At 67.2% G+C, this 113,392-nt stretch carries 112 protein-coding genes and 2 tRNA genes (2 of these 114 running past the window's edge); 32 read left to right on the top strand and 82 right to left on the bottom strand.

Annotated elements, in window-relative coordinates; all coding sequences use genetic code 11:
* The 4 genes from ABDC78_RS10945 to ABDC78_RS10930 form a co-directional block, all read left to right on the top strand.
* Positions 1-14, top strand: partial view of a phosphotransferase gene (locus ABDC78_RS10945; RefSeq protein WP_178362390.1) — the 3' portion only. Its footprint begins 1,072 nt before the window's first position; 14 of the gene's 1,086 nt are visible here — the last part of the coding sequence; its start codon lies off the left edge, out of view; it ends in the stop codon at positions 12-14.
* 91 nt (positions 15-105) lie between these two features.
* Positions 106-651: a TetR/AcrR family transcriptional regulator gene (locus ABDC78_RS10940; RefSeq protein WP_178362240.1), complete on the top strand. Its 546-nt coding sequence runs from the start codon at positions 106-108 to the stop codon at positions 649-651.
* Between the two features lie 66 nt (positions 652-717).
* Entirely contained in the window at positions 718-2,202 is a 1,485-nt protein-coding gene (locus ABDC78_RS10935) for an aldehyde dehydrogenase family protein (RefSeq protein ID WP_178362239.1), read from the top strand.
* 26 nt (positions 2,203-2,228) lie between these two features.
* Complete coding sequence (locus ABDC78_RS10930) at positions 2,229-2,642, top strand: nuclear transport factor 2 family protein (protein ID WP_178362238.1); 414 nt, start codon at positions 2,229-2,231, stop codon at positions 2,640-2,642.
* A gap of 12 nt (positions 2,643-2,654) precedes the next feature.
* On the opposite strand, the gene rlmN is transcribed toward ABDC78_RS10930, so the two are convergent.
* The 5 genes from rlmN to ABDC78_RS10905 form a co-directional block, all read right to left on the bottom strand.
* Positions 2,655-3,749 carry a 23S rRNA (adenine(2503)-C(2))-methyltransferase RlmN gene (rlmN, locus tag ABDC78_RS10925; RefSeq protein ID WP_178362389.1) on the bottom strand — a complete coding sequence of 365 codons (1,095 nt, stop codon included), beginning with the start codon at positions 3,747-3,749 and terminating at the stop codon, positions 2,655-2,657.
* Positions 3,750-3,813: 64 nt separating this feature from the next.
* Entirely contained in the window at positions 3,814-4,695 is an 882-nt protein-coding gene (locus ABDC78_RS10920) for a phosphatidate cytidylyltransferase (protein WP_178362237.1), read from the bottom strand.
* Between the two features lies 1 nt (position 4,696).
* The gene (gene frr / locus ABDC78_RS10915) at positions 4,697-5,254 is read right to left on the bottom strand and encodes a ribosome recycling factor (RefSeq protein WP_178362236.1); all 558 of its coding nucleotides are present in this window, start codon (positions 5,252-5,254) and stop codon (positions 4,697-4,699) included.
* Positions 5,255-5,297: 43 nt separating this feature from the next.
* The gene (gene pyrH / locus ABDC78_RS10910; RefSeq protein WP_178362235.1) at positions 5,298-6,053 is read right to left on the bottom strand and encodes a UMP kinase; all 756 of its coding nucleotides are present in this window, start codon (positions 6,051-6,053) and stop codon (positions 5,298-5,300) included.
* A 135-nt stretch (positions 6,054-6,188) separates the two neighbouring features.
* Positions 6,189-6,872 carry a class I SAM-dependent methyltransferase gene (locus ABDC78_RS10905; protein ID WP_178362234.1) on the bottom strand — a complete coding sequence of 228 codons (684 nt, stop codon included), beginning with the start codon at positions 6,870-6,872 and terminating at the stop codon, positions 6,189-6,191.
* Positions 6,873-6,917: 45 nt separating this feature from the next.
* Here ABDC78_RS10905 and ABDC78_RS10900 point away from each other — a divergent pair, with 45 nt between their 5' ends.
* On the top strand, positions 6,918-7,334 hold the full coding sequence (locus ABDC78_RS10900; protein WP_218621501.1) for a MarR family transcriptional regulator: 417 nt from the start codon (positions 6,918-6,920) through the stop codon (positions 7,332-7,334).
* Positions 7,335-7,368: 34 nt separating this feature from the next.
* On the opposite strand, the gene ABDC78_RS10895 is transcribed toward ABDC78_RS10900, so the two are convergent.
* The 4 genes from ABDC78_RS10895 to ABDC78_RS10880 all read right to left on the bottom strand — a co-directional run bounded on the left by ABDC78_RS10895 (position 7,369) and on the right by ABDC78_RS10880 (position 11,167).
* Positions 7,369-8,187: a DUF2306 domain-containing protein gene (locus tag ABDC78_RS10895; protein WP_178362232.1), complete on the bottom strand. Its 819-nt coding sequence runs from the start codon at positions 8,185-8,187 to the stop codon at positions 7,369-7,371.
* A gap of 21 nt (positions 8,188-8,208) precedes the next feature.
* Positions 8,209-9,150 carry an SDR family oxidoreductase gene (locus ABDC78_RS10890; protein WP_178362231.1) on the bottom strand — a complete coding sequence of 314 codons (942 nt, stop codon included), beginning with the start codon at positions 9,148-9,150 and terminating at the stop codon, positions 8,209-8,211.
* 137 nt (positions 9,151-9,287) lie between these two features.
* Positions 9,288-10,193, bottom strand: a complete 906-nt coding sequence (locus ABDC78_RS10885) for a helix-turn-helix transcriptional regulator (RefSeq protein WP_178362230.1) — start codon at positions 10,191-10,193, stop codon at positions 9,288-9,290.
* 53 nt (positions 10,194-10,246) lie between these two features.
* A complete protein-coding gene (locus ABDC78_RS10880; protein ID WP_218621500.1) occupies positions 10,247-11,167 on the bottom strand; it encodes an alpha/beta hydrolase in 921 nt (306 codons plus the stop codon).
* Positions 11,168-11,385: 218 nt separating this feature from the next.
* Here ABDC78_RS10880 and ABDC78_RS10875 point away from each other — a divergent pair, with 218 nt between their 5' ends.
* Together ABDC78_RS10875 and ABDC78_RS10870 are read left to right on the top strand one after the other, a co-directional pair.
* Positions 11,386-11,910 (top strand): nuclear transport factor 2 family protein, encoded by a 525-nt coding sequence (locus tag ABDC78_RS10875; protein WP_256736486.1) that lies wholly within the window; start codon positions 11,386-11,388, stop codon positions 11,908-11,910.
* A 70-nt stretch (positions 11,911-11,980) separates the two neighbouring features.
* The gene (locus ABDC78_RS10870; RefSeq protein WP_218621499.1) at positions 11,981-12,853 is read left to right on the top strand and encodes a helix-turn-helix transcriptional regulator; all 873 of its coding nucleotides are present in this window, start codon (positions 11,981-11,983) and stop codon (positions 12,851-12,853) included.
* Positions 12,854-12,868: 15 nt separating this feature from the next.
* Here ABDC78_RS10870 and ABDC78_RS10865 read toward each other — a convergent pair whose 3' ends face one another.
* The 10 genes from ABDC78_RS10865 to rpsB all read right to left on the bottom strand — a co-directional run bounded on the left by ABDC78_RS10865 (position 12,869) and on the right by rpsB (position 24,741).
* Complete coding sequence (locus tag ABDC78_RS10865; RefSeq protein WP_178362228.1) at positions 12,869-13,555, bottom strand: hypothetical protein; 687 nt, start codon at positions 13,553-13,555, stop codon at positions 12,869-12,871.
* 29 nt (positions 13,556-13,584) lie between these two features.
* Positions 13,585-15,561 (bottom strand): primary-amine oxidase, encoded by a 1,977-nt coding sequence (locus ABDC78_RS10860; protein WP_178362227.1) that lies wholly within the window; start codon positions 15,559-15,561, stop codon positions 13,585-13,587.
* Positions 15,558-17,072 (bottom strand): APC family permease, encoded by a 1,515-nt coding sequence (locus ABDC78_RS10855; protein WP_178362226.1) that lies wholly within the window; start codon positions 17,070-17,072, stop codon positions 15,558-15,560. Before ABDC78_RS10855 ends, ABDC78_RS10860 begins: the two co-directional genes overlap by 4 nt.
* A 37-nt stretch (positions 17,073-17,109) precedes the next feature.
* Positions 17,110-17,850, bottom strand: coding sequence for an ABC transporter ATP-binding protein (locus tag ABDC78_RS10850; RefSeq protein WP_178362225.1), 741 nt, complete (start codon positions 17,848-17,850; stop codon positions 17,110-17,112).
* A gap of 7 nt (positions 17,851-17,857) precedes the next feature.
* Positions 17,858-18,424: an FtsX-like permease family protein gene (locus ABDC78_RS10845; protein WP_178362224.1), complete on the bottom strand. Its 567-nt coding sequence runs from the start codon at positions 18,422-18,424 to the stop codon at positions 17,858-17,860.
* A gap of 28 nt (positions 18,425-18,452) precedes the next feature.
* A complete protein-coding gene (locus ABDC78_RS10840) occupies positions 18,453-19,628 on the bottom strand; it encodes an ABC transporter permease (RefSeq protein ID WP_178362223.1) in 1,176 nt (391 codons plus the stop codon).
* Positions 19,629-19,764: 136 nt separating this feature from the next.
* Positions 19,765-21,183: an amidase gene (locus ABDC78_RS10835; RefSeq protein WP_178362222.1), complete on the bottom strand. Its 1,419-nt coding sequence runs from the start codon at positions 21,181-21,183 to the stop codon at positions 19,765-19,767.
* Between the two features lie 39 nt (positions 21,184-21,222).
* Positions 21,223-22,581: a sugar transferase gene (locus ABDC78_RS10830; protein ID WP_256736485.1), complete on the bottom strand. Its 1,359-nt coding sequence runs from the start codon at positions 22,579-22,581 to the stop codon at positions 21,223-21,225.
* 477 nt (positions 22,582-23,058) lie between these two features.
* Positions 23,059-23,886: a translation elongation factor Ts gene (gene tsf / locus ABDC78_RS10825; protein WP_178362221.1), complete on the bottom strand. Its 828-nt coding sequence runs from the start codon at positions 23,884-23,886 to the stop codon at positions 23,059-23,061.
* A 21-nt stretch (positions 23,887-23,907) separates the two neighbouring features.
* A complete protein-coding gene (rpsB, locus tag ABDC78_RS10820) occupies positions 23,908-24,741 on the bottom strand; it encodes a 30S ribosomal protein S2 (RefSeq protein WP_178362220.1) in 834 nt (277 codons plus the stop codon).
* Positions 24,742-25,035: 294 nt separating this feature from the next.
* Here rpsB and ABDC78_RS10815 point away from each other — a divergent pair, with 294 nt between their 5' ends.
* Complete coding sequence (locus tag ABDC78_RS10815; protein WP_178362219.1) at positions 25,036-25,524, top strand: M23 family metallopeptidase; 489 nt, start codon at positions 25,036-25,038, stop codon at positions 25,522-25,524.
* A 105-nt stretch (positions 25,525-25,629) separates the two neighbouring features.
* Here ABDC78_RS10815 and ABDC78_RS10810 read toward each other — a convergent pair whose 3' ends face one another.
* From ABDC78_RS10810 to ABDC78_RS10775, 8 genes are all read right to left on the bottom strand, one after another.
* Positions 25,630-26,508, bottom strand: coding sequence for an alpha/beta hydrolase (locus tag ABDC78_RS10810; protein WP_178362218.1), 879 nt, complete (start codon positions 26,506-26,508; stop codon positions 25,630-25,632).
* 136 nt (positions 26,509-26,644) lie between these two features.
* Positions 26,645-27,547 (bottom strand): tyrosine recombinase XerC, encoded by a 903-nt coding sequence (locus ABDC78_RS10805; RefSeq protein WP_178362217.1) that lies wholly within the window; start codon positions 27,545-27,547, stop codon positions 26,645-26,647.
* A gap of 32 nt (positions 27,548-27,579) precedes the next feature.
* A complete protein-coding gene (locus ABDC78_RS10800) occupies positions 27,580-28,740 on the bottom strand; it encodes a lactate 2-monooxygenase (protein WP_178362216.1) in 1,161 nt (386 codons plus the stop codon).
* Positions 28,741-28,776: 36 nt separating this feature from the next.
* On the bottom strand, positions 28,777-29,610 hold the full coding sequence (locus ABDC78_RS10795; RefSeq protein WP_178362215.1) for a siderophore-interacting protein: 834 nt from the start codon (positions 29,608-29,610) through the stop codon (positions 28,777-28,779).
* 240 nt (positions 29,611-29,850) lie between these two features.
* Positions 29,851-30,207: a hypothetical protein gene (locus tag ABDC78_RS10790; RefSeq protein ID WP_178362214.1), complete on the bottom strand. Its 357-nt coding sequence runs from the start codon at positions 30,205-30,207 to the stop codon at positions 29,851-29,853.
* Positions 30,208-30,277: 70 nt separating this feature from the next.
* Positions 30,278-31,402 carry a DNA-processing protein DprA gene (gene dprA / locus ABDC78_RS10785; protein ID WP_178362213.1) on the bottom strand — a complete coding sequence of 375 codons (1,125 nt, stop codon included), beginning with the start codon at positions 31,400-31,402 and terminating at the stop codon, positions 30,278-30,280.
* Positions 31,402-32,910, bottom strand: coding sequence for a YifB family Mg chelatase-like AAA ATPase (locus ABDC78_RS10780; protein WP_178362212.1), 1,509 nt, complete (start codon positions 32,908-32,910; stop codon positions 31,402-31,404). The genes dprA and ABDC78_RS10780 overlap by 1 nt, the downstream gene beginning before the upstream one ends.
* Positions 32,910-33,281 (bottom strand): YraN family protein, encoded by a 372-nt coding sequence (locus tag ABDC78_RS10775; protein WP_178362211.1) that lies wholly within the window; start codon positions 33,279-33,281, stop codon positions 32,910-32,912. Before ABDC78_RS10775 ends, ABDC78_RS10780 begins: the two co-directional genes overlap by 1 nt.
* A gap of 151 nt (positions 33,282-33,432) precedes the next feature.
* On the opposite strand from ABDC78_RS10775, the gene ABDC78_RS10770 reads away from it, so the two are divergent.
* The 4 genes from ABDC78_RS10770 (at position 33,433) to ABDC78_RS10755 (ending at position 38,028) form a co-directional block, all read left to right on the top strand.
* Entirely contained in the window at positions 33,433-33,810 is a 378-nt protein-coding gene (locus tag ABDC78_RS10770) for a DUF202 domain-containing protein (RefSeq protein WP_178362210.1), read from the top strand.
* A 36-nt stretch (positions 33,811-33,846) separates the two neighbouring features.
* On the top strand, positions 33,847-34,500 hold the full coding sequence (locus ABDC78_RS10765; RefSeq protein ID WP_178362209.1) for a hypothetical protein: 654 nt from the start codon (positions 33,847-33,849) through the stop codon (positions 34,498-34,500).
* Between the two features lie 74 nt (positions 34,501-34,574).
* Positions 34,575-35,399, top strand: coding sequence for a DUF1206 domain-containing protein (locus ABDC78_RS10760; RefSeq protein WP_178362208.1), 825 nt, complete (start codon positions 34,575-34,577; stop codon positions 35,397-35,399).
* A gap of 130 nt (positions 35,400-35,529) precedes the next feature.
* The gene (locus ABDC78_RS10755) at positions 35,530-38,028 is read left to right on the top strand and encodes an AMP-binding protein (RefSeq protein ID WP_178362207.1); all 2,499 of its coding nucleotides are present in this window, start codon (positions 35,530-35,532) and stop codon (positions 38,026-38,028) included.
* On the opposite strand, the gene ABDC78_RS10750 is transcribed toward ABDC78_RS10755, so the two are convergent.
* The 8 genes from ABDC78_RS10750 to rplS all read right to left on the bottom strand — a co-directional run bounded on the left by ABDC78_RS10750 (position 37,988) and on the right by rplS (position 44,559).
* Positions 37,988-38,806, bottom strand: coding sequence for an acyl-CoA thioesterase domain-containing protein (locus ABDC78_RS10750; RefSeq protein ID WP_178362206.1), 819 nt, complete (start codon positions 38,804-38,806; stop codon positions 37,988-37,990). The two genes, ABDC78_RS10755 and ABDC78_RS10750, sit on opposite strands and share 41 nt — an antisense overlap.
* Entirely contained in the window at positions 38,803-40,017 is a 1,215-nt protein-coding gene (locus tag ABDC78_RS10745) for a CoA transferase (protein ID WP_178362205.1), read from the bottom strand. The genes ABDC78_RS10750 and ABDC78_RS10745 overlap by 4 nt, the downstream gene beginning before the upstream one ends.
* Before the next feature lie 22 nt (positions 40,018-40,039).
* On the bottom strand, positions 40,040-40,780 hold the full coding sequence (locus ABDC78_RS10740; protein WP_178362385.1) for an HAD-IIA family hydrolase: 741 nt from the start codon (positions 40,778-40,780) through the stop codon (positions 40,040-40,042).
* Positions 40,781-40,852: 72 nt separating this feature from the next.
* Complete coding sequence (locus ABDC78_RS10735; RefSeq protein ID WP_178362204.1) at positions 40,853-42,136, bottom strand: EAL domain-containing protein; 1,284 nt, start codon at positions 42,134-42,136, stop codon at positions 40,853-40,855.
* 131 nt (positions 42,137-42,267) lie between these two features.
* Positions 42,268-42,573 carry a DUF2469 domain-containing protein gene (locus ABDC78_RS10730; protein ID WP_178362203.1) on the bottom strand — a complete coding sequence of 102 codons (306 nt, stop codon included), beginning with the start codon at positions 42,571-42,573 and terminating at the stop codon, positions 42,268-42,270.
* Positions 42,570-43,325, bottom strand: coding sequence for a ribonuclease HII (locus ABDC78_RS10725; RefSeq protein WP_178362202.1), 756 nt, complete (start codon positions 43,323-43,325; stop codon positions 42,570-42,572). Before ABDC78_RS10725 ends, ABDC78_RS10730 begins: the two co-directional genes overlap by 4 nt.
* A gap of 16 nt (positions 43,326-43,341) precedes the next feature.
* A complete protein-coding gene (gene lepB, locus ABDC78_RS10720) occupies positions 43,342-44,169 on the bottom strand; it encodes a signal peptidase I (RefSeq protein ID WP_178362201.1) in 828 nt (275 codons plus the stop codon).
* A 48-nt stretch (positions 44,170-44,217) separates the two neighbouring features.
* Positions 44,218-44,559, bottom strand: coding sequence for a 50S ribosomal protein L19 (rplS, locus tag ABDC78_RS10715; protein ID WP_178362200.1), 342 nt, complete (start codon positions 44,557-44,559; stop codon positions 44,218-44,220).
* Between the two features lie 309 nt (positions 44,560-44,868).
* On the opposite strand from rplS, the gene ABDC78_RS10710 reads away from it, so the two are divergent.
* Entirely contained in the window at positions 44,869-45,810 is a 942-nt protein-coding gene (locus tag ABDC78_RS10710) for a hypothetical protein (RefSeq protein ID WP_178362199.1), read from the top strand.
* On the opposite strand, the gene ABDC78_RS10705 is transcribed toward ABDC78_RS10710, so the two are convergent.
* The 5 genes from ABDC78_RS10705 to rpsP all read right to left on the bottom strand — a co-directional run bounded on the left by ABDC78_RS10705 (position 45,779) and on the right by rpsP (position 49,665).
* A complete protein-coding gene (locus ABDC78_RS10705; protein ID WP_347133432.1) occupies positions 45,779-47,497 on the bottom strand; it encodes an alpha/beta hydrolase in 1,719 nt (572 codons plus the stop codon). The two genes, ABDC78_RS10710 and ABDC78_RS10705, sit on opposite strands and share 32 nt — an antisense overlap.
* Before the next feature lie 171 nt (positions 47,498-47,668).
* The gene (gene trmD / locus ABDC78_RS10700; RefSeq protein WP_178362198.1) at positions 47,669-48,355 is read right to left on the bottom strand and encodes a tRNA (guanosine(37)-N1)-methyltransferase TrmD; all 687 of its coding nucleotides are present in this window, start codon (positions 48,353-48,355) and stop codon (positions 47,669-47,671) included.
* 8 nt (positions 48,356-48,363) lie between these two features.
* Positions 48,364-48,894 carry a ribosome maturation factor RimM gene (gene rimM, locus ABDC78_RS10695; protein WP_178362197.1) on the bottom strand — a complete coding sequence of 177 codons (531 nt, stop codon included), beginning with the start codon at positions 48,892-48,894 and terminating at the stop codon, positions 48,364-48,366.
* Between the two features lie 10 nt (positions 48,895-48,904).
* The gene (locus tag ABDC78_RS10690; protein ID WP_005148848.1) at positions 48,905-49,147 is read right to left on the bottom strand and encodes an RNA-binding protein; all 243 of its coding nucleotides are present in this window, start codon (positions 49,145-49,147) and stop codon (positions 48,905-48,907) included.
* A gap of 8 nt (positions 49,148-49,155) precedes the next feature.
* Positions 49,156-49,665: a 30S ribosomal protein S16 gene (gene rpsP / locus ABDC78_RS10685; protein ID WP_178362196.1), complete on the bottom strand. Its 510-nt coding sequence runs from the start codon at positions 49,663-49,665 to the stop codon at positions 49,156-49,158.
* A 219-nt stretch (positions 49,666-49,884) separates the two neighbouring features.
* On the opposite strand from rpsP, the gene ABDC78_RS10680 reads away from it, so the two are divergent.
* Positions 49,885-50,376, top strand: a complete 492-nt coding sequence (locus tag ABDC78_RS10680; protein ID WP_178362195.1) for a nuclear transport factor 2 family protein — start codon at positions 49,885-49,887, stop codon at positions 50,374-50,376.
* Between the two features lies 1 nt (position 50,377).
* On the opposite strand, the gene ABDC78_RS10675 is transcribed toward ABDC78_RS10680, so the two are convergent.
* The gene (locus tag ABDC78_RS10675; protein ID WP_178362194.1) at positions 50,378-50,797 is read right to left on the bottom strand and encodes a nuclear transport factor 2 family protein; all 420 of its coding nucleotides are present in this window, start codon (positions 50,795-50,797) and stop codon (positions 50,378-50,380) included.
* Positions 50,798-50,853: 56 nt separating this feature from the next.
* Between ABDC78_RS10675 and ABDC78_RS10670 the strand changes: the two genes are divergently transcribed.
* Together ABDC78_RS10670 and ABDC78_RS10665 are read left to right on the top strand one after the other, a co-directional pair.
* Positions 50,854-51,738, top strand: coding sequence for a serine hydrolase (locus ABDC78_RS10670; RefSeq protein WP_178362193.1), 885 nt, complete (start codon positions 50,854-50,856; stop codon positions 51,736-51,738).
* Between the two features lie 79 nt (positions 51,739-51,817).
* The gene (locus ABDC78_RS10665) at positions 51,818-52,657 is read left to right on the top strand and encodes a serine hydrolase (RefSeq protein ID WP_178362192.1); all 840 of its coding nucleotides are present in this window, start codon (positions 51,818-51,820) and stop codon (positions 52,655-52,657) included.
* Between the two features lie 100 nt (positions 52,658-52,757).
* On the opposite strand, the gene ABDC78_RS10660 is transcribed toward ABDC78_RS10665, so the two are convergent.
* The 6 genes from ABDC78_RS10660 to ABDC78_RS10635 are packed head-to-tail and all read right to left on the bottom strand — an operon-like array spanning position 52,758 to position 59,290.
* A complete protein-coding gene (locus ABDC78_RS10660) occupies positions 52,758-53,837 on the bottom strand; it encodes an amidohydrolase family protein (protein WP_178362191.1) in 1,080 nt (359 codons plus the stop codon).
* A 1-nt stretch (position 53,838) separates the two neighbouring features.
* Positions 53,839-55,404, bottom strand: coding sequence for a signal recognition particle protein (gene ffh / locus ABDC78_RS10655; protein ID WP_178362190.1), 1,566 nt, complete (start codon positions 55,402-55,404; stop codon positions 53,839-53,841).
* Between the two features lie 56 nt (positions 55,405-55,460).
* On the bottom strand, positions 55,461-56,411 hold the full coding sequence (locus ABDC78_RS10650; RefSeq protein WP_178362189.1) for a trypsin-like peptidase domain-containing protein: 951 nt from the start codon (positions 56,409-56,411) through the stop codon (positions 55,461-55,463).
* Positions 56,412-56,424: 13 nt separating this feature from the next.
* Positions 56,425-57,372 (bottom strand): VWA domain-containing protein, encoded by a 948-nt coding sequence (locus ABDC78_RS10645; RefSeq protein ID WP_178362188.1) that lies wholly within the window; start codon positions 57,370-57,372, stop codon positions 56,425-56,427.
* Positions 57,369-58,313, bottom strand: coding sequence for a DUF58 domain-containing protein (locus ABDC78_RS10640; protein WP_218621498.1), 945 nt, complete (start codon positions 58,311-58,313; stop codon positions 57,369-57,371). The genes ABDC78_RS10645 and ABDC78_RS10640 overlap by 4 nt, the downstream gene beginning before the upstream one ends.
* Positions 58,310-59,290, bottom strand: coding sequence for an AAA family ATPase (locus tag ABDC78_RS10635; protein ID WP_256736500.1), 981 nt, complete (start codon positions 59,288-59,290; stop codon positions 58,310-58,312). Before ABDC78_RS10635 ends, ABDC78_RS10640 begins: the two co-directional genes overlap by 4 nt.
* Positions 59,291-59,452: 162 nt before the next feature.
* Here ABDC78_RS10635 and ABDC78_RS10630 point away from each other — a divergent pair, with 162 nt between their 5' ends.
* Positions 59,453-60,169 carry a response regulator transcription factor gene (locus ABDC78_RS10630; RefSeq protein WP_178362186.1) on the top strand — a complete coding sequence of 239 codons (717 nt, stop codon included), beginning with the start codon at positions 59,453-59,455 and terminating at the stop codon, positions 60,167-60,169.
* On the top strand, positions 60,169-61,365 hold the full coding sequence (locus ABDC78_RS10625; RefSeq protein ID WP_178362185.1) for a HAMP domain-containing sensor histidine kinase: 1,197 nt from the start codon (positions 60,169-60,171) through the stop codon (positions 61,363-61,365). Before ABDC78_RS10630 ends, ABDC78_RS10625 begins: the two co-directional genes overlap by 1 nt.
* Here the strand turns inward: ABDC78_RS10625 and ABDC78_RS10620 are convergent.
* The 17 genes from ABDC78_RS10620 to ABDC78_RS10540 all read right to left on the bottom strand — a co-directional run bounded on the left by ABDC78_RS10620 (position 61,362) and on the right by ABDC78_RS10540 (position 81,935).
* Positions 61,362-63,836, bottom strand: a complete 2,475-nt coding sequence (locus ABDC78_RS10620) for a [protein-PII] uridylyltransferase (RefSeq protein WP_178362184.1) — start codon at positions 63,834-63,836, stop codon at positions 61,362-61,364. The genes ABDC78_RS10625 and ABDC78_RS10620 overlap by 4 nt on opposite strands.
* 82 nt (positions 63,837-63,918) lie before the next feature.
* On the bottom strand, positions 63,919-64,257 hold the full coding sequence (locus ABDC78_RS10615; RefSeq protein ID WP_159228836.1) for a P-II family nitrogen regulator: 339 nt from the start codon (positions 64,255-64,257) through the stop codon (positions 63,919-63,921).
* 51 nt (positions 64,258-64,308) lie between these two features.
* Positions 64,309-65,634, bottom strand: a complete 1,326-nt coding sequence (locus ABDC78_RS10610) for an ammonium transporter (RefSeq protein ID WP_178362183.1) — start codon at positions 65,632-65,634, stop codon at positions 64,309-64,311.
* A gap of 249 nt (positions 65,635-65,883) precedes the next feature.
* Positions 65,884-67,359 (bottom strand): signal recognition particle-docking protein FtsY, encoded by a 1,476-nt coding sequence (gene ftsY, locus ABDC78_RS10605; RefSeq protein ID WP_178362182.1) that lies wholly within the window; start codon positions 67,357-67,359, stop codon positions 65,884-65,886.
* 47 nt (positions 67,360-67,406) lie between these two features.
* Complete coding sequence (gene smc / locus ABDC78_RS10600) at positions 67,407-70,994, bottom strand: chromosome segregation protein SMC (protein ID WP_178362181.1); 3,588 nt, start codon at positions 70,992-70,994, stop codon at positions 67,407-67,409.
* A gap of 26 nt (positions 70,995-71,020) precedes the next feature.
* Positions 71,021-71,305 carry an acylphosphatase gene (locus ABDC78_RS10595; protein ID WP_178362180.1) on the bottom strand — a complete coding sequence of 95 codons (285 nt, stop codon included), beginning with the start codon at positions 71,303-71,305 and terminating at the stop codon, positions 71,021-71,023.
* The gene (locus ABDC78_RS10590; protein ID WP_178362179.1) at positions 71,289-71,705 is read right to left on the bottom strand and encodes an OsmC family protein; all 417 of its coding nucleotides are present in this window, start codon (positions 71,703-71,705) and stop codon (positions 71,289-71,291) included. The genes ABDC78_RS10595 and ABDC78_RS10590 overlap by 17 nt, the downstream gene beginning before the upstream one ends.
* A gap of 94 nt (positions 71,706-71,799) precedes the next feature.
* Entirely contained in the window at positions 71,800-72,648 is an 849-nt protein-coding gene (gene mutM, locus ABDC78_RS10585; RefSeq protein ID WP_178362178.1) for a bifunctional DNA-formamidopyrimidine glycosylase/DNA-(apurinic or apyrimidinic site) lyase, read from the bottom strand.
* Positions 72,649-72,653: 5 nt separating this feature from the next.
* Positions 72,654-73,346 carry a ribonuclease III gene (gene rnc / locus ABDC78_RS10580; protein WP_347133431.1) on the bottom strand — a complete coding sequence of 231 codons (693 nt, stop codon included), beginning with the start codon at positions 73,344-73,346 and terminating at the stop codon, positions 72,654-72,656.
* On the bottom strand, positions 73,343-73,933 hold the full coding sequence (locus tag ABDC78_RS10575; RefSeq protein ID WP_178362176.1) for a DUF177 domain-containing protein: 591 nt from the start codon (positions 73,931-73,933) through the stop codon (positions 73,343-73,345). Before ABDC78_RS10575 ends, rnc begins: the two co-directional genes overlap by 4 nt.
* A 29-nt stretch (positions 73,934-73,962) precedes the next feature.
* A complete protein-coding gene (sepIVA, locus tag ABDC78_RS10570; RefSeq protein WP_178362175.1) occupies positions 73,963-74,700 on the bottom strand; it encodes a cell division protein SepIVA in 738 nt (245 codons plus the stop codon).
* Positions 74,701-74,842: 142 nt separating this feature from the next.
* Positions 74,843-75,325 carry a pantetheine-phosphate adenylyltransferase gene (coaD, locus tag ABDC78_RS10565; RefSeq protein WP_178362174.1) on the bottom strand — a complete coding sequence of 161 codons (483 nt, stop codon included), beginning with the start codon at positions 75,323-75,325 and terminating at the stop codon, positions 74,843-74,845.
* Between the two features lie 27 nt (positions 75,326-75,352).
* Positions 75,353-75,919, bottom strand: coding sequence for a 16S rRNA (guanine(966)-N(2))-methyltransferase RsmD (gene rsmD, locus ABDC78_RS10560; protein ID WP_178362382.1), 567 nt, complete (start codon positions 75,917-75,919; stop codon positions 75,353-75,355).
* Positions 75,916-79,296: a pyruvate carboxylase gene (locus ABDC78_RS10555; protein WP_347133494.1), complete on the bottom strand. Its 3,381-nt coding sequence runs from the start codon at positions 79,294-79,296 to the stop codon at positions 75,916-75,918. Before ABDC78_RS10555 ends, rsmD begins: the two co-directional genes overlap by 4 nt.
* A gap of 61 nt (positions 79,297-79,357) precedes the next feature.
* Positions 79,358-79,993 (bottom strand): vitamin K epoxide reductase family protein, encoded by a 636-nt coding sequence (locus tag ABDC78_RS10550; protein WP_178362172.1) that lies wholly within the window; start codon positions 79,991-79,993, stop codon positions 79,358-79,360.
* Positions 79,990-80,757: a thioredoxin domain-containing protein gene (locus ABDC78_RS10545; protein WP_178362171.1), complete on the bottom strand. Its 768-nt coding sequence runs from the start codon at positions 80,755-80,757 to the stop codon at positions 79,990-79,992. Before ABDC78_RS10545 ends, ABDC78_RS10550 begins: the two co-directional genes overlap by 4 nt.
* Positions 80,758-80,789: 32 nt before the next feature.
* Positions 80,790-81,935, bottom strand: a complete 1,146-nt coding sequence (locus ABDC78_RS10540) for an alpha/beta hydrolase (RefSeq protein ID WP_178362170.1) — start codon at positions 81,933-81,935, stop codon at positions 80,790-80,792.
* A gap of 233 nt (positions 81,936-82,168) precedes the next feature.
* Between ABDC78_RS10540 and ABDC78_RS10535 the strand changes: the two genes are divergently transcribed.
* The 5 genes from ABDC78_RS10535 (at position 82,169) to ABDC78_RS10515 (ending at position 86,937) form a co-directional block, all read left to right on the top strand.
* Positions 82,169-83,008: an aldo/keto reductase gene (locus ABDC78_RS10535; protein WP_178362169.1), complete on the top strand. Its 840-nt coding sequence runs from the start codon at positions 82,169-82,171 to the stop codon at positions 83,006-83,008.
* Positions 83,009-83,050: 42 nt separating this feature from the next.
* Positions 83,051-83,590 carry a hypothetical protein gene (locus ABDC78_RS10530; RefSeq protein WP_178362168.1) on the top strand — a complete coding sequence of 180 codons (540 nt, stop codon included), beginning with the start codon at positions 83,051-83,053 and terminating at the stop codon, positions 83,588-83,590.
* Between the two features lie 176 nt (positions 83,591-83,766).
* Entirely contained in the window at positions 83,767-85,224 is a 1,458-nt protein-coding gene (locus tag ABDC78_RS10525; RefSeq protein WP_178362167.1) for a PepSY domain-containing protein, read from the top strand.
* Positions 85,224-85,736, top strand: coding sequence for a copper chaperone PCu(A)C (locus tag ABDC78_RS10520; protein WP_178362166.1), 513 nt, complete (start codon positions 85,224-85,226; stop codon positions 85,734-85,736). Before ABDC78_RS10525 ends, ABDC78_RS10520 begins: the two co-directional genes overlap by 1 nt.
* On the top strand, positions 85,729-86,937 hold the full coding sequence (locus tag ABDC78_RS10515; protein ID WP_178362165.1) for a Dyp-type peroxidase: 1,209 nt from the start codon (positions 85,729-85,731) through the stop codon (positions 86,935-86,937). The genes ABDC78_RS10520 and ABDC78_RS10515 overlap by 8 nt, the downstream gene beginning before the upstream one ends.
* Before the next feature lie 5 nt (positions 86,938-86,942).
* Here ABDC78_RS10515 and ABDC78_RS10510 read toward each other — a convergent pair whose 3' ends face one another.
* A complete protein-coding gene (locus tag ABDC78_RS10510; RefSeq protein ID WP_178362164.1) occupies positions 86,943-89,318 on the bottom strand; it encodes an arylsulfatase in 2,376 nt (791 codons plus the stop codon).
* A gap of 168 nt (positions 89,319-89,486) precedes the next feature.
* On the bottom strand, positions 89,487-90,107 hold the full coding sequence (locus ABDC78_RS10505; protein ID WP_178362163.1) for a superoxide dismutase: 621 nt from the start codon (positions 90,105-90,107) through the stop codon (positions 89,487-89,489).
* A gap of 317 nt (positions 90,108-90,424) precedes the next feature.
* On the opposite strand from ABDC78_RS10505, the gene ABDC78_RS10500 reads away from it, so the two are divergent.
* A complete protein-coding gene (locus tag ABDC78_RS10500) occupies positions 90,425-90,712 on the top strand; it encodes a hypothetical protein (RefSeq protein WP_178362162.1) in 288 nt (95 codons plus the stop codon).
* Between the two features lie 9 nt (positions 90,713-90,721).
* On the opposite strand, the gene ABDC78_RS10495 is transcribed toward ABDC78_RS10500, so the two are convergent.
* Genes ABDC78_RS10495 through ABDC78_RS10485 form a run of 3 tightly spaced genes read right to left on the bottom strand, consistent with a single transcriptional unit; the run spans position 90,722 to position 95,297 of the window.
* The gene (locus tag ABDC78_RS10495; protein ID WP_178362161.1) at positions 90,722-91,429 is read right to left on the bottom strand and encodes an HNH endonuclease family protein; all 708 of its coding nucleotides are present in this window, start codon (positions 91,427-91,429) and stop codon (positions 90,722-90,724) included.
* A complete protein-coding gene (gene recG / locus ABDC78_RS10490; protein WP_178362160.1) occupies positions 91,426-93,654 on the bottom strand; it encodes an ATP-dependent DNA helicase RecG in 2,229 nt (742 codons plus the stop codon). The genes ABDC78_RS10495 and recG overlap by 4 nt, the downstream gene beginning before the upstream one ends.
* A 2-nt stretch (positions 93,655-93,656) precedes the next feature.
* Positions 93,657-95,297 (bottom strand): DAK2 domain-containing protein, encoded by a 1,641-nt coding sequence (locus tag ABDC78_RS10485; protein ID WP_178362159.1) that lies wholly within the window; start codon positions 95,295-95,297, stop codon positions 93,657-93,659.
* Between the two features lie 212 nt (positions 95,298-95,509).
* On the opposite strand from ABDC78_RS10485, the gene rpmB reads away from it, so the two are divergent.
* The gene (gene rpmB / locus ABDC78_RS10480) at positions 95,510-95,704 is read left to right on the top strand and encodes a 50S ribosomal protein L28 (protein ID WP_178362158.1); all 195 of its coding nucleotides are present in this window, start codon (positions 95,510-95,512) and stop codon (positions 95,702-95,704) included.
* 17 nt (positions 95,705-95,721) lie between these two features.
* Here the strand turns inward: rpmB and ABDC78_RS10475 are convergent, their stop codons facing one another.
* Positions 95,722-96,399, bottom strand: coding sequence for a uracil-DNA glycosylase (locus ABDC78_RS10475; protein WP_178362157.1), 678 nt, complete (start codon positions 96,397-96,399; stop codon positions 95,722-95,724).
* Positions 96,400-96,426: 27 nt separating this feature from the next.
* Positions 96,427-97,392 carry a thiamine-phosphate kinase gene (locus ABDC78_RS10470; RefSeq protein ID WP_178362156.1) on the bottom strand — a complete coding sequence of 322 codons (966 nt, stop codon included), beginning with the start codon at positions 97,390-97,392 and terminating at the stop codon, positions 96,427-96,429.
* A 116-nt stretch (positions 97,393-97,508) separates the two neighbouring features.
* Between ABDC78_RS10470 and ABDC78_RS10465 the strand changes: the two genes are divergently transcribed.
* Both ABDC78_RS10465 and ABDC78_RS10460 read left to right on the top strand, forming a co-directional pair.
* Entirely contained in the window at positions 97,509-97,751 is a 243-nt protein-coding gene (locus ABDC78_RS10465) for an Lrp/AsnC ligand binding domain-containing protein (RefSeq protein WP_178362155.1), read from the top strand.
* Positions 97,752-97,762: 11 nt separating this feature from the next.
* Positions 97,763-98,311, top strand: coding sequence for a DUF3515 domain-containing protein (locus ABDC78_RS10460; protein WP_178362154.1), 549 nt, complete (start codon positions 97,763-97,765; stop codon positions 98,309-98,311).
* Positions 98,312-98,320: 9 nt separating this feature from the next.
* Here ABDC78_RS10460 and ABDC78_RS10455 read toward each other — a convergent pair whose 3' ends face one another.
* Genes ABDC78_RS10455 through ABDC78_RS10445 form a run of 3 tightly spaced genes read right to left on the bottom strand, consistent with a single transcriptional unit; the run spans position 98,321 to position 101,534 of the window.
* On the bottom strand, positions 98,321-99,424 hold the full coding sequence (locus ABDC78_RS10455; protein WP_178362153.1) for a D-alanine--D-alanine ligase family protein: 1,104 nt from the start codon (positions 99,422-99,424) through the stop codon (positions 98,321-98,323).
* A 12-nt stretch (positions 99,425-99,436) separates the two neighbouring features.
* Positions 99,437-100,552: a cystathionine gamma-lyase gene (locus ABDC78_RS10450; RefSeq protein ID WP_178362152.1), complete on the bottom strand. Its 1,116-nt coding sequence runs from the start codon at positions 100,550-100,552 to the stop codon at positions 99,437-99,439.
* 4 nt (positions 100,553-100,556) lie between these two features.
* Complete coding sequence (locus ABDC78_RS10445) at positions 100,557-101,534, bottom strand: NAD(P)H-dependent glycerol-3-phosphate dehydrogenase (RefSeq protein WP_178362381.1); 978 nt, start codon at positions 101,532-101,534, stop codon at positions 100,557-100,559.
* Between the two features lie 107 nt (positions 101,535-101,641).
* On the opposite strand from ABDC78_RS10445, the gene cofC reads away from it, so the two are divergent.
* The 3 genes from cofC (at position 101,642) to ABDC78_RS10430 (ending at position 105,519) form a co-directional block, all read left to right on the top strand.
* Positions 101,642-102,283, top strand: a complete 642-nt coding sequence (gene cofC, locus ABDC78_RS10440) for a 2-phospho-L-lactate guanylyltransferase (protein ID WP_178362380.1) — start codon at positions 101,642-101,644, stop codon at positions 102,281-102,283.
* A gap of 64 nt (positions 102,284-102,347) precedes the next feature.
* Complete coding sequence (locus tag ABDC78_RS10435; RefSeq protein ID WP_178362151.1) at positions 102,348-104,531, top strand: RNA degradosome polyphosphate kinase; 2,184 nt, start codon at positions 102,348-102,350, stop codon at positions 104,529-104,531.
* A 58-nt stretch (positions 104,532-104,589) separates the two neighbouring features.
* Complete coding sequence (locus ABDC78_RS10430; RefSeq protein ID WP_178362150.1) at positions 104,590-105,519, top strand: bifunctional NUDIX hydrolase/histidine phosphatase family protein; 930 nt, start codon at positions 104,590-104,592, stop codon at positions 105,517-105,519.
* A 110-nt stretch (positions 105,520-105,629) separates the two neighbouring features.
* Here ABDC78_RS10430 and ABDC78_RS10425 read toward each other — a convergent pair whose 3' ends face one another.
* The 3 genes from ABDC78_RS10425 to leuC all read right to left on the bottom strand — a co-directional run bounded on the left by ABDC78_RS10425 (position 105,630) and on the right by leuC (position 108,552).
* Positions 105,630-106,292 (bottom strand): HU family DNA-binding protein, encoded by a 663-nt coding sequence (locus ABDC78_RS10425; RefSeq protein WP_178362149.1) that lies wholly within the window; start codon positions 106,290-106,292, stop codon positions 105,630-105,632.
* A 201-nt stretch (positions 106,293-106,493) separates the two neighbouring features.
* Positions 106,494-107,087 carry a 3-isopropylmalate dehydratase small subunit gene (gene leuD, locus ABDC78_RS10420; protein ID WP_178362148.1) on the bottom strand — a complete coding sequence of 198 codons (594 nt, stop codon included), beginning with the start codon at positions 107,085-107,087 and terminating at the stop codon, positions 106,494-106,496.
* Positions 107,088-107,106: 19 nt separating this feature from the next.
* Positions 107,107-108,552, bottom strand: coding sequence for a 3-isopropylmalate dehydratase large subunit (gene leuC, locus ABDC78_RS10415; RefSeq protein WP_178362147.1), 1,446 nt, complete (start codon positions 108,550-108,552; stop codon positions 107,107-107,109).
* Between the two features lie 38 nt (positions 108,553-108,590).
* On the opposite strand from leuC, the gene ABDC78_RS10410 reads away from it, so the two are divergent.
* Positions 108,591-109,292, top strand: a complete 702-nt coding sequence (locus ABDC78_RS10410) for an IclR family transcriptional regulator (RefSeq protein ID WP_178362146.1) — start codon at positions 108,591-108,593, stop codon at positions 109,290-109,292.
* Between the two features lie 18 nt (positions 109,293-109,310).
* Here ABDC78_RS10410 and ABDC78_RS10405 read toward each other — a convergent pair.
* The 4 genes from ABDC78_RS10405 to ABDC78_RS10390 all read right to left on the bottom strand — a co-directional run bounded on the left by ABDC78_RS10405 (position 109,311) and on the right by ABDC78_RS10390 (position 111,897).
* Positions 109,311-109,383 (bottom strand) — tRNA-Glu (locus tag ABDC78_RS10405).
* A gap of 61 nt (positions 109,384-109,444) precedes the next feature.
* Positions 109,445-109,519: transfer RNA gene (locus ABDC78_RS10400), tRNA-Gln, on the bottom strand.
* Between the two features lie 120 nt (positions 109,520-109,639).
* Positions 109,640-111,121 (bottom strand): glutamate--tRNA ligase, encoded by a 1,482-nt coding sequence (gene gltX / locus ABDC78_RS10395; RefSeq protein ID WP_178362145.1) that lies wholly within the window; start codon positions 111,119-111,121, stop codon positions 109,640-109,642.
* The gene (locus ABDC78_RS10390) at positions 111,118-111,897 is read right to left on the bottom strand and encodes a fumarylacetoacetate hydrolase family protein (protein WP_178362144.1); all 780 of its coding nucleotides are present in this window, start codon (positions 111,895-111,897) and stop codon (positions 111,118-111,120) included. The genes gltX and ABDC78_RS10390 overlap by 4 nt, the downstream gene beginning before the upstream one ends.
* Positions 111,898-112,015: 118 nt before the next feature.
* Between ABDC78_RS10390 and ABDC78_RS10385 the strand changes: the two genes are divergently transcribed.
* The gene (locus tag ABDC78_RS10385; RefSeq protein ID WP_347133493.1) at positions 112,016-113,239 is read left to right on the top strand and encodes an MFS transporter; all 1,224 of its coding nucleotides are present in this window, start codon (positions 112,016-112,018) and stop codon (positions 113,237-113,239) included.
* Here ABDC78_RS10385 and ABDC78_RS10380 read toward each other — a convergent pair.
* A protein-coding gene (locus tag ABDC78_RS10380) for a hypothetical protein (RefSeq protein ID WP_178362379.1) crosses the window boundary here: on the bottom strand, positions 113,220-113,392 show its 3' portion. The gene runs 397 nt beyond the window's last position; the window shows 173 of its 570 coding nt (coding positions 398-570); its start codon lies beyond the right edge, outside the window; it ends in the stop codon at positions 113,220-113,222. The two genes, ABDC78_RS10385 and ABDC78_RS10380, sit on opposite strands and share 20 nt — an antisense overlap.

The raw sequence follows: 113,392 nt of genomic DNA, 5'->3' as shown, positions 1-113,392 counted from the left end.
AGAAATCTCTGTGACCGACATCGGTGCCACGCGGGCGGCCACGGCGACAGCCACCCCCTACGATCAACACCGACACCCGCCGGAACCTGTAGCCGAGGCCAGGACGTGAACGAACCAGTACACGCAGCATCCGACCCCGCCGAGGACACCTCGACGCGGCATCGGATCCTGGTCGCCACCGCCGAAGTGCTCGGCCGCAGCGGGCAGACGAAGCTGAGCCTGTCCGAGGTTGCCCTGCAGGCCGGGGTGTCCCGCCCGACGCTGTACCGCTGGTTCGCCTCCAAGCAGGAACTGCTCGACGCGTTCGGAATCTACGAGCGCGAGATGTTCGAGACCGGCATCGCCCGGGCCACGGCGGGCCTGCGCGGAACCGACAGGGTCGACGCTGCAATGCGATTCATCGTCGAGTACCAGCAGTCCTACTCCGGGGTGCGACTGGTCGACATCGAACCGGAGGTCGTCATCGGACGACTGGCCCACATCATCCCCGCCATGCGGACCCAATTGGAGAAGCTGCTGCCCGGGCCCAACGGCGCCGTCAAGGCTGCGACGGCGATCCGCGTCGCGGTGTCGCACTACATCGTGCGCAGTGACGACGACGACCAGTTCCTGGCACAACTCCGACATGCGGTGGGAATCAAGACCGGCTGAGTCCGCGGCGAGGCAAGTCGGCAGGAATGCGTGACACTTGGCCAAAAACTTGTAAAGCTAGCTGTCATGACGGCTACAGAGACAGAAACAGGCGTGCTGGCCGGTGACGAGCGGATGCTCATCGACGGCGAGCTGCAATCGACCGCCAGCGGAGCGACTTTCGATGTGATCCACCCGGCCAGTGAGCAGGTCGCCGGGCAGGCCACCGACGGCACGGTCGACGACATGGCCCGCGCTGTCGGAGCGGCGCGGCGGGCGTTCGACGACACCGACTGGTCGCGCGATCTCGAGTTCCGGTATCACTGTCTGACGCAGCTGCACGACGCGCTGGAACGCAACAAGGAGCGGCTGCGCCGGGTCCTGATCACCGAGGTCGGCTGCCCGGTGACGGTATCGGGATCACAGATCGAGAGCCCCATCGAGGAGGTCAAGCACTGGGCCGATCACGGGAAGGCCTTCGACTATCTCGTCGACACCGGGGTGCATCCCACCCAACTGGGCCCGGCACGACGCAAGATCCACTACGAGGCGGTCGGCGTCGTCGGGGCGATCACCCCGTGGAACGTGCCGTTCTATCTCAACATCGCCGAGACCGTGCCCGCTCTGATGGCCGGCAACACCGTCGTGCTCAAACCCGCGCAACTGACCCCGTGGTCGGGCAGTGAGTACGGCCGCATCGTCGCCGAGGAGACCGACATCCCCGCCGGGGTGTTCAACGTGGTGGTGTCCAACGCCAACGAGGTGGGCGCGGCGCTGGCGTCGGACCCGCGGGTGGACATGATCACCTTCACCGGGTCGACCGCGACCGGCCGGGCGATCCTGGCCGCGGGCGCCCCGACGGTGAAGAAGACGCTGCTGGAGCTCGGCGGCAAGTCCGCTCATATCGTCCTCGACGACGCGGACTTCTCGTCGGCGCTGCCGATGGCGGCGATGATGGCGTGCGTGATGAGTGGCCAGTCGTGCATTCTTCCGAGCCGGATCCTGTTGCCCCGCAGTCGTTATGACGAGGGCCTGGAGGTCCTCAAGTCGATGATGGAGGGTTTTCCCGTCGGGGATCCGTGGACGCCGGGCAACATGCAGGGCCCCCAGATCAGCGAGACGCAGCGCCAGAAGGTGCTCGGGCTGATCCGTTCCGGCATCGACTCGGGAGCGCGCCTGGTCACCGGCGGCGGCATCCCCGAGAACCTGCCGGTGGGCTACTACACCCAGCCCACACTGCTGGCCGACGTCGACCCGGCCTCGCAGGTGGCCCAGGAGGAGATCTTCGGCCCCGTCCTCACCGTCACCCCGTACGACACCGACGACGAGGCGATCGCCATCGCCAACAACTCCATCTACGGCCTGTCCGGCGAGGTCAGTGGCGGCGACGTCGACCGGGCGTTCGCCATCGCGTGCCGGATGCGCACCGGCAACGTGACGATCAACGGCAAGAGCCACTTCGGAATCGGCAGCCCGTTCGGCGGCACCAAACAGAGCGGGCTGGGCTACCGCAACGGCGAAGAGGGCTACAAGGAGTACCTCGAGGCCAAGACCATCGGGATGCCCGAGTGAGCGAGGCTTGCGCGCGAACCACGGATATGACCGATGAGGCCGACATCGCCGCGCTGCTTTACCGCTACGCTCGCGCTGTCGACACCAAGGACTGGGCGCTCTACCGCACGGTCTTCACCGACGACGCCCACATCGACTACTCGTCGGCCGGTGCCGCGGTGGGAAGTAGAGACGAGGTCGCCGACTGGCTCGCCGCCGGGTTCGGCGCGATCCCCTGGACCATGCACTACATCACCAACATCGAGGCCGACATCACCGGCGACACCGCGACCGTGCGGGCGATGTTCTACAACCCGATGCTGTTGCCTGGGATGTCAGAGCAGAGTTCCTGCGGTGGCTACTACCACCACGAACTGGTACGCACACCCGACGGATGGCGCAGCAGGCACCTCCGCGAAGACAACGTCTGGTTCGTGAACGCGCCAGGCGGGCAGCGCTGAAGGCCGGGAAACTCAGCCCTCGGCGGCCAATTGCCCACAGGCAGCGGCGATCTCGCGGCCGCGAGTGTCGCGTACCGTGCAGGACACCCCGTGTTCGCGCACCCGACGGACGAACTCCCGCTCGACCGGCTTGGGGCTGGCGTCCCACTTGCTGCCCGGTGTCGGGTTGAGCGGGATGAGGTTGACGTGCACGAGCGGACCGAGCGCGCTGTGCAGTTTCCTGCCGAGCAGGTCGGCCCGCCAGGGCTGGTCGTTGACGTCGCGGATCAGGGCGTACTCGATCGACACCCTGCGGCCGGTGACGTCGGCGTAGTAGCGGGCGGCATCGAGCACTTCGGAGACGTTCCACCTGTTGTTGACCGGCACCAGGGTGTCGCGCAGTTCGTCGTCCGGGGTGTGCAGTGACACCGCGAGCGTGACGTTGAGTCGCTCGTCGGCGAGCCTGCGGATCGCAGGCGCCAGGCCCACGGTCGACACCGTGACCGACCGCGCGGAGATGCCGAACCCGTTGGGAGACGCTGCTGTGATTCTTCGGACCGCTGCCAGCACGCGGTTGTAGTTGGCCAGCGGCTCCCCCATGCCCATGAACACGATGTTGGACAGCCGGCCGCCATCGCGAGAACGCAACTCCGCACTGGCGGCGCGCACCTGCTCGAGGATTTCGGCGGTCGACAGGTTGCGGGTCAGCCCGCCCTGGCCGGTGGCGCAGAACGGGCAGGCCATGCCGCAGCCGGCCTGCGACGAGATGCACACGGTGTTTCGGTCGGGGTAGCGCATCACCACCGACTCGAACGTGGTCCCGTCGACCGCGCGCCACAACACTTTCCGGGTCTCGCCTGCATCGCACTCGATCTCGCGGTGCACGTCCAACAGCGGCGGGAAGAGAGCATCGGCAACCCGCTCGCGCACTGCGGCCGGCAGGTCGGTCATCTGCCTGGGGTCGGCGATCAACCGGCCGTAGTACTGGTTGGCCAGCTGCTTGGCACGAAACGCCGGCAGCCCGAGCTCGCCGACCGCGCTCGACCGGTCGGCTTCGTCGAGATCGGCGAAGTGCCGCGGCGGCTTGGCGCGGCGCGGCGGGTCGAACACGAGCGGCAGGGCCGGCAGGGATCCAGACATGAGTCCTACCAGTATCTCATCCCGAGGCGGCCGGACCCGATTCCAAGCCTCGTCAGGCCAGCAGGGACAGCACGATCCAGGTCGCCACCGCCGACGGCAGCACCGAATCGAGGCGGTCCATCAAACCGCCGTGGCCGGGCAGCAGCGTGCCCATGTCCTTGATGCCGAGATCCCGCTTGACCTGCGATTCGACCAGGTCACCCAGCGTTCCGGTGAGGACCAGCATCAGGCCCAGCGGCACACCGACCCAGGCGGGCATGTCGGTGAGGAACCCCACCGCGAGCACCGAGGTCGCGATGCCCAGGACCAGCGACCCCGCCAGACCCTCCCAGGACTTCTTGGGGCTGATGGCCGGGGCCATCGGGTGCTTGCCGAACAACACCCCGGCGGCGTAACCGCCCACATCGGAGCCGACGACCACAAGCATCAGGCAGAAGACCCGCCCCGCACCGTCGTCGGGATAGATCAGCAGCACGCCGAAACTGGCGAACAGCGGCACCCACGCGGCCACGAACACCGTGGTGGACATGTCCCGCAGGTAGTTCTGCGGCGCGTCAGCAAGGCCGCCCGACACCAATCGCCAGATCATGCAGACCACGACGGTGCCACCGAAGGCCCCCAACGCACCGGCGGGGCCGAACGGCCAGGTCAGCCACACCATCGCCTGGCCGCCGACCAGCAGCGGTACCAAGGGGATCGAGAAGCCGCCCTCGCGCAACCGGCGGACCACCTCGAGGGTGGCCACCACGACGGCCGCGGCCACCACCGGGACCCACACCAAGGGAACGAACAGCAGAATCGCGATCAGCGAGAAGCCGAGCGCCATGCCCACGCCGATCGCCGCGGGCAGGTTGCGCCCCGCTCGGGACGCCTTCTTCTGCGGCGGTTCGTTGACCGGCTGCTCTACCACGGGAATCGATTGCTGATCGGCCACCTCAGACCTCCAGCAGCTCGCCTTCTTTGTGCTTGACCAACTCGTCGATCTGGTTCGTGTACTGGTGGGTGCTCTTGTCGAGGTCCTTCTCGGCGCGGGTCACCTCGTCCTCGCCGGCGTCGCCGTCCTTCTTGATGCGGGACAGCTCCTCCATCGCCTTACGACGGATGTTGCGGACCGACACCTTGGCGTCCTCACCCTTCGATTTGGCCTGCTTGACCAGATCACGGCGGCGCTCTTCGGTCAGCTGAGGGATGGAGACGCGGATGATGTTGCCGTCGTTGGTCGGATTCACTCCGAGGTCTGAGTTGCGGATCGCGTCCTCGATGTTGCGGAGCTGGTTGGCCTCGTAGGGCTTGATGACGATCATCCGCGCTTCGGGGACGTTGATCGACGACAGCTGGGTGATGGGCGTCATCGACCCGTAGTACTCGATGTTGATGCGGTTGAACATGCCTGGATTCGCGCGGCCGGTGCGGATCGACGCCAAGTCGTCCCGTGCCACCGACACGGCCTTCTCCATCTTCTCCTCGGCATCGAAGAGAGTTTCGTCGATCACTGTGCTCCTACTTCCCTTGCTCCTTGCCGATGGTCGGCCACGGTCAGGTGGTGACCAGGGTTCCGATCCTCTCACCTGCAACCGCACGCGCGATATTGCCATCGGTGAGCAGGTTGAACACCAGGATCGGCATTCCGTTGTCCATGCACAGGCTGAACGCCGTCGCGTCGGCCACGGCGAGGCCGCGATCGATGACCTCGCGGTGGGTGATCGCCGTGAGCATCTGGGCGTCCGGATGCACCCGCGGGTCCGCGGTGAACACGCCGTCGACCGCCTTGGCCATCAGCACCACCTCGGCGCCGATCTCCAGCGCCCGTTGCGCAGCTGTGGTGTCGGTGGAGAAGTAGGGCAGCCCCATGCCGGCACCGAAGATGACCACGCGGCCCTTCTCGAGGTGCCGACGAGCCCGCAGCGGAAGGTAGGGTTCGGCGACCTGACCCATGGTGATCGCGGTCTGCACCCGCGTCTGAATGCCTTCCTTCTCCAAGAAGTCTTGCAGCGCAAGGCTGTTCATGACGGTGCCGAGCATGCCCATGTAATCGGAGCGGGTGCGTTCCATCCCCCGCTGCTGCAGTTGTGCGCCTCGGAAGAAGTTGCCCCCGCCGATGACCACGGCCACTTGCGCGCCGCTGCGCACCACCTCGGCGATCTGTCGCGCGACGAGCGCCACCACGTCGGGGTCGAGGCCGACCTGCCCGCCGCCGAACATCTCGCCGCCCAGCTTGAGCAGCACTCGCGAGTAGGCGGGCCTGATCGGAGATGACGACCCCGCGCCGATGGGACTGGTGGATTCCGCCATCCGACTCCTTTGCGGTCCTCGCATGCGATCGCGCCCCCGGGATGCCGCGGACGGCTCCCCTAATCCTGCCTCATCGCGACCAGCGGACCGCGGTCGGGTCTGCCCGGCACGCCGCGGTCGGGCGCGGCAGTCGGCTCAATCGCGGTGCGCCGACAACAACCAGGCAGGCATCGACTTGAGACCGTCGGCCTCCTCGCGGATCCCGGAACCCGCGAAGACCTCGGCGTCCATCGCCGCGGGGATGTTGGCGTGGATGCGGGCAGGACGGATTTCGTCGATCTCCCAGTACGGCGACACCGCGGCGCGAAGTTCAGTGTCGGTGACGGCGTTCACGGGTCCGCCCGCGGGCATACCGGTCGCGTCGAACACGAGCACGAAATAGACCGCGCCCGGCGCCGCGGCGCGCACGATCGACTTCTGATAGCCCTCGCGGAGCTCCACCGGCATGGAATGGAACAGCGTGCTGTCGACGACGGTGCCGAAGCGGCCGTCGTATCCGGTGAACGAGCTGATGTCGGCGACCTCGAAGCTGGCGTTGTCCAGGCCCCGCCGCGCGGCCTCTTCACGCGCGAGCGCGATCCCGGTCGGCGACTGATCCAACCCGACCGTGGTGAAGCCGCGGGCGGCCAGATCGAGCGAGACAGCGGCTTCACCGCAGCCGGCGTCCAGCACGTCACCGTGAAAACGGCCCGCTTCGATGAGCGCGGCGATCTCCGGCTGGGTCCTGCCGATACTCCAGGGCGGCCGGTTGCCGGCGCCCAGCTCCTCGACCTCACCGCGGTAGGCGGCTTCGAACATCTCGTCACTCTCATTCGTCATCACACCGGTTTATCAACGTAGTTGATATATGTCAATATGATTGACATGCCGGAGCACGCCGACGAGCCTCTGGGCTACCTGCTGTACCGAGTGGCATCCGCGCTGCGCGCCGAAGTCTGCGAATCGGCTCTGGAACCGCTGAATCTGTCCTTCCCGCAGTACCTCTGCATCCGCATCCTGTCGCGATACCCGGGCCGTTCGAACGCCGAACTCGCCCGCGACCTCAATGTGTCGCCACAGGCGATGAACGTGGTGCTGCGGTCCCTGGAAGCCCGCGGCGTGGTGGGCCGACCGTCATCGGCAGCGTCCGGGCGCTCACTTCCCGCGCAGCTGACGCGAGACGGGACCACACTGCTGGCAACCCTGGAAACCGCCGTCCATACGGCCGAGGATCGCGTGCTGTCGGCGCTGACCGGCACGCAGCGCCGGGAGTTCCGCAACCTGCTCGCCATCCTCGGATAGGCGCCACTTCGTGACGACGCCCGGTCGGCGGCCTTCAGGACAACTGTGCGTAGACCCCGGCCGTGACGACGAGGACCGACACCGCAAGTGCCACACATGCGCTGAGACGCAGAGTGATTGAGCTGTCGGACCGCTGGGCGCGCACGTACAGTTCTGCGACCGCGAGGTTGGGAAGGTAGAAGAAGAAAGTCATCACGACGTCGAACCACCCGCGAAAATCCGGTGTGCGACCGCCCCATTCCAGCAGTCCTGAAAGTCCGTACTCCAACCGATAGAGCCAGGATGCGATCACGAGTGCGAACAACCGGATCGCCCAGGTGCGATGCGCGCGAAAGTCACCCGCGCGTGCGTGGCGGAACGTCTGGATGGCCGCCACCACCATCAGAATTCCGTACAACCCGAACCCGACATTCATCGCGCCGGCACCGACCGTGCCCTGCAGCACGATGAAGCCGAGCCCACCGAGTGCAGTCAGCAAGGCCAGCACCACATACGACCGCCCGATCCACCGATGGATCCCCGGCCACCGTGCGCGCACGACGCCCAACAGCTGAACGCAGCCGAGCACCATCACCACCGCACCGGTCACAAAGTGCAGGCCGATCGAACCCGTCGCGCCTGGGTTGTCCGCATTGAACAAGCCCGGCAGGAAGTTGCCGTTCCACCGTTCGAGGTCTCCACCGACGAGAGGCGCTATGTAGGCGAGGGCGATGTACAGACAGAAGTGCAATCCGCTCACGCACAGGATCGCGACGAGGGAGACGCCGAGCCAACTGATGGCCGACGTGAGAAGCCCGGCCGCCTGCGACCGGGGGCTGTCGGTCCCGGCGGGTGAGCGGGGTCTCTGACTCACCGAACTCGGCATCCCCACCACCTACCGCATCGCGAAGCGCAGCCCGACGAGCCCCTCGGACAGCTCCCAGAGCCGGGCGGCATCGGACATATCCCTCGCCGGCTCGTAGACCTCCTGCTCGGCCGGCGCACCCGCCGTATGCTGGAATCCTTTGGGCCCGTAGAACTTTCCGCCCTCGGCGTCTGGATTGGTCGCCGCATACAGGGCAGGCAGAAGTCCTTGGTCGACGGTTTGGGTGAAGAATCCCATGCGCGCGAACGATCGGATCAGACGAACCGACATCGTGTCGCGGGAGCGGCCCATGTGCGGTTGGGCTGCCAGCAGATTGGTGGCGGTGACGCCCGGGTGGGAGACGTTGCTGGTGATGCCCCAGCCGGCCTGCGCACTGCGGCGGTTCAGCTCCAGGCCGAACATCAGGTTGGCGATCTTGGACTGGCTGTATGCCTTGCCCACCGAGTAGGACTTCTCGAAGTTGGGATCGTCCCAGTTGATGGCGTTCGACCGTGCCGCGATACTCGACTGCGTCGTGACCCGGGCCCCGCCTGCGGTCAACAACGGCATCAGCCGGGCGGTGAGCGCGAAGTGACCGAGATGATTCGTGCCCCACTGCAATTCGAATCCGTCGACAGTGGTCCGTCGCTCCGGTGGGTTCATCACCCCGGCGTTGTTGATCAACACGTGAATGGGCCGGCCCTCGGTGACCAACTCACCGGCGAGGTCGGCCACCGACTGCAGCGACGACAGGTCCAGTCGCCTGATGCTGACGCGGGACCCGGGTACGGCGGCGGTGATGCGGTCGACGGCGCTTCGGCCCTTCTCCGGGTTACGCACCGGAAGGACGACTTCGGCGCCGGCGGCGGCCAGCCGGCCCGCCAACCCGAAACCGACACCGTCGCTGCCCCCGGTCAACACCACCAACCTGCCTGTCAGGTCGGGTATGACCACGTCCGCTCTGCGCGCCATCAAATTCTCCTCAGTGTGTTGTCGGCTCGAATGTCCTCCACGGTGTCAGCTCCCACGAATCACATTCAGGGCGTGGTTATCCGCTGACTGCCGATCCCTCCCCCGACCCGGGGATCACTGAAGGGATGCGGGCCTCGCTACAACCGGCCCTCGGCCGTGATCAGGTCGGCAGTCGTGGATCGGGCGTCCTGCGACGGCTCGTGACGGTCACGCAGAAAGGAGTCCGGGTCCGCACCGAGTGCGGCCAGCTTGGTGTGACTGGGTGATCCCGGCTCCGCGGTGAACACCAGCAGCGAGTGCAGCTGAACCGGGTCCAGGAGTGCCTGACACTGCAGTTCGAGAAGACCCAACTTCGGATGAATGATGCGTTTGGTGAGCTCATGGTGGTGCGCGACGTCATGCTGCTTCCACAGCTCGGCGAACTCGGTGCTGCAGCTCAACAGCGCATCGACATACTGGGCCGCCCGTGAACCGGCACCGTCACGCACGTAGGCCACCCGGGTGCCGGCGACGAAGGACCGCGCGATCCCGAGGTGATCGTCCTCCGGGTACATTGCGCGAGCATTGTCATCGGTGAACCACCGGTACACCACGCTGCGCGCAAAACCCCGATAGGACGTCTGATCACCGAGCAGGGCGCGTGCCGCGGGCGTCTGAACCAACGCCTCACCGAGTGCCGACACCACCTGCGCCGGGGTGTCCTGCAGCCGATCCAGGATCCGCATGGTGGCCGGACTGACCTGCTCGCCGATCACGGTGCGCGCCGGGGCGTTGTGCCCCGCCAACCGGAACAGGTGATCGCGTTCGTCCACAGACAGTCGCAGGGCGCGCGCGAGGGACGTCACCACCTCTTTCGACGGTTGTGGTGCCCGCCGTTGCTCCATTCGGCAGTAGTAGTCGGTCGAGATCATGGCCAGTGCCGCGACCTCCTCGCGGCGCAACCCGGCGGTTCGCCGACGAGGCCCCTGAGGCAGCCCCACGTCTTGTGGGGTCAGCGCTTCGCGTCGACTGCGCAGGAAATCGGCCAACTGCCCCTGGTCCATGCGTCCATTGTGACCAAGGACGGGGGCGCCAGCCAGGGATCGCCAGACCCCCGCTACCTCATCCCGAGGTGCTCGGTGAAGAACGTACCCAGTTGCCGAACCGCCTGGTCGACGTACGTCGGGTCGTCATACAGGTCATAGTGGCCGGCGCCGTCGATGACGAGGACATCCTGCGCATTCGGCGCTGCCTCCCCCAGCGCCATGCCGTCGTCGTACGAGCCGGTCGTACCGATGCGACCACCAACGATGACCTGCAGTGGTTGGGTGAGTAGCGTGTCGGCGAGGTGGAACGCGTCGAAACCGAGAAGCAACGCGTCGCTGCGAGACAGACGGCGATTGGTGCTGTGCTTGTTGAATCCTCGTGAGGTCCGATAGAACCGGATCGCATCCAAGACGTCAGGGTCCGAAATGCCCTGCGCAACAGCTTGTTCGGGAGATTCGGGAAGCCAGTGAGCGCGGACCTCCTCGCCGCCCCGGGCCGCGGCGGTACGTTGCTGCGCGACCGAGTCCAGCGCCGAAGCCACACCATCCGGCGTAGCCGTCGCCGCATCGCGGAATGCTCGACCGATGTTCACGGGAACCACCGTGGCCACAGCCCGCAGTCGATGATCGGTCATGGCCGTGTGCACCGCGTATCCGCCTCCCGCACAGATGCCCAGGATTCCGATCCGGCCCTCGTCGACGTGGTGTTGCCCGATCAGGTGATCGACCGCATACCGGATATCGTCGGCCCGTGCGTAGGGATCCTCGAGGTCCCGTGGCTCTCCGCCACTCTGACCTTGAAAAGCCGGGTCGAACGCCACAGCGACGAAACCGAGGTCCGCCAGCCGTGATCCGTATACCGCGCCGATCTGCTCCTTGACGCTGCTACCCGGTGTGGAGATGACGATGGCGGCGTGCCTGCCATCGTCGGCGAAGTTCTCCGGCAGATGCTCCTGGCCCGCGAGATATGTTGTCCCGCGCGGTATCGTCACGTCCCGCACTGTGCTCGCCATGGCTAGACCGACTCCTCGATTCGGGATTGAACGGGCTGAGGTTGTCAGCCACACTGCACCGATAGTGCCGTTATTGATCAACCACATTCAGCGCTCAACATTCCCCCGATCGGCAGTCCGCCGTGCCTGGGCATACCGCCGTACCTGGGTGTACTACGGCCTCCCACAATCGCGTCTGCGTCTCTACGTTCGGGGCCATGACATTTTCTTTGCTTCGAACAAGACCACGCGTCGTCACGATGGTGATCGCCGCTGTCCTGGTGGCACTGGTGACGGTCGGTACCAGCGCGACGAGCAGTGCCCAAGACCTCACCCGCACCGACCAGGAGCAACGCAACGCCCAAGTCGTGCGCGAGGCCTTCGCACGGGGCGTCAGCGATGAGAACAGCTTCTTCTCGATCCTGTCCGAGGACGTGCAGTGGACGGTTGCGCGAGCGGTGGACCCGACGACCTACACGAGCCGATCAGAGTTCCTTCGCGACGGCGCAGGTCCCGTCCAGACCCGCCTCACCGGCCCTATCCAGGCCGACATACGGGAATTGATCACCACAGACGATGTGGTCGTGGCGCTCTGGCAGGGCACCGCGACCGCACGTGATGGCCTTCCGTACGTCAACAGCTACGCCTGGGTGATGACGATGCGTGACGAACGGGTGGTGCGCGTGACGGCGTATCTGGACCTCGTGGTGCTCGACGAACTACTGCAACGGGTCCCGGCATGACCCACGGACGGTTGATCCGCGGATCGTTGGACCCTTTGTGCTGTCTCTGATCCGGCACGATCATCAACACGTGGTGTCCGACGGGATCGATCTCGCCGATGTGGCCAGACTGCTCCGCGCCCGGCGACGGGCGCTACAGCCCGAAGACGTCGGGATGCCGCGGGGACGGCGCCGACGCACCCCGGGTTTACGGCGTGAGGAAGTAGCGGCGCTGTGTTCGATGTCGACTGCCTATTACAGTCGGCTGGAACGCCGTCGCGTGGACCGGCACTGTGGGCCGCGACCATCGCCGACGATGATCGCCTCGATAGCGCGCGGCCTGCGGTTCAGTAGCGCCGACCGCGACCGACTCTTTTCTGCGGCGGGATACCGTGAAGCCGACCGCATCGACGTCATCGCACACATCGAGCCCGGTCTCATGCATGTACTCGACAGGCTCGCCGACACACCCGCCCTGGCCGTCGACCCGATCGGGCGGGTCCTGCACCAAACACCGACGGCAGCATATCTTTTCGGGGAGCAGATGTATCACACCGGTTGGGCACGCAGCAGCTACTACCGGTGGTTCACCGACCCGGCCGAACGGCAACACTTCGCCGCCGGTGAACAGTCGACGATCGGCGCCGAAATCACCGCCGACCTTCGTCGCAGTGTGGGCCTCAACCCCTCCCGCCGCGCAGCAGGCGATCTGGTGAGCGCGCTGCTCGATCGCAGTGGAGAGTTCGCAGAGCTCTGGCGCACGAGACCGGCTACCAACGCTGTGGCCGCCAGGCAGTGCGGCATCGTCCACCCCGAACTCGGGCTCCTCGAACTACAGCGGGAAGTGCTGTGTGACAACACCTCCGGCCAGCGGCTGGTGCTGTACCTGGCGACCCCGGGTTCAGAAGGCCACGTCGGGCTCACACTGGCATCGGTGATCGGCTACCAACGATTTGACCGATGACACCGAGCTGGCGGTTCACGGAGCAGGTCGGCCGAAGGTGAGTGCCAGATCCCAGGGCGCCAACCCCCACGTCTCGATCGCTGCCATCATGATCGAGGGCGCCGCGTCGATCGAGGTCGCCGACGCCGGGGCGCCGATGCTCGTCCTGTCTTGGCCCGCAACGATGTGTGGCTGCCAGGTCTCCGAGGAGTCAGGCGGCGGCGCGGTCTCGATCACGCTGATCGACCCGTCGTCGTCGGGGAGCAGAATGAAAAGACAGAACGGTTCGGCCGGGGCGTTCCAGCCGCCCCGTTCGACGGCGAAGAACTCCCCACTGCTCAGACAGTGCTTGATGCTCTGGACCAGAAGCGCTCGGACGTCGTCCTGCGTTGACGTGGGTAGCTCCGTGGCCGGGGCGACGCGTAACGCCTTGGCCTCGAATCGCAGGTCACCGTCCTCGGTGCGTGTCGGGAAACGAGGTTGGAGCAGCAATGTCCCGGTGCTCTCGGAGAGCAAAGCAGTCTCACGAAATCGCCTGGGCGCCCGAAGCGATCGACCGATGACACCCGTGCCCTGAATGGACTGCAACCCCTGCGCTTCCGGCACCGACCACAGCCGTGGACCACCGGGCTCGGTCCACGTCTGCAGCAGCCCACCGACACACAGGCTCAGAGACGCGGTTGTGAGCGTGTCTCCGGGATGAAGTGCGCCACCTTCATTCATAGCCTCCAACTGTAGAGACGCGCCGACGGTCAGTGCTGGTGGCAGGCCTTCGGCGGCGACGGCGGGATGTCGAGGGCCGGGTTTCCGTCGAAGAAGCCCACCGGCTTGAGGTGGAATCCGGTGTAGGCGCACGGCATCACCGGCCAGTCCTCGGGGCGCACCACGTGGTGGGCGCCCACGGTGTACCAGAGCACCACATCGGTGTCCTCCAGCGGTGCGTCATCGGCGATGAACTCCGGAAGACCCTGGACATCGGCTGACTGGTACATGTAGTCGCCCGCCGCGAACCTCTCCGCCGGGTCGTACTTCGTGACCCACAGGTTGTGCTGGACGAATCGTGCCCGGTCGTAGATGTGGGATCCCTCCTGCACCATCACCGGCACCACATCCTTGGGGGTGAGCTTGTAGGCCACCGGCTGCCCCAACTCGTTGATCTTCGACGGGTTCGCGACCTTCCAGTACCTGCCGGTCGACCAGTTCCAGTCCCGCGCCCCATCGGACTCCGAAGCGACCACGGTGTCCTGGGTGATCCAGGCGTTGTGGTGCGGATTGCGCGCCGGGTCCGGCTCCGGAATCGAGTCCACCTCGTAGACAGTGTTACCCGGACCGTCGATGCTCATGTCCAGCCGGAAGTTGAAGAAGTGCTGATGGTTGGGTCCGTAGATTCCAGGGGCCACCATCTTGCCCCATCGCGGCTGCTCGCCGTCTTCGATCGCTCCCGTGGTCAGCACTCCCGAGAGCTTGACCTCGACCTCGATCGACGCATCGTTGTAGAAGTACCAGAAGAAGCCGTACTCGTAGTTGCCGACGGTGCAGATCATCGAGATCACCAGGCGGCGGGACCGCCGCACCTCGACCTCCTCGGTCCGGAAATCGGTGTGCTTCCACGAGATTCCGTAGTCCTCCTCGTGCATGCAGATGGCGTTGGGGATGACCACAGCGTTGCCGTCGGAGTCGTTGACAGTGCCGTCGAAGTAGTGGATCTCGCCGAGACAGTCACAGCCCAGACGTAGTGGGTTGGCCGAGAACCCCATGCCCACCTCACCCATGTCGAAGACGTTCTTGTTCCAGTGGGTCGGCGAGCTGTCGCCGTAGGGCACCACCATCTCCGAGAGTGACGCCCGGTACATGATGGGCCGGGTCTCACCGCGGTCGGTGTAGGAGACCTCGTGCAGCGTGATGCCCTCGCGCGGGTTGAACCCGATCCGCATGGCCCACTTCTGCCATCGCACCTGCCACCCGTCGACGGTGAAGCTCGGCCCGTCGGGCTGGGTGATCTCGATCGGCTTGACGTCGGAACGGAATTCGGTGAACGCCGGCCGATTGTTCGGGTCGAACATGAACTCCTCGGCGTAATTTCCTGCCGTCGGCGGCAACGGCACCACCCCGTGATCCTCGATGTCGATGACCTCCATCGCATCGAGGTCGAAGGTGACGATCAGGCCCTCGACCGGCCGCGCGTACCCGTGCTCCGACGGTGCCGCCCGCATGAACGTCAACGGCCGGCAGACCAGAGCGGAATTGTCGTAATGGTCCTGTGCGCCGTAGTAGCCGGCCGGCCACGGGTCGATCATTGCGAGGCTGAAGTCGGTGACGCCTCGCTTGCGCATCGCCTCCTGCCAGCGCGGATCCTCCCGCACCTTCTCCTCCACCCCGATCATGTGCTCGACGAGGTAGGACGGGAACCGTCCCGGGATGGCCGTCCAGGCGTCGACGGTGCCCGCAAGGACGTCCACCACGGCCTCGTAGATCATCTTCGCCGCGGCGTCGTACATGGTGACGAACGCCCGCCGGGGCACCGGGATCGCCGGATCGAACGTCAACTCGGCGTTCTTGTCCGGTTCCGCGAGCTGGATCATCACGAACTTCAATGTGGGGGTGCCGTATTCGGATCCGGAAATGATCCGTGCGGCGGACTCGATCTCAGAGCCCGAGAGCGGGTCCAGAGGATAGCGGACTGAATCACCGGTGCCCGGCTCGCTCAGTACCGTGCTGTCCATGGTCATTTCGTGGGTTCCTCCGTATCGGTTTTGGTGAGGTCGAACACGGCCAGGTGTGCCAGCGAATCTTCCTGACTGGTCTTGTGTGCCGACCGGCGTCCGAAGATGTACACGACCAGGCCGAGGGCGAACATGCCCAGGCTGATGCCGCCGACCCACGTCATCCAGGTGGCCTGCGGCACGTCGATCCACGGGGTGACGAACGAGTAGTAGATGCCACCGACGGTTCCCACCGAGCCGACGATCACCACGAGCCACACACCGACCATGCCGCCCGGGATGCGCCAGAACTTCTCGTTGACATACCGATCCGCGTACTTCTTGCGTGCGACGATCAACGGGATCAGGAAGAAGAAGCCGGAGAGCAGCCAGACGGTGCTCAACCCACCCTGTAGGTAGATCGTCACGTTGGCCATGCTGCTCTGGGAGTACAGCCCGACCAGGATCAGCGACGAGATGACACCTTGGATCAAGATGGCGGACACGGGGTTACGGGTGCGCGGGTTGAGGTGGGTGAAGATCCGCGGCAGGTGACGCTCCAGACCGGAGACGAAGATCAGCCGTGAATACGCCACCTGATAGGTCATCAACGCCACGATGATGATCCCGGCCAGCACCACCGCACAGATCTCCATCAACCCTGGGAAACCTGCCACGTCGAGCATGCCGATCACACCGGTCACCGGGTCGATCTCGTCACCCGGTAGGGCCATCATCGTGCCGAGTGTGGTCAGCAGGTAGATGGCCACCAGCGCTGTGGAACCCCACAGGATCATCCGCGGTCCGCTCCTGCGCACCGACAGGAACTCCGCGCCCATGTTGTAGGGCGTCTCCACGCCGAGCAGGTACAGCAACACGGTCCCGTACAGGAATCCCGCGACCGCGAAGTTGGGGATCGTGGCCTCCGCCCAGCTGAACGGGGTGGCAGAGCCGTTCTCGACGGCGAAGAGCAGACCGCAGATGAAGATCGTCAACGTCAGAACGCCGTACACGACGAAGACGACGTTCATGATCTTCTGGTTGGCGGCCAGCTTGGCCAGCGCCAGCCCGATCACCGTCCACAAGATCACCAGCTGCAGGACGATGCTGGTCGTCAGCCCCAGCTCGGTGTGGAACGCCAACAGCAGGAACTGCAACACCACCGCCGGTGATGACGCCGCATTGAGGATCACCGGTACCCACGACAGATAGCCGCCGATGAAGCCCCATTTCTCGCCCATGGTGCGGTAGGCCCAGATGTACACACCGCCTTGGCCGGGCCAGAGGTTGCCGAGTTCCACCACCGCCATTCCGGCCGGGACCAGGAAGGTCAGGATGCCCAGCACCCACATCGGGATGGCAGTCCAACCGCCCGCGGCCATGATCGACGAGCCGGTGACCCAGCAGATGATGAAGACATAGGCAGCCGTCAGCCCGAAGGTGCTCATCACCTTGGGCAGAATCTGCTCGGGGACGAGCTCGGTGGTCATAAGCTTGTCGCGGTCCGACGTCCGCACGGCGTCGAGTTCTTGGGTCATCAATTCTCCGGTGGCTAGGGAACCCAGAATGATTGGGTCAGTTGATGATTTGTCCGTCTTTCATCCGGACGACACGGCTCGCTTCATCGGCCACCGTGGGATCGTGGGTGCTTGCGACCACGGTGACACCCATGGTCGAGCACAGGTCGCGCAGCATCCGCACCACCGTCTCACCGGTGCGGTGGTCGAGGTTGGCGGTGGGTTCGTCGGCCAGCACGAGGGTCGGGTTGCTGATCAGCGACCGTGCGATCGCAGTCCGCTGCTGCTCTCCGCCCGACATCTTGGTCGGTTGATGATGCACCCGGTGGCTCAGGCCCACCAGGTCGAGGAGGTCGGTCGCGCGTCGGCGCAGCGCCTTGCGGTCGTAGGGCTCGAACATCAGCGGTAGTTCGACATTCTCGACGGCCGACAGGAACGGGATCAGGTTGTAGCTCTGGAAGATGAAGCCGATGGTGTCGTGCCGAAGGGCGGCGAACTGACTCTCCGAGAGCTGCGCGGTGTCCCTGCCGGCGAGCCTGACGGTGCCCTTGGTCGGCCTGTCCAGCCCACCGATGATATTGAGCAGCGTGGACTTTCCGCTGCCGCTGGGGCCCATCAGACACACGAATTCGCCCGGCATCACCGTCAGTTCGGCCGCAACGAGTGCCTTGACCACCTCGTCGCCGAGCTTGTGCAACTTCCAGACATCGCTGATCTCGATCACCGGTCTGGGTGACAGCTCGGTGTCGGTCGCAGGTGCGGCGTCGGTTGATTCGGCGGTTTCGTGCAATGCGGTCATGTGCGGTCTAGCCTCCCGCTGTCAGGGATCGGATGGGTGGACGCGACACCGCGTTCCATGTGGGCAGAATGCTGGTGGCGAGCGCTGCGGCGATGCTGACGGCGACGGCGATCACCACTCCGACGGCCATGCCGCTGTAGGAGATCCCGGTGGCAACGAAACCCATTGCTGCCAGCAGCATTCCGGACCCGATGGCCAGTGCCGCGCCGAGTAGTGCGCCGAGCACCGCCGCAACGGCGGGTTCGACGAGCAGTGCCGCCACCACGGGTCCGCGCGGCACCCCGTTGGCGCTAAGCACCCCGAGTTCGCGGGTGCGGTGAGCGACGGTGCGCGTGGTGGCCACCGCCACCTCCACCACACCGACCAGTAGGACCGTCACCGCGATCAGCGTGACCGCGCGGTTGATCTCGTCGACGTGGCCCAGCGATGCGGACTGCGCGCTGATTCCCGCGGACATCCCGAACACCAGCACCACCAGGAAAGCTCCCGTGGCGGTGGTGACGATGGGCAGCACCATCTCCCGCATCCGGCGCCGCGCGGACATCCACCCGTAGGCCAGTCCCTTGCTGATCATGACTGCCCGTTCTTCGCGCACGCGCTCATCACCGCGCCTCCAGCAGCGCCACGGGCCGTTCCTGCAACAACCGGTGCACCGGCACCAGCGCGCCGACGATGGCCATCGCGGGCAGGAACATCGCCGTGACCGCGGCACCCTGCGCCCAGGCGGTCACGGTGGCGATGCCGGGGATCACCAGCGCCACAGCGACACCCGCGATCAGCACACCCACGAGGTATGCGGCAAGGAACACGATCGCCGACTCGACCAGGAAGAAGTACAACACCTCGTCGGCGAGGCCGATGCTCGACATGATGCCGAATTCGCGACGCCGTTCAGTCACCGCCGCCAGGAACGAGGACACCGCGATCACAAATCCCAGGCCGAGTCCGATCGTGGAGATCAGACCGAGCGTCGAACTCGTCACCTTGCCGGAGAACAGCGCCGAGAACTTCTGCTCGAACGTCAGCGGTCCCGAACCCCCGACGGTGTCGTAGATCAACCCCGCTCCCTCGGGATCCGGGTTCACCGACGGGTCCGGGGTGGCCGGCAGATCCACTGCGGCGCCGAAGGTCGGGGCGAGATCGCGGCGATGTTCGGAGCCGCGCGGCGCGGACACCAGCCACCACCCGTTGTCGCAGACAACAGACTGTGCGACCGGCGTCGGCACCGTCATCGACTGTCCGTCACCACTGATCCCGATGCGCAGAACCTGTCCGCCCACCGTGAGACTCTCACCCGTTCCGACACCCAGTCGATCAGCGAGCGCCGCGCCCAGAACAGCTTCGCCGCCGGCGATTTGGTCACTTCCCCGCAGCGACACCGAGTGGCCGTCCAGGTCGACAACCCCTGAGAGCACCCGGGTTCCGTTCCAGCCGTCAGGGAGGGTGATCACCGGCGCGGGCCCGTCGGCAACCAACGCCTGCGCTGCGGGTTCGTAGTGGACACCCGCTGCGGGCACCACCCACAACTGGGCGCCACCGAGGACTTCTGCCACCGAATCCTCGCCCGTGATGGCAAAACTGGACGAGATCGTTCGCACGATGGTCACGCACGCGATCGCCAGCGCGATGCCGAGGACGGACAGGGTGAACCGCTCCGGCCGTCGCCGGATATTGGCCAGCGCAAACCGGACGAGGCACGCGAACGTGTTGCCGGTGCCGGTAGGGATCTGCGTTGATCGAACGGATGTGGGCTCGTTGTTGACCTTACTGGTCTCCACGACAGCGATGGTGCGAGCGCAACGTTTCGCCGGCCGCCACGTGCAGTGTCGGCGCTGTTAACACGCAGCCTGTCCCGTTACGGCGATGTGTCTTGCCCGCAACGGATTTCGTCGTCGATCAAGATCATCGTCGGCGTCAGCCCTGAATGCGGGACCAGGGCCGGGCCTCCTCGAGCTCGTAGGCGAGCTCCAGAAGGCGCGCGTCCTGACCGAGCTGCGCCGAGAACATCATGCCGACCGGCAACCCGGACGCAGATTCGGCCAGCGGCAACGAGATCGCCGGATCCCCGGTCACATTCTGCAGTGGAGTGAACGCCACCCACTCGATGAGACGGTCGACGATCTGTTGGTAGTCGGCCGTCGGATCGAGGTGGCCGATGCGTGGTGTCACCTCGGCCAGCGTCGGCGTCAACAGCACGTCCTGGTCGGCCGACAGCCGCGACGTGATCCGTCGTACCCGGGCCAACCGGGCGATCGCCAACGGCAGCCGATGCAGGTTACGCGCGGCGTGCTTTTCGAGGCCGAGGGTCAGGTTGTCGAGCTTGCTCCGGTCGAAACTCTCCCCGAAGGTGCGGGGACCGCCCTTCACCAGAGCGAACGCGAGCAGCGCCCAGTACAGCAGGAAGTCGTCCTTGAAACGGGGCGGCACCGGATTGTCGATGACGGTCACCCGATGCCCGAGTTCTTCGAGAAGAGCCGCGGTCTTGAACGTCAGCTCGCTGACCTCGGGGCTCGCTTCGTGCGCGATGGACTGCGTGCACACGGCAATGCGCAGGCGCTGCTTGCCGGGTCCGGTGATGTCGCCGATCGGCGGCAACTTCGGATTGGCGGCCACCCGTTCCATCTCCCGGTAGAACGCGGCGGTGTCACGCACGGAGCGGGTGACCACGCCGTTGTGCACGATGCGCACCGGCATCTGCCGCATGTCCTTGTCGAGTGGCAGGCGGCCGCGCGATGGTTTGAGTCCCACCAATCCGTTGCAGGCCGCGGGGATTCGGATCGACCCGCCCCCGTCGTTGGCGTGCGCGATCGGCACCACCCCGGCAGCCACGAACGCCGCCGACCCCGACGACGACGCACCCGCGGTGTGCTCGGTGTTCCACGGATTGCGCACCGGCCCCAGCCGAGGGTGTTCCGCCGACGCGCTGAAGCCGAACTCCGAGAGTTGGGTCTTGCCCAGCGGAACCAGTCCGGTTCCCACGTACGCACGCGCGAAGTCACCGTCGGAATCAGCGGGGCGCGGATCCCAGGCATCGGTGCCGTCCATCGTCGGCATTCCGGCGACGGCGACGTTGTCCTTGAGGAACGACGGCACGCCGTCGAAGAACCCGCCGTACGGCCGACGAAGTTCGGTGCGCGCCCGCGCCCTGTCGAACGCCTCGTATGCCAGACCGTTCAGGGTCGGGTTGACCGACTCGACCCGGGCGATCGCGGCGTCGACGACCTCACGTGCCGACACCGTCCCGGCGCGGAGTGCGTCGACCAGGCCGACGGCATCGAGGTCACCGAGGGCATCTCCGGAGAATGGTTCGCCGAAGGCGTGAATACGGTCCATAGGCCGACGGTACCAAAGCGTACCGGGGCGGACCGTCGATCACTCGGTCCGGTGGAACACCGCCAGAGCCGTCATCGCAAGGATCCGGAAGTCCAGCCATATCGACCAGTTCTCGATGTAGAAGTTGTCCCACTCCGCACGATCGGCGATCGACGTCTGGCCACGCAGACCGTGCACCTGCGCCCATCCGGTCATCCCCGCCCTGACCCGGTGCCGGTCGCCGTAGCGCGCGATCTGGGCGTTGAACAGTTCGACGTATTCCGGGCGCTCCGGACGTGGCCCCACCAGGCTCATTTCGCCCCTGATGACGTTGAGCAACTGCGGCAGTTCGTCGAGCGACGTCGTCCGCATGAACCTGCCGATCGCGGTGCGGCGATCCTCGCCTTCGACGCCGCCCGGTGCGGAACCGTCGCTCGGCGCGAATGCCACATCCGGGTTCTGCGGTGGCCGCATCGAGCGGAACTTCCGGCAGCAGAAGATCCGCCCGTCACGCCCCACCCGCTCTTGCCCGTAGAAGATCGGACCCGGCGAACTGAGCCGCACCAGCAGCATCAGGGCCAGGAACAGCGGCGAGATCAGCACCAGCCCCGCCGTGGCGACCACCCGGTCGGACAGATGCTTGGCGACGAACTGCCAGCCCCGCGGGTCGGTGTGGGCCACCGCAATCAGCGGCAGGCCGCCGACGTGATCGATACGCGCATGCACGCCGATGGTGTCGAATATCCGGGGAACGATCCATACAGTCAGACCTCGCTTGTGGGCCACCCTGACCGCTTGGGCCATCGCCTCATCGCGCGTCCGGGAGAAGGCGACGATCATGCACCGCGCGCCGGTCAGCGAGATCGCTTCCTCGAGGTCGGCCAGCTTGCACAGGTACGGAATGCTGGACGGCATGTTCCGGGCCGGGCCCATCGAGGGCGGATCGTCGTCGACAAGCCCCACCGGACGCAGCCCGTACTCCGTCGCCTTGATCCGATCCACGACCCTGTCGGCGATCCTGCCGTTGCCGACGATCAGCGTGGGGGCGGTCATCACGTTCCGGCGGTACATCTGGTGCTTCGTCGCCGTCCACAGCCACCGGCCCGCGGGGATCAGGACCGCCCCGCAGATCCAGATCCGCGCAACCGTGCTGCCGAGCGAGTCAGTGATCCGGGAATTCAGCATCAAACCGCTGGTCAGCAGCATTGCCGCGAAGGCCGCGCCGGCTTGGACCGTCGGGAGATCGTGCAGGAAGGTGCGGTTGAGCGATCGCCGATACATGGAGCGCATCGCCAGCACGGCCACGACCGTGGGAGCGAAGAAACACAGCATCCAGGTCGGCGGGAGTTCGAGACCGGAGCGATTGGCCCACGTCATGCCGATCGCCACCGCCAACGACGCGGTCGTCAGGTCGATCAACGCACTGACAACCGGCTCCCACGGCGTGCGTTTCGGTAGCTGAGCGAGATCACGAAGGATCTCAGCTGTGAGGCTCTCGCCCGATACAGCATTTGCGGTGACAGAAGACTCGAGCGCTTTGGTTATAGTTGACCAGAGCAGTTCTCGTGTTCGGCCATGACCCGAGGTTAACTCGCGGCTACTCCAACCGACGGCATTTGCCCTGTCCCCAAAACCTCATCGAGACAACTGATTTGCTGACCTCCGTTGCCACAGACGCCGCGGCGGGGAGCAGGCAAAGAATCCGCGGGCTCGTGGGCCGGCACGATCCCCCCTGGGCGACGTGCGGCTGGTGGTTGATCTCCGGCCACCACCGCCGCTGGCAAACACGTGCGGCGGCGGCGCATGTTTCCCCGACTGCCGACCGGTGACACGCAGGGAAAACACGAGGCCCCCGAGACCGGAGTCTCGGGGGCCTCGGGTGAGACAGTGACCGGGCTAGGCCTGGCCGACCTCGAAGCGGGCGAACCGCGTCACGGTCACGCCGGCCTCGTCGAGCAACGCCTTGACCGTCTTCTTGTTGTCGGACACCGACGGCTGATCCAGCAGCACGACGTCCTTGTAGAAACCGGTCACGCGTCCGTCGACGATCTTGGACAACGCCTGCTCGGGCTTGCCCTCGTTGCGGGCCGTCTCCTCGGCGATGCGCCGCTCGTTGGCGACGGTCTCCTCGGGCACGTCCTCGCGGGTGAGGTACTTGGCCTTGAGCGCGGCGATCTGCAGCGCTACCGCGTGGGCCGCCGCCTTGGCCTTGTCCGCGTCGGCGCCGGAGTACTCGACCAGCACACCCACCGCCGGAGGCAGGTCCGCCGCCCGCTTGTGCAGGTAGACCTCGACCGTGCCGTCGAAGTAGGTGGCACGGCGCAGTTCGAGCTTCTCGCCGATCTTCGCCGACAGGTCGGCGATGGTCTGCTCGACCGTGGTGTCCCCGACTTTCGCGGCCTTGACCGCGTCGACATCGGTTGCCTTCGCTGCGGCCGCGGCCGCCACGATCTGATCGGCGACCGACTGGAACTCCGCGTTCTTGGCGACGAAGTCGGTCTCGGAGTTGAGCTCGATGAGAGCTCCGTCCTTGGCCGCCACCAGGCCCTCGGCGGTCGCACGCTCAGCGCGCTTGCCGACGTCCTTGGCGCCCTTGATGCGGAGAAGTTCGACGGCCTTGTCGAAGTCGCCTTCAGCATCAACGAGCGCGTTCTTCGAGTCCATCATTCCGGCGCCGGTCAGCTCCCGGAGGCGCTTGACGTCGGCGGCTGTGTAGTTAGCCATGTCAGCCTTTCGCTACGAGTTTCAGGAAGTGGGTTCGGCGGCGGCAGCAGCCTCGGCCGGGGCAGCTTCCGGTGCAGCGGCGGCGGTGGTCGCACCCGCCAGCAGCTCCTGCTCCCATTCGGCGAGCGGCTCGGCCGCCTGGGCCTCGGGCTTGTCGGCTCCGGCGCCCGACCGTGCCTGCAGACCCTCGGCGACCGCGGAGGCCACCACTCTGGTCAGCAGCGCAGCGGAGCGGATCGCGTCGTCGTTGCCCGGGATCGGGTAGTCGACGAGGTCGGGGTCGCAGTTGGTGTCCAGGATCGCGATGATCGGGATGTTCAACTTGCGAGCCTCGGCAACCGCGAGGTGCTCCTTGTTGGTGTCGACGACCCAGATCGCCGAGGGGATCTTCTGCATGTCCCGGATACCGCCGAGGCTGCGCTCCAGCTTGTTCTTCTCGCGGGTCAGCATCAGGATTTCCTTCTTGGTGCGACCCTCGAAGCCACCGGTCTGCTCCATGGCTTCGAGCTCCTTCATCCGCTGAAGGCGCTTGTGCACGGTCTGGAAGTTGGTGAGCATGCCACCCAACCAGCGCTGGTTCACGTACGGCATGCCGACGCGGGTCGCCTCCTGGGCGATGGACTCCTGCGCCTGCTTCTTGGTGCCGACGAACATGATGGACCCACCGTGCGCGACGGTCTCCTTGACGAACTCGTAGGCCGAGTCGATGTAGGTCAGCGTCTGCTGCAGGTCGATGATGTAGATGCCGTTGCGGTCGGTGAAGATGAACCGCTTCATCTTGGGATTCCAGCGACGGGTCTGATGCCCGAAGTGAGCGCCGCTGTCAAGCAGCTGCTTCATTGTTACGACAGCCATGGTGTTGTTGCCGGCCTTCTTTAGTCGGTTGACGCGCAGCGTCGGGTGACGCCGTGCCCTGGTGTCTGCTGGAAGCCGGACTCGTTTCCGAGAAGCTCGGGACGAGACCGCCGGCATCCGAGGTATGACCACCAGTGGGTGGCCATGAGCAGACACGCGAAGTCAGCCCGCAGTTGCGAGCTGCGGTAAGGAGTTTACACGGTGAAAACACCTGCTCCGACCACCGCGACGGGCATCCACAGGGCGGCCATTGCGGGCTGGCGCACGGGCGCCGCGGTCCATTGAACTGTAGCGATGCGGATGCTGACGGCCGTCGTCGCGCTGTTGGTGGTGTGGGCGGTCCCGGCGTCGGCGGAGACCGGACGGCTCGACTGGCCCCTTCGGCCGCGCCCGGCGGTGGTGCGTGCGTTCGACGCGCCCTCGCCTAATTGGCAACGTGGCCATCGTGGCGTCGATCTCGCCGGGACGCCCGGACAGCCGGTGTACGCGGCCGGCGCGGGCACCGTGGTGTTCGCCGGTGAGTTGGCAGGCCGTCCCCTGGTCTCGATCGCGCACCCCGGCGGGCTGCGGACCAGCTACGAGCCCGTCCAGCCCGGGGTGCGACGCGGTCAGACGGTGAGCTCGCGCAGCGTTATCGGCGAGCTCGTGGCGGGCCACCCCGGCTGTGCGGCCTCGGCCTGCCTGCACTGGGGGGCGATGTGGGGTGCGGCCGCGCGCGCCGACTACGTCGATCCGCTGGGGTTGCTGGCGAGCACGCGGATCCGGCTCAAGCCGGTGCGCTGACGCCGGAACCGGCTCGGGCTCTTTCCTCGCCGGAATTGCACTCCAGCAGCGGTGTTGCGAGAGCGAGCCTGCTGGAACGCAATTCCGGCGCGGGGAATCCTGGCCTCAGGCAGGCAGCGATCGCAGGAAGCCGACCATCGTTGCCAGCACGACGTCGGGGCGATCTCGCTGCACCCAGTGACCGGCTCCGGGAACCACCACGAGCCGGGCGTCGGGCATCGCGGCGGCGGCCGCTTCGGCCGCGGCCACCGGCACTCCGGCATCCCGATCACCGTGCACGACCAGCGCCGGGCGCGGGAACGACGCCAGTTGCGGGGTGTAGTCGGTGGCCATCCCGCACCACCGGATCTGCTCATGCTGCCACTGGTCGAACATGTCGAGTCCCCGGCCCTGCGCCGCCGCGGCAATCACCTCGTCGACCAATGCGGGTGTGCGAGCGTCGGGATCGCGGATCAGTGACGCCAACGACCACCGCATGCCGGCCCGACTGCCGCTGAACCACCTGGTCGCTGCCCTCAACAGTCCGGTACGCAGCATCACCCAGGTGACGAACTGCCGGATGCCAGAGAGTCGATCGACTGACAACCGGTGCATGATGCCGTAGCTGCCGAACAGCGCTGCACCGCTCACCCGCTCCGGTCGCTCGAGCACGTGGCCCAGCGCCATTCCACCGCCGAGTGACAGCCCGCCGACTACATACCGGCGCAGCTCCAGCGCGTCGACAAGCTCACCGACGTAGTCGACGAGCCGCCGCTGGGTCGCCTGCCAGGTCGGGTTGGGGCTGTGGCCGTAACCGGGGTGGTCGGGGGCGATCACCCGGAACCCGGCCTCGGCGAGGAGCGGCCCGATGCCACCCCACGACAGCGACGCGCTGTCCACCCCGCCGCCGTGCAGGAGCAGCACCGTCCGTTCCGGCGCGCTCGAGGGGTTCCACTCGAGGACCGACACCGATGCGCAGGGCAGGTCCACCGTTGAACGATTCACGAAAACTGTTCAATTCCTTCGGCTTTGACATCTCTACGCCTGCCAACCCTACCGCCGGTCGCCTCATCGCCGGAATTGCATCCAGCAGAGAAAGATCACGTGCGGGCCGGCTGGAACGCAATCTCGGCGGGGTGGACTAAGCCCGGGGGTGGGCCTGGTCGTGCACAGCACGCAGTCGCGCCACCGACACATGCGTGTACAGCTGCGTGGTGGCCAGCGACGAGTGACCCAGCAGTTCCTGCACCACCCGCAGATCTGCCCCGCCCTCGAGAAGATGCGTGGCAGCACTGTGGCGCAGTCCGTGCGGCCCGATGTCGGGGGCACCCGTGACTGCGGCCATCGTCTGATGCACGACGGTGCGTGCCTGTCGCGGGTCGAGCCGCCCGCCGCGGGCACCGAGGAGCAGGGCAGCCCCTGAATCGCTGCCGGCCAGCGCAGGCCGCCCGTCGGCCAGCCACGCCGTCACAGCGATGTGCGCAGGCTCGCCGTAGGGCACGGTGCGCTGCTTGTTCCCCTTGCCCAGCACCCGCAGCACCCGGCGGGAGCTGTCGATGTCGTCGATGTCCAGCCCGCACAGTTCGCTGACGCGGATGCCGGTCGCATAAAGCATCTCGACGATCAAACGGTCCCGGAGTGCGAGCGGATCATTCTGTTGGGCACCGGATTTCGCCGCATCCATGGCATCGATCGCCTGATCCTGACGCAGCACCGCCGGGAGCGTGCGCCGACCCTTGGGCACCTGCAGACGGGTCGCGGGATCCTCGGTCAACAGTCCGTGACGCACCGCCCATGCGGTGAACGTCTTCACGGCCGAGGTGCGCCGGGCCAGCGTCGCACGGGCGGCGCCGGTGGCGGCCTGCGCAGCAAGCCAGGAGCGCAGCACCGGCAGCGTCAGGCCACGCAGGCCTGCGTCGGGGGCACGGTTCGCGAGGAAGTCGAACAGCGACCGAAGGTCACCGAGATAGGCGCGCCGCGTGTGCTCCGAGCGGCCACGCTGCAGCGCGAGGTATTCGTCGAACTCCTCGAGGACGGCCTCCACTCCCCCACCGTGGCAGAGGTCGATCCACCGATTCAGGTGACGCGCCGCAGCGTGTCCGGAGTGAGATCAGACCGCGTGGGATATCCGTCGACGGCCATGATGAGGTCGGTTTCGGCCAGCAGCGACCGCAGCACGTGCACGATGCCGTCCTCGCCGCCGATGGCGAGCCCGTAGGCGTAGGGCCTGCCGACTCCCACGGCCGTCGCCCCCAGTGCCAGCGACTTGACGATGTCGGCGCCGCTGCGGATACCGGAGTCGAACAGCACCGGCATCCCGTCGGCGGCCTCGACCACGCCGGGCAGGCAATCGATCGCGGGCAGCCCGCCGTTGGCCTGACGTCCGCCGTGGGTGGAGCAGTAGATGCCGTCGACACCGCCGTCCTTGGCGCGACGGACATCGTCGGGATGGCAGATGCCCTTGAGCACCAGCGGCAGGTCGGTCAGCGACCGCAGCCACTCCAAGTCATCCCAGGTCAGGGGGTTTCCGAACAGCTGCACCCACTGCATGATCGCAGCCTGCATGTTCTCCTCGGGTGGCTGGGCAAGCGAGGCGCGGAAGACCGGGTCGCTGGTGTAGTTCGCCAGGCAGCGGCCTCGCAGCTGCGGGAAGTTCGACATCGCCAGGTCCCGCGGTCTCCACCCCGGGATCCAGGTGTCCAGGGTGACGATGATCGCCTTGTACCCGGCGGCCTCGGCGCGGCTGACCAGGCTGGCCGCGAGATCACGATCGGTCGGCGTGTAGAGCTGGAAGAAGCCCGGGGTGTCACCGAATTCGGCGGCGACGTCCTCGAGTGGGTCCTCGGTCAGCGTGGAGACAGCCATCGGAACCCCGGTGCGGGCTGCCGCGCGGGCGGCCGCCAGGTCGCCATGACCGGTCTGCGCGCAGATGCCGATCACCCCGACCGGCGCCATGAACAGCGGCGACGGCAGCGTCATGCCGAACAGGTCCACGGTGAGGACGCGCTCTGTGGCGCCGACCAGCATCCTCGGCATCAGGCCCCAGCGGTCGAAGGCGGTCCGATTGACCCGCTGCGTCTGCTCGTCCCCGGCGCCGCCTGCCACATAGGACCAGATCGACGGGGGCATGGCGACTTCGGCCTTCGCCTCCCAGCCGGCGTAGTCCATGGGCAGCGACGGCAGCACCCCGGACAGGCCCTGCAGGTAGATCTCGAGTTGGTAGTTACCGAAGGTCATCGCCCCAGGGTGCCATCGGCGACCCGGTGGGCAGGGCTATTTCGCTTCGGCTTCGGCGAGTTCGCGCTTCCACTGCCGGAACGTCTCCTCGGTGCGGCCGCGCCGCCAGTATCCGGAGATCGATCCGGCCCACTTGGCATCCACGCCGCGTTCCTTGCGGATGTAGGACCGCAGGTTGTGCATGACGGCCTGGGCTTCACCGTGGATGAACACCTGGACTTGCCCGGGTAACCACAGGGCTTCCTTCACCGCGGTGATCAGCGGGGCATGGTCGCCGGCGTGCTCGTCACCGATCAGGTCGGCGCGACCTCCGCGAAAAACCCACGCGACGTCGACGCCGGCCGGTGCGGTCAACTCGATCTCGTCTTCAGGACCGGCCACCTCGATGAACACCTTGCCGATCGCGTTGTCGGGCAACGCTTCCAGCGCGGCGCTGATCGCGGGAAGCGCCGCTTCGTCGCCGGCCAGCAGGTGCCAGTCGGCCGCCGGATCCGGTGCATAGCCGCCGTTGGGTCCCATCACGAAGAGACGCTGCCCGGGAACGGCCGAGGCGGCCCAAGGGCCCGCGACGCCGTGATCACCGTGTACGACAAAGTCGATCGTGATCTCATGACGCACGGGGTCGGTGTGACGAACGGTGTAGGTGCGCACGGTGTGGTCGAGTGACTTGAAACTGTCCAGCGTCAACGGTTGCTCGAGGGTGCCGACGTCGACGGTGTCGTCGACGAAGACCAGCTTGACGTACGCGTCAGTGCTCTCGTTCGGGGTGAACGTATCGAAACCGCTGCCTCCGAGCACGACTCGGACCATGTGCCGGGTCAACTGCTCTGAGCGCACCACTTCGAACGTGTGCACGGGACGTCCTGCCACCTCAACCCACCTCCGCTGTTCAGCTTGCCCCTCGACTATACGAGCGCCGTCGCCGTCGCAGGGCGCTAGCGTCGCGACGTTCTGAAGCCGACCCCCACCTGAGCGGCTGGACGAGACATCAGCCCACCGGTGCAGCGCAAACGTCTGCAGTGAAGCCCAGGGTGCAGCGATGTGTTGAGTTCACCTGTGGGACAACGGCGGAGACTTATCGAGCGCGGAGTCCAGCTCAGTGGGTCCGAACTATGGCTGGGAAACCAGCTGGGAGCGGTCGTCGGCCGAATACGCGCCGTCCAGGGGACCACGGGTGTGTTCGTCTACGTCGTTGCGAACGTGCGGCCCGCCGTTGCCGCGACCGCGCGTGCCGCTGATCGCCGCGGAGGCCTGGCTCGCGGTGATCGAACCACCCTGAAGCGCTCGAGCAACGGCCATGATCTCGGCGACATCGGTGAAAAAGTCCCGCACCTGGTTCCATCGCGATGTCTGCATCAGTTGCCCCTTTACCTGTAGTTCCTTCTCTATCCATAGAACTACGCGGTTGGGGACCATCGGGCGATCGGCGACGTGAGCGTAGTCACGAAACGCCGTGACATTGCCCACTGTTCGGTTCGCCCGCGGCCTGGGTCACCTCGTGACCGCTGAGTTCTTCACAGCAGACGCGGTGGGAGTCCTAGTGTCTCCTCAGCTTCCAGCAGCCATCCGTCTGCGTCACGAGGCCGCGGACATCCAGCATGGTCAGCGGGCCGAGCACATCAGCGACCGGCAGCCCCGCCACCACCGCGATCTCGTTCACGGTGCGTGTTCCACGCCCGGGCAGTGCTTCGTACACCGTCAGCTCGAGGTCGCTCAGCTCGTCGACCTCGGAGGTCGGCCGAACCGCCTCCGGCGCCAACTCGCCCATCCGACCGACCAGTTCGACGACGTCAGCCGCCCTGGTGACGACCTTGACACGTTGATCGAGCAACTCGTGGCAGCCGACGGACGACGATGATGTAACAGGTCCGGGAACAGCACCCACCGGACGTCCCAATGCCTTGGCCCACCCCGCCGTGTTGCGCGCGCCGCTTCGGGCTCCGGCCTCGACGACCACTGTGGCTCCACTCAACGCGGCCACCAATCGGTTGCGGGTCAGGAACTGTCGACGGGTCGGCCGCATGCCGGGCGGGTACTCGCTGACGATCAGACCGTGCCGGCTGACTCTGTGCAGCAGAGCCGAATGTCCTGCGGGATAGGGGACGTCGATCCCAGCGGCAAGAACCGCGACGGTCTCGCCGTCGGAAGCCAACGCCGCGCGGTGCGCCGCACCGTCGATCCCGTACGCACCCCCGGAGACCACGGCTACGTCACGCTCGGCCAGACCGGCGGCCAGATCCGCGGCAATGTGCTCACCGTAGGCGGTCGCCGCCCGGGTTCCGACGATCGATGCGGCCCGCTGCGTGAAGTCACTCATCCGCGACGGGCCGACCACCCAGAGGACCAATGGCGCATAGGCATTCGGCAACTTCGTGCGATCGGCACCGTCAAACGACCTGAACGGCAGGTAGGGCCACTCGTCGTCATCGGCGGTGACCAGACGCCCTCCCATCCGCTCCAGGATCGCGAGATCGTGTTCTGCGGTATCGATCTCGAATCGAGCTTCGGTGGCTCGCTTCAACCGATCCTTGACGTCACGACGACGGATCCGCTCGGCAGCTTCGACAGCGCCAACGGTGGCCACCAGATCAGCGAGCAGCGCATTGGGCGGTTCGGCAACCCTCGACAGGTACGCCCACGCGCGGCGAGTCTGTTTCTCCATCAGTGACCCACCACCTGTCGGAAGCTCATCGCCGTCATCACGTCCTCTGTGTTGGGCGAGGTGCGTCCGGCGAGGTCGGCGAGAGTCCACGCGACCCGCACGGCGCGGTCCATTCCCCGGATACTCACCGCCCCGCGGTCCACCGCCATCCTGAGCGGTTTCATCGCCTCCGCACTGGGCCGGAATCTGCGACGCAACAGCGAACCGCTGACCTCGGCATTGGTCGCGAAGCCGTGGGCACGCCACCGCTCTTGAGCAGCGTTCCTTGCCGCCCACACCCGTTCGCGGACAACGGAGGTCGATTCTCCTTCCTCCTCAGTGAACGATCCCGCGCGTGATGCGTGCATCTCGACGCGCAGGTCGATCCGGTCGGCCAGCGGTCCCGACAGCTTGCCCAGGTAGCGCCTCCTCTCGGCCGCGCCGCACATGCAGTCGCGCGGATCAGGCGGCGCACACGGACACAGATTGGCAGCCAGCACCAACTGGATCCGGCATGGATAGCAGGTGACACCGTCGCGGCGGGCAAGACGTATCTCGCCGTCCTCCAACGGCGTGCGAAGCGCCTCCAGCGCGCCGCTGTTGATCTCCGCGAACTCATCGAGGAACAACACGCCCCTGTGGGCGCGACTCACCGCACCGGGGCGCGCCATCCCCGAACCTCCACCCACGAGTGCTGCGACGCTGGCGGTGTGGTGCGGTGCGACGAACGGCGGTCGGGTGATCAGAGGCGCGTCGCCGGTCAACAGCCCCGCCACCGAATGGATCGCCGTGACCTCCAGCGACTCGGTATGGGCCAAGGGGGGAAGGAGGCCCGGAAGCCGCTGCGCCAACATCGTTTTCCCCACCCCGGGTGGCCCGGTCATCATGAGGTTGTGGGCGCCCGCCGCGGCGACCTCGACGGCGTAGCGCGCCTGCCCCTGCCCGACGACATCGCTGAGATCCGTCACCGCCTCGGGCGTGTGCCGCGGGCTCTCGACACGAGCATCAAGATCGCCCTTGCCCGCCAACCAGGCCCGCAACTGTCGCAGACTGCGGATACCCCACACCTCGATGCCGTCGACAAGGCTGGCCTCGGCCAGGTTCTCGATGGGCACCATGACGGCGGGCCGGCCCTGGTTCCGTGCGGCGAGCACCGCGGGCAGCACGCCCTTGACCGGCCGCACCCGGCCGTCGAGTGCGAGTTCGCCGAGCAGCACCGTCTTCTCCAGCCGCGGCCAGAACTTCTTGTCTTCCGCCGACAACACCGCTGCGGCCAGCGCGAGGTCGTACACGCTGCCCATCTTCGGTAGCGTCGCCGGGGACAACGCCAGCGTCAGCCGCGTCATCGGCCAGGTGAAACCGCAGTTGGAGATCGCCGCGCGCACCCGGTCACGGGACTCCCGCAGTGCAGCATCGGCCAGTCCCACCAGATAGATCCCCGGTAGCCCAGCGGCGATGTCAGCCTCGATCTCGACGATCTCACCCTCCACACCGCGCACCGCCACGGAGAAGGCCCTGCCCAGTGCCATCACCCCACCCCCTGGATATGGGTGATCTCCGGGGTGCGGCGTCGGCCGATCCGGATGGTGATGACATCGATGCGCACCGCCGCCCAACTGCCCTGTTGCTGCGCCAGCCACAGCCCGGCAAGCCGACGCAGCCGGCGCACCTTGGTCGGAGTCACCGCCTGCTCGACGCCGCCGAACTGGTCCCCGGTGCGTGTCTTGACTTCCACGAACACCACCGCCCGGGCGTTGTCGTCGGCCGCGATGACATCCAACTCGCCATAGCGACACCGCCAGTTGCGCGCGAGCACCCGCAGCCCGAGCCGTTCGAGATAGTCGACGGCAAGCTGCTCGCCCATCGCCCCGATTTCGGCGCGGCTCTGTGTTCTTGTCATGCCTTCACGCTGCAGCACACCGGTGACAGGAGCGCGCCGATAACGTCAGCTGTCCCCAATCGCGAATTCGTCCACAGCCCCGGCGATTCGCGCTGCGGGTAGTAGCCTCAATCTCCTGCGGATTCCGTCGATCAGTGACCGGGAGGTGGCGATGCCGGACCGTGCGCTGGACGCGAACACCCGACTGGCCGCCGAGCGCAATCGGCTGGCGCTGGAGCGGACGTTGATGGCGTGGACCCGCACCAGCACGGCACTGATCGCCTTCGGCTTCACCATCTACCAGATCTTCCGGTACCTGTCGGAGAGCGAACGGCTCCGCGACCCGTACGTGAGCCCTCAAGTCTTCGGTGTCGCAATGATTCTCGTCGGTCTGACCGCATTGATTCTGGGCTGGGTCCAGCACCGCCAGGAGCTGACGACGCTGCGATCGGATTTCGGCCCGATGCGCTACTCGATCGCCTCCATCGTCGCCGCACTGGTCTCCGGCCTCGGGGTCATCGCGCTGCTCGGGGTGACCCTGCGGCTGTAACGGCACACCCGCAGAATCTCCCGACGAAAGCCGCGCATGAACGACGCACATCGCACCCAGAGGTTCCAGACCCTGACGACGCCGCGTGCCGCGGGGGTCGCCGGCATCCTGTTCGCCGCGTTGTTCGCCACCAGCCTGGTCCTGCTGCGCAGCGCCATTCCCGATGATCCGTTCGCCCAGATCTCCTGGGTGACCCGCGGCGAAACCAGAATCGGTATCGCACTGGTGCTGGCTCCGCTCGCCGGGATCGCGTTCCTGTGGTTCATCGGGGTCGTGCGGGACCAACTCGGCGACCTCGAGGACCGGTTCTTCGGGTCCGTCTTCCTGGGCAGCGGACTGCTGTTTCTGGCCATGGTCGCCGTCTCGATGGCCATCGCCGGAGCGATCCTGATCGTCGCCGAGACCCCGGCGATCGCCTCGAACGGAGTCGTCTACTTCGCGCGGTCACTGATGCTTCAGATCAGCAACGTCTGGGGGGTGCGCTTTGCCGGCGTGTTCATGATCTCGCTGGCCACCATCTGGATCCGCACCAGGCTGATGCCACGATGGCTGGCCGGCGTCACGTACCTGCTGGCGTTGATCCTTCTTCTTGTGGTCAGTCGAAGCCTGTGGATCACCCTGGTGTTCCCGGCGTGGGTGTGCGGCATCAGCGTGTTCATCCTCACGAAGGGTCGGCCGGCCGAACGGTGACCACCCCGGCCACCGGGTGTTTCGTCGGCGTCAAAAAGGGGGTACTCGGCCGCATCCCCCCACCAGGAGGCACCATGGCCACCAGTTCCAAGTCCGCCCACGGCATCGCCGACCGGGCCACCGACAGCGATGCGTTCGAGTACACCGCGAGGGCAGGTTTCGCCGCCAGCGGCGTGCTGCACCTGCTGATCGGCTACATCATCCTTCAGCTGGCGTTCACCGGGGCGGGCGGAAACGCCGACCAGTCCGGCGCGCTGGCCACCCTGGGCAGCCAGACCGGCGGGAAGATCGTGCTGTGGGCGGCCGCGGCGGGGCTGGTCGCGCTCGGGTTGTGGCGCATCGCCGAAGCCGTCATCGGAGCGAAACCCGGCGAAGGCTCCGGCGGCAAGGGCGACAACCCCGCCTGGAAACGCGCGAAGTCGGTCGGCCTGGCTATCGCGAACTTCGCGATCGCCCTGTCCGCGGCGCGGTTCGCCATGGGCAGTGGGCAGTCGAGCGGCCAGCAGAACTCCGGCATGTCCGCCCAGCTGATGCAGTCCGGATGGGGCAAAGTCGTACTGATCGCCGTGGGCCTCGGTGTCATCGCCGTCGGCGGCTACCACGTCTACAAAGGGGTGTCCCAGAAGTTCCTCGACGACCTGCAGGTCTCCGGTGGCACCGCCATCGTCGCGACCGGGGTCGCCGGCTACGCCGCCAAGGGCCTCGTCCTCGCCGGTGCCGGGCTGCTGGTCATCATGGCAACACTGCAGGCCGATCCGGCGAAGGCGAGCGGCCTCGACGCCGCGATCAAGACGCTGGGCCAGGCGCCGTTCGGGAAGTTCCTGCTGATCGCCGCGGGGCTGGGGATCGCCGCCTTCGGCGCCTACAGCTTCGTCAGGAGCCGCTACGGCCGCATGTGATGGCTTTGGGACGGCAACTGAGCTAACGGTATCCTCACTTCGGTAAGCCTCAGCTCAGGTGCCCGGCGCCTGTCGCGGAAAGGATTGCCTGGATGCGGCCAGGCCCGAAGCGGATGCCACAGGATCGTCGATGACTCCCCTGGTCGACCATCTGCGCCGTCACGGTGACAACGCCGCGATCCTGACCGGGTCGCGCCGACTCAGCTACACCGAACTCGCCGACCGCGTCGACGCCGCCACCCGCGACCTCGGCGACCGGCGCCGCCTGGTCCTGCTGGAGACCAGCAACACCGTCGACACCCTGATCTGGTACCTGGGCGCGCTCGCCGGCAACCATGTGGTGCTCCCGGTACCCGCCGGCCGCGATCACAGCGCCATCACCGCCACCTACCGCCCCGACGTCGTGATCGACGCCACCGGCATGCACATCCGCCCCGGTCGCGGGCATCTGCTGCACGACGACCTCGCTCTGCTGATGTCCACCTCCGGCAGCACCGGTTCGCCGAAACTGGTCAGGCTCTCGCGGACCAACCTGATCTCCAATGCCTCGGCCATCGCCGAATACCTGGGGATCCGCGAGACCGACCGAGCCGCGACCACATTGCCGATGTCCTACTGCTACGGCCTGTCGGTGGTCACCAGCCACCTGCTCGTCGGAGCCGCACTGATCCTGACCGAGCACTCGGTGTCCGACGCGGAGTTCTGGGATCTGTTCCGCCGCCACCGCGGTACGACTTTCGCCGGCGTGCCGTACACCTTCGAGCTGCTCGAGAGCGTCGGCTTCGCGTCGATGCAGCTCCCCCACCTGCGGTACCTGACGCAAGCCGGCGGTCGGATGCCCGCCGAACGGGTCCGGACGTTCGCCGCACTGGCCGACACGCAGGGCTGGCAGCTCTTCGTGATGTACGGCGCCACCGAGGCGACCGCCCGGATGGCTTACCTGCCACCGGATCTCGCCCACAGCCATGCCACCGCCATCGGTCGACCGATCCCCGGCGGAGCGTTCTCCATCGAACCTGTCGACGGCTGGCCCGAGCACGGCACCGGTGAGCTCGTGTACCGCGGCGCCAACGTCATGATGGGCTACGCGGACGGACCACCCGATCTTGCACTCGGTGCGACCGTTGATGCGCTGCGCACCGGCGACATCGCTCGCCGAGACAGCACCGGGCTGTACGAAGTCGTCGGCCGCAGAAGCCGATTCGTGAAGATGTACGGCCTGCGCATCGATCTGCAACAGCTCGAGACCACACTGCGGGAGGGCGGCGTTCCGGCGTTGTGCACCGACAGTGGCGACCGACTCGTGGTGGTCGCCGCGGGCGACCACCAGCACCGAGAGTTGCAACGCCGCACAGGCCAGATCGCGGGCATTCCCGCAAGCGCGGTGGCCGCCGTCTGCGTTCCCGAGCTACCCATGCTGCCGTCGGGAAAACCGGACTACCCCGCCGCCCGGGTCCTGGCAACGGAGGTCCGCGCCGCCGGCCCGCAACACACCGACCTACGGGAACTGTTCGCCGAGGTGCTCCACCTCGATCCGGCTGCTATCGATCCGGAGGCCAGCTTCGTCGATCTCGGCGGGAACTCGCTGTCCTACGTGACGATGTCGGTGAAGCTCGAACGTGCCCTCGGCCAACTACCGCCTCAGTGGCCGCGACTGTCACTGCGCGCGCTCGAGACGCTGCCCGCGCCGAAACCCAAATGGTGGCAGTCATGGGGCCGCACGCTGGAAACCAGCGTCGCCCTGCGCGCGGTCGCGATCATCCTCATCGTCGGTTCGCACGCCGAGGCGTTCGAACTGTGGGCCGGCGCCCACGTCCTACTGGGCATCGCCGGATACAACTTCGGCCGATTCTGCTTGACCCCGCTCCCCCGGCCCGACCGGATCCGTCACCTGCGCACCACCATCGCGTGGATCGCGGTTCCGTCGGTGTTATGGATCGTAATCGCCCTCGCCCTCACCGACGACTATCACCCGACAAACCTGTTGTTGGCCAACAAGTTCCTCGGCCCTCACGACAGCATGACCGCAGGAAGGCTGTGGTTCGTCGAGGTATTGGTGTGGATCCTCGTCGCCCTCGCGATCCTGTTCTGGCTGCCTGCTCTCGATCGCCTCGAGCGGCGGCACTCGTTCACCGTCGCGATCGCGTTCCTGCTGTTCGGTCTCGCGTTGCGGTTCGACGTGCTGGGACTGAACCTGGGAGACGACGCGTGGTTCACGGTGCTGACATTCTGGTTCTTCGCCGCGGGATGGGCGGCGGCGAAGGCGACGACGATCCAGCAGCGCGCGCTGGTGTCCGCCGTGCTGGTCATCGGACTGTACGGCTACTTCGGCAGCACTCTGCGCGAGACGCTGGTGCTCGCCGGGTTCGCCCTGCTGATCTGGTTGCCGTCTCTGCGGTGTCCGGCCGCGGTCGCGGTGGTCGCCGGTGTCGTCGCCGAAGCCTCGCTGTACACCTATCTCACGCACTACCAGGTGTATCCGCTGTTCGGCAGCCATCGTGTTGTCGGCGTCGTCGCCGCAATCGCCGTGGGGGTGGCGCTGACCGCAGCGGTGACGTTGCTGCGCAGGCAGCTTCGCGACCGCAGGCTCAGTGCGCCGGACTCGGTACGGGCTCCCGCTCTGCGATGAGCCCCTCCTGGACCAGGGTGGCGGCGATGACGCCGTCGCTGCGGACCAGGCTCGCGGTGACCACCCCGCGCCCCCGCGCGGCCGCAGGTGAACGGCACTCCAGCAGATTCCACTGATCCGCGCGGATCGCGCCGTGGAACCACACCGACGAATCCGTGGTGCCGCTGCGGTGGGTTCGTGACCGCATCGAGTGCCCGTGCACCTGCAACGCCGGGTCGATCAGATACACATCGGTGACGTACGCCGCGATCAGCGTGTGCACCAACGGGTCGTCGGGCAGATCCACCAGGACCCGCCACCACAGTCTGCGGACGAACTCACCACCGGCGGTGTCGTCGACGACCCTGATGTCCAGCTCGTCGAGCGGCATCGACGGTGCCGGGCCGGCCGGCCCGGTGTGCTCGAGCGATTCCGGATCCTCCGGCATCACCGCCCGACGTCCGTGCTCCGGCCCGGACAGCGCTGCGGCGAAAGAGATTGTGGCCGTGGTCAGCGGGCGATCACCCTGCAGCGCGACCACTCGACGTGATGCGGCCGTGCGGCCGTCGAAGACCCGCTCCACCCGGTAGTCGATGTCCGCACCCGCATCGCCGCCACGCAGGAACTGCAGATGCATGTTCGTCGGCAGCTTCGCGGCTTCCACCGTGCGCGCGGCCGCGGCCAGGCTCTGTGCGACCAGTTGGCCCCCGTAGGCGCGCTTGCCCTCGGGTCCGCTCGCCCGGCCACGCCACGCGTCCGCATCACCGGTGACATCGAGCAGGCCGAGCAGGGTGCTCATCGTGAGCCGCCCACGGTGCCCGACTGGATGAGTTCGTCGATGTGCCCGGCGTCCAGCGCAAGCCACTCGGCCAGCACCGCCACGGTGTCGCCACCGAGTGCAGGCGCGGGTACGGCGGGCGGGTAGACGCCGTCGATCGACACCGGCAGTCCGGGCGCGAGGTGGCGACCCACCCGCGGCTGATCGAGAGGGCTGAACATCGGATTGTCCGTGACCCGTTCGTCGGCGGCGGTCTCGGCGAACGAGCGGTACCGCTCCCACAACACCGAGGTCGCCGACAACCCGTCGGCGACCTGCGCGCCGGTGTGCACGGTGAACCATTCGGCGAACAGACCGTTGAGCGCGTCGCGGTGCTCATAGCGTTCTCCCTCGTCGGAGAAGTCCGCGTTCAGCGATTGGGCCAGCGCAGCAACGGCTTCGGTGGTTCCGGTCAGCTCGGTGAGATCCCGGAAGTGCCGGCCGGTCAGCGCGACGACCATGAAACCGACACCGTCGGCACTGGTGAAGTTCTGCCCGTAGGTGCCGTAGACGGCATTGCCGATCCGCTCGCGCGAGGTGCCGTTGACCATCGCCTCGGTGAACAGGCTGAGATTGCCGGCCGTCGCCAACGCCACGTTCTCCAGCGGGATGCTGATCCGCTGGCCGTGACCGCTCGCATCGCGGTGACGCAACGCGGTGACCACCGACAGTGCGGCGTAGAGGCCGCAGCTGACATCCCATGCGGGCAGCACGTGATTGACCGGTTCCGTGGCCCCGACAGGCCCGGTGACCAGCGGGAAACCGATGGCGGCGTTGACGGTGTAGTCGACGCCGGTGCCACCGTCGGCGCGTCCCGACACCTCGACGTGGATCAGATCCGGCCGCGTCCCGCTCAACGCCTCGTAGGAATGCCATTGCCGGCCAGCAACATTGGTGATGAACACGCCGCACTCACCGATGAGTCGCACGACCAGCTCCTGGCCCTCAGCGGAGCGCATGTCGACCGCCAGCGACCGCTTTCCCTTGTTCAGGCCTGCCCAGTAGATGCTGTCCCCGTCGGCGGTGAGTGGCCAGCGGCGATAGTCGGCCGCACCGCCGATCGGATCGACTCGGATCACCTCGGCGCCCAGCTGTGTCAACGTCATCCCGGCGAGGGGCACCGCAACGAAACTGGAGATCTCGACGATCCGTACCCCGGCAAGCGGGCGGGACGGGTCGGGCGTAGCGGTCATCGGGTCAAGCTATCAAGAGCGCTCAGATCAACTCGATCGCGTCGTTGATGGACTGCAGAACCCGGCTGGGACGGAACGGATACTTCTCGATCTCGTCGAGGTCGGTAGACCCCGTCAGTACCAGGATGGTTTCCAGACCCGCCTCGATCCCGGCGACGATGTCGGTGTCCATCCGGTCACCGACCATCACGGTGCTCTCCGAATGCGCCTCGATCCGGTTCATCGCACTACGGAACATCATCGGGTTCGGCTTGCCGACGAAGTACGGGTCGCGGCCGGTGGCCTTGGTGATCATCGCCGCCACCGAACCGGTCGCCGGCAACGGGCCTTCCGCCGACGGGCCGGTGACGTCGGGATTCGTCGCGATGAACCGCGCGCCACCGAGAATCAGGCGGATCGCTTTGGTGATCGCCTCGAACGAGTAGGTGCGGGTCTCGCCGAGCACCACGAAGTCCGGCGCGACGTCGGTGAGCGTGTAACCGACCTCGTGCAGCGCCGTGGTCAGACCGGCCTCGCCGATGACGTAGGCAGATCCGCCGGGCAGTTGGTCGGAAAGAAACGTCGCCGTCGCGAGGGCAGAGGTCCAGATCGACGCTTCCGGAACGACCAGCCCGGCACGGACGAGGCGGGCCGCCAGGTCTCGGGGGGTGAAGATCGAGTTGTTGGTCAACACCAGAAAAGGACGCTCGAGCTCGGTCAACCGCTGCAGGAACTCCGCGGCGCCGGGGAGCGCGTGTTCCTCGCGGACGAGCACGCCGTCCATGTCGGTGAGCCAGGACTGCGGGGTGGAAGTCACCTTCTCAGTCTGTCAGCACCGGGTTCGACACGCCGTCGATCAGGTCATGCGGCTGAGGAGCATGCAGGCTGCAGCAGTCACCAGGTCCCGATCATGGGTGAGCATCACGTCGAAGCGGCGATCGCGGTCCGCCACGGTGCCGATGCCGTCGGTGACTTCCCGAGCGACGAGTGCGGCGGCGTCACTGGCACCCAGCATCAGCACGATCCACTGGGTGCTCAACGAGTCGTCGGCGCTGATGCATGCGCCGCGCACGCGTGTCCCCGGATGTTCCGGGACGTCTTCGCCGAACACCGCCACCAGCGGGGCAGCGGCGGCGAGACGCTCATAGCAGCGTCGGGTCCTACCTCTGAAGAACTCCGCCCGTTGCACCGAGGCCAGCACGATCGGTGGGTTCATGGCGTCGACGGCTTGTTGCTCGAGGTAGCGCGACAGCGCGAGCACCGTGTCCTTGCGTTCCTGACGGATCGGCACACGTGCGGCCAGGGCGTCGAACGGTGATGCGATGTCCCGGCACGGACAATCCGGCCGCGAGGGGGGCATCCACCCCGCGGCGATCTGCCGACCGACAGACACCGGCCCCGGGTGACCGTACTTGAAGCCTTGGCCCAGCGTTGCGCCGAGTGCGATCGCCCGGTGCACATGCGCGTCCTCTTCGATGCCTTCGGCCAGCACGACCGCGCCGGCCCGCTCGTGCTGGGCCAGAACAGCGGCCCAGGTACGCGCGCGGTCGTAGCGCGATTGAGATTGCACGACCGCAAGATCGAGCTTGATGACGTCGGGGGCGACCACGTCGAGCAGAGCCAGTGGAGCGGGATCCGCACCCACGTCATCCAGAGCGATGGCGAATCCGTCGGACCGAAGCGCTGCGACTTTCGACAGCAGGCGGGGCGGATCGTTGAGTAAGCTGCGTTCGGTGAGTTCAAAAACCAACTGATAGCGTTCCGCGGCACGAGCCAGTGACGAACTCTCGGCCCGGCCGACATGCGGTGTGGTGGTCTCACAATTGATGAACAGCGCGGTGCCCGTGGGTAACTCAGCAGCCAGGGCCGCCTCGATTGCGGTGTCGATACACATCCGCTCCAACGAGCCCTCGCGACCTGTTCCGGCTGCGTGAGCGAAGACCACCTCGGGCGCGACATCGCCGAGATGGCGCCATCGGGCGAGCGCCTCGAACCCTATGACGGCGCCGTCCGGCAGCGAGACGATCGGCTGGAAGACCGGCGTGAGGCCGTCCCCGGCGACCGCAATGTCGAGATGGTGCAGCGCAACATCATCAGCGACGGTGGCTGCATCGGCAGCTCTCCCGTCAGCATCGTTCACAAGATCCGAGGCTGAATCGGCGACATAACGGTTCCCCTCTCGGTTCCGCTACGTGTGCGAGCCTAGCCACGCCGAGTGAGCACGGAGGATGGTTTCCGGATGCCGTTCAGATCGATGAGGATTCCGCGGCGCTACTCGGGCAGCCGCAGTTCGGGCTTCTCGACCTCTTCGATGTTGACGTCCTTGAAGGTGATCACCCGGACCTGCTTGACGAAACGAGCCGGCCGGTACATGTCCCACACCCAGGCGTCACCCAGGCGAAGCTCGAAGTAGACCTCGCCGTCGGTGTTGCGCGGCACCATCTCGACGCTGTTGGCCAGGTAGAACCGGCGCTCCGTCTCCACGACGTAGCTGAACTGCCCGACGATGTCCTTGTATTCGCGGTAGAGCGAGAGCTCCATCTCGGTTTCGTACTTCTCGAGATCTTCGGCACTCATCGGCTCAGCTGTCCTTCATGTAGATCGGAGTCCATAGGGCTCGGTGGCCCAATCTTCCCGCACGTGAGTTCTGCATGCTCCCCGGGTTCCCCCTCGACGCCGGCGGTGACCAACCGCCGCACGTTGATGAACGAGTACCGGTGTTGCTCGGACGGGCCGAGCCTGTTCAGCGCCGCGCTGTGAGCGCGGGTGCTGTAGCCCTTGTGCTCGGCGAACCCGTAGCCGGGATGGTCGCTCTCCATTGCCACCATCAGCCGGTCGCGGCTGACCTTGGCCAGCACACTCGCCGCGGCGATACAGGCCGCCGCCGCGTCGCCACCCACCACCGGTAGCGACGGCGTCGGCAGCCCCGGCACCCGGAATCCGTCGGACAGCACATAACCGGGCCGAACGGGCAGGCCTGCCACGGCCCGCCGCATCCCCTCGATGTTCGCGACGTGCACTCCCCGGCGATCGACCTCGACCGACGGGATGAAGACCACGTTGTAGGCCAGCGCATAGCGACGAATCAACGGGAACAGTCGCTCCCGTTCGGTCTCGTTGAGCCTTTTGGAATCGTCGAGCGCGGCCAGACTCTCCAACCGGTTCGGTCCGAGCACACACGCTGCCACCACCAGCGGCCCGGCGCACGCGCCGCGGCCCACCTCGTCGACACCGGCGACGGGACCCAGTCCGGCACGGTAGAGCGCGGATTCCAGCGTGCGGAGGCCGGACGATTTACGGATCACCACTCTCGGCGGCCACGCACGCACGTGTCACGGCCTCCGGTCAGCTCTGCGGGTCCGTGGTGTTCACGCCACCCCACCGCGACGGCGGCCAGGCGATGAAACGGGCTTTACCGATGACATTCTCCACCGGAATGGTCCCCGCGACGGGATCGCCGGTACAGAGCAACCCGTTCTGGGCGTCCTCGGGCCGGTTGCTGCAGTGGCTGCGGGAGTCCGCCGAGTGGGTGCGGTTGTCGCCCATCACCCAGATCCTGTCCTCCGGCACGGTGACGGGCCCGAATTCGTTGCCCAGGCACGGGTACACCGCAGGGTCGGCCATCATCGTGTCCGGGTCGAGGTACGGCTCGTTGAGCTCTTTTCCGTCGACGGTGAGCCCGGTGTCCGCCCGGCACTCGACGGTCTGCCCGCCCACCGCGATGATCCGCTTCACCAGGTCGTTCTGGTCGGGCGGGACGAACCCGACAAAAGACAGCGCGTTCTGCACCGCCCTGATGGCCGGGTTGTCCGACCGGATCGACTGGTAGCCGATGCTCCAGTTGGGCGGACCCTTGAAGACGACCACGTCGCCGGGTTCCGGCGAGGTGAACCGGTAGGACAGCTTGTCCACCATGATGCGGTCCCCGACACATCCGGGACACCCGTGCAGGGTGGGTTCCATCGACTCGGACGGAATCAGATACGGCCGGGCGATGAACGTCAGCATCACGTAGTACAGAACCATCGCGACGGTGATCAGAATCGCCGCTTCGCGAACGGCGCCGCGCTTCTTCTTGTCTGGTTCCTGCTCGGCGTCGGACTCCGAGGTGTCGACTGCGGCGCGCTCGGCCGGCGAATCGTCCGGGTCTGGGCCTTCTGCGGGTCCGGTCACGGGATCAGCGTAACGAGCGCGCCAGTGAACCCGGAGCGACCTGGGAGGTCAGCGCTTTTCCTTGATCTTCGCCTTCTTGCCACGCAGCTCGCGCAGGTAGTACAGCTTCGCGCGACGGACATCACCGCGGGTGACGATGTCGATGTGGTCGATGTTGGGCGAATGCACGGGGAAGGTGCGCTCGACGCCCACACCGTAGCTCTCCTTGCGGACGGTGAAGGTCTCGCGGACCCCGCCGCCCTGGCGCCGCAGAACGACGCCCTTGAAGACCTGAATGCGCTCCTTGGAGCCCTCGATGACCTTCACATGGACGTTGACGGTGTCGCCGGCGCCGAAGGCCGGGACGTCGTCGCGCATCGACGTCTGGTCGATGAAATCCAGCGTGTTCATCGGTGACACTTCCTTGCTGTTCGCGGCTGCCGGCGTGCGTCACGATGACGCGTGCCGAGCCGATGGGTGATTCGGACGTCTTGGGTGAGTCGTGCGGCGTTTCCGCCCGTGCACAGACAACTGCCCAATTGTGCCAGACGGAGGCCGGTTCCCCGAAATCCAGTGCCGCCGGGCCGACCGTGGGCAAGGCCACCCCGGCGCGCACGGCACGGTCGGTTTCACGAGGCTACCCTGGAAAAACGGGTATACCGCAGCGACGAGGCGGGTTCGTCATCCGGCCCGGGAAACAGAACCCATGGAGGATCACCGATGCAACGGCGTCCGTTGAGGCTGGTCAAGGCCACCGCAGCGATCGCTGCCGGTGCCCTTGTCGTGGCCGGATGCGAGGCCCAGGTGCATGGTTCACCACCTGCTCCGCCGGATCCCCCGCGCACGGTCGTCGCACCGCTGGGGACCATGGCTCCGCTTCCCGAGGTATCCCCCGACGAGCCCGCCGCCGGCTTCGCCGGCCTGGCGGACCGGGAACGGCAGGCGACTGCGCAGGCCGCTGAGGCGGGCGCCGACATCACCGCGGCGGTGCTCGACCGCAACACCGGTCAACTGGTGACGAACGGCAACAACATGACGATCGCCATCGCGTCGGTGGTCAAGCTGTTCATCGCCGACGACCTGCTGCTACAGGTGTCCAGGGGCGAGACGACGCTGAGTCCGGAAGACCGTCGATCGCTCGACGTCATGCTGCGGTCCTCGGACGACAGTGCCGCCGAGGTCTTCTGGAACCGCAGCGGTGGCAGCGCCATCATCAACCGGGTGGTCGCCCGGTACGGGCTGGGTTCCACCCGTCCGCCGAGCAACGGCCGCTGGTTCAACACCATCAGCACGGCGACCGACCTGGTGCGTTACTACGACATGCTGTTGGCGGGAACCGGCGGACTGCCGCCCGAGCAAGCGGGCATCATCCTGTCCGACCTGGCGGGGTCGACACCGACGGCGCCCGACGGAATGGTGCCCGGCGGCATCTATCCGCAGCGGTTCGGCATCCCCGAGGGCCTGTTCGCCGAACCGGTCGCCGTCAAGCAGGGCTGGATGTGCTGTATCGGCTCGGACTGGATGCACCTGTCCACCGGTGTCGTCGGCCCCGAGAGGCGCTTCGTAATGGTCATCGGATCCATGCAGGCCACCAACGACGACACCGCCCGGCAGACCATCACCGACGCCGTCAAGACCATGTTCCCCGGCGGCCGGATCTAATCTTCAGGTCCGGCACGAGGTCGGGATGTTCCGGTGCGCTAGCCGCCATGCCGCAGTGCCGCGCTTCCCCCTCACTCGCCACCGCGCGGCACGCCGCCACGCCAAGATCCGCCGGATCTGTCGACACGGGCTGAAGCCCGAGCAGATCGCGATAGATGTTGTCCCGCTCAGCCACGGCATCGGGGAGGAAAGGGAAGATCGGGTAGTCGTGAATGAGCCCGCGACGGAGGCGGAACGTCATGTCGGGAATGTTCTCGACCAGCACCCGGTCCCGGAGCCTGAGGGTGTCGACGGTGAGCAGGTCCCGCGACGAGCTGTAGACGTAGGTCGGCGGTAATCCCGCAAGAGAGCCGAAGAGCGGACTCGCCACGGGATCCGATACATCGAGTTCGCCCGCCCAATCGCGGCCCGCCCGGGCGAGATTGGGAATGTCGAGCAGGGGGTCGTCGATCTGGGCGCTGCGCGGGTCGCTCATCGACACGTCGAGCCACGGAGCGAGCAACACCAGCCGGTTCGGAATGGCGGCGTTGCGGCGCACCAGTTCCTGAACCGACGCCAGCGCCAGACCGCCGCCCGCCGAGTCGCCCAGGACGCTGACGTTGTCCGCCCCGTGCAACGCGATCATGTGCTCGATGAAATCGGCGGTACGCGGAACTTCCGTCGCGGCGGTTCCCTTGGGAGCCAACGTGTACAACGGGACGACGACCGTTGCGCCGGTGTCGCGCGCCATGTCGGTGTATCCCCACCATTGGAAGATGTTGACCTGGCCCTCGTAGGACCCGCCGTGCAGCGCAATGACGACGTCGTCGCTGCCGTCCTTGGGGGTGAGCGACCACACCGGCATCTCGTCGAACTCGGTGCGCTCGACTCTGACGTTCCACGGATAGAACGGTGGGATTCCGTCGGTGAAGACAGGGATCTTGAGGCTGGTGAACCTCAGCAGGCCGCCGAACGGCTTCAACACGAACTGGATGACCTTCAGCGCCGCCACCACGACGTCGTGCACGAACGACGGCTTACCGGTGTAGAGCTGCTGCCAACTGTCGGGATCCTGGGCCGGTGCCACACCGATGTCGGCTGTTTGCGCACCCACCGGAGCTGAGGTCTCGAGAGCAGGCTTCCCGGGTGCGTCCGTCTCGGCGTCCCGGCGTGCCGACCCCACCACCGTCAGCAGCGCGGGCGCGCTGACGGGGACCTGCGGCGCAGTGTCGTCGTCCCCGCCAACGACAACCTCGACATCGCTGATCGGGGTGACGACGGTGTCCGCCGAATCGACCGTCTCGTCGTCGGCGGCGTCCTCTTCGTCAACGTCGGCCTCGTCCTCGGCGTCGTCCGCAATTTCAACGTCGGCCTCGTCGGCATCGTCGAGTTCGTCGGCCTCGTCGGCCTCGTCGGCCTCGTCGAACTCGTCGGTCTGGTCGGTCTCGTGGTCCCCCGGCGTCGTGGTCGGTGTCGCCGCTGCGGACCCATCCGGCGTACCGGCGGAACCCTCGGCGTCACGACGTTTCGGCGTGTCGTCGGTGCGATCCGTTTTCGCCGACGCGCCCGCGTCGCTGGATGTGGCCGCCCGGTCCTCGCTCGCGGACGCGACGCCGGCACCGCAGTACGTGACCACCGCACCGACGCCGAGCACCGCTGTACAACGGCCCACAGTCATCGCAGCGGCCTTCAACCAGTCGGATTCCACGGCCAACCCTTCCCTCCAGGCACAACACTCCGCGGACGTTACAAAAATGCCGCTGATCGTCAACCTGCTCCGGGTCAAAAGTAGCCGAACAACAACTGCATAACAACGGCTTTGGAAGACAAGTCTTTCTGCACCACCGTCAATAGCCCGCGGCGGACGAGGTCGCCGGATCTAGTCGAGCAGGTCCGGTCGGCGGTCGCGGGTGCGCTCGAGACTCTGTTCGTGGCGCCACGCGGTGATCCGGGCGTGATTGCCCGAGAGCAGTACCTCCGGCACGTCGAGCCCTCGCCAACTGGCCGGCCTGGTGTAACTGGGCCCTTCCAACAGACCCCCCACCAGATCGGAATGTGAATCGTCGCGGTGGGATTGCGGATTGCCGAGCACATCGGGCATCAGGCGGACCACCGCCTCGATCATCACCAGCGCCGCCGACTCACCGCCGGGCAGCACATAGTCCCCGATCGATACTTCCTCGACCCGCATGCGGCGCGCAGCGTCCTGCGCAACGCGCTGGTCGATGCCCTCGTAGCGGCCGCAGGCGAAAACGAGATGGTGTTCGTTGCTCCAGCGCTCCGCATCGGCTTGGGTGAACAGTCGGCCCGCCGGCGACGGGATCACCAGAAGCGTTTCCTCCGAACAGATCTCGTCGAGCGCCGCACCCCACACCGGCGCCTTCATCACCATCCCCGGCCCGCCACCGTAGGGCGAGTCGTCGACGGACCGATGCACGTCGTGGGTCCACGCACGCAGATCGTGCACCTCGAGTTCGACCACCCCGGCCTCGATGGCCCTGCCCGGCAACGACTGTCGCAGTGGTTCGAGATACGCGGGAAAGATGCTCACCACATCGATACGCACCGCGCGCCTCACTCGAGGTCGGCAAGATTGAGCAAACCGTCGGGCGGATCGATCTCGACGATGCCGTCGGCGAGCGACACCGTGGTCACGATCGCACTCACGAACGGGACCAGGATCTCGGGGCCCTCAACGGATTTGACGCTGAGAAGCTCACCGGCGGCGGTGTGCAACACCTCGGCGACGGTGCCGATATCGGCACCGCCCACCGTCCGGACCCGCAGCCCTTCGAGCTGATGGTCGTAGAACTCGTCGGGCTCGGTGATCGGTGGCAGATCGTCGGCGTCGACCAGGAAAAGCGTGCCCCTCAGGGCGTCGGCCGCATCGCGGCCGACGACTCCGGCCAGCCGCAGCAGCAGCCGCCCGGAATGTTCACGGACCGACTCGATGGTGTAATCGCGCTCCGCGCCGCCGCGAGAAGCACGGCCCCGCAACGTCTTACCCCGTCCGAACCGGCTGTCGGGATCGTCGGTGCGGACGTCGACGACAACCTCACCGGTGACGCCGTGCGCCTTCGCCACGCGCCCGACGACCAACTCCATGGACGTATGCCTACTGGTCGGTGTCCACCACGTCGACGCGGATGCCCCGCCCGCCGATACCGGCCACCAGGGTGCGCAACGCGGTCGCCGTGCGTCCGCCACGACCGATGACCTTGCCGAGGTCCTCGGGATGGACGTGCACCTCGACTGTGCGCCCGCGACGGTTGGTCACCATGTCGACGCGGACGTCATCGGGGTTGTCGACGATCCCGCGAACCAGATGTTCGACCGCGTCGACGACGACTGAACTCACAGCCGTTCTCAGCTCTCGCTGGGCGCGTCGGCGCTCTCGGCCGCCGCGACGGTCTCGGTCTCAGCCTTGTCGTCGGTCTTCTCGGCGGCAGGCTCAGCCTTGTCGTCGGCCTGCTCGGCCTTCTTGGCGGGCGCCTTCTTCTTCTTGGGCTGGGTGGCCTCGCCGGACGGCGCGCCGTCGGCCTCCGCCAGCGCGGCGTTGAACAGGTCCAGCTTGCTGGTCTTGGGTTCCTTGACCTTCAGCGTGCCCTCTGCGCCGGGCAGCCCCTTGAACTTCTGCCAGTCGCCGGTGATCTTCAGCAACTGCAGCACCGGCTCGGTGGGCTGAGCGCCGACGCTGAGCCAGTACTGGGCGCGCTCCGAGTTGATCTCGATGACGCTGGGGTCTTCCTTCGGGTGGTACCGGCCGATCACCTCGATGGCGCGGCCGTCGCGACGGTTGCGCGCGTCGGCGACGGAAATGCGGTACTGGGGATTGCGGATCTTGCCGAAGCGGGCGAGCTTGATCTTGACAGCCATGGTGGTGCGAACTCTCCTGTGATTGCCACGTGTGCAATTCAAGCGACGCGGGCGGGCTGCCCGGTCCGGTTTTGCCTTACGTGTGTGACCGCGCCGGGGTCTCAGTCCCAGGGCAGACAGCCGCTCATTGTGCCAGAACCAGCACCGTAAGACGAAATCCCGGTGCGACCCCCATCCTCGACACTTTACAAATCTCATCGACGGTGTCACCCTCCCCCGATGAACGACGCAGCGACCCTGCTGGAGATCGAGTCGATCAAACAGTTGAAGGCCCGGTACTGCCGACACCTGGACACCAAGGACTGGGCGTCGTGGCGAAGCCTGTTCACCGACGATTTCCGCAGCGACACCTCCGAGGCAGGCGGCAAGGTGATCGTCGGCGCCGATCCCTTCGTCGCGTTCACCCGCAAGAGCCTCGGCGACCGTGCCACGATGCACCAGGTGCACGCACCGGAGATCGACGTGACCTCGCCGACGACCGCGCAGGCGGTGTGGGCGCTGGAAGACGTCGTACGTCTGGCACCCGGGGTGAACCTGCGCGGCTATGGCCACTACACGGAGACCTACACGAAGGTCGACGGTCGATGGCTCATCGCCGAATCGACGCTCACCCGGTTGCGGGAGGACGTCTTCAACATGGTGATCTCGCTTTACATCTCCGACCGGATCAAGAGGGTGACCGGCACGATCGCCCGCAGACTGGTTCGCTGAGCTACAGCAGCTTGTCGAAGCACTTCTCTTCGACGCGCTTGCTCATCCGCCACCCCTGCGCGGTCCGGATGAACTCGTCGACGTACCAGATCCCGACAAAATAGATCTGCTCTTGCTCCCCACCCATCACCATCGGGTTGAAGCAGATCGCCCGCGAGGTCGCGGTGTCGCCGGTGACGCGCACATCCACGTTGCCGAGCATGTGGTAGTACGCCGGGAAGTTCGGCAGCACCTCTTGGAGCCAGGCCTTGATCTCGGGGAAGTGACCGGCGATGCCACCGGCGACCCGGTAGTCGATGTAGGCGTCGGGGGTGAACACCGCGTCGAGGTCGTCGAACCGCCGCTGGTCGATCGCGGTGGAGTAGTCAAAAAGCAGCTGCTGGATCTCCAGCCGGTCAGAGATCTCCTCGAGGCTCAACATGGATTGATTGAACACGATCGGCCACGGGCTCCGGCTCGGGCATACACTCAGCGGTCATGACGAGGCTTCTCACGTGCCTGGGCGTCGCCCTGCTGCTGGTCGCGGGGGTCGCCGCGCCGACTGCGTCGGCGGTACCCGTGTCCGGAATCAGCCAGCCGGCAGGCTCGGTGCCCATCCCGGAAGGGCCTGCCCAGGCCTGGCTCGTCGCCGACATGGACACCGGCGCGGTGCTCGCCGCCCGCGACGAGTTCGGCCAGTACGCCCCCGCCAGCACCATCAAGGTGCTGCTCGCCATGACCGTCCTCGACGAGCTTCCGCTGGACGCCACGATCGTCGCCAACGAGGCGGACACCAAGGTCGAGTGCAACTGCGCCGGCGTCACACCGGGTTTCACCTACACCACCCGACAGCTGCTGGAAGCGCTGCTGCTGGTATCCGGCAACGACGCCGCCAACACGTTGGCCACCATGCTCGGCGGGCGCGACGTCGCGCTGATGAAGATGAACAGCAAGGCCGCTCTGGTGGGTGCCTACGGGACGAACGCGGGTTCGCCGTCGGGAATCGACGGACCCGGGATCGACATGTGGTCCTCGCCGCGCGATCTGGCCGTCATCTTCCGGGCCGCGATGGCCAACCCGGTCTTCGCCCAGATCACCGCGATGCCCACCGCGGTATTCCCCACCGAGACCGGCGACAGGATCCTGGTCAACCAGGACGAACTGCTCCACCGCTATCCCGGCACCTTCGGCGGCAAGACCGGCTACACCGACCTGGCCCGCAAGACCTTCGTCGGCGGCGCTCAACGCAACGGCAAGCGTCTGGTCGTGGTGCTGATGTACGGCCTCGTCAAGGAGGGCGCCCCCACGTACTGGGATCAGGCGGCCAGCCTTCTCGACTGGGGTTTTGCGCTCGGACCCAACGCGGGTGTGAGCCGGCTCTAAACCTGGGCGCGCCTGTCGATACCCGATGGAGACCTGATCGCGCGCTTGTCGAGTCCTTGCGTGGATAGCGTCGCCACTTGTGCGACGAAGTTTCGCGGGGCTGGCGCTCGCCCTCAGCGTGGTGCTGCCTGCGGCCACGATGACCGACGCACCCCGTGCGATGGGCCAACCCGCCCTCGAACCTGCTGCTGCACAGGCGATCCCGGACGGACCCGCCAAGGCCTGGCTACTGGCCGACCTGGACACCGGTCAGGTGCTCGCCAGCCGCGACCCGTACGCCACCTACGCCCCGGCCAGCACCATCAAGGTGCTGCTCGCCATGACGGTGCTCGATCACCTTCGACCGGACAACTTCGCGAGAGCGAACGCATCGCACACCGAAGTCGAATGTTCCTGTGTGGGGCTGAAACCGGGCCAGGCGTACACCACCCGTCAACTGGTGGAAGCGATCCTGATGGTGTCGGGCAACGATGCGGCCAACATGCTCGCCGACATGCTCGGCGGGAAACCCGTCGCGTTGGCCGCGATGAACCGCAAGGCCGCCCTCGTCGGGGCGCGCAGCACCAGGGCGTCGTCACCGTCGGGTCTGGATGGACCCGGCTGGGAATCGGTCACCACGCCACACGATCTCGCGGTCATCATGCGTGCGGCGCTGAAGTATCCGCTGATCGCCCACATCATGCGGTCGCCGACGGCACAGTTCCCCGGCAAGACGCTCACCAACCAGAACGAACTGCTGGCCCGCTATCCCGGAAACCTCGGCGGTAAGACCGGATACACCAATCTGGCCCGCAAGACCTATCTCGGTGCCGCGCAACGCGGGAATCGCCGCCTCGTCGTCGTCCAGATGTACGGCACCGGGGACCTGTACGGGCAGGCGATCAGACTGCTGGACTGGGGTTTCGCCCAGAACCCCTAGGCGGCAGCGGGCTCTCCGTGAAAGAGCATTCCGGGCTGCGGTCGCGGCCCCGATCACGACACTGGCTTCACTCTCGTGGGCAACGCGGCGCCACGGGCCGCTAGTAGGCGATGCCGCGCAGAACCACCAGCGTCGGATCGGCCAGGACGGCCGCGCCACCTCGTGGATCGTCGGTGTAGCAGACGAAGTCGGCCGACGCCCCATGCTCGAGGGCCGGACGGCCCAACCACTGCCGGGCATCCCAGCAGGCCGCGCCCAGGGCCTCGGTCGGGGTCATGCCGATGCCCTTGAGCGCCTCGACCTCCTCACCGATTCGGCCGTGGGCGACGGCGCTGCCCGCGTCGGTGCCCGCGTAGATCGGTACGCCCGCCTCCCGAGCCGCACCGATCCTGGCCCCGCACGTGGCGTGCAGTGCCCGCATGTGCTGTTCGTAGCGGGGATATCGGCTGGCGGCGGCGGCGATGTCGGGGAAGTTCTCGATGTTGATCAGGGTCGGCACCAGCGCGGTGCCGTGCTCGACCATGAGGTCGACGGTGTCGTCGGTCAGCCCGGTGCCGTGCTCGATGCAGTCGATACCGGCCCTGATCAGCCCCGGCAACGCGTCCTCGCTGAACACGTGTGCCGTCACCCTGGCGCCGTTGGCGTGCGCGGCATCGATCGCGGCTTCGAGCACGTCATCGGACCACAGCGGTGCGAGGTCCCCGAGATCACGGTCGATCCAGTCGCCGACCAGCTTGACCCAACCGTCACCCCACCGCGCCTGCTGCGCCACCGCATCCGGCAGCTGCCACTCGTCGGTGAGTTCGACTGCGAAGCCCCGCTGGTAACGCTTCGGGCGCGCGATGTGGCGGCCGGCGCGGATGATGCGCGGCAATTCGGCGCGGTCGTCGAAACCCCGGGTGTCGGTGGGTGATCCCGCGTCGCGCAACAGCAGTGCGCCGGTGCCCCGCTCGGTTTCCGCCTGTGCGACCGCCTCGTCCATCTCGATCGCGCCGTGCGGCCCGAGTCCGACATGGCAGTGCGCGTCGACCAGGCCGGGAAGGATCCATCCGCCGGCCCCGTCGGCACCGAACACCGTCTCGGCGTCGGCTACCGGTTCAGCGCTGAGCATGCCGTCGACAACCCACCACTCCACGAGTTCTCCGTCGGGCAACCCGCGCCCGCGCACGTGCAGTCGCACGTCAGTTCCCTTTGGGGAACTTCAGTTTCGACAGATCGAGGTTGGCCAGCCCGGGTGGCAGTTCGTCGAGACCCTTGGGCATGTTCGACAGATCCGGGAAGCCCGCAGGCATTCCGGGCATACCCGCGCCGAGGGGGTTGCGCGCCTTCGGCTGAGTGGGGCCCTTGCCCTTCTTGCCCTTCTGCTTGTTCTTGCCTTTGGCCGCTTTGCGCGATCCGGATTTGCGTGCGAACGGCATGCCCATCTGGCCGGCCATCTGCGACATCATCTTCCGGGCGTCGAAGAAGCGGTCGACGAGCTGGTTGACCTCGGACACCGTGACACCGGAGCCGTTGGCGATGCGCAACCGACGCGAGGCGTTGATGATCTTCGGATCGGCGCGCTCCTGCGGCGTCATCCCCCGGATGATGGCCTGCACGCGGTCGAGTTGGTTGTCGTCGACGGCGGCCAGCGCGTCCTTCATCTGACCCGCGCCCGGCAGCATTCCGAGCAGGTTGCCGATCGGGCCCATCTTGCGGATCGCCAGCATCTGCTCGAGGAAGTCCTCCAGCGTGAGCTCACCGCTGCCGATCTTGGCCGCGGTCGCCTCCGCCTGCTCGGCGTCGAAATGCTGTTCGGCCTGCTCGATGAGCGACAGCACGTCGCCCATGCCCAGGATCCGGCTGGCCATCCGGTCGGGATGGAAGACGTCGAAGTCCTCGAGCTTCTCCCCGCTCGACGCGAAGAGGATCGGCGCACCGGTGACCTCGCGCACGGACAACGCGGCGCCACCGCGGGCGTCGCCGTCGAGCTTGGTGAGCACGACGCCGGTGAACCCGACCCCCTCGCGGAACGCGTCGGCGGTGGTGACGGCGTCCTGGCCGATCATCGCGTCGAGGACGAACAGGGTTTCGTCGGGCTGGACGGCGTCCCGGATCGCCGCGGCCTGACCCATCAGCTCCTCGTCGATGCCCAGGCGGCCTGCGGTGTCGACGATGACGACGTCGTAGTGCTTGGCCTTGGCCTCCGCGAGACCGGCCGACGCCACCGTCACCGGGTCGGCGGTCCCCTTCACCTCGGGAGCGCCCGGCGCGGTGCCCGGGTGGGGCGCGAAGACGTTGACGCCGGCCCGCTCGCCGACGATCTGGAGCTGGCTGACCGCTCCGGGGCGCTGCAGGTCGCAGGCCACCAGCAGAGGCGTATGCCCTTGCGCCTTCAGCCATTTGGCCAACTTGCCGGCCAGCGTGGTCTTACCGGAACCCTGGAGGCCGGCGAGCATGATCACCGTCGGCGGGGTCTTGGCGAAGGTGAGCTGGCGGGTCTCGCCGCCGAGGATGCCGATGAGCTCCTCGTTGACGATCTTGACGACCTGCTGGGCGGGGTTCAGCGCCCCCGAGACCTCGGCGCCCTTGGCGCGTTCCTTGATGCGGCCGACGAACTCACGCACCACCGGCAGCGATACGTCGGCCTCCAGGAGCGCGAGCCTGATCTCGCGGGAGGTGGCGTCGATGTCGGCGTCGGTGAGCCGGCCCTTGCCGCGCAGGCCCGAGAGCGCGCCGGTCAACCGGTCGGACAGGGATTCAAACACGAGGCCAGACTACTTGTCCGTGCCGCTGCTGCCCGGCTAGCCCACCGAGCAGGCGTTCAACCGTTCTGGATGATCTGCCTGGCCACCTCGATCGCACGATCGATCGGGACGGCGAAGCCGATCCCGATGTTTCCCGCTTCCGGTCCGCCCACCGTCGCGATCGCCGTGTTCACGCCGATCACCTGGCCCTCGAGGTTCGCCAGCGGGCCACCTGAGTTACCGGGGTTGATCGATGCGTCGGTCTGCAACAGCTGCTGCTCGGGCTGCGGCCCCAGTCGGGCGGTGCGGCCGACAGCGCTGATGATGCCGGCGGTGACGGTGCTGGTGAGCCCCAGCGGCGCGCCGACCGCGATGACCGGCTGACCGATCGCCAACACATTGCTGACTCCCAGCGCAGCCGCCGGGGGTGGTGCACCGGCGACCTCGAGCACCGCCACATCGGTCGCGCGATCGGTGCCCACCACCCGCGCAGCGCTGCGACGGCCGTCGGCCATCCGCACCATCACCCGCTGAAAGCCCCCGATCACATGGCTGTTCGTCATGATCCTTCCTTGATCGTCGATGGCGAAGCCGGATCCGCGGCTGTTGCCTGCGCTCACCTGAACCACGCTGGGGAGCAAGGCCTGCGACGCGCTCTGGGCGTCGGGGGCGGCACCGGGGGCCGGTCCTGCGGCCGAGGGCGGGTACTGACGCAGCGCCGACCCCGCCCCAGGACCGGCCACCAGATAGCCGGCACCGGAACCGGCAGCGGCGGCGACGAGCAGGCAGGCGCCGACGAGCAATGCCACCGAACCGCGCGTGCGCCGGGGCGCCGCCGGTACGGCGAGGGGAGCTGGTACCGGCGGCGCCGTCTGGGGTTCCGGCCCTACACGGACCCGGGTCGGAATCGGCTGCCCGGGCTCCCGGTGCGACTGCTGTGCCGACCCAGTGGGGCCCGGAGGCAGAAACCCGGGACCGGCGGGGCGGCGACCCAGATCGAAACGCGGGTCCGAGCCAGGTTCGGACATGTCTGTCTCCTTCTCAGATGAGGCGCGAGAACCAGCGCATGGACAGCGCCGCGGCGACGATGCCGCACCCGAGCGCGATGGCGACGACGAAGGGGGTCACCTCGCGCCATTCGGTGCGCCAGCCGATGGACGATCCGATGTCGCGGTAGACCTCCTGCAGCTCATCGCTGCTCTCCGCCGAGTACGCGATTCCGCCGGTGGCGTCGGACAGCTCGGTCAGGGTGGCGGCATCAACGGGCACCGGAATCTCGTATCCCCCAGTGTCGAGGACGCCGTCGGCGGTGCCGTAGGCGATGGTGGACACCGGCACTCCTGCCGCAACTGACGCCGCGGCAGCGTCGTCGGTACCGCGACCGCTGGTGTTGCTGCCGTCGGAGAGCAGCACGATGTGCGCGGGCAGCCGGTCGCCGTCGCTGCCCTGGGCGAGCGACCGGACCTGGTCCAGGGAGGTGAACACGCCTTCGCCGATCGCCGTCCGCGACTGCGTGGTCAGGATCTGCAGGCTGGCCCTTGCCGCCTCACGGTCGGTGTCCGGCGGATGCGCGACCATCGTCGCACCGGCGAACGTCACCACCCCGACGTTGAAGGTGCCTGGCAGTTGATCGATGAAATCTCCGGCCGCGGCGACGGCTGCCGTCAGCCGGTCCGGGCTGACATCACGTGCCTGCATGGATTCCGAGGTGTCGATCGCGACGATGATCGTGGCCCGCTCGTAGGGCACCCGCACCGGCATCTCGGGCCGGGCGACGGCCAGCCCGCACAGTGCGAGAGCCACCAGCAGAAACGCCGCCGGCAGGTGTCTGCGCCACTTCGGCTGTTCGGGAATAACTCTGTCCAGCAATGGAAGTGCGGCGTAGCGAACGGCATAGCGCTGCCTGCGCCGTGCGGTCATGAGGTACGTCAGCCCCAGAAGTGCCACCGGCACCAGCATCAGCAGGCCGATCGGGAACAGGAACGTCATCGGCGGACCGTCCTCCTGGACCGCGCACTGCGCCGCATCGTGCGCTGTCGGTCGCGTAGGAACGAGGCGAGATCACGGATCCAGTCCCGCCCGGTGCCGGCGCGGAGGTGATCCGCGCCGCAGTGACCGATCGCCACTCCGACAGCGGCACGGTGCTCGGCGGCGGCGTCCCGGTAGCGTCGCCGCAGCCGGGCATCGGAGGTCCAGACCTGGCGCTGCCGGCCGGACTCCGGGTCGACGAGGACCACCGCCCCGACATCGGGCAGTTCCAGTTCGCGGGGGTCAACGATCTCCACGACGATCACATCGTGTCGGGCCGCCAGACGTCGTAGTGGCCCCTGCCAGTCGAATGGTGGTTCTGCCGCGCCTGCGGGATCAAGGAAGTCCGAGACCACAACACGCAGCCCCGGACCACCTCGCCGGGCGCCCATCGCAGTGATCGCCTCGGCCAGGCCCGGGGATCCGGCGCCGGTGCGCGTCTGGATCCCGGTCAATGTCTGCGCGGCTCGCGCGGCGGCCAGCCGAGATCGGTTCGGCCGGTACCAGCGGATGCCCTCAACTCCGAAGGTGGCCATTCCCAAGGTGTTCCCGGGCGCATCGGTCAGCAGCCCGAGGGCCCACACGATCCGCGCCGCCAGGTCGCGCTTCTCGTCGGCCGTCGTCGCGGAAGCGGCTGTGCCGAACGCCATGCTGGGGCTGGTGTCGACCAGCACCCAAGTGTCCAGCCGGTTGTCGGCACGCGGTCGCCACACGTGAGGTTCGGCTGATCGGGCGGTGATGTTCCAGTCGATCCGGCGTACGTCGTCGCCGGGCTGGTAGCGGGCCAACTCCTCCGGGTCGGCGCCTCCGCCCAACCGCAATCCCTCGAGGTCTCCGGGCATCAGGCTGTCGATCCGGCGACGCAGCCCGAGATCGAGCGCGCGCCACGAGTGGGCGGTCACGAGGCGACCTCGGCGAGATCCTGGCTGTGTGGTGCAATCTGCGGCGGGGCAACATGTTCCAGCAATTGGCCGATGACCGCGCGCGGATCGACTCCGTCGGCGACGGCATCGAAGGTCAGCACCAGCCGGTGCGCCAGTACTTCCGGGGCGATGTCGGCGACGTCAGCGGGCAGCACGTAGTCGCGACCGCGGATCAGGGCCAACGCCCGGCTCGCCGACAGCAGGCCCAGGGATCCGCGGGGGCCGATGCCGTAGTCGAGAACCGCGCCGATGGGTGCCGCGCCGTACTCGGTGGGCTCCCGGGTCGCCATCACGAGGCGCACGATGTAGTGCGCCACCGCATGGTGCACAAAAACCTCTTCGGTGAGCCGCTGCAGCCGCAGCACGTCGGCGGGTGTCAGCAGTGTTCGCGCCGCGGGCGGTCGGGCACCCATCCGCGCCAGGATCGCCAGCTCCTCGAGCTCGTTGGGATGAGTCAGGTCGACCTTGAGGAGGAACCGGTCCCGCTGCGCCTCCGGCAGGTGGTACACCCCATCGGTTTCGATCGGGTTCTGGGTGGCCAACACCAAAAACGGTTCGGGGAGTGCAAAAGTCTGTCCACCGATGCTCACCTGACCTTCGGCCATCGCCTCCAACAGCGCCGACTGCACCTTGGCGGGGGCCCGGTTGATCTCGTCGGCAAGCACGAGGTTGGCGAAGATCGGCCCGAGCTCGATGTCGAAGGTCTCCGTCGACGGCCGCCACACCCGCGTGCCCAGGATGTCGGCGGGCATCAGGTCTGGGGTGAACTGCAGCCGGTGGAAGCTCCCGCCGACCACGGTGGCCACGGTGCGCACCGCCAGGGTCTTCGCCAGACCCGGCACACCCTCCAGGAGCACGTGACCGCCGGCGAGCAGGCCCACGAGGAGCCTCTCCAGCATCGAATCCTGGCCGACGACAACGTGTTTCATTTCGAAGAGCGCTCGTTCGATGAGCATCCCGGGTGTCGGCGCCTGTTGCACCCCGTGGCCGTCGAGTTCGTTGTGTCTGCTCATGGGTGCCACTTCATCAGGCGGGTGCGAAAACCCCCGGAAACCGCTGCGAAAGTTGACCGAAAGCCAAGTGGTCGCAGTCCGTGGACGCCGCTACCCTCGGCGCATATGCGGATACTGATCGTCGAGGACGAGGAGGGGCTGGTCAGCGCGCTCCGCATCGGCTTGCAGCGGGAGGGATACGCGGTCGACACGGCGTTCACCGAAGCCGACGCGACCGAACGGCTGACGGTCAACGCCTATGACGTCGCTCTCGTCGACGTGAACCTTCCCGACGGCGACGGCTTGGCACTGGCGCGTCGCCTGCGTGACGGGGAGATCGTCTCGCCGGCCGGGCGCGACATCCGGATCATCATGCTCACCGCGCTGGGCACGCTGCCGGATCGGGTGCGGGGCCTGGATGCGGGAGCCGACGACTACATCGTCAAGCCGTTTGCCCTGGCCGAATTGACGGCCCGGCTGCGCGCCGTGTTGCGCCGCGAGGTCTCCGGGGACTCGTCGGTTCTCCGCTTGGGCGACATCACCGTCGACACCGCCCGCCAGATCGTGCGTCGCGGCACACGGGAGGTCGACGTCACCCTCAAGGAGTTCTCGGTACTGCGCTACCTGATGACCAGACCGGACCACGTGGTCTCCGCCGAACAGATCCTCGAGCACGTCTGGGATGAGAACGCCGATCCCTTCACCCAGACCGTCCGCGTGACCGTGGGCACGTTGCGGCGCAAGCTCACCCTTGACGGCGAACATCAGGTGCTGCACACGCTGATCGGGCGTGGCTACCGATTGCGCAGCCCGGAACCGCAGCCCGTCGCCAAAAGCTCCTGATGCGCACCATCCGGGTGCGGTTGGCGCTGACGACCTCGCTGTGGCTGTCGGTGATCTCCGCGGTCATCCTCGCGGGCGTGTACCTGGCACTGTCGAGAACCATCGAGGCCGCACCGCTCGATCCGGTGACAGTCAAGAAGTTCGACCGCAGATCCGACGGCACCATGGTCTACCGGATGGGCGAGAGCTTCCAAGCGGCCGATCTCGAAAGTGTCCAGCGCGCAGTCAATTACTCCACCCTGGACACCCTGCGCAACTACTCCCTGTTCGCGCTGGGGGCCATCTTCCTGATCAGCCTCGCTGTCGGCTGGTTCGTCGCGGGTCGCCTGCTACGGCCGGTCGGCGAGATCACCCGAACGGCCAATCGGCTCTCGGCCAGCGATCTGTCACAACGGATCAACGCCACCGGCCCGCGTGACGAACTGCGCACGCTGGCCGACACGATCGACGGCATGCTGGACCGACTCGATCATGCGTTCCGCACCGAACGCGCTCTGGTGGAGGATGTCTCGCACGAACTGCGCAACCCGGTTGCCGTCGTCCAGGCCAACGTCGAAGCGGTGCTCGCCGACGAGCACGCCACCGCCGAGGAACGTGCCAATGCACTGGCGGTGATCTCGCGGGCCACCACACGGATGTCACGACTGCTCGAAGATCTGCTCGCCACGGCGCGTCGCCGTTCCGGGTCCTTCGCCGATCAGAAGGTGGACCTGCAGCACTTCGTCGACGAAGTGGTCGACGAACACCGGATCATCGCCGGGGAACGGTCCCTGCGGGTCAACACCCGACTCTCCCCCGGCCCGGTGGTATTCGCCGATCCCGAATCGTTGGCGCGTGCTCTGGCGAACCTGCTGTCGAACGCAATTCGGCTGGCGCCCGATGATTCCGAGCTGATGGTCGCCAGCGGCAGCACCGGCGGTTGGGCGTGGGTAGCAGTGCGCGATCAGGGACCGGGGATCGCCGAGGACGATCAGCAGCGGGTGTTCGACAGATTTCGTCGTGCGACCAACGGGGGCCGACGCGGATCAGGCCTCGGGTTGGCGATCGCCAGGCAGATCGTCGAGAGCCACGAGGGCAAGCTGGCTCTGTTCAGCACCCTCGGCGAGGGCAGCACCTTCGTCATCTGGCTTCCGGACCGGGCAATCGCCGAGCGCCCCGAGCGGAGCACTCAACCTCCGTCCGACAGCCCTGTTTAGCTGGCCTCCTCGACCTGCTTGACCGGCGGCGCCGGCAGCACGGCGTACAGGTCACGTTCCAGCGCCTGCTCGAGGGCCTTCCCCGCGCTGCCTTCAGGCAGCACGACCCCGAAGACATCGACGACCGATGAGCCCAGCGTCGTGACCTTGGCCCACGTGATGTCGACGCCGGCGCGTTCGAACACCGCCGTGAGCAACGACAACATCCCGGCTCTGTCGGTGGCCCGGATCTCGGCGACCACCTGTCCTGAGTTGCCCACGTCATGCCAGAGGACCCGGGGAGGTGCCGCCGGGGCGTTGATCGGGACCGCGGCGCGTGCCTCGCCCGCCCTGCCGGCGGTCGCGGTGTCGATGCCGCGCTGCTCGAGGGTCCCCACCACGTCGAGTTCTCCCTCCACGGCGAGGATCAGTTGCTGGCGCAGCAACTCCGCCGCAGCCGGGGTACCGAAGTGCGGGGAGACGACGAACGTGTTGATCGCCGAACCCCCGTGCGAATTGACCGATGCCGAGTGCACCCTCAGCGAATTCAACGCCAGCACACCCGCCGCTTTGGACAGCAGGCCCCGACGATCCGGAACCACCATCGTGACGCTGTAGATGTGGGAGTTGTCGACGGGCGACAACTCGACGTACACCCGCCCCTCGGTGGCCAACGAGAGGAACCGTGGCTCAACGGGATCGGGCTGCGGCAGAGGCTCTCCGGCCATCACCAACCGGCAGCGCCGCACCAGATCGCCGATCAGCGAGGCCTTCCAGTCACCCCACACGCCCGGGCCGGTGGCCAGGGAATCGGCCTCGGCGAGAGCGTGCAGCAGTTCGAGCACCACGGTGTCGCCACCCAAGGCCTCCACGACGGCGGTGATCGTCTGGGGATCCTGCAGGTCACGTCGGGTGGCGGTCTGCGGCAACAGCAGATGATGGCGCACCACCGTGGACAAGATGGTGATGTCCGAGGGCCACAGCCCCAACCTCGTGCCGATCTGGGTGGCCAGTTCGGCCCCGATCACGCTGTGGTCTCCGCCGCGGCCCTTGCCGATGTCGTGGACCAGGGCGCCGAGCACGAGAAGGTCGGGTCGAGACACTCTGGTCGTGAATGCGCTTGCCCGGGATACGGTTTCGACCAGATGCCGGTCTACCGTCCAGATGTGGACGACGTCGCGGGGAGGTAGGTCGCGAACGGCCCCCCACTCCGGGAACAGCCGGCCCCACAGCCCCGTGCGGTCGAGCGCTTCGATGGTGCCGACCGCCGACGGTCCGGCGGCCAGCATCACCAGCAGATCCTTGAGCGCCTGGCGCGGCCACGGGGTGCGCAGTTCGGGCGCGGCCTCGGCCAGGCGCCCCAACGTCGAGCCGGCCATCGGTAGTCCCGTGGTCGCCGATGCGGCGGCGACCCGCAGTATCAGGCCGGGGTCACGTTCCGGGCGGGCGTCGCGGGCCAGGATCACCTCGCCGTTGAATTCGATGACACCTTCGTCGATCGGACGGCGCACCGGCCTGCGCAGTGCTGAGAGCCCGCGGCGGGGCAGCGAGTTGGCCGCCGTGCGAATGCCGGCGTCGACGTAGTAGCTGACGGTCCGTGCGGCATCGGAGAGCATCCGGGCCAGGTCGAACCGGTCGCCGATGCGCAACGACGCGCCGATCTCGTCGGCATGCTGGGCCAGCAGCAGCTCACGGCCCCGGCCTGCCACCCGGTGCAACTCGGTGCGGACATTGAGCAACGAAAGGTGAGCTTCTCCAAGGGTTTCCGTCGGCGAGGCCAGCGACCGGCTGGGATACACGTCGGCCAGTTGCGCGATGGCCAGCGCGTTGAGGAGTTGGACGTCGCGCAGACCGCCTCTGCCGCACTTGAGGTCGGGCTCGGCGCGGTGGGCGATCTGACCGCTGCGCTGCCAACGCGCGCGGGTGTGCTCGACGAGTTCGTCGAAGCGGGAGCCGATTCCGGTGCGCCACTGGCTTCGCGCTCCGCCGATGAGCAGTGAGGACATGTCGGCGTCGCCGGCGATGTGCCGGGCCTCGAGCATGGCCAGGCCGGCGGAGATGTCCTCCCCAGCCACTTTGAGGGCCTGCGGGACTGTCCGGACACTGTGGTCGAGCCGAATATTGGCGTCCCACAACGGGTACCACAGCAGCTCGGCGACCTCGCCGACGACATCGTCGGGCATGTTGTCGTGCAGCAGCATCAGATCGAGATCCGAGAACGGCAGGATCTCGCCCCGGCCCAGACCTCCCGTCGCCACGATCGCGAAGCCACTGTTGGCGGTGATGCCGATCTCGGTCGCCTTCGTGGTGAGCCAGAAGTCGTAGAGATCGAGCAGTGCGTTCCGCAACGCCGCGGAGTCGAGATGGCGGGACCCTCCGGTCAGGAGCTGCCCGGCGGCGGCGACGAGATCGGTTGCAGGACGCGACGAACCCGCCGCCGGGCGCTCCCATCTGGGGGCTCCGGCGGCGGGCTGTCGATTCTGTCCTGTCATGAGTTGTCCTCTCCGGCACTTACCGATCTAGCGCTGTTCCGTACAAGTGCCGGGAGACGACCGCTCATTCCATGATGTCGAGCTACAGGGCGTCGGACCCCCGCTCACCGGTGCGCACCCGAACCACGGTGTCGACCGGGCTGACCCACACCTTGCCGTCGCCGATCTTGCCGGTGCGAGCGGCCTGGACGATCACGTCCACGACCTTGTCGACTGCGGCATCGTCGACGACGACCTCGACACGCACCTTCGGGACGAAGTCCACCGAGTATTCCGCACCGCGGTACACCTCGGTGTGACCCTTCTGACGACCGTAACCCTGAACCTCGCTGACGGTCATCCCGAGAATGCCCGTCTGTTCGAGACCGGTCTTGACATCCTCCAGCGTGAACGGCTTGACGATCGCTGTGATCAGCTTCATTTAGTGGATCCCTTCGCAGCCATTATGAATGCCTTTACCCATATTTCCCGATCAGACGAGTTCATAAGCGGTTTCCGCATGCTCGGTCTCGTCGATGCCGGTGTCCTCGTCCTCCTTGGACACCCGCCAGCCCAGCGGCTTGACGGCGAAGGCGATGATGGCGGTCAGGACCGCGGTGAACACGAGTGCCACCGCAGCGATGACGACCTGCACGACCAGCTGCTGGAAGTTGCCGCCGGTGAAAAGACCGGTCTCAGTGGCGAAGAACCCGAGCGAAACGGTGCCCCACAGTCCGGCGACGAGGTGCACGCCGACGACGTCGAGTGAATCGTCGTAGCCGAACTTGTATTTCAGCCCGATCGCAAGCGAGGACAGCACACCTGCGATCGCACCGACCACGAGGGACCAGATCGGCGTGAGATTGCCGCACGCCGGCGTGATGGCGACCAGACCGGCGACGACACCCGATGCGGCGCCCACGCTGGTGGCGTGGCCGTCACGGATGCGTTCGACCACCAGCCAGGCCAGCATCGCGGCCGCGGTGGCGGCGGTGGTGTTCACCCACACCAGGCCCGCGAGCATATCGGCGGCACCTTCGGAGCCGACGTTGAAGCCGAACCAGCCGAACCACAGGATCGCCGCACCCAGCATCACGAACGGGATGTTGTGCGGGCGGAAGGCGGTTTTGCCGAATCCGCTGCGCTTGCCCAGCAGGATTGCCAGCACCAGCGCTGCCATACCGGCGTTGATGTGCACCACGGTGCCGCCGGCGAAGTCGATGGGTGCGACGTTGGCGCCGCCCTCCTCGTCCACTCCGAACATCCTGGCCGCGAGGCCCTGATCACTGGCCGACAGCAGGCCACCGCCCCAGACCATGTGCGACAGCGGGAAGTACACCAGCGTGACCCAGAGTCCGCCGAACACCAGCCACGTGCCGAACTTCATCCTGCCTTCCACCGCACCGGAGATCAGCGCGACGGTGATCACTGCGAATGTCAGCTGGAACGCCACCCAGACGATCGCGGGCACCGTGCCGAATCCGCCGGAGACAAAGGTCTCGACACCGCCGATCTCACGCACCTCGGCAAGTTGGTTGACGCCGAAGAGCGCGATGGGGCTGTCGAAGAAGAGACCGGGGTCCTCACCGGTGTGCGCCGAGGAGAAGGCCATCGAGTAGCCCCACAGCACGTAGATGACGCTGACCAGGCCCAGCGAGCTGAACGACATCATCATCATGTTGAGGACGGACTTCTGCCGGGACAGGCCGCCGTAGAAGAATGCCAGACCGGGTGTCATGAACAACACCAGCGCGGCGGACGTGAGTACCCATGCCGTGTCACCGGCGCTCAGGCCGTCAGGCCCGAACGGCAGAAACATCTCGTCCGGTATGGCTAGGGCTACATCGTGCAAGCCAACCACTTTGTGTGAACCTCCTTGGGGATGACAGCCGACAGGATCGGCCTCCCGAAGAGACTCTTAGGCATGCGTTTCACCTGTGATGCTGTTGTGTTTCGTCTGCGTGAACGGATTCGCCCAAATCGTTACGCTCGTGTTTCGCTGACCAAGATCAGCAAAATCCGGCTGCGCGTGAAAGGATTACCGTCCCGCGTTGCTGCGTCGGGCGGGTCAGCCCAGAAGCGCGTCGACGAAGGCTGCCGGCTCGAACGGCGCAAGATCGTCCGGTCCTTCGCCCAAACCGACGAGTTTGACCGGCACGCCGAGCTCCTGTTGAACCCGGAACACGATGCCGCCCTTGGCGGTGCCGTCCAGCTTGGTCAGTACCACCCCGGTGATGTTGACGACCTCGGCGAACACCCGCGCCTGCGGCAGGCTGTTCTGACCGATCGTCGCGTCCAGTACGAGCAGCACTTCGTCGACCGCGGCGCGCTTGCTCACGACCCGTTTGACCTTGCCGAGCTCGTCCATCAGCCCGGTCTTGGTGTGCAACCGGCCTGCGGTGTCGATGACGACGACGTCGGCCCCGGTGGTGATGCCGGTGTCCACGGCGTCGAACGCCACCGACGCCGGGTCTGCGCCCTCGGGGCCCCGCACGACCTGTGCGCCGACCCGGGACGCCCACGTCTGCAGCTGGTCTGCCGCCGCGGCACGGAACGTGTCGGCCGCCCCCAGCACCACGCGCCGGCCGTCGGCTACCAGGACCCGGGCGAGCTTGCCGACGGTGGTCGTCTTGCCCGTCCCGTTGACCCCCACCACCAGCAACACCGAGGGCTTGTCGTCGTGGGGTAGGGCGCGGATGGAGCGGTCGAGATCGGGCTGCAGTTCGGCGATCAAGACTTCCCGCAGAACCGCCCTGGCGTCGGCTTCGGTACGCACCCGGCTGCTGGCCATCCGCTCCCGCAGCGATGCGACCACAGAGGTGGTGACCACGGGTCCGAGGTCGGCGATCAGCAGGGTGTCCTCGACCTCTTCCCACGAGTCCTCGTCGAGGTCACCGCCGCCCAGCAGACCGAGCATGCTGCGACCCAGCGTGTTCTGCGACTTGGCCAATCGGCCGCGCAGTCGATCCAACCGGCCATCGGTGGGTGCGATGGTGTCGATCTCGGGGGCGGCCGGCTCGGCGACAGTAGCCGGCCCGGACTCCTCGGCGACGGTCTCAGGTTCGGCGAAGGTCTCGGGTTCGGCGACGGTCTCGGGTTCGGCGACGGTCTCGGGTTCGGCGACGGTCTCGGGTTCGGCCACGGGCGGAGCCGGTGGCGGTTCGACCACAGGCGGCGACGGCGGAGCCGGTGGCGTTTCGACCACCGGGGGCTCCGGAAGCTTCACGTCGGCGATCGGCCGCTTCGGCGCGTCACGCGGAATGGTGGCGTCGTCGCCGACGGCCGGCAACCCGCTGGTGTCGATCCGCTCGGGCGGCGTCTTCGTGGGTTCCTCACGCGGACGTACAGGAGCCTCGGCGGGGGCGGACGCACTGAACGAGATGCCTGACGAGGCGGTATAACCACCGGAGCGATCGACCGGCTTGGCGGTGTCCGGGGCCGACAGGCTGATCCGGCGGCGGCGGTAGCGGACCAGCCCGACGACGAGCGCGGCTACCAGCAGAACAGCGATGACCGCGACAGCGATCCAGAGACCCTCAGACACCAGGCCATTGTCGCAGGGGTCCCCACCGGTGCCACCGGACCCCGGGTTCAGGACGGACTGGACACCAGCTCCTGGCCGCGCATCCGCTGCGAGATCACCGCCGTGATGCCGTCGTTGCGCATCGTCACGCCGTACAACGCGTCGGCGATCTCCATCGTCGGCTTCTGGTGGGTGATGACGATCAGCTGGGACACCTCACGTAGCTGTTCGAACAGGCTGATCAGCCGACGCAGGTTCACGTCGTCGAGGGCGGCCTCCACCTCGTCCATCACGTAGAACGGCGACGGCCGTGCCCGGAAGATCGCCACCAGCATCGCCACCGCGGTCAACGATTTCTCCCCACCGGACAGCAGCGACAACCGTTTGATCTTCTTGCCCGGCGGACGGGCCTCGACCTCGATGCCCGTGGTGAGCATGTCCTCGGGATTGGTCAGCAGCAGCCTGCCCTCACCCCCGGGGAACAGCGTCGAGAACACTTGCGAGAACTCACGTTCGACATCGGCGTAAGCCTCGGCGAACACCTGCAGGATCCGGGTGTCGACGTCGGCGATCACGTCGAGAAGGTCCTTGCGGGCGGCCTTGACGTCCTCGAGTTGGGTCGACAGGAAGTTGTAGCGCTCCTCGAGCGCGGCGAACTCCTCGAGAGCAAGCGGATTGACCCTGCCCAGCTCGTTGAGCTCGCGCTCGGCACGTTTGGCGCGCCGCTCCTGGGTGGGCCGGTCGAATGGAAGCGGCGCCGGTGCGGTGACCTGCTCACCGCGTTCACGCGCCTGCTCGTACTCGGCCATCTCCAGTTCGGTCGGTGGCAGTGAGACGCTGGGACCGTACTCGGCGACAAGATCGGCGACGGCCATTCCGAACTGCTCGAGCACCTGCTGCTCGAGTTGCTCGATGCGCAGTGCCGCTTGAGCTTTGGCGACCTCGTCGCGGTGCAGCGAATCGGTTAGCGCATTGATCCTGGCGGTGAGTTCGTTGACCTCCTCGCGCGCCGTCGTCAGCGCGGCGGCCCGGACCTGACGTTCGGCGGCAACCTCGTCGCGGATGCGGGAGGCAACCCCCACCGCCGCGGACAACCGTCCCGCGACGACCCGTCCGGCGTCTGCGACTGCGGCCGCGACCGCGGCGGCATGAACGCGCGCCTCGCGTGCCCGCCGGGCGCGGATCCGTGCCTCACGTTCGGCTGTCGCCGCGCGCCGCAGCGAATCAGCGCGTCCGCGAACGGCATTCGCACGTTCCTCGGCGGTGCGCACCGTCAGCCGGGCTTCGACCTCCGCCGAGCGCGCCGCCTCGGCCGCCACCGTCGTCTCCTGACGATCGACGGGCTGGGCATCGAACATCGGCTCCTGCTGGGCGTTGTGCAACCGCTCTTCGAGTTGAGCGAGTTCCTCGACCGTGCTGGTGCGGCCCGCTTCCAACTCACCACGCTGCTGGATCAGCCGTTGCCACTCGTCGTCGGCAGCGCGCGCATCCTGACCCAGCCGGCCCAGTTGTTCGTAGATCGCCGAGATCGCCGAGTCGGACTCGTTGAGGGCGGCCAGCGCCTGTTCGGCGGCGTCCTGGCGTGCCGACTGCTCGGCCAGCGCACCGGACAGCGCCGCCGACAGCTCACCGGCCTGCCGTTCTGCGTCGGTCAGTTCCGTGCGGGCCTTGTCGACCTCGGAGGTGATCTCCAGGGTGCTGGGTCGCCGGTCGGAACCGCCACTGACCCAGCCCGCCCCGACGAGGTCGCCGTCGGTGGTCACTGCGCGAAGTTGTGGTTGCGCCGCAACGAGTTCCAGCGCCGTGGCGAGGTTGTCGACGACCGCCACCCCGGCGAGCATCGCGGTCACGGCGGCGTGTACCCGCGGCGCGGCTTCGACCACGTCCACCGCCCAGATCGCGTCGGCGGGCAGCCGACCCGTCACCGCGGCGGCCTGCGCGGGCCAGTCCCCCAGCACGATGGCCGCTCGTCCACCGTCGGATTCCTTGAGCGCGGCCACCGCGTCGCAGGCCGCACCGAAGTTCTCCGCGGCGACCGCATCGGCGGCTGCGCCCAGCACGACGGCGACCGCCGCCTCATGGCCCGGGCGCACCTTGACCAGATGCGCGATCGATCCGAAAAGCCCTGAGCCGCTGCGGTTCTCCTGTAGCCAGGCGGCGCCGTCCTTGCGGTCCAGCCCAACCGACAGCGCGTCGATGCGGGCCTGCAGCGACGCCACCCGGCGCTCCGCGGCCCGCTCGCCGGCCTGCAACTCGGCGACACGCTCGTCGGCGAGCCGCAAGGCCGCGACCGTCCGGTCGTGATGGTCGTCGAGGCCGACCTCGCCGGCGTCGAGTTCCCCGACGCGACTCTGCACCATCTCGAAGTCGACCTGGGTCTGCTGGGCCCGTGCGGCTGCCTCCTCGATGCCCGCAGTCAACCGCGCAACGGTCTCGTCGATGGATTCGACCCGGGTGCGCATGGTGTCGACCTGACCGGACAGCCGGGCCAACCCCTCTCTGCGGTCGGCCTCGGCTCGGGCGGCTGCCATGTGGGCCCGCTCGGCGTCGGCGGCGACCTGCTCGCGCTCGGCCAGTTCTGCCCGGGTGGCTTCGAGCCGGGCCTGGGCTTCGGCGAGGTCCTCGAGCAGCCGGCGTTCCTGCTCGGCGACCTCGTCGGCCTGCGCCTCGAGCTGATCCGGATCGGGGCCGCCGGACATGTCGGGTTCGGAATCCAGATGCTGAGCCCGCTCGCTGGCGATGCGGACCGTTGCGCTGACCCGCTCGGCCAGCGCCGACAGCCGGAACCACCGCTGCTGCGCGGCCTCGGCACGTTCCGAGAGCTGCCCGACAGCGGATTCGTGGGCGTCCAGTTCGAGGGCCCTGACCTCCAGCCGCCCGGTGAGTTCGTCGTGCTCACGACGCAGCGTCGTCTCGGCCTGGTTGGTGTCGTCGAACTCGGCCTTGCGGGTGACCAGGTCATCGGCGGCCAGCCGCAGCCGGGCGTCGCGGAGGTCGGCCTGGATCGTCTGGGCGCGCCGCGCCATCTCCGCCTGCCTGCCGAGCGGCTTGAGCTGGCGGCGCAGTTCGGTCGTCAGATCGGTCAGCCGTGCCAGGTTCGCCGACATCGAGTCGAGCTTGCGCACCGCCTTTTCCTTGCGCTTGCGGTGCTTGAGGACGCCGGCGGCCTCCTCGATGAAGGCGCGTCGGTCTTCGGGACGTGACTCGAGGATTTCGGCGAGCTTGCCCTGCCCGACGATGACGTGCATCTCGCGACCGATACCGGAATCGCTGAGCAACTCCTGAACGTCCATCAAACGGCAACTGCTGCCGTTGATCTCGTATTCGCCGGCGCCGTCGCGGAACATCCGCCGGGTGATCGACACCTCCGAGTACTCGATCGGAAGCGCGTGGTCGGAGTTGTCGATCGTCAGCGTCACCTCGGCGCGGCCCAGAGGAGCGCGCGAGGAAGTGCCGGCGAAGATGACGTCTTCCATCTTGCCGCCGCGCAACGTCTTGGCGCCCTGCTCCCCCATCACCCACGTGAGCGCGTCGACGACGTTGGACTTGCCCGACCCGTTGGGGCCGACCACACAGGTGATTCCGGGCTCGAAGCGAAGAGTCGTCGGCGATGCGAAGGACTTGAAGCCCTTCAGCGTCAGACTCTTCAGATGCATGACGTGAAACCCTACCGCCGCGCGGGTCAGCGCTCGGTGAAGCCCGTGAGCGCGTCGGCCGGTTCGGACCAGTCCGCGATCACTTTGTCGACGTGACCGGGGGTGTTTGCGCTTTTCAGCAGGTCAAGTAGCCGCTCGCAGGCGTCGCGGGGACCTTGGGCGACGACCTGGACGCGCCCGTCAGGCCGGTTCGACGCGTAACCCGCCAGACCCAGTTCGAGTGCCCGCGACCGCGTCCACCAGCGGAAACCCACGCCCTGGACGTGTCCGTGGACCCAGGCCGTCAGCCGGACGTCAGTCTCGCCCAACATCTTTGACCTCAAACGTCACTTTAGTACCCGATTTCAACGTCCGCCCCACTGTGCACACCTGGTCGATCGCGCGTTCGACGACGGTGAGCAACCGTGTGAGCTCGTCCTCGCCGAGCCCGGACAGGTCGACCTCGAGTGACTCCTCCAGCAGCGGATAGCGCTCCTGCTCGCGGTCGGCGGGCCCCGACACCCGGATCGTCGCCGCGTAGTCGTCGCCGAGGCGCCGCCGCAGTGGCTGGTCGCTGCTCATCCCGCTACACGCGGCCAGCGCGATCTTCATCAGCTCCCCGGGAGTGAACGCGCCCTCGACGTCCTCGGAGGCGATCAGGACCTCGGCGCCGCGCTCGCTACGCCCGGTGTAATGGCGCACGCCGGTACGCTCCACCCACAGTTCGGTCATCCCCTATTTCTACAACCTCTCCGCGGAATAGCGTTCCCGGTCGTGATCGTGGCCCGATCCGCAGCCCGGAATGCTGTTCCGCGGCGGAGGTGGGTCACGTTCGCGGGCGTGGCTGGCAGCGCGGACAGTAGAACGACGAGCGGTTCATGAACTTCTCCCTGCGCATGACCGCTCCGCAGCGACGGCACGGTTCACCTTCGCGGCCGTACGCATCCAGCGACCGGTCGAAGTAGCCGGACTCGCCGTTGACGTTCACATAGAGCGAGTCGAACGAGGTGCCGCCCTGTCCGAGCGCATCGGTCATCACCTCGGCGGCCGCGTCGAGCAGTTCGACCAGTTTGCGCTTGGGCAGCGCCGAGGCCAGCCGGGCGCCGTTGACCCCGGCCCGCCACAGTGCCTCGTCGGCGTAGATGTTGCCGATACCCGAGACGACGGACTGGTTCAACAGCTGACGCTTGATCTCAGAGTGCCTCTGCCGCAACACTTTGACAACAGCGTCACGATCGAAACCCGGGTCCAGCGGGTCACGGGCGATGTGCGCCACCGGCACCGGCACATCGGTCCCGTCGACAGTCACCATATCGGCGATCATCCAGCCCCCGAAGGTGCGTTGGTCGACGAAGCTGATCGTGGTGCCGTCGTCGAGCAGCGCGGCGATGCGCAGATGGTTCGCATTGGGCACCTCACCGAGCAGCATCTGTCCGCTCATTCCCAGGTGCACCACGAGCGCGGCACCGTCGTCGAGCTCGAGCCACAGGTACTTCCCGCGTCGGCCCGTGCCGGTGATCCTGGTGTCGAGCAGTCGGGCGGTCAGGTCGGCCGTGCCGGCTTCGTGCCTGCGCACAGCGCGCGGATGGTGCACCCGCACCGCGGTGATGGTCCTGCCGGTGATGTGCTCGGCCAGGCCGCGCCGGACCACCTCCACCTCGGGAAGCTCAGGCATTCGGGTCAGGCACTGTCGAGGGCATTCCACGCCGCCGCAGCAGCCTTGAGTTCAGCCTCTTTTTTGGTGCGGCCGATGCCTTTTCCGTATTCGGTCTCCCCGACGACGACCGCGGCGGTGAACTCCTTGTCGTGATCCGGCCCAGTCGAGGTGACGAGGTAGGCCGGCACGCCCAAGCCCCGGGAAGCGGTCAACTCCTGCAGGCTGCTCTTCCAGTCCAGACCCGCGCCCAGCGTCGGGGCAGTGGTCAGCAGGTCGGCGAACAACCGCAAGATGACGTCCCGCACCACGGTGGCGCCGTGTTCGAGATAGATTGCGCCGAGCAGTGATTCGACGCCGTCGGCGAGGATGCTCGACTTGTCGGCGCCGCCGGAGTTCTCTTCACCCCTGCCCAGCAGCAGGTACGAACCGAGCCCGTCCTCGGTGAGCTGACGTCCGACGTCGGCGAGCGCGTGGGTGTTGACGATGCTCGCCCGCAGCTTGGCCAGATCACCTTCGGACCGGTCGGGATGCCGATGGTAGAGCTCCTCGGTGATGGTCAGTCCGAGCACCGAGTCTCCGAGGAACTCCAGGCGTTCGTTGGTGGGCAGCCCGCCGTGCTCATAGGAGTAGCTGCGATGGGTGAGCGCCATCGTGAGCAGTTCGTCCGGCAGGTCCACCCCGAGCGCTTTGAGCAGTAGCGCGCGGTCGACCGTCACGAATCGTCTCCGGGCTGCTCGCGAAGCTCGGCCAACTTTGCCCACCGCGGATCGATCTGCTCGTGGTGATGCCCGGGCTCGGCGCCGGCCAGCGGGATTCCGCACTGCTGGCAAAGCCCGGCACAATCCGGGCCGCACACCGGGGAGAACGGCAGAGCCAACCCCAGGGCGTCGATGATGGGCTGCTCGAGATCGACGGCTTCGGCGCTGCCCTCGCGGGTGACCCGGGCGACCTCGTCATCGTCGGATGTCTCGTCGGTCGCGCTGTCGGGGTAGGCGAACAATTCCGTCAGCTCGATCTCGACGTCACCGGTGATCGGCTGCAGACACCGCGCGCACTCGCCCGACGTCGGCGCCGCGACGGTGCCCGTGACCAGCACACCCTCGGACACCGATTCCAGGCGCAGGTCCAACTCCAGCGGGGCGCCCTCGTCCACTGCCATCAGATCGAGGCCCATCCGCGACGGACTCGCGAGCGTGGTCTGCAGAGTGATCATCGAACCGGGCCGCCGACCGAGTCGGCCGATGTCTATGAGCAGCGGTGATCGAGGTCCGCGGCGCGCGGCCGTCTGTGCATGCGTCGCCATGCACGTATCGTACGGTCGGCGCCCAGGGGTCAGCGGGCCGCGTAGTCGTGGGTTCCCGCGGCGGTCCGCAACTGGTGACGTCCGCGGCCGACCGACCGGATGGTGCCGTTGAGGAAGTCCTCGAACTCGGCGAGTTTGCTGTCGACATAGATGTCGCACTCGCCCCGCAAGCGGTCGGCTTCGGCATGCGCGGAATCGATCAGGCGGGTGGCCTCCGCCGTCGCCGTCGCCACGATCTCGGTCTGCGACACCAGGCGCTGCTGCTCCTTGATGCCTTCCTGCACGGCCTTCTCGTAGGTCAGGTTGCCGCTCTCGATCAGCCGGTCCGCCTCGGACTTGGCCCGGCCGGTACTGGCCTCGTACTCGCGCTTTGCCGAGGCGGCGATCCGGTTGGCCTCTTCGCGCGCCTCGCCGACCATCCGTTCGCTGTGCTGGCGGGCTTCGGCGACCATGCGGTCGGCTTGCGACTTCGCATCCGCGAGCAGGCGGTCGGCCTCTGCCCTGGCGTGGTTGACCATCGAATCGGCCTCGGCGTTGGCCGTCGACACGGTCGAATCCGAATGTTCCTTGGCCTCACGCAGCAGCGAGTCGCGTGCGTCGAGCACGTCCTGCGCATCGTCGAGTTCGCCGGGAATCGCGTCCTTGATGTCGTCGATCAACTCGAGGACGTCACCGCGGGGCACGACGCAGCCTGCCGTCATCGGCACGCCGCGGGCTTCTTCGACAATTGCGCCCAATTCATCGAGCGCTTCAAAAACTCGGTACACGGCGACACCCTCCAGGCGTAGTTTGACAGTGACCAGTGTGCCTGGTGTTACGCCTGTGACTCAGCTACCGGCACCGGTGTGTCGTTACCAATTACGACTGCCCTGCATTATGTCAATCCCCCGGCCCGGTGGGGTGGCGGGCTCAGCTTCGTTCGGCGAGCTTGGCCTGCACGCGCACATTCACCGGCTCCGGCAGCAGTGCCGAGACGTCACCGCCCAGCATCGCCACCTCTTTGGCCAGCGATGAGGACACGAATGAGTACTGGGGATTGGTGGCGACGAAGAACGTGTCGACGCCCGCGATGTGCTTGTTCATCTGGGCCATCTGCAGCTCGTACTCGAAATCGGTCCCGGTGCGCAGACCTTTGACGATCGCCGTCATCCCCCGCCCCTTGACGAAGTCGACGACGAGCCCCTGCCCGGATTCCGCGCGCACGTTGGGCAGGTGGGCCGTGGACTCTTCGATCAGCGCGATCCGCTCCTCGACGCTGAACATGCCCTTCTTGTTCGGGTTGACGAGCACCGCGATCACCAGCTCGTCGAACTGGGCCGACGCCCGCTCGAAGACGTCGATGTGACCGAGGGTCACCGGATCGAAGGATCCCGGGCACACCGCTCCGCTCATGACGATCGACGCTAGCAGCCTCCGCGATCAGTCGCGTTCGGCGAGCTCGATGCGGGTGTCGCCGTAGCGGCGGGCGCTCCACACCGACCATCCGGGCGGCCACCGGATCTCGGGACTCGACGCCGCGCGCTCCACCACGGCAACGGTGCCGGACGTCGACCAGCCGCCGGTGTCGAGTGCCAGGAGCATCTCAGCGACGACGGTGTTGTCGACCTCGTACGGCGGGTCGGCGAGCACCAGGTCCACCGGCCGGGCCGGGCTGGTGGCCAGCACTGCCGCCACCGTGCCCCGGCGCACCGACGCGTTCCGTACGCCCAGCGATGAGATGTTCTGCGTGATCACCGCCGCCGCTTTGCCATCGGATTCCACGAACAGCGCCGACGCCGCACCCCGCGACAGCGCCTCCAGTCCCAGCGCCCCGGAACCGGCGTAGAGGTCGAGCACCGCGAGGCCGGCGAAGTCGATCCGCGCCGCCAACAGGTTGAACAGGGACTCGCGCACCCGGTCTGTGGTCGGACGGGTACCCCGGCCGGACTTGTGCTGCGGCACCGCGATTCGGCGCCCTCCCAGAACGCCGGCGATGATGCGGGTCAGGTGACGACCACCAGCAGATCGCCGCCTTCGACCTGCGCGGTCGCTGCCACCGCGACACGTGAGACGGTGCCGGCCTTCGGCGCGGTGATCCCGGCCTCCATCTTCATCGCCTCGATGGTGGCGATGGTCTGGCCGGCTTCGACAGTGTCACCGTCGGCAACGCTGACGGTGACCACGCCGGCGAACGGCGCCGCCACGTGGTCGGGGTTGTTGCGGTCGGCCTTCTCGGCGGCGGGCACCTCGCTGGCCACACTGCGGTCGCGGACCACCACCGGCCGCAGCTGGCCGTTGATGATGCACATCACGGTGCGCATGCCGCGCTCGTCGGCATCGGAGATCGCCTCCAGACCGATCAACAGCTGGACACCGCGTTCGAGGGTCACCCGGTGCTCGTCGCCGTGGCGCAGGCCGTAGAAGAACTGGTTGGCCGACAGGCTCGAGGTGTCCCCGTAGACCTCGCGGTGCGCCTCGAATTCCTTTGTCGGGCCAGGGAACAGCAACCGGTTCAAGGCGGCCTGACGCGCCGGCCCGGCCTGAGCCAGCGCCTCTTCGTCCTCCGCGGTGAGGTCGGCCTGCACCTTGGCGGGGGCGCGTCCGGCCAGCGCCTTGCTCCGCAACGGTTCGGGCCAGCCTCCCGGAGGATCACCGAGTTCGCCGCGCAGGAATCCGATGACCGAATCCGGGATGTCGAACCGCGCCGGATCCGAGGCGAATTCATCGGCGGTGATGCCCGCACCGACCAGGGCCAGCGCAAGGTCGCCGACGACCTTCGACGACGGGGTCACCTTGACCAGCCGTCCCAGGATGCGGTCGGAGGCCGCGTAGGCGGCCTCGATGTCCTCGAAGCGGTCGCCCAGCCCCAGCGCGATCGCCTGCTGGCGCAGATTGGACAGCTGACCCCCCGGAATCTCGTGGTGATACACCCGCCCGGTGGGCGCCGGAAGACCTGACTCGAACGGCGCGTACACCTTTCGCAGCGCTTCCCAGTAGGGCTCCAGGTCGCACACCGCAGCCAGTGACAGCCCGGTGTCGTACTCGGTGTGCGCCGTCGCGGCGACGATGGAGCTCAGAGCGGGCTGGCTCGTCGTGCCGGCCAGCGGTGCGGAGGCGCCGTCGACGGCGTTGGCCCCGGCCTGCCAGGCCGCCAGGTAGGTGGCCAGCTGACCGCCGGGTGTGTCATGGGTGTGCACATGCACCGGCAGGTCGAATCGGCTCCGCAACGCGCTGACCAACACAGCCGCCGCCTGCGGACGCAGCAGACCGGCCATGTCCTTGATCGCCAGCACGTGCGCGCCGGCGTCGACGATCTGCTCGGCGAGCTTGAGGTAGTAGTCCAGCGTGTACAGGTTCTCGGCCGGATCGGACAGGTCTCCGGTGTAGGACATCGCGACTTCGGCTACCGCCGTGCCGGTTTCACGCACCGCGTCGATGGCCGGCCGCATCGAATCGACGTTGTTGAGCGCATCGAAGATGCGGTAGATGTCGATACCCGTTGCGGTCGCCTCCTGCACGAACGCGTGGGTGACCGACTCGGGGTACGGCGTGTACCCGACGGTGTTGCGGCCGCGCAGGAGCATCTGCAGACAGATGTTGGGGACCGCTTCCCGCAGCGCGGCGAGCCTGTCCCAGGGATCCTCCTTCAGGAACCGAAGCGCCACATCGTAAGTCGCGCCGCCCCAGCACTCGATCGACAGCAACTGCGGCGTCATCCGCGCGATGTGGGGCGCCACCATCAACAGGCCGGACGTGCGGATCCGGGTCGCCAACAGGGACTGGTGGGCATCGCGGAACGTCGTGTCGGTGACCCCGAGGGATCTCGATTCCCGCATCCATCGGGCGAACGCCTCCGGACCCACCTCGGTCAGCAGGTGCTTGCTGCCGCGCGGCGGCATCGCGTCGAGGTCGACCTGCGGCAATTTGTCCTGCGGATAGACCGTCGACGTCCGCGGGCCGTGCGGCTGGTTGACCGTGACCTCGGCCAGATAGTTGAGGATCTTGGTGCCACGGTCCGCCGGCGAGCGGGCGGTCAGCAGATACGGCCGTTCGTCGATGAACGACGTGGTGACCCGCCCGGCGCGGAAATCGGGATCGTCGATCACCGCCTGCAGGAACGGGATGTTCGTCGACACCCCGCGGATCCGGAACTCGGCCAGCGCCCGATATGCCCGGGCCACCGCGGCGTTGAAATCCCTACCGCGACAGGTGAGTTTGACCAGCATCGAGTCGAAGTGCGCGCCGATCTCACCGCCGAGCACCGCACCACCGTCGAGTCGGATACCCGCGCCGCCCGGTGAACGGTAGGCGGTGATCCGGCCGGTGTCGGGACGGAAGCCGTTGGCAGGATCCTCGGTGGTGATCCGGCACTGCATCGCCGCACCGCGGATGACCAGCGAGTCCTGACTCAGCCCGAGGTCGGCGAGCGTCTCCCCCGCCGCGATCCGCATCTGGCTCGCCACCAGGTCGACGTCGGTGATCTCCTCGGTGACGGTGTGCTCCACCTGGATCCGCGGGTTGCACTCGATGAACACGTGATGCCCGCGCTCGTCGAGCAGGAACTCCACCGTGCCGGCACAGGTGTAGTCGATCTCGCGGGCGAACGAGACGGCGTCGTCACAGATCTTCTGCCGCAACTCCTCCGACAGATTCGGAGCGGGCGCGAGCTCGATGACCTTCTGGTGCCGGCGCTGCACGCTGCAGTCGCGTTCGAACAGATGCATCACGTTTCCGGCGGTGTCCGCCAGGATCTGCACCTCGATGTGGCGCGGGTTGAGGACCGCCTGCTCGAGGTAGACCGTCGCATCGCCGAACGCCGACTCGGCCTCGCGGCTGGCGGCCTCGATGGCCTCGTTCAACGCGGCGCGGTCGGTCACCCGCCGCATGCCGCGACCGCCACCACCGGACACTGCCTTGACGAACAGCGGGAACTCCATGTCGCGCGCAGCTTCGACCAGTTCGTCGACCGACGCCGACGGCTCCGAGGACGTCAGCACCGGAAGGCCGGCGGCGCGCGCCGCTGCGATCGCCCTGGCCTTGTTCCCGGTCAGCTCCAGCACCCCCGCGCTGGGGCCCACGAACGTGATGCCCGCCGCCGCGCAGGACGCCGCCAGTTCCGGGTTCTCCGACAGGAAGCCGTATCCCGGATAGATCGCGTCCGCCCCTGCCTGGGTGGCGACCCGGATCATCTCGTCGACCGACAGGTAGGCCCGGACAGGATGGCCGATCTCGCCGATCTGATAGGACTCGTCGGCCTTCAACCGGTGCAGGGAGTTGCGATCCTCGTGCGGGTAGACCGCGACCGTGGCGATGCCCATCTCGTAGGCGGCGCGGAACGCACGGATGGCGATTTCACCGCGGTTGGCAACAAGAACCTTCGAAATCTGACCGGTCACGGTTCACTCTAACCTTCCGAAAACCTCTGACCTAGGCGGTTCCGGCCAATCAGATGAGAGTCGACCAGTAGTTCCAGAAACGCTCGAGGATCAGCAGGATCACCGCGGTGAACCACAACGCGACCAGCGACCAGCGCCACGTGTAGATGCCTCTGACCAGGGCTGATCCGCTGTGCTGCGGCTGCAGCGCAATCGACGCGGCCACCACGAGCAACGGGACGGTCACCGCCCACACCACCATGCAGTAGGGGCACAGCGCGCCGATCCGGTACAGGCTCTGGAAGATCAGCCAGTGCACGAACACGGTGCCCAGCAGCGCGCCCCCGGCCAGACCGGCCCAGTACCAGCGCGGCAGGTTCACCTTCGCCAGGGCCAGCACGCCCGTCACGACCACGACGGCGAAGGAGACGATGCCGATCAGCGGGTTCGGGAATCCGAACAGCTCGGCCTGCGGGGTGACCATCACCGAGCCGCAGGACAGCACCGGGTTGATGCTGCAGGACGGCACGTAGTCGGGGTTGATCAGCAGTTCGATCTTCTCGATCGTCAAGGTCAGCGCTGACGCCAGACCGACGACACCGGCGATCAGCACCCACAGCGCGCTACTCCGCGCCACCGCGCCACCAACCGGCTCGCCGGCCGACGGATCGGCCGGTGAGGTCGGAGTGGGCGCGGTGACGGTCATGACGCCGGTGCCGGTGCGGGAGCGATCGCGTCCAGGGCGGGAACGTCGCCCACGATCTCCTTGATCTTGGCGACCAGAGCGTCCGGCGTGCTGGGCTGATACTCCTCGCCGTTGATCCGGATCGTCGGGGTGGAGTTGATGTTGGTGGCGCCGGCGAGGCCCTTCACCATGTCGACGTAGGTGCCGTTGTTGATGCACTCCGGCACGGTTCCGCCTGCACCGGCCTGACGGGCGATCTCGACGAGGCGCGCGTTGTCGGGGAAGGACGAGCCGGTCTCACCGGGCTGCTGGGCATAGAGCGCGGCGTGGAAGCGCCGGAACGCCTCGACCGACTCGTCGGCCACGCAGTAGGCGGCACCACCGGAGCGCGACGAGTAGTTCTGGTTCTGGCTACGGTCCAGGATGGCGACCATGTAGTAGTCGGCAGCGATCGCGCCGGAATCCACGAGCTGGCTGATCGTCGGGCCGAACTGCTGCTCGAACCGGCCGCAGGCCGGGCACAGGAAGTCCTCGTAGAGCGACACCACAGCCTTGGGCTCCTCGGTCCCTTCCTTCTTGATCAGGCTGGTCGACTCGACCCTGATGGGATCGGCCTCGCCCGCCGTGGGCTTCTCGTCGGCCGACATCACGATGTACAGCACCAGGGAGACCGCGAAGATCACCACGACCGCGGTCAGCCCGATCTGGACGAACAGGTTGCGCTTACGGTCGGCGGCCTTCAGGTCGTACCGCGCGTTCTTGTTCTTCTTGGGTTTGGTCGCCACGCAACACAGAGTACCGGCGCGTTCCGGAGCAGTTAGCCGGCGCGGGTCAGATGTGCGCGCATCGCGGAGATGACATCGGCGGTCGCGGTGGCGCTGTCCCCTCCCAACGGGAAGAAGTTGGCGAAGCCGTGCACCACCGATCCGTACTCCCGGTAGTCGACGGCCACTCCGGCCTCGCGCATGGCCTCGGCGTAGTGCCTGCCCTCGTCGCGCAGCGGGTCGAAGCCCGCGGTGACGACCAGAGCCGGCGGCAGCCCGGACAGGTCGTCGGCCAGTAGCGGCGACACCCGCGGGTCGGTGCCGGCGACCGGCGCTCCGTCGAGGAACCGGGAGGTGAACCAGTCCATATCACGCTCGGTGAGGAAAAAGCCGCGGGCGAACAGGGTCCGCGAACGGGTCTGCCCGCGGTGGTCGGTCACCGGGTAGAGCAGCAGCTGTAACGCGGGCACCGGTACCCCGTTGTCGCGGGCCTGCTGCGAGACCACCGCCGACAGGTTCGCCCCCGCACTGTCTCCGCCCACCGCGACGCGCTGTGGGTCCGCACCCAGCTCGGCGGCGTGCTCGCAGGCCCACAGATAGGCGGCGTACGCGTCCTCGGAGCCCGCGGGGGCCTTGTGCTCGGGTGCCAACCGGTAGTCGACCGACAGCACATGGACACTGCCCGCCCGACAGATCTCCCGGCACAGGTCGTCGTGGGTGTCGATGCTGCCGATCACGTGACCGCCACCGTGGTAGAAGACAAGCAGCGGGGCGTTGGGCTCGTCGGTGCGGTAATGCCGCGCCTTGATCGGGGCCACGGCGCCCGTCACCGTCAGGTCGGTGACCCCGGAGACGGGGACGCGTTTGCGGAAGCCGGCCGACAGCAACTCCAGTTGAACGCGCGCGGCGACAAAATCGTCGTCGGCGACGAGGCCGTCGAGACCGAGTGCCTGTTGACCGGCGAGCATCAGCTGCAACGTGGTGTCGAGCGTGTTGCCGTCGATGGTGATCGAGCGCCCGCCCAGCAGCAGGCGTTTGACGCGTTCGGGGATGTGCGGCAGTCCGCGCAACGTCACGGCGGCGACCTTGTTGGCGACGACGTCCCTGGCGCGGACCCGACGACGGATCGGAGGCTGCGTCACATCTGCAGCCAGTTGGGATCCGGTCGCGGGCGCTTGCCCCGTCGCGCTCTGCGTCATGTCTGCTCCCTCGTTTCGGCAGACCCTACCGCCGACGCTGACCGGCGCCGGCTGCTGCATGGAGCCGGCAGGCGAAACACCGGGCCCGTCGATGATTAGGCGCGTTAACCTCCGCGGCAATATAGTCATCGGCGACAAGTCAACCATCAGCGACACAGGCGTTCCGGACCGAACCACAAGCGACAATGGGCGGGGCCCGGTTGACGAGCACTCCACTCGAGCAGGTAGGTGACATGACCTCGGCGGCAGCGATTCCCACCGTCACACTCAACGACGACCACACGATGCCGGTCATCGGTCTCGGCGTGGGCGAGTTGTCGGATTCCGAGTCCGAAACCGCGGTACTGGCCGCGCTGGAGGCCGGTTACCGGATGATCGACACCGCGGCCGCCTACGGCAACGAGGCCGCCGTGGGGCGGGCGATCGCACAGTCCGGGGTGTCGCGCGACGAGCTCTTCGTGACGACCAAGCTGGCGACCGAGGACCAGGGCTTCACGTCCTCGCGCCACGCCCTCACCGCCAGTCTCGAACGACTGGGACTCGACTACGTCGACCTCTACCTGATCCACTGGCCTGCCGTCGAGGAGGGCAAGTACGTCGACAGCTGGGGTGGCCTGATGAAGGCCAAGGAACTCGGCGACGCCCGCTCCATCGGCGTCTGCAACTTCCATTCCGAGCATCTCGACGACCTCATCAGCCTGTCCTTCTTCATCCCGGCGGTCAATCAGATCGAACTTCATCCGCTGCTCAACCAGGCAGAACTGCGCGCGATCAACGCCGAACACGGGATCGCCACCGAGGCCTACAGCCCGTTGGGCGTCGGCAATGTCCTCGGCAACGCCGCAGTCACCGAGATCGCCGAGGCGCAGGGCAGGACGCCGGCGCAGGTGCTGATCCGGTGGAGCCTGCAACTGGGCAACGTCGTCATCCCCCGGTCGTCGTCGCCCGAGCGGATCAAGACCAATCTCGAGGTGTTCGACTTCGAGTTGACCGAGGACCAGATGTCGGTTCTCAACGGCCTCGACGACGGCACCCGGTTCCGTCCGGATCCCGAGACCTACACCGGACCCTGATCTACTAAGTCCTGTAGTAGTCCGGGCGGTAAGGTACCCCCCGTGGGAACGCCGAAGTCACGTGCGCGCGGATTACGCGGTGCGCTGGTCGGTGTGGCCTCGTCGGTGATGACGGTCGGCGCCCACTCCGCGGCCGGCGGTGGCATTCCCTTCGGTGGCGCGCTGGTCATCGCGCTGCTGGTCTGCGCCACCATCGGGACGGCCGTCGGCTGCCTGCGGCTGGAAGGCCGCAGCGCCCGGTGGCTGGCCACCACTGCAGCGTTGTGCGCTGCGCAGTTCCTGGGGCACGTGAGCCTGACGGCGACGGGCCACCATCATGCCGGCAGCGTGCTGGGCATGAGCCCGGCGATGGCCGCCTCCCATATCGGCGCGGCCGTGATCCTGGGCGTCGCCATCGCAGCGGCCGAATACCTCTACGTCGTGTGCTCATCGGTTCTGTGCTGGCTACGCCTGTTCGCGCTGCGCGCGCCGCGACCGCCGGTACGAACTGTTCGACGGGCGACGAACATCGTTGCCGTGCAACCGGTCCTGACCACCGGTCTGGGTATGCGCGCTCCCCCGCAGCTGATCGCCGCCGCGTAACAGCGGTTCTCCGACTCGCTTCCACGATCCTGCAGCGACGCGCTGCGGGTTGTCGCCTGCGCGCCTGTCCTCGCTCTGCGACGACGGCGGTACCGCATGATCCCAGCTCAACAGCACTGACACCGACGCTGCTTGCTGTCGCGTCGCGTCGTCATGACCACCGAAGGCCCCACCACATGACCGTTCCTGAAGACACCATCGAACCGACCTCGATTCCCGATTCACTCGCCCCGCCTCCGCCGACGCTCGCACGACGAAGTTGGCGGCCCTTTGTTGTGCGCCTTCACTTCTACGCCGGCGTTCTGGTGGCGCCGTTCCTCGTCCTCGCGGCGATCACCGGCGGGCTCTACGCGCTCGCCCCGACACTCGAACGGTTCGTCTACAACGACATCCTGTTCGTCGAGCCCTCGGGGCAACCGCTGCCACTGCGCGAACAAGCCGCACTGGCGCAGTCCGCCTTTCCCGAACTCACGATGACCGGTATGCGACCACCGGCCGGCGACACGGAGTCCACCCGGATCTATCTCTCCGACCCCACACTCGACGAGGAATCGTTGCGTGCGGCGTTCGTCGATCCCTACACCGGTGCGGTGCTGGGTGATGAGGCAACCTGGTTCGGCTACCTGCCACTGAGCACCTGGCTCGACGGCCTGCACCGTCACCTCAACCTCGGCGAACCGGGCCGGGTCTACAGCGAGCTCGCAGCGTCCTGGCTCTGGGTGGTGGCGCTCGGGGGCGTGTATCTGTGGCTGGTCAAGGCGGCAAGTGAGCGTCGCCGCAACCGGGCAGGCCGGATCCTCACCGTCGATCGCAGCGTCACCGGACGATCCCGGACTCTCAATTGGCATGGGGCGACCGGCGTCTGGCTGCTGGCGGGCCTGCTGTTCCTGTCCGCCACCGGAATCACGTGGTCGATCTACGCCGGGGCCCACGTCACCGATATCAGGACCGCCTTCGATTGGCAACGGCCCCAACTGGACACCGCGCTGAGCGCTGCCCCGGCCGGCGACCACTCCGGCCACGGCGGCGCTCCCGCAAAGGACCACCCGCTGCTCGACCCGTCGGCGATCGACTACGGCGCAGTGCTCGACGCCGCGGCGGGTGTGGGGGTGCGCCTGCCCGTGGAGCTCACACTGCCCGCGGAGCAGGGCGAAGGTGTCGGCGTCACCGAGATCGACAAGCCCTACCGGCTGACGACCAATGCCGCCGCAATCGATCCCGCCGATCACGATGTGATCAGCGAGATCGACTACCAGCGCGACTATTCGGTGATCGCGAAGCTGGCCGACTGGGGCATCCGGGGACACATGGGACTCCTCTTCGGCCTGCTGAACCAGTTGCTGCTGCTCGGCATCGCGGTCGGACTGCTGACCGTGATCGTCCGCGGATACCGAATGTGGTGGCAACGCCGTCCGGTTCGCGGCTCCGCGTGGGCCGTCGGCCGTCCGCCGCTGCGCGGCGGCCTCCGTCGGTTGCATCCGGTCGCCATCGCCACAGTGGCCGTCGTCGCGGCGGGGGTGGGCTGGTTTCTGCCGCTCCTCGGGCTCACGTTGGTGGCCTTTGTCGTCGTCGACCTGATCATCGGCGCCGTCAAGCAGCAGCAGGGTACTACTAAAATTCAAGGTGGATTCTGATGTCTGACAACCGATTCCGTAAACTCATCACCGCGCTCGTCGTGGTGGCACTCGCTGCATCCGGCTGCACGTCGTCGGACGACCACACCGTGGAGCCGATGGCCGCCAATGTGACACTCGACGACCAGTGGGCCACCGCGGCGGACGCCGGAATGGCCGCGGTGTTCGGCATCTTCCGCAATACCGGCCCTGCCGCCGCCCACGTCGTGGCCGGCAGTTCTCCGGCCGCGGGTCGGGTCGAGATCCACGAGGTGGTTCCCGATGCAGGCGGCACCACGATGATGCGGCCGAAGGCCGGCGGGCTGACGGTTGCGGCCGGGAGCACACATGAGCTGGTCCCCGGAGGTGATCACCTGATGTTGATGGACCTCGGGCAACCACTGCGACCAGGTGCCGAGGTGTCGCTGACGGTGATGTTCGAGGACGGGTCCGATTTGCCGGTCACCGCCCAGGTCCGCGACTTCCCCGGCGGCAACGAGGACTACCAGCCCGATATGCACGACCATGGCTGACGGCCACCCCGCAGTCAGTCGGCGGCGCCTCCTGGCCGGGGGCGCCGCCGCGCTGGCCACCACCGCCACACTCACCCAGTGCGGATTCGTCGAGCCATCCCCGGCGACAGATGGTTCGCGCTCCGACAGCGAGCCGTTCCACGGAATGCACCAGGGCGGGGTCAGGACCGCCCCGCAGGCGCACTCGCTGTTCGTCGCGCTGGACCTACGGCCCGACGGTGACCGGACCCCTCGCGACACCCTGCAAGCGATCCTGAAGCTGTGGACTGCCGACGCAGCGCGGCTCACGCAGGGAATCCCGGCGCTGGCCGACACTGAACCCGAACTCACGCATCACCCCGCGCGGCTCACCGTGACCGTCGGACTCGGGCCCACCGTCTTCGACCGGATCGGACTCACCCGGTCGCGACCGGCTTCGGTGGCGGCGCTACCCGGTTTTGACACCGACCGCCTCGAGCCTCGGTGGTGTGGCGGCGATCTACTGCTCCAGATCTGCGCAGACGATCCCGTGGTCGTCGCCCACACAAGTCGGGTACTGCTCAAGAACGTCCGCGCGATGACCTCACAGCGATGGCGGCAGAACGGATTCCGCAACGCGCGGGGCACCAAGCCCTCCGGCACGACGATGCGCAACCTGATGGGCCAGGTCGACGGCACCGCGAACCTGCGCGACGACGCGGACTTCGATCGTCAGGTCTGGGACGACGGCGCACAGCAGCGATGGTTCGCCGGCGGCACCGTCCTGGTCCTGCGCCGGATCAGAGCCGAACTCGACACCTGGGACGAACTCGACCGCACCAGCAGGGAATTGACGGTGGGCCGCCGTCTGGAGTCCGGGGCGCCGCTGACCGGTGTCGGTGAGTTCGACGAGCCCGACTTCGAGGCCACCGAAGCGGGAATCCCGGTCATCCCGCCCAACGCACACATCGCACTGGCACGACACCGCCGTGACGATGAACGTTTTCTACGCCGGGGGTACAACTACGACCATCCTCCGCCAGCCGGTCAGACCACCGACTGCGGTCTGATCTTCGCCGCCTACCAGCGCGACCCGCGGCGGCAGTTCACGCCGGTACAGCAGCGATTGGCCGCATCCGATGCGCTCAACCGGTGGGTCACCAACATCGGGTCGGCCGTTTTTGCGGTACTTCCCGGTGCGTCAGAAGGCGGCTATCTGGGGCAGTCCCTGCTGGAAACGTGACGCGGTCACTGACGCGCCATCGCGAGGTTGAACCTCTCCTCCGGGGTGATCAGGTGGTCGTGGCTGTCCTCGCCGATGTCCAGTTGGACCCACTCGATCTCCCCGGTGAAGCGGTTGCCGGTCGGACCGTAGTCAGGTGAGGCAGGCGAACCGGTGTCGGATCCGACATCGCAGGCCTCGTCGGCGGAATAGCCCATCGGGATGGTCTTCTCGACCCGTCCGGCTCCGACCCGCTGTCCGTCGTAGTAGAGGGTGACGTCGCCGCCTTTGGCCAATCCCCCTCCGTCGTAGGCGAACTCCATCCGGACCTGGTGCTTGCCCACCGGTATCGGGGTGTCCGCACTGACGATGTAATGCTCGATGCCGAAGAAGTTGAAGCAGTACCTCAGCGTGCCCTCGTGGGCGTACAACGACCACCCACCCACGCTGCCGCCCTGAGTGATGATCACCCCGTTGGCACCTGTTTCCGGCACCACCAGGTTCGCGGTCACCGAGTGGGACTTGTTCTTCAACGTCAACACACACCACTCGCTGACGCGCATCCCCTGGAAGAGCAGTTGGGTGCTGCCACGGATCAGCTGCGGGCGTCCCGCGATGTCGGGATTGATCCGCTCGAACCCGCGGTCATCGAGCGGGACGACGTTGTACTTCACCGCTTCGATGAGCCAGAGTCGTTGCAGCTCAGCAAGTTTGCGAGGTTGCTCGGCAGCGAGATCACGGGACTGCGTCCAGTCGTCGGGACCGTACAGTTCCCAGACATCGTCGTCGAAGGGCGCAGGGGTGTCCGCCTTCCACGGCGTGCGGTGTTTGGTGACAGCCGTCCAGCCCTGGTGGTAGACACCGCGGTTGCCCATCATCTCGAAGTACTGCACGTCGTGCGTCTCGGGAGCGTCAGCGGCATGCAGCGTGCCCAGCATGCTGACACCCTCCAGTGGCGCCTGCGCGATCCCGTTCACCAGCGTCGGCGCGGGCACGCCTGCGGCCTCCAGGATCGTGGGCGCGACGTCGATGACGTGGTGGAACTGGTTGCGGGTCTCGCCCCTGCCGGGCAAACCGCCGGGCCAGTGGACGATGGTGCCGTTGCGGGTGCCACCCCAGTGCGACGCCACCTGCTTGGTCCACTGATACGGCGCGCACAGAGCGTGGGCCCAGCCGACCGCATAGTGGTTGTACGCCTCGGGTGTGCCGAAGTCATCGATCTTGGAGAGCAGGAACTCCGCGGTCTCGATGCCGGGCATACCGTTGAGCGTGGTCATCTCGTTGAAGCACCCGTTGATGGTGCCCTCGGCCGAAGCACCGTTGTCGCCGATGATGTAGTAGATCAGCGTGTTGTCCAGGAAGCCGAGATCGTCGATCGCGTCGACGACCCGGCCGACCTCGTGATCGGTCTGCTCGAGGAACCCTGCGTAGATCTCCATCTGCCTGGCCAGCACCGGCTTGAGTTCGTCGGGCATGTCGTCCCACGCCGGGATCTCGTCGTGCCGGCGGGTGAGTTCGGCATCCTGCGGCACCACGCCGAGATCCTTCTGCTTGGCGATGATGTTCTCCCGCAGAGCATCCCAGCCATCGTCGAACGCGCCCCGGTACTTGTCCGACCATTCCTTGGAGACCTGGTGCGGAGCGTGGGTGGCCCCCGGAGCGAAATACATGAAGAACGGCTTGTCGGGCATCAGCGCTTTCTGCTGCCGCACCCAGGTGATCGCGCGGTCGGCGAGATCCTCGGTGAGGTTGTAGCCCTCCTCGGGCGAGCGAGGCGGTTCGACCGCGGTGGTGCCCTCGTAGAGTCCGGGGTAGTACTGGTTGGCCTCCCCACCCACGAATCCGTAGAAGTACTCGAAACCCGAACCGGTGGGCCACTGATGGAAGGGCCCGACCGGAGTGACCTCCCAGCCGGGGACCTCGTGGCACTTGCCGAACTGCGCTGTGGAATACCCGTTGAGCTTGAGGGTTTCGGCGACCGGCGCCTTCTCCTTCGGCCGGATGCTGCAGTTGCCCGGCGCCGACGTCGCCATCTCGGTGATCGCACCCATTCCGACAGAGTGATGGTTGCGTCCCGTAAGCAGCGCCTGGCGAGTGGGCGAGCACAGTGCGGTTGTGTGAAACCTGTTGAGCTTGATCCCGTTTGCCGCGAGCCGCTCAGCGACAGGGGTCCGACAGGGCCCGCCGAACGCCGAGGATGCGCCGAAGCCGACATCGTCGATCAGCACGATCAGCACGTTGGGTGCGCCCTCGGGCGGACGCAGTTCGGTGATCGGCGGATATGTCGTGTTCGGATCCTTGGCGTCGTAGGTGGTGAGTCCCACGTGCTTCGGGTCGGGTATCGGCAGTTGTTCCCGCGCGATGCGCCGGGCGCCGGGCGCCGTGGGCTTGTCGAGACTCATCGTGTCCCCTCACTGCTGAAGGATCGCTGCGGCAGGCGCCTCCAGTTGACGCTGCCGACAAACTTAAACCAGAAGTCCCTTTTGCACCGCCACTCGCCCGATCGAGCCGCAGTCGACGCTGTCGCTCGAAGGCAAGGCTGCCGTCAGGTCAGCGGGTGACCTGTTCCATCACACGATGATGCCCTGCGCCGTGGTGGTCGCCGCGGTGAAACGATTCTGCACATCAGCCCAGTTCACGACGTTCCAGAACGCCTTGACGTAGTCGGCTTTGACGTTCTTGTACTGCAGGTAGTAGGCATGCTCCCACATGTCGACCTGCAGCAACGGGATGATGCCGAGCGGAACGTTGGCCTGCTGGTCATAGAGCTGGAACGTGAGCAGCCGCGCGCCGAGTGTGTCGTAGCCGAGCACCGCCCAGCCTGACCCCTGAAGACCGTTGGCCGCCGCGGTGAACTGCGCGCGGAACCGGTCGAAGGATCCGAACTGGTCGTCGATCGCCGCAGCGAGTTCGCCGGTGGGCTTGTCGCCCCCGTTGGGCGAGAGGTTCTTCCACCAGATGGTGTGGTTGACGTGGCCGCCGAGGTGAAACGCCAGGTTCTTCTCGTTGAGGAAGATCGCGCCGTGGTCGTCGCCTGCACGGGCCTCTTCGAGCTTGGTGATGGCGTCGTTGAGTCCCTTGACGTAGGTGGCGTGGTGCTTGCCATGGTGAATCTCGTTGATCTGACCGGAGATATGCGGCTCCAGCGCGCCGTAGTCGTAGTCCAGGTCCGGCAGTGTGTAGTCAGCCATGAGTTCCCTTCTGATCGGCGATGGCGGGATTCCCACCGGCCATCACGGTGGCGTCTTCAGCCTATGGGCGCGCACTCATATCTGTCCAACCATTCACCTGTTCATCTGTTAGGGTGAAAACACGGATCGGCCGTGGCGGCGTCGATGCAGCACATCACGTAGCGACTGCTTCCATGGCAGGCGCGATGCCACGGCCGGACCGTTCACAGCATCCAAGGCCCTGAATGAGAGTGTCGATCGGACGGTCGGAGCGTGGTCTACCAAAAGCGCTGGGCGACAGCGCTATATCTCACGGAAATGTCTGCCGGGTTCCGGTGATGGTCGACGACGAGAAGACACGGTGGGCGATCGACGTGATGACCGCGTGGGTCGATCACGAGCACGACCGAGAGTTCATCCACGATCGAGTTGAGCAATACCTGTCCGAGCCTCAGGGATCTGCCGGTTTGATCTCCGGGCTCGTGAACCTCTCCGGCCTGCTGCTCATGGGCTTGGAGATCCAAAGCGGTCGCACCTCACAGGAGATCCTGCAGGCGATCGCGACAACCGTTTCCCGGTCGGGGATTCCGCCTCAAAACAGCGACGCGCACCGGCGAGAGATGTGACGTCCCCGTTCAGCCCGAAGGGCAACTCTGCGCAGCGTCACCCAGCGCCGCTGCCGACGGCGCATCGACGGGCAGACTGTATCCGCGCAACACGGCGATGAACTGCATCGCGTACTGGCAGTGGAACGCCGCGTTGGGCGGCATCCACACCGCCGGCTCCTTGTCGCCCTTGTCCTGATTGGCGTCACCTTGTACCGCAATCAAATTGGCCGGGTCGTTGGCGAAGCGGGTACGCATCTCATCGGACCAGTTCCGCGCGCCGAGATCCCAGGCGAGCGCCAGCGGCACGATGTGGTCGATCTGCACCTCGGCGCCGGTCTGGGCTCCCCGGGTGAACGGCACCAGCACGCTGGTGTAGGGATCGAGCAGAACTCCGGTGGCCACCGCGGTGGGACATCGCGAGATGGCGACGTAGGTCTTCTCGAGCAGGTCGCGGTCGAGGATGTCGTTGCGGGTGTCACAACCGTTTCGGCCACCCGGGGCGGTGGTGTCGTCGGTCCACGACTCACCGAACGCATCCCGGCGGTAGTCGTATCCACGGACACGAGCGGGGATCTCCGCGATGCCGACGAGCACATCGGCACCGGGGGTGACGGTGGGGATGTCGGCCTGCGCGATGAACCGCGACGGATCCTGTGAGGTGGAGGTGACCTGGACCGCGACGATCACCGCGAGCGTGGCGGCCACCGCCAACCACAGAACTCGCTTGCGGCTCATGACTTGTCCAGGAACTCGACGCGGTCGGTGTCGGTGAACGGCGCCGACAACACCCTCATGCCGGCATCCTGCGGATCGGATTCGTACACCGTCTCGCACAGATCCCGGGCGGCGCGAATGATGTCGTAGTGCTCGGCGAGTGAGAGGAAGCGCAGCGTGATGGGCCGTCCCGATTGATGGATACCGAGCACGTCGCCCTCGCTGCGCTCCTGCAGATCGAGATCGGCGAGCGCAAAACCGTCCTGGGTGCTCGCCACTGCTTTGAGGCGTCGTCCCGCTTTGGATTCCTCGGGCAGGTTGGTGGCCAGCAGGCACAGGCTGGGATGCTCGCCGCGGCCGATGCGCCCGCGGAGCTGGTGGAGCTGGCTGATGCCGAACCTGTCGGCGTCCATCACCACCATCACGGTGGCGTTGGGCACGTCAACACCCACCTCGATCACCGTCGTGCACACCAGTACGTCGATCTCGCGGGCGCGGAAGGCAGCCATCACGGCGTCCTTCTCATCGCTGGGCAATCGTCCGTGCATCAGACCCAGCCGCAGGCCGGCCAGCGGTCCGCGCTGCAGTCGCGCGAGTAGTTCCACCACCGTAACCGGAGGCGGGCCGGCCTCTTTCGTGTCCTTCCTGGCCTTCTTCGTGTCGGCGGGTTTGTCGTCCTCGTCGATACGCGACGCGACGACATACGCCTGGCGCCCGGCCTGCACCTCCTCGGCGATCCGGGCCCACGCCCGGTTGAGCCAGGCCGGCTTCTGTGTCATGAAGATCGTGTTCGACGTGATGGGCTGACGTCCGCGGGGCAACTCCCGCAGTGTCGATATCTCGAGGTCACCGTAGACCGCGAGCGCCACCGTCCGGGGAATCGGAGTCGCGGTCATCACCAGAAGGTGAGGCGTGATGCCGTCAGGAGCCTTCGCGCGCAACCGGTCTCGCTGATCCACCCCGAAGCGGTGCTGCTCATCCACCACCACCATTCCGAGGCGGTGGAACTCCACGGCATCCTGCAGCAGCGCGTGCGTGCCGATCACGATGCCCGCCTGACCGGAGGCCACCTCGTCCCGCACCGCGCGTTTCTGCGATGCCGACATCGATCCCGTCAACAGCGCCACCCTCGTCGCGCTGTCCAGCCCGCCGAGTTGGCCGGCCGTCCCCAACGGCCCGAGCATGGCGCTGATGGACCGAGCATGTTGTGCGGCAAGAACTTCCGTCGGCGCAAGGAGGGCGCATTGATAGCCGGCGTCGATCATCTGCAGCATCGCCAGCAGCGCCACGATCGTCTTGCCCGATCCGACCTCACCCTGCAGCATGCGATTCATCGGGCGGGTGGCCGAGATCTCCGTCGAGATCACCTCGAGCACCTCACGCTGCCCCGCGGTCAGCGTGAACGGCAACTGAGCCGCCATCGCAGCCGCCAGTCCGTCCGGTGACGGCGGCGCGGGAGGTCCGGAGTCGTTGAAAGCGCTGTGCCGACGAACGACCAGTCCCCATTGCAGGCCGACAGCTTCGTCGTAGGTGAGTCGCTCGATGGCGCGCTTTCGCGGATCGTCGGTCTCAGCAAGGTGGACGGCGCGAAGCGCTGCGTCTTCTGACATCAAATGATGTTCGCGCACAAAAGATTTCGGCATCGTCTCGGCGACCGGGTCGAGTACCGCGAGCACCTGACGCACACATGCGTAGATCTCCCAGGTCTGCATCTTGGAGTTGGCCGGATAGATCGGGAAGAAGTCTCGTTCGAACTCGGCGAGCAGATCGTCACCGGATGCTGTCGACGCCGCGGCGATCGACGCCAGAGACTTGGTGCCCTTCCCCGACCCCAGGACCAGGAACGCCGGGTGCGTCAACTGCATGGTGCCCTTGAAGTAGCCGACCTCACCGGAGAGCATCACCCGGGTTCCCTTTGTCAGCGATTTTTTAAGGAACTTCGGGTTGAAGAAGGTGGCGGTGACCTTCGGTCGCCGGTGTCCGAGGGTGAGGACCAGGTACTCACGTTTGGGTGGGCGATTGGTCACTCGGGTGTCGGCGTCGGTGATCTCACCGACGAAGGTGACGTGCTCCCCCTCCTCGAGGTCGAGGTCCTCCCCCTCACCGCGTGTGGTCATGGCATCGCTGTACTTGCGCGGGAAGTAGCGCACCAGGTCGTTGACCGTCCGGATGCCGAAGTACTCCTCGAGTTGTCCCGCGGCCTTGTCCCCGACCAGGAACGGCAGCCGATCGCTCAGCGAAGCCATGCTCACTCCACCCCGATCAGCAGCGCATCGCCGCGGTGGCCGGTGTGGAAGGTCACCGTCTCCGTCCCCGGATGGTGACGGTGCACGTGATCGACGAGCGCCTCCCCGACGCCCGGTTCCACACCGTCGCCGGTGAGCACCGTCACCAATTCACCGCCCGCGGCCAGCAACAGATCGATCAGTCCCGCCGCGGCGGCGGCGATGTCCTCGCCCACGATCACCACCTCGTCGCCCGCGATGCCGAGGCCGTCGCCGGGCTTGCAGGTGCCCGCCCAGGTCAACGCCTCTTCGGCGGCCAGCCGGACCGAACCGTGCCGGGCACCCGCCGCGGCCCTGGCCATCGTGTAGCCGTCGTCGACGAGCCGGCGTTCGGGGTCGTGGACGGCCAGCGCCGCCAGCCCCTGCACCATCGACGCCGTGGGCACCGGCGCCATGACGATCCCCCAGTCCGCCGCGACCGCCCATCCGGCCAGCAGTTCCTCGGCGGCCACATAACCGTTCGGCAGCACCATCACCTGCGCGGCACCGGTGTTCACCAGGGCGTGCAGGAGTTGGTGCGCGCTGACCGGCACATCCCGCTCCGGACGCAGGACCTGCGCGCCCTCGCCGGTGAACAGCCCTTCGGCGCCGTCCCCGTCGGCGACGGCCAGCACCGCCCGCTCCCTGCTCCAGCCTCCCGCCGGGTGCCGGTCCACCCCGCCGACCAGAGAGGTGATCTGAATGCGACTGGGTCGTCCCACCTCGAGGGCGGCTTCGACCGCCGCCCCCGCGTCGTCGGCGTGCACGTGAACCGAATAGTGACCGGCCCCGCCTGCGTCGAAGCCCGATGCGGCGATCGCGATGGATTCGCCGATCTCGTCGAGGCGGGCGCGCAGCGTCTCGATGCCGTCGGCGTCACAGCCACTGAGCAGGTACATCACCTCGAACTCGGGCGTGGCCGACGCCACGGCCACGGCCGGTACCTGCCGCGGTGACGGTACGTAGACGTCACGCGCCGGCGCGTGGCCGGTCAATGTCGTGCTCAGCGCGTCGAGAAGCACCAGCAGCCCCCGGCCGCCCGCGTCCACCACACCGGCGTCAGCCAGCACGTCGAGTTGGCTCGGGGTGCGGTCCAGTGCCTCGGCCGCCGCCTGAGTGCATGCGGCCACGACGTCGGCCAACTCGGCCCCGTCGGCTGCCGTCTGTTCGGCCGCGGTGGCCGCATCCTGCAGCACCGACAGGATCGTGCCGGGAATCGGTTCGCCCATCGACGTCACGACCAGGGTGACCGCGTGCCGCAGCGACGCGGCGAGCAGAGCGCCACTGATGTCGGCCAACGTGCCACGGTCCTCGGCGGCGGCCGCGGTCACGTCGGCGACGCCCCGCAGGATCTGGGACAGGATCACCCCCGAGTTGCCCCGCGCGCCGCGCAGCGCTCCTTCGGCCAGGGCGGCGGCCACGTGCGCGACGTCGTCGACAGTCCCGCGCGCGTCGGCCTGCGCCCAGGCGGCACGCATGGTGAACAGCATGTTCGTGCCCGTGTCGGCATCGGCCACCGGGAAGACGTTGAGCCGGTTGATCTCGTCGGTGTGCCTGATGAGATCGGCGACCGCGGTGTGTGCCCAACTCCGCAGGGCAGGCGCATCGAGCCGCCGAACCGCCATCCCACCTCCAGACCACAGTGCCGCCGTCGCGTCAGCCTATCCAGTGCTGCGGACAGCTTCGTAGACTGCAAGGTCACGGCTGTGGACAGCGCAGCGCTGCCGGTTTTGGCGATATTTGCGGCGGCCGGTATTCTGATCAGGTTGTCGGGTCACCCGCGGCACGTCCGCGGCCAAGACCCAGCCCCCACGTACTGATTCGAGGAGTTCTGCATATGGCTGCCGTGTGCGATATCTGCGGGAAGGGCCCCGGCTTCGGCAAGTCGGTGTCGCACTCCCATCGCCGGACCAGCCGTCGCTGGAATCCGAACATCCAGCCGGTGCGCGCTGTGTCGCGCCCGGGCGGCAACAAGCAGCGGGTGAACGTGTGCACGTCCTGCCTGAAGGCCGGCAAGGTCTCGCGCGGCTGACAGCCGGCGGATCGACGTCAGGGTAGGCGCCAGTCGACCGGCTCGGCGCCCATCGTCTCCAGGAGTTCGTTGGCGCGGCTGAACGGTCGCGACCCGAAGAATCCCCGCGACGCCGACAGCGGCGACGGATGCGCCGACTCGATGGTCAACGTGTCACCCAGCATGGGTTTCAGCGTGGCGGCGTCGCGCCCCCACAGCACTGCCACCAGCGGCTGCTGACGAGCCACCAGCGCGCGGATCGCGCATTCGGTGACGGTTTCCCACCCTTTTCCGCGGTGTGACGCCGGCGTGCCCGGGCGCACGGTCAGAACCCTGTTGAGCAACATCACCCCCTGCTGCGCCCACGGGGTCAGATCACCGGTGGACGGTGCCGGATGGCCGAGGTCGTCGCGGTATTCGGTGTAGATGTTGGCCAGGCTCCGCGGCAGCGGTTTGACCTCGGGAGCGACCGAGAAACTCAGACCGACCGCGTGTCCGGGCGTCGGGTACGGATCCTGTCCGACGATCAGCACGCGGACCCGGTCGAATGGAAACGTGAACGCGCGCAACACGTTCGACCCGGACGGCAGATACGGCCGGCCACCGGCAAGCTCTGAGCGCAGGAACTCGCCCATCTGTGCGACCTGGGGTTCAACCGGTGCGAGTGCGCGGGCCCAGGCCTCGTCGACCAACTCGCTGAGAGGACGTGCTGTCACGATTGGCCAACCTAGCGGGCGGCGTCGTCAGAAGGACTGCCAGCCCGGATTACCGCCCCACCCCACCCCGTCCACGGTCACCCGGGGCGGTAGGTCTCCGACATCGGACACCGTGCCGATCACCCGCCAGCCGGGAGGCGCAGCCACCGGGAACGTCGCCACCAGGGCGTGATCTTCCCCACCCCCCAGCACCCACTCCCACGGATCGGATCCCGTCGCGGCGGCAGCGCCGGTCAGCGCCTCGACGTCGTCACGCAGGCCGGCTGCGGACAGGTCCACCCACACCCCGGAGGCGGTGACGATGTGCCCCAGGTCGGCGAGTAACCCGTCGGAGACGTCCGTCATCGACGTCGCCCCGGCACGCGCGGCGACCGCTCCCTGACCGTAGGGGGGCTCAGGCACCCGGTGGCGCCCGCGCAGATCGTCGAATCCACCGATCCCGTTGTGCAACAACGTATATCCAGCTGCCGACCAACCCAGATCGCCGATCACCGCCACGGTGCCACCCGGCTTCGCGCCGCTGCGGCAGACAGGGTCGAGCCCGTCGAGGTCTCCGAGCGCGGCCACCGAGACGACCCACTGCGGGGCCCGCACCATGTCGCCACCGACGATGCCCGCGCCCAGCAGTCCCGCCTCGTGCCACAGTCCGTCGGCGAGTTCGACCGCCCGCGCCGTCGCGGTGTCGGCGGGGGCACCGAACCCGACGACGAACGCCGTCGCCCGGGCGCCCATGGCCTCGATGTCGGCGGCGTTCTGCGCGATGGCTTTCCGCCCGACATCGTGGGCGGTGGACCAGTCGAGTCGGAAGTGGCGACCCTCGACCAGCATGTCGGTGCACACCACCGTCCTGCCGTCGGCGGCGGCGACCACCGCGGCGTCGTCGCCGGGACCGAGGGAGACGAACGGGGGCTGACGCCGACCGGCGACCAGCCGGTTGATGACCGCGAACTCCCCCGTTGCGGCCAGCGAGTCCGCCGGGTCTTCGCCCGTCATGTCCGGATCCTTTCCCGATCCCCGCAGCACCTTCGTGCCCTGAACGCTCGGCGTTCCTGCGGTACGTTTGGTCCCTGCGGCGTGGAGTCTATGCAGCCAGACGGAGGGATAACGGCGTGGTCGAGGCTTTTGTTCTCATCCAGACCGAGGTCGGCCGCGCCGAGGTCATCGCCAAGCAGCTCGCCGGCCTCACCGGGGTGTTGTGCTCGGAGTACGTGACCGGACCCTACGACGTCGTGGTCCGGGTGGGCGCCCCGACCCTCGCTGAACTCCAGTCCACCGTCGTTCCCAGCGTGCAGCAGGTCTCCGGGATCACCCGGACGCTGACCTGCCCGATCGCCCAAGGGGTCGCGCCTTAGAGTTTGGCGTGATGAAAAGCCAGACCGGCGACGGCCCACCCCGGCCCCTGCTGATCGCGGCGCTCGTCCTGGCAGTCGGCGCCGTCGTCGCTGTGCTCGTTGTCGCCGCTGTCCTGCAGCGCACACCGACCCAGGCTCCGGTCGTCATCGCAGGAGCGCCTGCGCCGCGCGCCGACAGCCCCGAATGCCGCTCACTGATCGACGCGTTGCCCGAGCAACTCGGTGACTACTCACGGGCCCCCGTGCGGGAGCCCGCTCCGGCGGGAACGGCGGCGTGGCAGGCCGGTGACGGCAGCGAGGCGCTCATCCTGCGATGTGGCCTGGACCGTCCGGTCGACTTCGTCGTGGGCGCACCTCTTCAGGTGGTGGACGCCGTCCAGTGGTTCCGGGTCGCGGACCAGGCAGACGAGGGACGCAGCACGTGGTTCGCCGTGGACCGGCCCGTCTATGTGGCGCTGACCCTGCCCTCGGGGTCGGGTCCCACGCCCATCCAGGTGATCTCGACGGCGATAGCCGAGGCGCTGCCGGCTACCCCCGTCGACCCCGGACCGGTCAGGTGACGCACGCTCCTAGCGCAGGCCGGTCCCGCGGGCCATCGCGGTCTCGACCATCGTCGCGAGCAGGGTCGGATAGTCGACCCCGCTGGCTGCCCACATCCGCGGATACATCGAGATGGTGGTGAACCCCGGCATCGTGTTGATCTCGTTGATCACCGGTCCGTCCTCGGTCAGGAAGAAGTCGACCCGGGCCAGACCCTGGCAGTCGATGGCGCGGAACGCCCGGATCGCGAGGCCGCGGACCTGCTCGGCGACGACGTCGTCGACCTTGGCCGGCACGTCCAGTTCCGCGGCGTCGTCGAGGTACTTGGTCTCGAAGTCGTAGAAGCCGTCTTCGCGACCACGCACCCCGGCCACCCGGATCTCGCCCACGGTGCTGGCCTCGATCCGACCGTCGGGGAACTCCAGCACGCCGCATTCGAGTTCCCGGCCGGGCACGGCAGCCTCGACGATGACCTTCGGGTCGTGCCGACGCGCCACTTCGACGGCATCGGCGAGCTGGTCCCAGCTGGTGACCCGGCTGACCCCGATGGACGAGCCACCGCGCGCAGGCTTGACGAATGCCGGCAACCCGAGGTGTTCACGATCCTCCAGCGACAGGGTGGCCTGCTGAGGGCGCAGCACCACCTGGTCGCCGATCGGCAGACCGTCGGCGGCGAGCAGCTTCTTGGTGAACTCCTTGTCCATGCCCGCCGCGCTGGCCAGCACCCCCGCACCGACGTACGGGACGCCGGCGAGCTCCAGCAGGCCCTGGATGGTGCCGTCCTCGCCGTAGGGTCCGTGAAGTACCGGGAAGACCACGTCGACGGCGGCCAGCATCTCCCCGGCGCCTTCTCCCAGCGACAGCAGCTGGCCGTGCCAGGCGGGATCGGCGGTCAGCGCGAGCGCGGTGCCCGACGACTCGCCGACCCGGGGCAGGGTGCCGTCGGTGATGGCCAGCGTCTCGGGCCGCCCGTCGGTGAGCACCCAGGAACCCCGCGGCGAGATGCCGACCGCGACCACTTCGAACCGCGCCGGATCGAGGTTGCGCAGGATGCTGCCTGCCGAAACACACGAGATCGCGTGTTCGGAACTTCGTCCGCCGTAGACGACGGCAACGCGGATGCGGGCAGTCACAACCTAGAGAGGCTACCGTCCTGCCCGTGGCAGGGCCGCCTCGATATCGCTGAGCAGGTCGTCGGTGTCCTCGATCCCCAGAGACAGCCGGGCGAATCCGTCGGCCACCGGGTCTCCCCACCTGGCCCTGCGGTCGACCGAGGAGTGGATCCCGCCGAAGCTCGTCGACGCGACCAGCAGCGCGCTACGACCGACCAGGTCGTGCACCGCCTGCGCATCGGCCAACTCGACGGCGACCAGACCGCCGAACCGCCGCATCTGCATCGAGGCGATCGCATGCGACGGATCGTCGGGCAGCCCCGGGTAGCGCACCGAGCGCACCGCCGGGTGCGAGCGCAGCATCAGCGCGACCGCGGCGGCATTCTGACACTGCCGTTCGAAACGAAGGCCCACGCTCCCGATGCTGCGCAGCACGAGCCAGGCTTCGAAGGCGCCCAGGATCGGGCCGGCCAACAGCCTGTCGCGCTCCAGCAGTGCCATCACCTCGGGCTGGCTGCCCGCGACATAGCCCGCCAGGACGTCGTGGTGGCCCGCCAACGCCTTGGTCGCGCTGGCGACCACCAGGTCCGCGCCCAACGACAGCGGCTGCTGTCCCAGCGGCGTGGCGGTGGTGTTGTCGACGACGAGCATCGCGCCGCGCGCCCGGCACGTCATCGCCAGGTGATGCAGGTCGACGACGTCGAGGCCGGGGTTGGACGGCGACTCGGCCAGCACCACATCGGCGCCCGCGGCGGCGTCGCACATTTCGGCGCACCGCGCCTGCACCACGGTCACCCCTCGCTGCTCGAGGAACTCGTGGGCGTAGGCGCGGACCTGGTAGTAGCCATCGGCGGGGACGACGAGCGTGTGGCCGGGTTGGGCGACGGTCCGCAGCACGGACGTGATAGCTGCCATCCCGGAACCGAAGGCCAGGGCGGACGACGCGCCCTCGAGCGTGGCGATCGCCGATTCCAGTTGCCGCCAGGTCGGATTGGATCTGCGACCGTAGCTGTCCAGGGAATCGTCTTCGTCGGGGGGAAGGTGATACGCGGCGGCGGGCACCGGCGGCGGCGCGATCGGTCCTCCCGGAACCGGTTCCGATCCAACAGCTTTGACACTGCGAGTGGAGTCTCCGTACGTGCCGCTCACTCGACTACTCCGGCTTGGTGGTGCGCCCTAGCAGCAGGGCCACCGCCTCGTCGACGGACAGGCCCTTGTGGCACACCCGGTGCACCGCCTCGGTGAGCGGCATCTCGACGTCGTAACTCGACGCCAACGCCAGCACCGATTCGCACGAGGTGACCCCTTCGGCGACATGACCGCCGGTCGCGGCCAACGCGGCCTCCATGGTGCCTCCCCTGCCCAACCGCTCGCCGAAGGATCGGTTACGGGAGTGCGGCGACGTGCACGTCGCCACCAGGTCGCCGATGCCGGCCAACCCGGCCAGAGTGGCGGGCTTGGCCCCCAATGCGATTCCGAGCCGCATGATCTCGGCCAGCCCGCGGGTGATGATCGCCGCCGCGGTGTTCTCCCCCAGTCCGACACCCGCGGCCATCCCGCATGCCAGAGCGATGACGTTCTTGCAGGCGCCTCCGACCTCGGCGCCGATCACGTCGGCGTTGGTGTACGGCCGGAAATAGCCGGTGGACAGCGCTCGCTGTATCGTCACCGCTCTTCCGGAGTCGCTGCACGCGACGACGGTTGCGGCGGGCTGCCCCTGCGCGATCTCACTGGCCAGGTTCGGCCCGGTGACGACCGCGACGCGGGACGGGTCGGCACCGGTCACCTGCACGATGACCTGGCTCATCCTCAGCAGGGTGTCCAGCTCGATACCTTTGGCCAGGCTCACCAGGGTGGCATCAGCGCCCAGCGCGTCCTTCCACTGCATGAGATTGGCGCGAAGTGTCTGTGAGGGCACGGCCAGCAGCACCGTGCACGCGCCGTCGAGTGCCTCGGTGTGGTCGCTGGTGGCCCGGATCGACTCGGGCAGCGGTCCGTCGATGTAGTCGGCATTGAGGTGGGTGCGGTTCATCTCGTCGGCGAGTTCGGGCCGACGGGCCCACAGCCTGACGTTGTTCCCCGCTTCCGCCAACACCTTCGCCAGGGCCGTCCCCCACGCCCCGGACCCCATCACCGCCGCCTCGACCACGGCTTCAGCGTAGCCGGGGAATAGCAGCTGGCAGGATGACGCTCGTGACCGGCATGACCAACAGCACGGCCAGCGCGCCGGTCACGCCCATGCGCGCTCGAGACGCCGACATCGCACTGGTGATCGCGGTCAAGCGACTGAGCGCAGCCAAGACACGGCTGGCGCCGGTGTTTTCGGCGGCGACACGCGAGCAGATCGTGCTCGCCATGCTGATCGACACGATCGAGGCGGCTTCGGCCGTCGCCGCCCCGCAGTCGGTGATCGTCGTCACCCCCGACGACACCGCAGCCGCGGCCGCGACCAAGCTCGGCGCACTGGTGCTCACCGACCCCACACCCGAGGGTCATCACGATCCACTCAACAACGCGCTCCTGGCCGCCGAGGCGATGGCCCGGAAGACGAGCGTCAACGTCGTTGCGCTGCAGGGTGATCTACCTGCCCTGCACGCCGACGAACTCGCCGGGGCGATCGCCGCCGCTCGGGACCGGCCCCGCAGCTTCGTCGCCGACCGGCACGGCACCGGCACCTCGGCGCTGTTCTCCTTCGGGGTGGCTCTCGACCCGCGATTCGGCCCTGATTCCGCAGAGCGCCATCGTCGTTCGGGGGCGGTCGAATTGACGGGAGACTGGCCGGGGCTGCGCTGCGACATCGACACACCCGACGACCTGATCGCGGCGCAGGGGCTCGGTCTGGGAGCCGCGACCGAGAAGGCCGTCGGCCACCGAAGATGACGGCGCGAAGCTGATGACCCGACTCGGTGGCCGGAGCACCCTCCGATAGGGAATCATCACAGAGATGACCGAAGCCCAGACCCGTCCCGACAGCTCGGAAACCTCCGAGACACCCGTCCTGCCGGCCGTCGCGGGGTCGGATGGCTCGGCTCCGGAAGCGCCGCCGGCGGCCACGGCTCCCACGATCGACAACCCACTGCCCGACGACCGCTACCTCAACCGCGAACTCAGCTGGCTCGACTTCAACGCCCGCGTGCTCGCACTGGCCGCCGATCCGTCGCTGGCACTGCTGGAGCGCGCGAAGTTCCTGGCGATCTTCGCCTCCAACCTCGATGAGTTCTACATGGTTCGGGTCGCCGGGCTCAAGCGTCGCGACGAGATGGGACTGTCCGTCCGGTCCGCCGACGGCCTGTCACCGCGTGAGCAGTTGCGACGGATCAGCGAGCGCACCCAGCAGATCGCCAGCCGGCACTCGCACGTGTTCCTCGATTCGGTCCGGCCCGCCCTCGCCGAGGAGGGCATCATCATCGTGACGTGGGCCGAACTCGACGACGACGAGCGCGGCCGGCTGTCCACCTACTTCCACGAACAGGTCTTCCCGGTCCTGACGCCGTTGGCGGTCGATCCGGCACACCCCTTCCCGTTCGTCAGCGGCCTGAGCCTCAATCTCGCCATCACCGTCAAGCATCCCGACGACGGTGGACAGCACTTCGCGCGAATCAAGGTGCCCGACAACGTCGACCGATTCGTGGAGCTGTCCGGTCGTGAGGGCACTCCGACCGTCGTGCGCTTCCTTCCGATGGAAGAACTGATCGCCGCCTTCCTACCCGTGCTGTTCCCCGGCCTCGAGATCGTCGAACACCACGCGTTCCGCATCACCCGGAATGCAGATTTCGAGGTCGAGGAGGACCGCGACGAGGACCTGTTGCAGGCACTGGAGCGTGAATTGGCACGGCGGCGCTTCGGCTCCCCGGTGCGGCTCGAGGTCTCCGACGACATGACCGAGGGCATGCTCGAGTTGTTGTTGCGCGAACTCGACGTCGCGGCCGGTGATGTCGTCCAGGTCTCGGGATTGTTGGACCTCTCGTCGCTGTGGCAGGTCTACGGAGTCGACCGGCCCGCACTCAAGGACCGGCCGTTCGTTCCGGCCACCCCCCCGGCGTTCGGGGAGCGCGAAACACCCAAGAGCATCTTCTCCACCCTGCGCGACGGTGATGTCCTGGTCCATCACCCCTACGACTCGTTCTCCACCACGGTGCAGCGTTTCATCGAGCAGGCAGCCGCAGATCCGAATGTGCTCGCGATCAAGCAGACTCTGTATCGCACGTCCGGAGACTCACCGATCGTCAACGCGCTCATCGACGCTGCCGAAGCCGGCAAGCAGGTGGTGGCGCTCGTCGAGATCAAGGCCCGGTTCGACGAGCAGGCCAACATCAAGTGGGCGCGCGCACTGGAACAGGCCGGCGTGCACGTGGTCTACGGCCTGATCGGATTGAAGACACACTGCAAGACCTGTCTTGTGGTGCGTCGCGAAGGTTCGATGATCCGTCGGTACTGCCACATCGGCACGGGCAACTACAACCCCAAAACCGCACGGTTGTACGAGGACATCGGCCTGCTGACCGCCGCACCGGACATCGGCGCCGACCTCACCGACCTGTTCAATTCGCTGACGGGCTACTCCCGCAAGCAGTCCTACCGCAACCTGCTGGTCGCCCCCTACGGCGTGCGCAGGGGGATCATCGAGCGGATCGAACGGGAGATCGCGGCGACCCGCGACGGTGCCGAGGGCCGGATTCGTATGAAGGCCAACGCGTTGGTCGATGAGCAGGTCATCGATTCGCTCTACCGGGCGTCGCAGGCCGGCGTGCGGGTGGAGGTGGTGGTCCGGGGAATCTGCGCGTTGCGCCCCGGCGCCCCGGGCTATTCGGAGAACATCAAGGTGCGCTCCATCCTCGGCCGATTCCTCGAACATTCACGGATCATTCACTTCCGCGCCATCGACGAGTACTGGATCGGCAGCGCCGACATGATGCATCGTAATCTCGACCGTCGCGTGGAAGTGATGGCGCAGGTGAAGGATCCGCGATTGACCGCACAACTGAACGACATGTTCGAATCGGCGACGGACCCGAGGACCCGCTGCTGGGAGCTCGGCGCGGACGGACACTGGACGGCGTCGCCGCAGGAAGGGCAGACCGTCCGGGACCACCAGATGTCATTGATGGAACGGCACCGCCACCCGTAGCCAGGACGACGCGGACCGAGAGCCACTGAATCAGCCGCGATGACCTGCAGGAGTTGAGGTGTCCAAGAACAGCCCACCGGACCCGGCGACGAAGAAGAAGCCGATCCTGGCCGCCGGTGCCGTGTTGTGGCGACCCCACGATGTCACGGGCACGCCGGAGGTCGCGATCATCCACCGACCCCGCTACGACGACTGGTCGCTACCCAAGGGAAAGGTCGATCCCGATGAGACGGAACCCGTCACCGCCGTCCGTGAGATCGAGGAGGAGACGGGCTTTCACGCGCATCTCGGGCGCCGCCTGACGACGGTGAGCTACCCCGTCGATCAGGCGGTGAAGAAGGTGCGCTACTGGGCGGCGCGTAGCGTCGGTGGGGAGTTCACCGCCAACGACGAGGCCGACGATCTCAAATGGCTGCCGGCCCCGCAGGCGATGACGGCCTTGACCTACCCACACGATCGCAAGGTGCTGCGTCGTTTCCTGAAGATGCCTGCCGACACCCAGACGGTGATGATCGTTCGGCATGCCACCGCGGGAAGCAGAACCAGATACAAGGGAGACGACCGGCAACGTCCCCTCGACAAGCACGGCCGGGCGCAGGCGGAGTCGCTTGTCGGGCAGCTCCTCTCATTCGGCGCCGGCGAGCTGTTCGCCGCAGACCGGGTCCGGTGTCAGCAGACGCTCGATCCGCTGGCCGAGGAGTTGGGAGTGGAGATCCGAAGTGAGCCTGCCCTCACCGAGGAGGCGTACGCGGACAACCGGAAGGCCGGCCGCCAGCGCATTCTCGAGATCGCGGATGCCACAACCAACCCGGTGATCTGCACTCAGGGCAAGGTCATTCCCGACCTCATCGCGTGGTGGTGCGAGAGCGACGGGGTCCGGCCGGACAAGTCACGAAACCGTAAGGGCAGCACGTGGGTCCTGTCGCTGGCCGGTGGCCGGCTCATCGCCGCCGACCACATCGACAGTGCACTGGCCCCGAAGAAGTGACGCCGCAGATGAATTCAAAGACCCACCTGCGCCGACACCGGCACTAAAGACCCCTGCCAACACAAATACGCCGCGGGTCCTGAGGACCCGCGGCGCATCTGGTGGTGTGATTACTTGCGACCGCGCTTGGCCGGAGCCTTCTTGGCGGGAGCCTTCTTGGCAGGAGCAGCCTTCTTGGCAGGTGCCGCCTTCTTGGCCGGAGCCTTCTTGGCGGGAGCAGCCTTCTTGGCAGGAGCTGCCTTCTTGGCCGGAGCCTTCTTGGCGGGAGCAGCCTTCTTGGCAGGAGCTGCCTTCTTGGCAGGAGCCTTCTTCGCCGGAGCCTTCTTGGCAGGAGCTGCCTTCTTGGCAACTGCCTTCTTGACAGCGGCCTTCTTGACCGCCGGAGCGGCCTTCTTGGCGACAGCCTTCTTGACGGCGGCCTTCTTGACAGCTTTACGAGCGGTGCTGCCCGCCGTCACGCCACGCTTGACCGCGGGTCCCTCTGCCGGGAGGCGCTGTGCGCCAGAGACAACGGCCTTGAACTGAGCGCCCGGACGGAACGCCGGAACGGAGGTCGGCTTGACCTTCACCGTCTCGCCGGTGCGCGGGTTGCGCGCGACGCGGGCCGCACGACGACGCTGTTCGAAAACGCCGAAGCCGGTGATTGTCACACTCTCACCCTTGTGAACCGCACGCACGATGGTGTCAACGACATTCTCAACCGCCGCAGTTGCCTGCCGGCGATCCGAGCCCAATTTCTCCGTGAGTACGTCGATGAGCTCTGCTTTATTCATGCAAAACCTCCGAATACCAGTGGTCCACTTTGAACCGACTAGTGCACACGGTAAACCCAATGGCCGCTGATTTCCAAGAGCCACGCGCAATTTCAGTCGAAGCCAGCGAACTTTTTCAATCCGGTTGCCGCCCTTGGCGTCCTACCGGACGCCCCCAAAAGGGGGTTGGCACGGGGTGATTTGGCCCCCGGAGCCCGTTTGTCAGACCGGCAGAGTGCGCGGTTTCCAGCTCGGGCGACCGGCTTCGTATTCCTCGATCTGATCGCGTTTGCGCAGCGTAAGGCCTATATCATCGAGCCCTTCGAGCAACCGCCAGGCGGTGTAGTCGTCAATGTTGAACGGCACCATGACCGTTCCCGCGGCAACCGTTCGATCTTGAAGATTCACAGTGATTTCCAGACCCGGCTGCTGCTCGATGAGTTTCCACAACAATTCGACGTCGTCTTGTGCGACTTCTGCCGCCAGGAGTCCGGCCTTGCCCGCGTTCCCCCGGAAGATATCGGCGAACCGGGACGAGATCACCACCCGGAATCCGAAGTCCATGAGCGCCCAGACGGCATGCTCCCGAGACGAACCCGTGCCGAAATCCGGTCCCGCGACCAACACGGATCCGTGGTCGAAAGGCGCCTGATTGAGAATGAACGCCGGATCGTTGCGCCAGGCCGCGAAGAGACCGTCCTCGAATCCTGTTCGGGTCACCCGCTTCAGGTACTCCGCAGGAATGATCTGATCGGTGTCCACATTCGAGCGACGCAGCGGCACGCCGATTCCGGTGTGGGTGCGAATGGCTTCCATCACAGTCTCCTGTCGGGTTTCAGTGGGCGCTCACGGCGGGCAGATCCGCCGGGGAGGACAGCGTGCCGCGGACCGCGGTCGCCGCGGCGACCGCCGGCGACACCAGGTGCGTGCGCCCGCCTTTGCCTTGCCTGCCCTCGAAATTGCGATTGGACGTCGAAGCGCACCGCTCGCCGGGAGCCAGTTGGTCGGGGTTCATACCCAGGCACATCGAACAGCCGGCCTGCCGCCATTCCGCACCTGCGGCGGTGAAGATCTCACCCAGGCCCTCGGATTCCGCCTGGGCCCGCACCCGCATGGATCCGGGGACGACCAGCATCCGAACGCCCTCGGCGACCTTGCGACCCCGCAGCACGTCGGCGACCACGCGCAGATCTTCGATCCTGCCGTTGGTGCAGGAGCCGACGAACACCGTGTCCACCGAAATATCGCGCATCGCCGTGCCGGCCCGAAGGTCCATGTAGGTCAACGCCTTTTCGGCGGCCTGACGTTCGCCCTCGTCGACCATCAGGTCGGGGTCGGGGACCGAAGCGGCCAGAGGTACGCCCTGACCGGGGTTGGTCCCCCAGGTGACGAACGGGCTCAGCGTCGATGCGTCGATGTAGACCTCGGCGTCGAATTCCGCGCCGTCGTCGGTACGTAACCGGCTCCACGCGTCGACAGCCGCGTCCCAGTCGGCACCCTGCGGGGCGTGGGGCCGACCGCGCAGGAACTCGTAGGTCGTCTCGTCGGGAGCGACCATGCCTGCCCGGGCACCCGCTTCGATACTCATGTTGCAGATCGTCATCCGGCCTTCCATCGACAGAGATTCGATGGCGCTGCCGCGGTATTCGATGACGTAACCCTGGCCTCCGCCGGTGCCGATCTTGGCGATCACCGCGAGGATGACGTCCTTGGCGCTGACTCCGGGCGGCAGCACACCGTCGACGTTGACGGCCATCGTCTTGAAGGGCCGCAGCGACAGCGTCTGGGTGGCCAGCACATGCTCGACCTCTGAGGTGCCGATGCCCATCGCCAGAGCGCCGAACGCCCCGTGGGTGGAGGTGTGACTGTCCCCACACACGACCGTCGTGCCGGGCTGGGTCAGCCCGAGCTGAGGCCCGATGATGTGCACGATGCCCTGCTCGACATCTCCCATCCGGTGCAGCCTGACGCCGAACTCCGCACAGTTGCGGCGAAGCGTGTCGACCTGGGTCCGGGAGATCGGATCGGCGATGGGCTGGTCGATGTCGATGGTCGGCACGTTGTGATCCTCGGTGGCGATCGTCAGATCCGGCCGGTGAACCGGACGGCCGGCCAGTCGCAACCCGTCGAATGCCTGCGGGCTCGTCACCTCGTGCACGAGATGCAGGTCGATGTAGATCAGGTCCGGCTCACGTGCGGCCCCCTCACCGGATCCGGGAACAACGACGTGGTCGCTCCACACCTTCTCGGCGAGCGTGCGGGGCTGGTTCGTGACGGCCATCTTGACTATCTCACAATCTGGGACGCTAGTATCTCCTTGTGAGACAGGATAGCGGCATCGGCGTGTTGGACAAAGCTGTGGGGGTGCTGCACGCGGTGGCCCAGTCCCCGTGCGGTCTCGCGGATCTCTGCGAACGCACCGACCTGCCGCGGGCGACCGCTCACCGACTGGCCGTCGGGTTGGAAGTGCACCGACTGCTGGCCCGCGACGGTGACGGGCAGTGGCGTCTCGGCCCCGCACTCACCGAACTCGCAGGGCACATCAACGATCCGCTGTTGTCCGCAGGCGCCGCGGTACTGCCGCGATTGCGCGAACTCACCGGTGAGAGTGTGCAGCTGTACCGGCGCGAAGGCAGCGCCCGAATCTGCATCGCGGCGCTGGAACCCCCCTCGGGACTGCGCGATACGGTGCCGGTCGGAACACACCTGCCGATGAACGCCGGATCCGGGGCCAAAGTGCTTCTTGCCTACGCCGATACGGCGACCCAGCAGGCCATCCTGCCGTCGGCCACGTTCACCGACCGGACGCTGGCCGAAGTCCGCAGGCGCGGATGGGCGCAGAGTGCGGCCGAGCGCGAACCCGGTGTGGCCAGCGTGTCCGCACCGGTGCGTGACGGGCGGGGTGCGGTGATCGCGGCGGTCTCGGTATCCGGTCCGATCGACAGGATGGGCAGGCGCCCCGGAGCCAGGTGGGCGACCGACCTCGTCGCCGCCGCCGAGGCGCTGACGCGACGGCTCTGAGGCCGCCCAGAAGTGTTGTACCCCCGATGGGATTCGAACCCACGCTACCGCCGTGAGAGGGCGGCGTCCTAGGCCGCTAGACGACGGGGGCCAGAACTATTTTCGGAGCGTCAGCATAGCTCAGGTGAGAAAGCTGACCTAATCCGTTGCATTGGCTGGGGTACCAGGACTCGAACCTAGAATGGCGGTACCAGAAACCGCTGTGTTGCCAATTACACCATACCCCACTGGAAGCCCATCACCGCTGGTCACGGGCCATTTCCCGATCCGAGAGCGCTGCGGCTGTGCCGCGCTGCGCCTTCGGGCGGGCCGACGAGCACACTATCAAATATTCGGCACTGTTTTTCTCACGCCTCCGCCGAGGCGGCACCGGCCCGCTCACGGCCGGCCCGTAGCCGGTCCAGGCTGCGGTCGCGGCCGAGCAGTTCCAGCGACTCGAACAGCGGCGGGCTCACCGACGAGCCGGTCACAGCGACGCGGACCGGACCGAACGCTTTGCGTGGTTTCAGCTCGAGGCCGTCCACCAGTGCCGCCTTCAGCGCCTCCTCGATCTCGGCGGTGGCCCAGTGCCCGACTTCCTCGAGTGCGGCCAGCGCAGCGCCGAGGACCGGCGCGGCTTCGGGCTTCAACTCCTTGGCCGCTGACTTCTCATCGAGTGCAAACGACGAGTCGTCGAGGAACTTGAGCAGCTCCCAGGCATCACCGAGCACCACGATGCGGGTCTGAACCAGCCTGGCCGCCTCGGCGAACTGCGTGTCGTCCAGTCCCGTGTGGTGGCCGTGTGCGGCGAAGAAGTCGGTCAGGCGTCGGGTGAACACCTCCTCGTCGAGCAACCGGATGTGCTCGGCGTTGATCGCGTCGGCCTTCTTCTGGTCGAAGCGCGCCGGATTCGAGTTGACGTCGGCCACGTCGAAGGCGGCCACCATCTCATCGAGGCTGAAAATGTCGTGATCGTCGGCGATGCCCCAGCCGAGCAGGGCCAGATAGTTCAGCAGACCCTCGGGAAGGAACCCGCGGTCACGGTGCAGGAACAGGTTGGACTGCGGATCCCGCTTCGAGAGCTTCTTGTTGCCGTCGCCCAGAACACTTGGCAGGTGAGCGAATTGAGGCACCTGCTCGGCAACCCCGATCCGGATCAACGCCTGATAGAGCGCGATCTGGCGCGGCGTGGACGGCATGATGTCCTCACCGCGCAGCACGTGGGTGATCTTCATCAGTGCGTCGTCGACCGGATTGACCAACGTGTACAACGGTTCTCCGCTGCCTCGGGTCAGCGCGAAGTCCGGCACGGACCCGGCCGGGAAGGTCGTCTGGCCCCGCACGAGGTCCGTCCAGGACAGGTCGGCGTCGGGCATCCGCAGGCGCAACACCGGATTGCGGCCCTCAGCGCGGAAGGCGGCGCGCTGTTCGTCGGTCAGGTCGCGGTCGAAGTTGTCGTAGCCGAGTTTCGGATTGCGGCCGGCGGCCAGGTGCCTGGCCTCGACCTCGTCGGCGGTCGAATACGCCTCGTACGCCTCGCCGGCGCTGACGAGCTTCGCGAGCACCTCGCGATAGAGCTCGGACCGCTGTGACTGCCGGTAGGGCTCGTAGGGCCCACCGACCTCAGGCCCCTCGTCCCAGTCCAGCCCCAGCCAGCGCAGCGCGTCCAGGATCGCGGCATAACTCTCCGCACTGTCACGCTGGGCGTCGGTGTCCTCGATGCGGAAGACGAACGTGCCGCCGGTGTGTCGGGCGTAGGCCCAGTTGAACAGCGCGGTGCGCACCAGACCGACGTGGGGGGTGCCGGTCGGCGAGGGGCAGAAGCGGACTCTGACGGGAGGGTTGGTCACTGCTTTCCTTTTCGGACAACGGGATTGGAAAGCGTTCCGATTCCCGAGATGGTGATGCTGACGGTGTCCCCGTCCTCGATCGGGCCGACCCCTTCCGGCGTCCCGGTCAGGATCAGGTCGCCCGGGAGCAGGGTCATCACCGCCGACACCCACTCGATGATCGCCCCGACGTCATGGATCATCAGCGCGGTGTTGGAGTCCTGGCGCGTCTCGCCGTTGACGGCGGTCCGCAGATCCAGATCACTGGGGTCCAGGTCGGTGACGATCCACGGTCCGACAGGGCAGAAGGTGTCGTGGCCCTTGGCCCGCATCCACTGCCCGTCCTTGCGCTGCTGATCGCGCGCCGACACGTCGTTGGCGATGGTGTACCCGAGGATGTTCTCGGCAGCCCGCGACGCCGGCACATCCTTGCAGGGGCGGCCGATCACCACGGCCAGTTCACCCTCGTGGTGCACGGGGTGCGCATCCGCGGGCAGCTGAATCGGAGTGTTGGGGCCGATGATCGAGGTGTTCGGCTTGAGGAAGATCACCGGATCCTCCGGCGCGGTGCCGCCCATCTCCGCGGCGTGCGCGGCGTAATTCTTACCCATGCAGACCACCTTGCTGGCCAGGATGGGAGCCAGCAGCCGGACGTCGGCCAGCGGCCAACTCCGACCGGTGAACGTCGGATTGCCGAACGGGTGCTCGGCGATCTCCCTACATGTCGCTTCGCTCGGGTCGCCTTCGATACTCACGAAGGCGACTCCGTCGGGACTGGCAATTCGGCCGAGACGCATTGTCACAGCGTAATGCCCGGGCCACCCGATCCGATCGGCACCGCGTCGACCGCTCGACTCATCTCATCAGATGAGATATGGATTCTGCACCATGAGACCCGTGTGCGACGATGGCGCCGTGTCCGTGTCGTCGGTGAGTGATTTCAGGCGCTGGTCGATGCTGGTCATCGCACTGTCGGCAACCCTGTGCGCGAACGTGTTCATCAACGGAGTGGCATTTCTCATCCCCACCCTGCACAGCGAGCGCGGTCTCGACCTGGCCCAGGCGGGGCTGGTATCGGCGATGCCCAGCCTGGGCATGGTGGTAACGCTGATCGCCTGGGGATACGTCGTGGATCGTGTCGGGGAACGCCTGGTGTTGGCACTGGGTTCCGCGCTCACCGCCGCCGCCGCGTTCGCTGCCGCGTCGGCGGACTCTCTGGTCGCGATCAGCGTGTTCCTGTTCCTCGGCGGGATGGCCGCTGCGAGCAGCAATACCGCAAGCGGGCGACTGGTTGTCGGCTGGTTCGCCGCCGAAAAGCGGGGCCTGGTGATGGGAATCCGGCAGACCGCCCAACCACTGGGAGTGGGCCTCGGTGCGCTGGTCATCCCCCGAGTCGCGGAATCCCACGGCGTCGCAGGGGCCTTACTGTTCCCCGCGATCGTGTGCTCGGCGTCGGCGGTGATATGTGCCGTGGCCGTTGTCGATCCGCCCCGGCCGCCGCGCGCCGGCGCGCCGGCGGCCGATCTCGCCAACCCCTATCGGGACTCGCGGCTGTTGATGCGCATTCACCTCGTCTCGGTCCTGCTGGTGGTGCCGCAGGTACTGGTCTGGACATTCACACTGGCGTGGTTGATCAGTGAACACGGGTGGTCGCCCGGATCGGCGGGGCTACTGGTCACCGCGGCGCAGGTGCTGGGCGCCGGCGGGCGGATCGCGGCGGGACGTTGGTCGGACGCCGTGCTGAAGCGCTCCGGAGATGTCCTCGGCGCGCGCCTGCGGCCCATCCGGACGATCGCGCTCGCTGCGGCGGCGGCCATGGCGCTGATGGCACTGACCGACTGGCTCGACTCACCGCTGAGCATCGGGTTGATGATGGTGGCATCGGTGGTCACCGTGTCGGACAACGGCTTGGCCTTCACCGCGATCGCCGAGATCGCCGGCCCGTTCTGGAGCGGTCGGGCGTTGGGCACCCAGAACACCAGCCAGTTGTTCACCTCCGGTCTCGTTCCGCCCTTGTTCGGCGCGCTGATCGGCGTCGCCGGTTACCCGATCACCTTTGCGGTGTGCGCGCTGTTCCCACTGCTGGCGATCCCCGCGGTGCCTGTGACTTCCTCGCGCACTAACCGCCCGGGCGAGTGAGCCGGCGCGGCAACGCCATCAGCGCGGCCGCCAGAAAGCACAGCGCCCCGACGAACGTGCCGAGGTTGGCCAGCCGCGCATCGGCGGTCACCCCGGTGACCCGGACGAATGCGGCGATCGCCGACACCCCGAACGCGACGCAGCCGATCAGGT

It is taken from the genome of Mycobacterium sp. DL, assembly GCF_039729195.1.
GTDB classification, from domain to species: Bacteria; Actinomycetota; Actinomycetes; order Mycobacteriales; family Mycobacteriaceae; genus Mycobacterium; species Mycobacterium hippocampi_A.
The sequence above is the reverse complement of the archived record's forward strand: the minus strand, read 5'-3'. Positions and strand labels throughout refer to the sequence as shown.

Excerpts from the sequence above, each read along its gene's own strand:
- ABDC78_RS10745 (WP_178362205.1), bottom strand. The coding sequence starts at position 40,017 with ATGACCGCTACGCCCGACCCGTCCCGCCCGCTTGCCGGGGTACGGATC.
- ABDC78_RS10470 (WP_178362156.1), bottom strand. The coding sequence starts at position 97,392 with ATGACGGGCGAAGACCCGGCGGACTCGCTGGCCGCAACGGGGGAGTTC.
- ABDC78_RS10845 (WP_178362224.1), bottom strand. The coding sequence starts at position 18,424 with ATGATCAGCAAGGGACTGGCCTACGGGTGGATGTCCGCGCGGCGCCGG.
- ABDC78_RS10485 (WP_178362159.1), bottom strand. The coding sequence starts at position 95,297 with ATGGCGGTTCGGCGGCTCGATGCGCCTGCCCTGCGGAGTTGGGCACAC.
- ABDC78_RS10815 (WP_178362219.1), top strand. The coding sequence starts at position 25,036 with ATGCGGATGCTGACGGCCGTCGTCGCGCTGTTGGTGGTGTGGGCGGTC.
- ABDC78_RS10445 (WP_178362381.1), bottom strand. The coding sequence starts at position 101,534 with ATGGGGTCCGGGGCGTGGGGGACGGCCCTGGCGAAGGTGTTGGCGGAA.
- ABDC78_RS10860 (WP_178362227.1), bottom strand. The coding sequence starts at position 15,561 with ATGACCATGGACAGCACGGTACTGAGCGAGCCGGGCACCGGTGATTCA.
- ABDC78_RS10835 (WP_178362222.1), bottom strand. The coding sequence starts at position 21,183 with ATGGACCGTATTCACGCCTTCGGCGAACCATTCTCCGGAGATGCCCTC.
- ABDC78_RS10630 (WP_178362186.1), top strand. The coding sequence starts at position 59,453 with ATGCGGATACTGATCGTCGAGGACGAGGAGGGGCTGGTCAGCGCGCTC.
- ABDC78_RS10500 (WP_178362162.1), top strand. The coding sequence starts at position 90,425 with ATGGTCGACGACGAGAAGACACGGTGGGCGATCGACGTGATGACCGCG.
- ABDC78_RS10680 (WP_178362195.1), top strand. The coding sequence starts at position 49,885 with ATGAACGACGCAGCGACCCTGCTGGAGATCGAGTCGATCAAACAGTTG.
- coaD (WP_178362174.1), bottom strand. The coding sequence starts at position 75,325 with ATGAGCGGAGCGGTGTGCCCGGGATCCTTCGATCCGGTGACCCTCGGT.
- ABDC78_RS10510 (WP_178362164.1), bottom strand. The coding sequence starts at position 89,318 with ATGAGTCTCGACAAGCCCACGGCGCCCGGCGCCCGGCGCATCGCGCGG.
- ABDC78_RS10865 (WP_178362228.1), bottom strand. The coding sequence starts at position 13,555 with ATGAATGAAGGTGGCGCACTTCATCCCGGAGACACGCTCACAACCGCG.
- dprA (WP_178362213.1), bottom strand. The coding sequence starts at position 31,402 with ATGGAGAAACAGACTCGCCGCGCGTGGGCGTACCTGTCGAGGGTTGCC.
- ABDC78_RS10515 (WP_178362165.1), top strand. The coding sequence starts at position 85,729 with ATGGCTGACGGCCACCCCGCAGTCAGTCGGCGGCGCCTCCTGGCCGGG.
- ABDC78_RS10590 (WP_178362179.1), bottom strand. The coding sequence starts at position 71,705 with ATGACCGAACTGTGGGTGGAGCGTACCGGCGTGCGCCATTACACCGGG.
- ABDC78_RS10935 (WP_178362239.1), top strand. The coding sequence starts at position 718 with ATGACGGCTACAGAGACAGAAACAGGCGTGCTGGCCGGTGACGAGCGG.
- ABDC78_RS10780 (WP_178362212.1), bottom strand. The coding sequence starts at position 32,910 with ATGGCACTGGGCAGGGCCTTCTCCGTGGCGGTGCGCGGTGTGGAGGGT.
- ABDC78_RS10750 (WP_178362206.1), bottom strand. The coding sequence starts at position 38,806 with ATGAGCACCCTGCTCGGCCTGCTCGATGTCACCGGTGATGCGGACGCG.
- ABDC78_RS10625 (WP_178362185.1), top strand. The coding sequence starts at position 60,169 with ATGCGCACCATCCGGGTGCGGTTGGCGCTGACGACCTCGCTGTGGCTG.
- ABDC78_RS10540 (WP_178362170.1), bottom strand. The coding sequence starts at position 81,935 with ATGACGCAGAGCGCGACGGGGCAAGCGCCCGCGACCGGATCCCAACTG.
- ABDC78_RS10615 (WP_159228836.1), bottom strand. The coding sequence starts at position 64,257 with ATGAAGCTGATCACAGCGATCGTCAAGCCGTTCACGCTGGAGGATGTC.
- ABDC78_RS10890 (WP_178362231.1), bottom strand. The coding sequence starts at position 9,150 with ATGGCGCGCAGAGCGGACGTGGTCATACCCGACCTGACAGGCAGGTTG.
- ABDC78_RS10855 (WP_178362226.1), bottom strand. The coding sequence starts at position 17,072 with ATGACCCAAGAACTCGACGCCGTGCGGACGTCGGACCGCGACAAGCTT.
- ABDC78_RS10760 (WP_178362208.1), top strand. The coding sequence starts at position 34,575 with ATGGCCACCAGTTCCAAGTCCGCCCACGGCATCGCCGACCGGGCCACC.
- ABDC78_RS10930 (WP_178362238.1), top strand. The coding sequence starts at position 2,229 with ATGACCGATGAGGCCGACATCGCCGCGCTGCTTTACCGCTACGCTCGC.
- ABDC78_RS10650 (WP_178362189.1), bottom strand. The coding sequence starts at position 56,411 with ATGTCCGAACCTGGCTCGGACCCGCGTTTCGATCTGGGTCGCCGCCCC.
- smc (WP_178362181.1), bottom strand. The coding sequence starts at position 70,994 with ATGCATCTGAAGAGTCTGACGCTGAAGGGCTTCAAGTCCTTCGCATCG.
- ABDC78_RS10635 (WP_256736500.1), bottom strand. The coding sequence starts at position 59,290 with ATGCTCATCGAACGAGCGCTCTTCGAAATGAAACACGTTGTCGTCGGC.
- mutM (WP_178362178.1), bottom strand. The coding sequence starts at position 72,648 with ATGCCTGAGCTTCCCGAGGTGGAGGTGGTCCGGCGCGGCCTGGCCGAG.
- ABDC78_RS10875 (WP_256736486.1), top strand. The coding sequence starts at position 11,386 with ATGACATTTTCTTTGCTTCGAACAAGACCACGCGTCGTCACGATGGTG.
- leuC (WP_178362147.1), bottom strand. The coding sequence starts at position 108,552 with ATGGCCGTCACGAACCAGCCCCGCACGCTCGCCGAGAAGGTGTGGAGC.
- ABDC78_RS10425 (WP_178362149.1), bottom strand. The coding sequence starts at position 106,292 with ATGAATAAAGCAGAGCTCATCGACGTACTCACGGAGAAATTGGGCTCG.
- ABDC78_RS10645 (WP_178362188.1), bottom strand. The coding sequence starts at position 57,372 with ATGACGTTCCTGTTCCCGATCGGCCTGCTGATGCTGGTGCCGGTGGCA.
- ABDC78_RS10900 (WP_218621501.1), top strand. The coding sequence starts at position 6,918 with ATGCCGGAGCACGCCGACGAGCCTCTGGGCTACCTGCTGTACCGAGTG.
- cofC (WP_178362380.1), top strand. The coding sequence starts at position 101,642 with ATGCGCGCTCGAGACGCCGACATCGCACTGGTGATCGCGGTCAAGCGA.
- ABDC78_RS10730 (WP_178362203.1), bottom strand. The coding sequence starts at position 42,573 with ATGAGTGCCGAAGATCTCGAGAAGTACGAAACCGAGATGGAGCTCTCG.
- ABDC78_RS10435 (WP_178362151.1), top strand. The coding sequence starts at position 102,348 with ATGACCGAAGCCCAGACCCGTCCCGACAGCTCGGAAACCTCCGAGACA.
- ABDC78_RS10595 (WP_178362180.1), bottom strand. The coding sequence starts at position 71,305 with ATGTTGGGCGAGACTGACGTCCGGCTGACGGCCTGGGTCCACGGACAC.
- rimM (WP_178362197.1), bottom strand. The coding sequence starts at position 48,894 with ATGGAGTTGGTCGTCGGGCGCGTGGCGAAGGCGCACGGCGTCACCGGT.
- ABDC78_RS10460 (WP_178362154.1), top strand. The coding sequence starts at position 97,763 with ATGAAAAGCCAGACCGGCGACGGCCCACCCCGGCCCCTGCTGATCGCG.
- ABDC78_RS10710 (WP_178362199.1), top strand. The coding sequence starts at position 44,869 with ATGCAACGGCGTCCGTTGAGGCTGGTCAAGGCCACCGCAGCGATCGCT.
- ABDC78_RS10800 (WP_178362216.1), bottom strand. The coding sequence starts at position 28,740 with ATGACCTTCGGTAACTACCAACTCGAGATCTACCTGCAGGGCCTGTCC.
- rpmB (WP_178362158.1), top strand. The coding sequence starts at position 95,510 with ATGGCTGCCGTGTGCGATATCTGCGGGAAGGGCCCCGGCTTCGGCAAG.
- tsf (WP_178362221.1), bottom strand. The coding sequence starts at position 23,886 with ATGGCTAACTACACAGCCGCCGACGTCAAGCGCCTCCGGGAGCTGACC.
- ABDC78_RS10575 (WP_178362176.1), bottom strand. The coding sequence starts at position 73,933 with ATGGCGACGCATGCACAGACGGCCGCGCGCCGCGGACCTCGATCACCG.
- rplS (WP_178362200.1), bottom strand. The coding sequence starts at position 44,559 with ATGAACACGCTGGATTTCATCGACCAGACGTCGATGCGCGACGACGTC.
- ABDC78_RS10670 (WP_178362193.1), top strand. The coding sequence starts at position 50,854 with ATGACGAGGCTTCTCACGTGCCTGGGCGTCGCCCTGCTGCTGGTCGCG.
- ABDC78_RS10520 (WP_178362166.1), top strand. The coding sequence starts at position 85,224 with ATGTCTGACAACCGATTCCGTAAACTCATCACCGCGCTCGTCGTGGTG.
- ABDC78_RS10495 (WP_178362161.1), bottom strand. The coding sequence starts at position 91,429 with ATGAGCCGCAAGCGAGTTCTGTGGTTGGCGGTGGCCGCCACGCTCGCG.
- ABDC78_RS10550 (WP_178362172.1), bottom strand. The coding sequence starts at position 79,993 with ATGACCGTCACCGCGCCCACTCCGACCTCACCGGCCGATCCGTCGGCC.
- ABDC78_RS10850 (WP_178362225.1), bottom strand. The coding sequence starts at position 17,850 with ATGACCGCATTGCACGAAACCGCCGAATCAACCGACGCCGCACCTGCG.
- rpsB (WP_178362220.1), bottom strand. The coding sequence starts at position 24,741 with ATGGCTGTCGTAACAATGAAGCAGCTGCTTGACAGCGGCGCTCACTTC.
- leuD (WP_178362148.1), bottom strand. The coding sequence starts at position 107,087 with ATGGAAGCCATTCGCACCCACACCGGAATCGGCGTGCCGCTGCGTCGC.
- ABDC78_RS10755 (WP_178362207.1), top strand. The coding sequence starts at position 35,530 with ATGACTCCCCTGGTCGACCATCTGCGCCGTCACGGTGACAACGCCGCG.
- ABDC78_RS10740 (WP_178362385.1), bottom strand. The coding sequence starts at position 40,780 with ATGGACGGCGTGCTCGTCCGCGAGGAACACGCGCTCCCCGGCGCCGCG.
- recG (WP_178362160.1), bottom strand. The coding sequence starts at position 93,654 with ATGGCTTCGCTGAGCGATCGGCTGCCGTTCCTGGTCGGGGACAAGGCC.
- ABDC78_RS10620 (WP_178362184.1), bottom strand. The coding sequence starts at position 63,836 with ATGACAGGACAGAATCGACAGCCCGCCGCCGGAGCCCCCAGATGGGAG.
- ABDC78_RS10525 (WP_178362167.1), top strand. The coding sequence starts at position 83,767 with ATGACCGTTCCTGAAGACACCATCGAACCGACCTCGATTCCCGATTCA.
- ABDC78_RS10505 (WP_178362163.1), bottom strand. The coding sequence starts at position 90,107 with ATGGCTGACTACACACTGCCGGACCTGGACTACGACTACGGCGCGCTG.
- ABDC78_RS10885 (WP_178362230.1), bottom strand. The coding sequence starts at position 10,193 with ATGGACCAGGGGCAGTTGGCCGATTTCCTGCGCAGTCGACGCGAAGCG.
- ABDC78_RS10770 (WP_178362210.1), top strand. The coding sequence starts at position 33,433 with ATGCCGGACCGTGCGCTGGACGCGAACACCCGACTGGCCGCCGAGCGC.
- rpsP (WP_178362196.1), bottom strand. The coding sequence starts at position 49,665 with ATGGCTGTCAAGATCAAGCTCGCCCGCTTCGGCAAGATCCGCAATCCC.
- ABDC78_RS10775 (WP_178362211.1), bottom strand. The coding sequence starts at position 33,281 with ATGACAAGAACACAGAGCCGCGCCGAAATCGGGGCGATGGGCGAGCAG.
- ABDC78_RS10535 (WP_178362169.1), top strand. The coding sequence starts at position 82,169 with ATGACCTCGGCGGCAGCGATTCCCACCGTCACACTCAACGACGACCAC.
- pyrH (WP_178362235.1), bottom strand. The coding sequence starts at position 6,053 with ATGGCGGAATCCACCAGTCCCATCGGCGCGGGGTCGTCATCTCCGATC.
- ABDC78_RS10905 (WP_178362234.1), bottom strand. The coding sequence starts at position 6,872 with ATGACGAATGAGAGTGACGAGATGTTCGAAGCCGCCTACCGCGGTGAG.
- ABDC78_RS10765 (WP_178362209.1), top strand. The coding sequence starts at position 33,847 with ATGAACGACGCACATCGCACCCAGAGGTTCCAGACCCTGACGACGCCG.
- ABDC78_RS10390 (WP_178362144.1), bottom strand. The coding sequence starts at position 111,897 with ATGCGTCTCGGCCGAATTGCCAGTCCCGACGGAGTCGCCTTCGTGAGT.
- ABDC78_RS10675 (WP_178362194.1), bottom strand. The coding sequence starts at position 50,797 with ATGTTGAGCCTCGAGGAGATCTCTGACCGGCTGGAGATCCAGCAGCTG.
- ABDC78_RS10610 (WP_178362183.1), bottom strand. The coding sequence starts at position 65,634 with ATGTTTCTGCCGTTCGGGCCTGACGGCCTGAGCGCCGGTGACACGGCA.